This window comes from Candidatus Poriferisodalis sp. (genome assembly GCF_965203655.1).
Classification (GTDB): domain Bacteria; phylum Actinomycetota; class Acidimicrobiia; order Acidimicrobiales; family Poriferisodalaceae; genus Poriferisodalis.
In genome coordinates, this window is the sequence record NZ_CBDBDD010000009.1 from 113,829 (window position 1) to 229,171 (window position 115,343).

The window sequence follows — 115,343 nt, forward strand, 5'->3', positions numbered from 1 at the left end:
CGGCCACCACTGCATGACCGAGCGGCTGGCCGGCGGGAGAGTCGATCTCGCCGGCGTCGTCCATGGCAGCGAACATGTCGGTGACGGCGCGCAGCTCGCCGGGATCACGGTCCGACGCCATGGTGACGCAGCCGCGCCGGGCGCTCTCGAAGGCGTGACGGCCCGCGCCGCAGCCCAGGTCCAGTACCCGGTCGCCGCGAACGGCGCCGAGACGCTCGTAGTCGACGGTGAGCATCAGCGCCCGGCGCTCAGCCTCTGCATCGGCGACGAACGCGGCGGCCGCTTTGGCGTCTCGGCCAGCAGCGCACGGTATTGATCGACGGTCTTGCGGGCCGTGGCCGCCCACGAGTAGTTCGCCTTCACCCTCGCCCGTCCGGCAGCTCCCACGGTCGCCCGAAGATCGGGCTGAGCGAGCGCCCAGCCGATGCGTGCCGCCAGCGCCTCCGAATCGCCGGGCGGCACCTGCAGGCAGGTCTCGCCGTCGGCGCCGGTGACCTCGGGCAACGCGCCCCCGGTGGTCGCCACCAACGGCACCCCGCACGACATCGCCTCGACGGCTGGAAGTGAGAAGCCCTCGTACAGCGACGGCACCACGGCCAGCTGCGCCTCGTTGTAGAGCTCCACGATGCGCTCGTCGGGCACCCCGCTCACGAACTCGACGCTGCCGGCCAGGTCGAGCCGATCGATGAGCCGGCTCGCTGCCGAGTCGTCCTTGGGTCGCCCGATCACCACGAGGTGCAGCGAGGGATCCTCGGTGCGCAGCTTGGCCAGTGCCTCGAGCAGGTAGGCGAGGCCCTTCATGGCCACGTCGGCGCTGGCGGTGGTCATCAGCCGGCCCGGCACCGGCGTCACGTGCGGCAGGGGCCGGAACTGGGCCGGATCGACGCCGACCGTGACGATGTTCAGGCGGGCGGGGTCCACGCCGAGGTCGGTCACGATGTCGTCGAAGCTGTTGGTGGAAACGGTCACGATCCGATCGAGGCGCCGCGCCACCCGGTTCTGCATGCGGGTGAAGGCGTAGAAGCGCCGCATGGCGAGCCGCTTGCCACGGGTGGGCGCATGGGCGATCTCCAGCCGCCGGTCCACCGTGATCGGGTGATGGATCGTGCCCAGCGTGGGCACGCCGGCCCGCCGCAGCCAGTCGATGCCGTAGCCAAGGCACTGGTTGTCGTGCACCAAGTCGAAGTCGTCGAGCCGGCTGCGCAGCGCCCGGAATGCCCGCAGGCTGAACGTCAGCGGCTCGGCGAACGAGGCCGTGCAGGTGATGAGCCACTCCAGCACGTCGATCGGCGAGCGGAACTCGGACAGCTTGGGCACCCGGAACGGATCGGGCATGCGGTACAGGTCGAGGCTTTCCAACTCAGTGAGCTTGATGCCCGGGTCGAGGTGCGGGTAGGGCGGCCCGCTGAACACCTCGACGCTGTGGCCCAGCGACGACAGCTCACGTGCCAGGTGACGGACATAGATGCCCTGGCCGCCGACCCAGGGATGACCGCGGTAGGTCAGCAGTGCGACACGCAGCGGCCGATCGGCGTCGTGCTCGTCCCCGATGACCTGTGCGGTGTCGGGTCCCATCGCTGCCTCCGTGTGCGTGCGAGGCCCCGGCCCCAGGGGCCAGACGATCGCACAGGTCGCGTGAGGCTACCGGCGACCCGTCTCCGCCCCGGTACCGTTCGCAGCGCATGGCTGACACTCCTGAGGCTCCGGCGGCGCCGGCTCCAGCGCTGCCGGCGGATCATCCGATCCACCGGCTCGGCGACAGCCTGTACATGCGGGCGGCCCGCTGCCGGCGTACCGAGCAGGTGCCGGTGTGGTTCCAGCGGCAGGCCGGGCGCTCACTGCCCGAGTACCGGGCACTGCGAGGCCACGGCAGCATTCTCGACGCCATCGCCGATCCGGCCACCGCCGCTGAGATCACCTTGCAGCCGGTGCGCCGCTACGGGGTGGATGCGGCCGTGCTGTTCTCCGACATCGTGGTGCCGGCTGCCGCCGTCGGGTTCGGGATCGACGTGGTGCCCGGCGTGGGGCCGGTGGCCGGCCAGCCGCTGCGCAGCCGCACCGATCTGGATCGGCTGCCCGAGCTTGACGCCGAGGAGCACACCCCGTACGTGCTCGACACCGTGCGCCTGCTGGCCGCCGAGCTCGACGTGCCGCTCGTCGGCTTCGCCGGGGCGCCGTTCACGGTGGCGAGCTACCTAGTCGAAGGCGCACCTTCCCGCCAGCACCTGCGGACCAAGTCGCTCATGTACACCGACACTGCGTTGTGGCACGACCTCATGGAGCGGCTGGCGTCGATAGCTGTGGCCTCGATGCGATCGCAGGTGCTCGCGGGCGCCAGCGCCGTGCAGCTGTTCGACTCGTGGGCGGGCACGCTGTCGCCCGCCGACTACGCGGCGTTCGTGGCGCCGCACAGCAAGCGGGTCTTCGACGAACTGGCCGACCTCGGTGTGCCCCGGGCGCACTTCGGCGTGGGCACCGGGGAGCTGCTCGACCAGATGGCCGGAGTGGGCGCCGATGTGGTGGGCGTGGACTGGCGGGTGCCGCTCGAGGTGGCCCGCGAGCGGGTCGGGCCGGGCGTCGCGCTGCAGGGCAACCTCGACCCGGCCCTGTGCGTGGCAGGATGGGATGCCGTGCGCCCTGCCGCTGGCCGCATCCTGGCCGCGGGCACGCAGGAAAGCGGCTACATCTTCAATCTGGGCCACGGCGTGCTGCCCGAGACCGACCCCGCGGTGCTTGAGCGGCTGACCGACTATGTGCACGCGTACCGGCGGCCAGTGCCCAAACAGCCCGACTGAGTGGGGTCGATGACACCGCAGCGGGTTGTGGTGGTCGGCGGCGGCATCGCCGGGCTGACTGCCGCATACCGCCTGCTGCATCCCGCCGACGCGGGCACCGCAGTGCCGCGGGTGATGCTGATCGACAGCGCCGAGCGCCTCGGTGGAAAGATCCTCTCGACGCCATTCGACGGACGGCTCGTCGACGAAGGTGCCGATGCCTTCTTGCTGCGGGTGCCGTGGGCGACCGAGCTGTGCGACGAGCTGGGCATCTCGACCGAGCGCATCTCGCCGGCGGCCGGAGGTGCCTCTGTTGTTCGGGCTAGCTCGCGCGGCCAACAGCTGGCACCGCTGCCCGATGGCTTGATCGGCGGGGTACCCACACGTTTGGGTCCGCTTGTCCGCTCGCCGTTGCTCGGACCCATGGGCACGCTGCGGGCTGCAGCCGACTACGTGCTGCCGCGGCGGTTCACTGCACGCCGACCCGGCGCTGCCAGCGTGGGCGACATCGTGCGTGCCCGGCTGGGAGCGGCTGTGGCGTCGCAGGTGGTGGATCCGCTGCTCGGCAGTATCAGCGCGGGCGACATCAGCCGGCTGGACGCGGCAACGTCGGCGCCGATCCTCGGCCAAGCGCTGGAGCGCAGCCGCTCGCTCATGCGGGGACTGCGCCAAATGCAGCCGGCACCCGCTTCCGACGGGCCCGGCCCGGCACCGATCTTCGGCAGCTTCGATGGCGGGATGGGTCGGCTGGTCCAAGCACTGACGGAGCGCCTCGACGGATGCATCTTGCGGCTGGGCACCCCGGTGGAGGCAATCCGGCGCCCCGGCACGCGGTTCGCCGTGCACACCGGATCCGAGGTGCTCGACGCAGACGCCGTCATCGTCGCTGCGCCCGCCCACGCGGCAGCCCGAATGCTGCCCGGCGCGCCCTCTGCTGCGGCGCGGCTGGCACTCATCGAGTACGCGTCGGTCGCGGTGGTGACGCTCAGCGTGCGCGCCGACGCCATCGAGGTGCCGGCTGAGGCGGGATTCCTGGTCACCCGGGACACCGGCTGGCTCACGACGGCCTGCAGCTACGGGTCCGCGAAATGGCCCAACTGGGCAGCATCTGCCGGCGCGGGCGCCGATGATGTCAGCGACACCGGCGGAGCGGCAATCGGGGCTGCTCCCAACGTTGTCCTGCGGGTGTCGGTCGGGCGGGACGACGACGACCGCCACACGCGCCTCGACGATGCCGAGCTGCGCGACACCGTGCTCGCAGAGCTGTCGCAGCTCCCGCAGCTGCGCGGCTTGAGCGATTCCGGCGCCGTGACGGAGTGGCGGGTCTCGCGCTGGCCGCAGTCGCTGCCCCAGTACCGGCCCGGCCACGGTCATCTCGTCGACCGGGTCGAAGAGGCATTGGCTCGCGAGATGCCCGGCGTGTTCGTGACCGGCGCGGCCTACCGGGGTCTCGGCATCCCGGCATGCATCCGCCAGGGCAACGAAGCAGCGGCGGCGGTCGTGCAACGCCTCGGCTTGAACCAGGCCGCTGACTCGACGTGAACCGGTTGCTGCGCGACGGCGTCGCACTGGCGCTGGGCGCGCTCACGATGCTGTCGCTGCCGCCGTGGGGGCTGTGGCCGCTTGGCCCCATCGGCCTCGGCTTGTGGCTGCGCTTCTGCAACCGGGGAGCGCAGCGCTGGCGTGACCGGCTCGAGGCGGCCGCCGCCTTCTGGCTGGGCGCCTACCTGCTCGGGCTGTTCTGGATGACCGAGCTGACCGTGCCGGGATGGATCGCCGCAGTCCCGGTCGAGACGCTGATTATGGCGCTGCCGTTGTCGCTGATCCCCGCTGGCGGCCGATGGCGTGCTGTCGGCGTTCCCGCGGCACTGGTGCTGGGCGAGGCCGTGCGTTGGAGCGTGCCCTTCGGCGGCGTGCCCATGTCGAACCTGGCGCTCGGGCAGGTCGACGGGCCGTTCCTGGGCACCGCAGTGCTCGCGGGTCCGCTGGGGGTGATCGTGCTCGTCGGTGTGGGAGCCGTCATCGTCGAAAGCGTCTGCGCGCGCAAGTGGTGCGCCGTCTCCTGGCCCGCGGTGGCGGCCATCGGCATCCCCATCGCCGCGCTGGCCGTGCCGAACACGACCATCGACACCACCATCACCGCAGCCGTCGTGCAGGCCGGCGGCGAGCTCGGCACCAACGTCGACACACCGCAGCGCAGCGTCCGGCTGCGGCACCTCGACACCACCGCGGCGTGGCAGGGCAGGGCGGACCTCGTGATCTGGAGCGAGAGCAGCAACTCGGCCGACGAACCGCTGGAGGACTCGCCGCAGCTCGCCGAGCTGTCGGAACTGGCAGGAGCGCTCGATGCCGTTCTGGTCGCCAACTTCTACGAACGCGTCGAAGGCCAACGGTTCCGCAACGCCACGGTCGCTATCGACCCACGGACCGGGCTGGCAGATCGCTACGACAAGGCCCACCTGGTGCCCTTCGGCGAGTACGTGCCGCTGCGCAGCGTGGTGGAGCCCTTCGCCGACCTGTCGCTGATCTCCCGCGAGGCCATCGCGGGTGAAGGACCCGGCGTGCTCTCGAGTGCGCTCGGCGACATCGCCGTTGTCACGTCCTACGAGGTGTACTTCAGCAATCTCGTGCGCGACGGGGTGCGCGCGGGCGGCCGCATCGTCGCGAATCCCACGCTGGCGTCGTCCTACAGCACCTCTGTGGTGCCCGCCCAGTCGCTGGCCAGCGCCCGGCTGCGGGCAGTCGAGAGCGGGCGCTGGGTGCTGCAGTCCTCCACTACCGGCTACAGCGCGATCATCTCGCCCGATGGCGCCCTCACCCAGCGCAGCGAGCTGCGTGAGTCGGTGGTCCTGGCCGGCGACGTCGAACTGCGGTCGGGTTCGACCCCGGCATCCGTGCTGGGCTCGTGGCCGCTCGTCGTGGCGTCGGCCGTGGTGCTCGCATGGTGCCTCGCGCGCCTCCGCGTCCGAGAAAAGCTTGCGGAGCGGTGAGCCGTCGCGAGTAGCCTTGATCAGCCCGAAAAACGGTGACAGGCCAAGCGTGAGCCATCCGGAAATCCAGGCAGAACAAGCTCATATCGACCGTGCATATGCGCTGCTGGAGTCCTCCCGGCAGCGGGCCACGAGGCTGCGCGAGATGGTCGAAGTCGGCCGTGGCGGCACCCGCCAAGCGCGGTTCGAACGCGATGTGATCGAAGACACCGTGGCCGGCCGCTTGAGCCAGCTCGAGCTGGGCTCGTCGTCGCTGGTGTTCGGGCGCATCGACCGACCGGCACGGCCGAACGGCGATGTCGACAGGCCCGATGGCAGTCGTGATGGCAGCACTGATGGCAACGGCGCCAGCGAGACGTTCTACATCGGCAGGCTTGCGGTAGCTGACGAGCGCCAGGAACCCGTGGTGGTGGACTGGCGGGCGCCGATCGCGGAGCCGTTCTTCCGAGCGACCGGCGGCGACCCGCTCGGCCTGCTGCGGCGGCGACACTTCGTGTGCCGCGGCCGGGTGCTGGCCGATCTCGAAGACGAGGTCTTCGATCTCGATGCGCTCGACGGAGACTCAGACGGCAACGGCGACCGGCCACGGCTCAACGCTCACGGCGCCCTGTACGCGGCCCTCGAACAGCGCCGCGACGGCCAGCTCCGTCAAGTCGTGTCGACCATCCAGGCCGAGCAGGACGAGATCATCCGCAGCCCGCGCAAGGGCATCCTGGTCACCCAAGGCGGCCCGGGCACCGGCAAGACGATCGTGGCGCTGCACCGCGCTGCCTACCTGCTGTACACGTACCGCTTCCCGCTGGCTGGCCAGGGCGTGCTGGTCATCGGGCCGAACCGGCTGTTCCTGCGCTACGTCGAGCGTGTCCTGCCCAGCCTGGGCGAGGTCGGTGTGCATCTGTTCGTGCTGGCAGACCTGTTCAACGAGATCTTCCCCGACGTGCGGGTGCGGCTGGCCGATACAGCTGCGGTGGCTCGCACCAAGGGCGACATCGCGATGTCGCAGGTCATCGCCAACGCCGTGCGCGACCGTCAGCGGCCGCTGCGCAGCGATCTGCGCCTCGAGTTCGGTCTGGGCTACGTGACGCTGTCCGAGAGCCAGTCGCGGGCGATCGTGGCCGAGGCCCGCCGACGGTTCCGCCATCACAACGCAGGCCGGTCCTACGTCGAGCAGGCGGTCTACGCGGCCATGTCGGCGTCGCACCGGCGCCGCCCCGAGCCCGCCAAGCTGCGCGAGCGGTTCACTCGCCATCCCGAGGTGATGGCGGCGTTCGAGCGCATGTGGCCCCTGCTGACCCCCGCGCAGCTGCTGCGTGACCTGTACGGCTCGCATGCGCTGCTGCGCTCTGCCGCGGAGGGCGTGCTGCAGGACGACGAATGGGAATCGCTGTACCGCCCCCGCGGCGACAGCGAGGCCGACTACGAGTGGACCGACGCCGACGTGCCGCTGCTGGACGAGGCCTACTCGGTGCTCGGGCCCCGGTCGCGCTCACGCAAGCGCCGCAGCGACACCGAGATCCGCACCTACGGGCACATCGTGGTCGACGAATGCCAGGACCAGCCGCCGATGGCGTTGCGGATGATCGCCCGCCGCTCGCTCAACGGCTCGATGACGGTGGTGGGCGACATCGCCCAGGCCACCTCGGCGCATGCGCCGTCGAGCTGGCAGGAGATCCTCTGCCACCTGCCCTCGGGCCCGGTTGCGCCCCGTCTGTCCGAGCTCACGCTGAGCTACCGCATCCCCCAGCCCAGCCTCGAGCTGGCCAATCGGGTACTTGCTGCGGCTGCCCCCGGGCTGGCGCCGCCCGAGGCTGTGCGCATCGACGGCTCGCCGCCGCGATTCGTCCACGCAGAGAGCATCGCTCAGGCTGTATTGGAAACCGTCAACGACGAGGCCGCGGCGCTCGACGGCGGTTCGGTGCTGGTGGTGTCCCCCGCCCGGTTCATCGACGAGATCGCTTCGCTGCTGGAGGGCGCCGGGGTGGACTTCGGTCGTGCCACCGCCGCCAGCCGCAACGCCACCGGGGCGCTGCACCCCCGCGTCACCCTGGCGCCGGTGCGGCTGTGCAAGGGGCTCGAGACCGACGGTGTGGTGGTGGTGGAGCCTGCCGCGATGGCGGCCGAGGAGCCGCAGGGTTTGCGGGCGCTGTACGTGGCGCTGACCCGGGCCACCAAGCGGGTTGCGGTGGTCTGGAACAAGCCGCTGCCTGATCCGCTGAATGGTCAATCAAGCTCAGGGATCGCCGGAGACGCCGGGGCGTGCAACACTGGCCTCGCCGCTGCGCCGGACATGCCTGCCGTGGGCATGTCGGTTGCGAACCATGTCACCTCGGGAGAATCGAATGGCTGACGTCACCGTGACAGTGCTGGACAACGGACCGCTGCTGGTCCGCGGATCGTGCCAGGTATCGGACCACGAAGGGAACACGCTGTCCGACGGCGACGCCGTCGTAGCGCTGTGCCGGTGCGGGATGTCGGGCACGAAGCCGATGTGTGACGGCACCCACAACCAAGGATTCGACGGCAGTCTGAACCCGCCCAGCTGATCCGCGCGCCCGCTGCGAAGGCGGGTGTCACAGCCCCGCAGTAGTAATGGGCTCCGATGGCTGGCTCGTCTGCTGACGGCGGTGCTTCTGTCCGGATGCACCCGGCGCTCGGTGCTTTTTCCGCGCCGACGGCTGAATGGTTCGCGTCGACGTTTGAGGCGCCTACGCAATGCCAGGTCTCCGGGTGGGAGGCCATCTCGGAAGGGCGTCACTGCCTGATTGCTGCGCCGACCGGCTCGGGCAAGACGCTGGCGGCGTTCCTGTGGGCCATCGACCGGGTCATGGGCGAGCCCGAGCCCGCCCGGGCCGAACGCACGCGAGTGCTGTACCTGTCACCGCTGCGGGCGCTGGCCGTCGATGTCGACAAGAACCTGCGGGCGCCGCTGGCGGGCATCGCCCTGGCGGCCGAGCGGCTGGGCGCCGAAGTCCACGCGCCGACCGTCGGCGTGCGCACCGGCGACACCAGTGCCGCCGAGCGGCGGCGGCTGGTCACCCGGCCGCCCGACATTGCGATCACCACGCCCGAGTCGCTGTACCTGATGCTGACGTCGCAGGCGCGCGAGACGCTGCGGTGGGTGCGCTGGGTGATCGTCGACGAGATTCACTCGGTGGCAGCCACCAAGCGGGGCACGCACCTGGCGCTGTCGTTGGAGCGGCTGTGCGAGCTGACCGGCGAGCCGCCGCAGCGGATCGGGCTGTCTGCCACGCAGCGCCCGCTGTCGGAGGTGGCGCGGTTCCTCGGCGGCAGCGATCCCGACCGGCCGGCGGCACGTCATGTCGAGATCACCGACGCGGGCATGACCAAGCAGCTCGACGTGGAGGTGATCGTCGGCGTGTCCGACATGGGCGATCTGGCTGCCGCGAGTGCCGGAGCCGCGCCCAATGGCGCCGTGCGCGTCGATCATGACGATGACTTCGCGCCACCGCCTGCGGTGGCGCCATCGGACACCGCGCCACCGTCGGCGGTGGCGCCATCAGATGCAGCGCAGACGCACTCCAACAGCATCTGGCCGGCCATCCACCCGCGGCTTCTCGAGCTGGTCTACGCGCACCGTTCCACCATCATCTTCACCAATGCCCGCCGGCTGGCCGAGCGGCTGGCCACCCGGCTGAACGAGCTGCACCTCGACGGGCTCAACCGGGCCGCCGAAGCCGAGGGCACCTCGCCGCCCGAGGGGGCCGAGCTGGTGCGGGCGCATCACGGCTCGCTCAGCCGCGAGCAGCGGCTGGCGATCGAGGACGATCTGAAGGCGGGCCGGGTGCGTGCCATCGTGGCCACGTCGTCGCTGGAGCTGGGCATCGACATGGGCGCGGTCGACCTGGTGGTCCAGGTGGCCTCGCCGCCGTCGGTGGCGGCAGGCATGCAGCGCATCGGGCGGGCCGGGCACCAGGTGGGCGAGCCGAGCGTGGGCAAGATCTTCCCTCGCCACCGGGGCGACCTCGTCGAGGCGGCGGTGGTGGCCCAGCGCATGGGAACCGGCGAGATAGAGGCGATCCGCTACCCGCGCCAACCGCTCGACGTGCTGGCCCAGCAGGTGGTCGCCATGGTGGCGGTCGACGACTGGTCGGTCGACGACATCCTGCGCGTCGTGCGGCGGGCCGCGCCCTACGAGCAGCTCAGCGAGGAGGTGTTCAGCTCGGTGCTCGACCTGCTGGCGGGCCGCTACCCGTCCGAGGAGTTCCGAGAGCTGCGGCCGCGCATCGTGTGGGATCGCACCACCGGGATGCTGCGGGCTCGCCAGGGGGCGGGCCGCCTGGCGGTCACCAACGCCGGCACGATTCCCGACCGGGGCCTGTACGCGGTGTTCACCACCGACGGGTCGCGAGTGGGCGAGCTGGACGAGGAGATGGTGTACGAGGCCCGGGTGGGCGAGACGTTCCTGCTGGGAGCGTCGACGTGGCGGATCGCAGAGATCACCTTCGACCGGGTGGTGGTCACGCCGGCGCCGGGCGAGCCGGGCAAGATGCCGTTCTGGCACGGCGACGGGCCCGGCCGGCCGCTGGAGCTGGGCCGGGCGGTGGGGGCGTTCATCCGCACCATCGGCGACGCGCTTCCGACCGACCTTGAGGCGCACCTGATGCAGCTCGATGCCGAAGCGGAGCGCGCTGCTGTCGCTGCCCGGCGCGGCGACGTTGATCCCGCAGGCCAGCCGTCAACGGAGACAGGCGGCGGTGTGGCGCCTCCCCGTCGCGCTTCGAAAGCCGCGGAGCCGACCGCTCGGCTCGTCGAGCAGCTGCAGCGGGAGAACTGCCTCGATCGTTCGGCCGCGGTCAACGTGCTGCGCTACCTCGACGCGCAGCGGGCGGCGACCGGTGCGGTGCCCGACGATCGCACGATCGTGGTGGAGCGCTTCCGTGACGAGATCGGCGACTGGCGCATCTGCATCCTCACGCCGTTCGGTGCCCGGGTGCACGCGCCATGGGGCATCGCGCTGCAGGCCAAGCTCGCCGAGCAAGCAGGCGGCAGCGGGGATGTCAACGGCATGGGCGGCGTCGAGCTGCTGTGGAGCGACGACGGCATCGTGCTGCGGCTGCCCGATGTCTGGTCGCCCGACGACCAAGCCTCTGACGGGTCGGCGTGGGATTCGCCGGGCGCCGGCGGCGCACCGGTGCTGGATGCGACGGACCTGGCGCTCGATCCCGACGAGGTGCGCGACGCCATCGTGAGTCATCTGCCCTCGACGGCCCTGTTCGCGTCGCGCTTCCGGGAGGTTGCTGGCCGGGCGCTGCTGCTGCCGCGCCGCCGGCCCGGTGAGCGGGTGCCGCTGTGGCAGCAGCGCCAGCGTTCGGCGGGGCTGCTGGAGGTCGCGGCCAAGTACCCGAGCTTCCCGATGCTGCTCGAGACGTCGCGGAATGCCTGCAGGAGGTGTTCGACGTGCCGGCGCTGGCCGAGGTGCTGTCCGACATCCGGTCGCGCAAGATCCGCATGGTCACCGTGGACACCGACGGTGCCTCGCCGATGGCGCAGAGCATGCTGTTCGACTGGATCTCGGTGTTCATGTACGGCGGCGACACACCGCTGGCCGAACGCCGAGCCGCGGCGCTGGCGCTCGACCGAGACCTGCTGGCCGATCTGCTCGGCGCCGAGGAACTGAGGGAACTGCTCGACGCAGAGGTGCTCGCCACGCTGGAGCTGGAGCTGCAGCGCCTCGCCGACGGTCGCCGAGCCCGCAGCGCCGACGAGCTCGCGGACGTCCTCAGCCGGGTCGGCGACCTCACCGTCGCCGAGATCTCCTACCGCTGCGTGACCGAACAGCCGGTCTCGTCAACGGCGGAGCAAGCTGGAGACGAGACAGCCCAAGCCGGCGAGCCTGCAGCGTCAGACGCACCGTCCAGCGACGAGTCGGCGGCAGGCCATGGCTGGCTGGCTGAGCTAATGGCCGAGCGTCGTGCCGTCGAGCTTCGTGTCGCAAGCGAGACCCGTTACGTGGCAGTCGAGGATGCCGCGAGGTACCGGGACGCCTTGGGGTGCGCATTGCCCGTGGGTCTGCCCGCCGCGCTGACCGTCGACGTGCTGGCGTCGGGAACCGACCCGCTCGACGAACTGGTGGCCCGCTACGCATCCACGCATGTGCCGTTCGAGGCCGACGCCGTCGCTGAGCGGCTGGGCATCCCGGTTGTGCGTGTGACGGCAGCGCTCAACCGCTTGGAGACGGCCAAGCGGGTCACCCGGGGCGCCTTCCGGCCCGACGGCACCAGCACCGAATGGTGCGACACCTCGGTGCTGCGCACCGTGCGGCGGCGGTCGCTGGCACGGCTGCGGCGCGAGGTAGAGCCGGTGCCGCCCGAGGCCTATGCCCGCTTCCTGTCGGCGTGGCACAGCATCGACCGACCACGGCGGGGCGCCGATGCGCTCGCCGATGCCATCACGCAGCTCGCCGGTGCGCCCGTCGCTGCCTCGATCCTCGAGACCGATGTACTGCCCGCACGCGTCGCCCGCTACAGCAGTGCCGATTTGGACGCGCTGCTGGCCAGCGGCGAGCTGGTGTGGATCGGTGCGGGATCCCTCGGCCCCAACGACGGCCGCATCCGTCTCTACTGGCGCGACGAGATCGCCACCCTGGCGCCGCCAACCGATGCCGAGCCCGACAACCCTGTAGCCGCCGCAGTGCTCGCCCACCTGAGCGAACACGGCGCCGCCTTCTGGCCCGATCTGCTCAGCGCAGCCCACGCCGCCACAGCGGTTGGTGACGGCGAGGATGCCAGTTCGAAGCTGCCACCTGAGTCATCCGACCAGACATCTGATCGGCGGCGGGAGCCGCGAGCAACAGCCGGTTCGGCACGGCCTGCAGACCTGGCGAGTCTGTCCGAGCATGTGCTGGCGGCGTTGTGGGACTTGGTGTGGGCCGGGCTGGTCACCAACGACACGCTGGCACCGCTGCGGGCACTCGGCCCTCGCCGCAGCGGCCGAAGCAGATCTTCCGGCGCAGGTCGAGCCGCAGGCGCGCGACATAGTGCGCGCCGGGGCCGGTCAGGCGTGTTGACCCGTTCGGGCCCAGCCCGTCGACGGCCCGGCCGCCTGCGAGCGGGCGGTCCGCCGAGCGCGGCAGGCCGCTGGTCGCTGACCTCACTGCTGCGCGAGCCGGTGCCGTCACCTACCGAGCGTGCGCACGGCGGCGCGCAGGCGCTGCTGGAGCGGCATGGCATCGTCACCCGCCCGGGGGTGCTGGCCGAGGGCCATCAGGGAGGCTTCGCGGCGGCATACGGCATCCTGCGCGCGCTTGAGGAACGGGGCAGCGTGCGGCGCGGCCATTTCGTGGAGGGTCTCGGCGCGGCACAGTTCGCCACCGCCGCCGCAGTCGAGCGCCTGCGCGACTACCGCGAGAGCTCAAGCGAAGTCGTGGTGCTCGGCGCGGCCGACCCGGCCCAGCCCTACGGCGCCGCACTGAGCTGGCCGCCCAGCGATGGCCGACCCAGCCGCACGGCCGGCGCTCACGTGGTGCTGGCCGACGGCACGCCTCTCGTCGCACTGGACCGCGGCGGGCGCACCCTGCACACCTTCGAGCACGCAGCAGACGATCTGCGCTGGATCGGCGCCCTGCGCCAAGCACTCGCCGACGGCCGGCTCGTCAAGGTCGAGCTGGCCCGCATCGACGCCGGCCCCGCGGCCGAGCACCCGATCCACGACGCACTGATCGAGCAAGGCTTCACCGCCGGCTACCGAGGCCCCACCCTCCGCCCCTGAACAGAAAATCGCTGGCTGCGGGAAGTGCTCCGATGTGTACTCCCACCGTGTGGGAGATCGCGACGACAGCGGAGTACCGCGCCTGGGTCAGATCCCTGACCGATGAAGTCCGCGCCCGGCTGCACAGAGCTGAACATCGACTTATCGAGCAGGGGCCGCTCCTAGGCAGGCCGATCGCCGACACCGTGCGAGGCTCCCGCTACCGCAACATGAAAGAACTACGTCCCACCCGCACGGTTCGCGCGTTCTACGCGCTCGATCCTCAACAACGCATTGTGATGCTGTGTGGCGGCGACAAAGCGGCAAGCCAGCAGGGCGGGAAGTGGTACCGGAGAACGATCCGACGAGCAGACCGCATCTATCGCGCTCACCTGGCGGACCTTCAACGAAATGGATAACTGGCGTGTTTGGCGATGTTGCTAGCGTCAGCCGCATGGGCTGGTTCCGTCGGCGCCGCAATCTCCGCTTGCGACCGCTGTCCGAACTGCACGACGAGTTCGCGGCGCGGCCAGGCGCTCAATCGATGCTGGACGACGCGGAAGCGGAGCTGGCGGAACGCGAGCACACCCCGCACGCCCAACAGCGACTCTGAACTAGCCCGTATCGACGCCGGTCCCGCTGCCGAGCATCCGATCCACGACACCCTGATCGAGCACGGCTTCACCCCCGGCTACCGAGGCCCCACGCTGCGAACCTGAGAAAAACCTGAACGTGGGCGGGGGATTGGCGTGCATAGAGTTGCCCGTCGGCCGGCGACTTTCTGGAGGTCCAGTGTCCGTCTCAGCCCCGCCCACTCACGCAGCCGCGCAAGCCATAGCAGCCACCAAGATCTACGGCTCGGGCGACACTGCGGTGCGCGCACTCGACGCCATCGACGTGACGTTCGAACAAGGCCAGTTCACCGCCATCATGGGGCCGTCGGGCTCGGGCAAGTCCACCCTCATGCACTGCATGGCGGGACTCGACCGGGTGACCGAGGGGCAGGTGCTGATCGGCGAGGTCGACCTGTCCACCCTGTCCGAACGAGACCTCACGCTGCTGCGCCGCGACAACGTGGGGTTCGTGTTCCAGGCGTTCAACCTGGTCCCCACGCTGACCGCCATCGAGAACATCATGCTGCCGATGGATCTGGCCGGCAGCGCAGGCGATTCCGCCTGGGTCGACGAGGTGGTCAGCGCCACTGGCCTGGCTGACCGTCTCAAGCACCGGCCCAGCGAGCTGTCTGGCGGCCAGCAGCAGCGCGTGGCGGTGGCACGGGCACTGGCCGGACAGCCGCAGGTGATCTTCGCCGACGAGCCCACCGGCAACGTCGACCTCAACACGGGTGCCGAGATCCTGGGCTTCATGCGCAATGCCGTGGACGAGATGGGTCAGACCATCGTGATGGTGACCCACGACGCAGTCGCAGCGTCCTACGCCGACCGGGTCGTGTTCCTCGTGGACGGCAAGATCGTCGACGAGCTCGTCGACCCCACACCCGAGCGCATCCGCGCGCACATGAACCAACTCGGCGCCTGATACATGCTGCGACTCGGCATCAAATCGCTGCTCGCGCACAAGGTCCGCTTTGCGCTGACGGCGAGCACCATCGTCATCGGCGTGGCCTTCGTGGTGGCGTCGTTCGTGACGGCCGATTCGCTGCGCTCGGGCTTCGACCAGCTCGCTGAGGACATCAACACCGGCACCGACTACACGGTGCGCGGCGAGCTGCCGTTCGGGGATGTCTTCGATGCGGTGGCGCCGCCGGTGCCCGCCGAGCTAGTCGACGACATCGCTGCCATCGACGGCGTGGAAATCGCAGCAGGCGGGTTCTTCGTCGACGGCGTGATCCCGGTGGACGGCAGGGGCGAAGCCGTCACCACCTTCGGGCCGCCGGCCGCCGGGTCCAACTGGCTCGAGGACGAATCGCTGTCGCAGTTCTACCTGATCGACGGTCGCTGGCCCGTTGGCATCGAGGAGTTCGCGCTCGACGTCAACTCCTTCGCCGACTACGACTTCGAGCTGGGCGGCACGTACCAGATCGTCACGCCCACCGGCCCACGCGAGTTTGTCTTGACCGGCACGGCGCAGTTCGGCTTCCCCGAGGACGCCGGCGTCGGCGCCATCTTCTCGCTGTTCGACTCTGCGACCGCCCAAGAGGTGCTGGGCTACCCCGGCGAGTTCACCGCGATCAGCGTGCGGGCCGAGGCGGGAGCCGACATTGCCGAGGTGCAGGCTCGCATCGAGGCCGTGCTGCCCGACGGCGTCGAAGTGATCACCGCGGAAGAATCCGCCGACGAATTCAGCGAGGGCACCGAGACCATCATCGGGCCGTTCCAGACGATCCTGCTGGTCTTCGCGTTCATCGTGCTGTTCGTCAGCACGTTCATCATCTCCAACACGTTCAACATCGTGCTGGGCCAGCGGGTGCGGGAGCTCTCGCTGCTGCGAGCCGTGGGCGCCACGCCCCGGCAGGTGCGCACGTCGGTGCTGACCGAGTCGGCGATTATCGGCATCGTTGCCTCGCTGGCCGGGCTGGGCCTGGGCATGCTGGGCGCGCTTGGGATCAAGGCCCTGTTCAGCGCGTTCGGGGCGTCTCTGCCCGAGAGTTCACTGCCGCTGACGCCGCGCACCGTGGTGTGGGCGGTCGTGGTGGGTGTGGGCTTCACCGTGCTGGCGTCGCTGGTGCCGGCGATCAAGGCCTCGCGCATCTCGCCGGTGGCGGGCCTGGCGGAGGGCACCACCAGCGAAGAGCGTGCCAGCCTCGGCTGGAAGCGAAGCGCCGCCGGCGGCGTGCTGCTGGCCGTCGGTCTCGTTCTCACCGGTCTCGGCCTGTTCGGTGACTTCGACGGCGCGACGCCGCAGCTCAGCACGCTCGGCGCGGGCGCAGCGATCACCTTCGTGGCGGTGTCGGTGCTCAGCCCACTGGTGGCCAGATCGGTGGTGTCGCTGCTGGCGCGGCCGCTGGCGTGGATCATGCCGATTTCGGGTCGGCTCGCCCGTGCGAACGCTGCCCGCAACCCACGGCGCACGTCGGCCACTGCGGTGGCGCTCACGATCGGGCTGGCCCTGGTGACGATGGTGTCGATCGTGGGCCAGTCGCTCAAAGTGTCCTTCGGCGAGCGTTTGGCCAGCGCCTTCAATGCCGACTTCATCGTGACCGTCGATACGCAGGCCGGGTTGCCGCAGACGCTGAGCAGCGACATTCGCGCCGCCGACATCGGCACACCGGTGGGCTTCAGCTTCGATCTCGCGCAGATCGAAGCCGACGCCAGCGCGCTGCAGGCGGAGACTGGAGCGATCGGAACCAGGCTGATCGAGACCACGCTCACCATTGCCAGCATCCGCGACCTCGACGCGGTGATCAACATCGACGTCATCGAGGGCGGCATGGACGGCTTCGACCCCCAGACCGGGCTGCTGATACACAGCGATGTCGCCGGCGACGAGGGCCTCGCGATCGGCGACCAGGTCGACGTGACGTTCGTGAGCGGTGACCGTGTCACGGTCAGCGTCGCAGCCATCTTCGACGGCAGCGGCTTCTGGAGCAACTGGTTCATCGACAGCGCGCTGCACGACCGGGTGGCGACGACCACGTTCGACGACCTCGTGATGGTGCAATCGGCCATCGACGACCCCGAGGCGGCCCGAGCCGCCATCGACGACGTGCTGACCGGCTACCCGCAGGCAGTGCTCGAAGACCGCCAGGAGTTCCAGGACAGCATCGAGTCGGGCCTGAACACGGTGCTCATCCTGGTGAACGTGTTCCTGGGCTTCGCCCTGCTGATCGCGCTGATCGGCATTGTGAGCACGCTGACGCTGTCGGTGTTCGAGCGCATCCGCGAGATCGGGCTGCTGCGGGCAGTCGGCATGACCCGCCGCCAGATGCGGCGCATGATCCGCTGGGAGGCCGCCGCTGTCTCGCTGTACGGCGCCGTGGTGGGCGTGGTGCTGGGTGCAGCGTTCGGCGTGGCCACCTCGGCGGCGATCCCCGAGGACATCATCGACACCATCGCCGTGCCTTACCTGCAGCTGTTCGTCTTCCTGGTCATCTCTGTCGGATTCGGACTGATCGCTGCGCTGTTCCCGGCATTCCGGGCGAGCCGGATGAACGTGCTCGACGCCATCGCAGACGAGTAGCGCTGGTCGGACAGGTGCGGGGCGGGTGAAGCAGTGCTGAAGCTCGCCCTGCGGAACCTGCTCGACAAGAAGATCCGCTTCGCGCTCACGACGTTGTCGGTGGTGACCGGCGTGACGTTCGTGGTGGGGACGTTCGCGCTCACCGACAGCCTGCGCTCCACCTTCGGCGACCTGGCGCAGGACATCGCCGGCGAGACCGACCTGACCGTGCGGGCCGCGCAGGAGATCGGCAACGAGGCCGACCGCCCGACCATGCCGGATTCGCTGCTCGACGAAGTGGCGGCGATAGACGGCGTGGTCGAGGCCTCGGGCACCGTGCAGGCGCGCAACGTGGTCATCGTGGACGACGACGGCAATGCGATCAGGCCGCAGGGCCCGCCCGCGCTGGGGATGAACTTCTCGTCGCGGGTCTTCTTCGTCATCGAGGGCCGAGCGCCCCAGGGCCAGGAATTCGTCGTGGACGCGACGACCGCAACGAACAACAGCCTCGAGGTCGGCGAGACCTACGACATCAACGGGCCGGTTCGCTCGCAGCCCTTCGAGCTGGTCGGCATCTTCAACTTCGGGGCGCCCGACACCAACACCAGCCTCGGCCAGACGATGTCGGTGTTCGACACCGGCACGGCGCAGCAGTTCCTGGGCTTCGGCGACCGATTGGTCGAGATACGGGTGCGGGTCAACGCAGATGTGGCCGAGACCCGCGCGGCTATCGGCGCAGCAGTGGGTCAGGACTACGAGGTGATCACCCAGGAGATCGCCGCCGAGGAGCAAACCGAGCAGTTCCAGAGCGTCCTCAACATCTTCACCTCGATCCTGCTGGTGTTCGCCTTCATAGCGGTGTTCGTGTCGGCGTTCATCATCAACAACACGTTCCAGATTGTCGTCACTCAACGCGTGCGCGAGATCGGGCTGTGGCGAGCCATCGGCGTCACGCCCAAGCAGGTGTCGCGCTCGATCGTGGTCGAGTCGGCCATCGTGGGATTGCTCAGCACGGCGATCGGCATCGCCGTCGGCATGGCGGTCAGTCTCATCATGCGGGCGGCCATCCGTGCGAGCGGCTTCGGCCTGCCGTCGGGGCCGCTGGTGCTGCGGCCGCGCACGGTCGTGCTGGCCGTGGTGATCGGGCTCGGCGTGACGATGACCGCCTCGATCGTGCCCGCCCTGCGGGCGCGCCGCATCACGCCGATTGCCGCCTTGTCTCAGGACCACCGCATCGAACGCAGCGGGTGGCGCCGACGGGTTGCCGTGGGCGGAGCTGTCACCGCCGCGGGCGTGGTGTGTCTGGCGCTGGGCATGGCCGGCGTCGGCAGCACCGCCGCGGTGCTCGCGCTGACGGGCATCGGTGCGCTGGTCACCTTCGTGGGCCTCAACGTTGCCAGTCCGGCAATCGCGCGGCCGGTTGTGCGCGTGCTGGGACGGCCCATCGAGGCTGTGTTCGGGATGCCGGGCAAGCTCGCCCGCGAGAACGCGGCCCGCAACCCTCGGCGCACGGCGTCCACCGCAGGGGCGCTGATGATCGGCGTGACGCTGATGGCAACGACGTCGGTCGTCGGCGCCTCGGTGAGCAGCACGATCGCCGATGTGCTCAGCGACGCCGTGCGGGCCGATTACTTCGTGCGCAGCGAAGCTTCGCCGTTCGATCCTTCGACGGGCTTCCCGGCGCAGTTGCTCGGCGATCTGGAAGATCGCGACGAGATCGAGAGCGTCGTCGGCTACCGGGTGGCGTTCGGCGGGATGGTCGTGGGCGGTGACAGCCGTGATGTCGTCACAGCCGACTTCGACACGGTGGAGCGCCACATGGACGGCGACGTGATCTCGGGGTCGATCGCCGGCGGTGATCCGCTCACCGGCATCGCGCTGCACGTCGACCCCGCCGGAGACCTCGGCGTCGCCGTCGGGGACACATTGGAGGCGACGTTCCCCGACAACCAGACCGTCACGTTGACCGTGTCAGCGATCTTCGCCGACGCGGCCATCTACGGCAACTGGCTCATCGACAACGCCTTGTGGGAGCAGCACTTCGGCCGCCGCGACTATCGCTTCGGCACAGCAGTAGCTCAGGCTGGCCTCGCTGAAGGCAGCCAGATCGCTCTCGCCGAGGTGACCGGCCGCTACCCCGGAGTCATCGGCGAGAACCGGGCCGAGTTCCGCGAGGCCAACCAGAGCCTGGTCGACTCGATCTTTGCCGTGATCACGGTGCTGCTGGGCCTGTCGTTCGTGATCGCGCTGATCGGCATCGCCAACACGCTGGCGCTGTCGGTGTTCGAGCGCACCCGTGAGATCGGCTTGCTGCGAGCCGTGGGCATGACCCGGCGCCAGCTGCGTCGGGCCGTGCGGTGGGAGGCAGCGATCGTCGCCACGTTCGGCGGGGTGATGGGCGTGGTGGTCGGCACGGTGCTGGGCGTGGCCGGTTCGCTGGCCACGCCCGACTCGTTCATCACGACCGTCGACGTGCCCTATGCAACGCTAGTCATCTACATCGCCGTTGCGGGCCTGGCAGGTCTGCTGGCTGCGCTGCTGCCGGCCCGTCGCGCCGGGCGCATGAACATCCTGGACGCGATCGCCCACGAATAGCCGATTTCAGCCTCATTGAGGCACCGTTTCTAGAATGCCGCGATGAAGTGTCCTGCGTGCGCCACTGAGGTCCCGCAGGGCGCACGCTTCTGTCCGACCTGCGGCAACCTGCTCGTCTCCACCGAGGAACGGCGCGTCGTCACGGTGCTGTTCGCCGATCTCGTCGGGTTCACCTCGATGAGCGAGGCCGCTGACCCCGAAGAGATCAAGCATCTCATCGACCAGTGCTTCCAGCGGCTCGTGGCCGACGTGACCGCTTTCGGGGGCACGGTCGACAAGATCATCGGCGACGCGATCCTGGCGCTGTTCGGCGCGCCCACGGCGCATGAAGACGATCCTGAGCGGGCGCTGCGGGCCGCGTTCCGCATGCAGCGCTCGCTGGAGGCCTTCAACGCCGAGCGTGGCCTCGACTTGCAGATCCGCGTGGGCATCAACACCGGCGAGGTGCTGGTGGGGGCGCTGCGGGCCGGCGGCGACTACACGGCCATGGGCGACACCGTGAACATCGCGAGCCGCCTCGAGACGCTGGCCGAAGCGGGCGAGGTGCTGGTGGGCCCGACAACCCAGACGGCAACGTCCGGCATTGTGAATTACACCCCCCGGGGCGAGATCGGCCTGCGAGGACGGGACGAGCCGGTGCCCGTGTATCAGGCCAGCGGCGAACTGGCGCCGCCGGGTCGGCATCGCAGCGCGTCGATGTCGCAGATGGTGGGTCGAGGTCTGGAGAGCGCGCTGCTGGACTCTGCGATCGACACTGCCGTCGCCCGCCGGCGTGCCCAACTGTGCCAGATCGTGGGCGAGGCCGGCATGGGCAAGACACGTCTGGCTCGCGAGGCCGCAGCCGGCGCGGTCGAACGCCATGACGCGGTGGTGCTCGAGAGCATGGCGCTGCCCTATGACGAGACCAATCCGCTGCGCTGTCTGGGCGATGCCATCGCATCGACTGCAGAGGTGAGCGCCGGCGACTCGACTGTGGTGGCTACCCGGCGCATCTCGTCGCTGGTCGCCGAGGTGCTGCAGTCCGCCAACGGGAACAACTCGGCGAGCGCGATCACCTACGAGGAGATCGACGAGATCACCGATGTCGTGCTCGCCGTGCTCGGGCGCGTCGGCAGCGGCGATCCTGCAGAGGTCGAGTGGCGTGCCGAGGCCACCTTCCGTTCCCTGCGCCGATTCCTGGGCGCGCTGACGCGCCGCCAGCCTGTCGTGCTGCTGCTCAGCGACGTGCATTGGGCCGAAGAACGGCTGCTCAGCGTGCTCGAGCAGCTGCTGGCGTCGCTCGCCAACCAGCCCTTCGTCGTCATCACGACGGCTCGGTGGAACATGGACGAGCAGCGCTGGACGGTGCCGCCGGGCCGCCACAGCACCGTGGTGCTCAACCTCGACCCGCTGAGCCGCGAGGCCACTGCGGAGCTGGCCACCGAGCTGCTCGGCGGCAACGTGCCTTCCTACCTGGCCGATCAGCTCTACGAGCGCAGCGGCGGCAACCCGTTCTTCCTGGAGGAGATGTGCGTGCTGCTGCGCGAGTCGGGCGTGGTGGGGCCCGGAGCTCGGCCCGATCATGAGGAACGATCGCTGGCGGAGCTGCCCGACACGCTGCGTGGGCTGGTGGCCGCCCGTCTCGACACCTTGAGCACGCCCGAACGCCGGCTGGTGGACGCAGCGTCGGTGCTCGGGGGCGGCGGCTCGATCAGCGAGCTGCTCGAGCTGGTGTCGGCGACGAATCCGGTCGACGGCAGCGAAGGGGATCTTGCGGTGTTCCAGCGGCTGGTCGACAAGGACATCTTCACCAGCGAGGCCGACGGATGGACGTTCCGCAGCGACGTCGTGCGCGATGTGGCCTACAGCATGCTGACCAAGGCCGATCGGGCCGAACGGCATCTCGACGTCGCGTTGTGGCTGTCGCAGCACCGGGATGATCCCGCCAGCGACTCGGTCGGCGTCATTGCAGATCACTTCGCCTCGGCGGTGGAGCTGGGCGCCGATGCCGGACCGGCCGCAGCCGGCAAGCCCGGTACGGCTGATGGCGACGTCTTCGAGGGCGGCATGACCGAGGTGGCGATCGAATGGCTGGGCCGGGCCGGCCAGTGGGCAGCCGCCCGCGACAGCCACTACGCCGCGGCGCAGTTCTACCGTCGCGCCATCGAGATGCTCGGCGACGCCGACCCGCGGCTCATCGACATGTCGCTGGGCCGCGCATCAGCCCGCCTGCGGCTGGGCGAGCTGCACGGCGCCCACGCCGACGCCGAGCTGGCCCGGGCGCTCGCGACGCTCAACGGCAACCGGCTGGCGTCAGCGCACGGCTTGCGGGTGCTGGGCGAGGTTGCGCTGGCCGATGACGAGCACGCCGCTGCCGACAAGCTGCTCGCCGACGCGCTCGACCAGTTCCGCACCCAGGGCGAGGTGCGCGAGGCGGCCGAGTCGCTGCGGCTGCGGGGCCTCGCCGCGCTGCGAGCCGGCGAGTACGCCCGCGCAGACCGGTACATCAACGAGGCCAACGGCACGTTCGCGCATCTCGGCGACGAGAGCGGGGTGGCGTGGTGCTTGCAGAATCTCGCCTGGCTGTCCTTCGAGCAGGGCCTGATCGCCGAGTCCGGCGAGCGCCTCACCACCGCCATCGAGCGTTTCAGCGACCTCGGCGACATGGTCGGGCTGGCGACCGCGGAAGGTCTTCTCGCCTTCCTGCGCTTCCACTCGGGCGATCGGGACGAAGCCGAGGAGCTGGCCCGCTCGGTGCACGGCATCGCTCACGAGCGCGGCGAGCGGTTCACCGAGGCGATGATGGATCTGCTGCTCGGGTCGCTCAGCCTGTGGGCGGGCCGTGCCGCGGAAGCCGTCGAGCGGGCGAGAGCCTCAGAGCAGGTCTTCCGGGACGTGCACAGCGACTTCGGCGAGGTGCAGGCGCTGGGTCTGCTCGGGCGGGCGTACGCAGCGGTCGGCGAGCTGCAGCGCAGCCGGGCGATGCTGGCCGAATGCCTGCAGCGGGCCAGCGACATGCCGGGCCGCCCGCTGGAAGGATTCGCCCGGGCGGTGCGCGCCGGCGCTGCGGTGCAGATGGGGCATCCCGAGATGGTGAAAGAGGATCTCGCACGGGCCGGCTGGGAGCAGTCCGAGGGTCACCGGCAGCACGAGTCCGGATTCAGCCCCGGCGAGACCGCGGTGATCGGCCAACGTGATCTTGACGTCTCGCTGGGGCTCGCATTGGCACAGCTCGGCCACGCGCACGACGCGATCGACGCGCTCGAGGCCGTGCCCACCGCAGACCTGCCTTCCACCTATCTGCACTCATGTCTCGCCATTGCCTATGTCACCGCCGGGCGCACAGTGGACGCGCTCGAGCAGTCCCGCTTCGCGATGGCGAGCGGCACCGGCACCTACGTGGACGTGCGCAACGCGCTGGTGGCACGGGCGCTCGCACACGCCCGCGACGCGGACCTGCCTGCGATGGAAGCGGCGTTCGAGCAGGTGATGGTGCTCAACGACGCCACCGACAGCCGGCTCAGCCAGACCGTCGTGCGTCTCGCCCGCGCCATCGGCCATGAGGCCTTCGAGACGCCCGACGCCGGCGCACTGCGGTCGGAGGCGGAGGTGGCGATCGCTCAGCTCGGCGCACGCCCGAGCGGCTGGGAGACGGCATTCCGGCTTGCCGCCGGCTTGGAGGCCGTCGCCCCCGTCATCAGCGGTCCGCTGCCTGAGGCCATTCCCTTCCCGGGACTCGCCGATCAGTAGATATTCTCCCGGGGTGCCTCGTGTACTGATTGCCAAGCTGGGCCTCGACGGGCATGACCGCGGGGTCAAGGTCGTGGCTCGCATGCTGCGTGATGCCGGCTTCGAGGTCATCTACACGGGTCTGTTCCAGACACCCGAGAGCGTGGTGGCGGCCGCCGTCGACGAGGACGTCGACGCCATCGGCATCTCGATGCTGTCGGGGGCCCATGAGGCGCTGATGCCGCTGGTGACCCAGCGCCTGCGCGAGGCCGGCGCCGAAACCATCCCGGTCATCCTGGGCGGCATCGTGCCCGACGGCGATCTCGAGGCGATGCGCGAAGCGGGCGTGGCGGCAGTGCTGACACCGGGCGCCACAGCGGACGAGGTGGTGGCAGCGGTGAGCGGCGCCATCGAACGATCCGGCCTCGACGGGTAGATTGCCCCCCGTGACTCAGGGCTCAATAGAACGGGTAGGGGTGGTCGGCTGCGGCCTGATGGGGTCCGGCATCGCCGAAGTGGCTGCCCGCAGCGGATGCGACGTCAAGATCGTCGAGGTCGACGAGGACGCCCTCGCCGCAGGCATGGCCCGCATCGAGAAGAGCCTCAACCGCGCCGTCAATGCCGGCAAGCTCGACGACGCCGGGCGGGAGGCCGCCCTGGGCTCGATGTCGTTCGGGGTGGATCTGGACGAGCTGGCCGATCGTGACTTCGTGATCGAGGCGGTCGTCGAGTCCGAGCCGGCCAAGCTGGACGTGTTCGCACGGCTGTCCAAGGTGCTCGACGATCCTGACGCAGTGATGGCCTCCAACACGTCGGCCATCCCCATCATGAAGCTGGCGATGGCCACCGACAGACCGGCTCAAGTCATCGGCATGCACTTCTTCAATCCTGTGCCGGTCATGGGCCTTGTCGAGGTCATCTCGTCGCTGCTGACCGCGGAGGCGACCGCCGAGAAGTGCCGGACCTTCGCGGGCGAGCGGCTCGGCAAGCGGGTCGTGGACAGCCAGGACCGGGCCGGTTTCGTGGTCAACGCCCTGCTGATCCCCTACATCCTGTCCGCCGTGCGGATGCTCGAGTCGGGCTTCGCATCGACCGAGGACATCGACGCCGGCATGGTGCTGGGCTGCAACCACCCGATGGGTCCGCTGGCGCTGTGCGACCTGATCGGGCTTGACACCACGATGGCGGTGGCGGAATCGCTCTACGAAGAGTTCCGAGAGCAGCTCTACGCGCCGCCGCCGATGCTCAGCCGCATGTGCGACGCAGGCCTGCTGGGTCGCAAGACCGGTCGGGGCTTCTACACCTACGGATGACTCCGGCGGGCATCGATGCCCCTGCGGTCAGCGCGTGGTTCGCCGCCCATGTGCCGCAGGCCGCGCAGCCGCTGCGCTTTGAGCTGATCGCGGGCGGGCACTCGAATCTGACCTACCGGGTGCACTGCGCTGACGGTTCCTCGGTGGTGCTGCGGCGGCCGCCGTTGAGTCATGTGCTGGCGACCGCGCACGACATGGGCCGTGAGCACAAGATCATCTCGGGCGTCGGCCAGACGGGCGTGCCGGTGCCGCGGGCGATCGCGCTGTGCGCGGACGAGACCGTGAACGAGGCGCCGTTCTATGTCATGAGCTATGAGGAGGGCGCGGTGCTGCACTCGGCGGACGAGTCGGCGCTGGTGCCCGATGCCGAGCGGGTGCCGCTGAGCCGGCGGGTGGCCGAAGTGCTGGCCGAGCTGCATGGGATCGAGCCCGACGATGTGGGGCTGGGCGATCTGGGGCGGCGCGAGGACTACCTGGGGCGGCAGCTGCGCCGCTGGAAGCGCCAGTGGGAGCAGTCGAAGACTCGTGAGCTGCCGATCATGGATGAGATCGCCGCCGAGCTGGAGGCCCGCAAGCCCGCCCAGGTCGGCGCGGCCATCGTCCATGGGGATTACCGGCTGGGGAACATGTTGTCCCGCAGTGGGAACATCGTCGCGGTGCTCGACTGGGAGCTGTGCACGTTGGGCGACCCGATGGCCGACGTGGGCTATCTGATGAACAATTGGGTGTCGCCCGATGAGCTGTCGGCGGGATCGTCGGCGCCGACGCAGGCGGGCGGGTACGCGTCGCGCAGCCAGATGCTGGATTGGTACGCCGATGCGTCGGGACGCGACCTGTCGCAGGTCGACTACTACCGCGCGTTCTCGTACTGGCGTCTGGCTGCTATATCGGAGGGCGTGCTCAACCGGTACCTGCGCGGGGCGATGGCGGACTCCGAGGAAGCCGACACCGATCTGTTCCGTGAGAACGTGGACTTCCTGTCGGCGAGTGCTGCCGAACGGCTCGCCGTTCGCTGATGTCCGAGACGGATCTTCCCTTCGACCCTCCGCCAGAGCCTGCAGCGGCGTCGCCTGAGTCGGATGATCCCCCCGCCGAGTCAGCAGCGCCGGCCAGAACTGGGCCCGGGTGCCTGCTGGTTGGGATAGCGGGAGCGGCGGGAGCGCTCATCGGCGCGCTGACGGCTGGGTTGATCCTGGCCATCGTGCTCAGCGGTGGCGACGGCAATACCCAGACGCAGGTGGCAACGACATCTGCGCCGGCATCACAGGATGCTGAGGAGTTGGTTGGACAGGACGCGGCTGTGACGGCAACCGAGGACAGCGCTGCGCCTGTTGTTCGCGAGGCGCTGAGCGTCGAGGTCGGTGATTCCTACTTCGAGCAGCTGCTGGAGGGTGCGTCCCCTGGCGTGGGCGAGCCGTTGGGCGACCGTCTCGCGCACATCAACGTGAAGGCCGTGCTCGAAGCCGTGCAGGAAGCGGTAGTGATCGTCGAGGTCATCACGCCCGACGGCGATGACTCGGGAGGATCAGGCTTCATCGTCACCTCCGACGGCCTGATCGTCACCAATGCCCATGTCGTCGAGAACGCCGACAGCATCGAGGTGCGGTTCTTCGGCGGCGAGCGCACACGGGCCGAGGCCATCGGGGTCGACTCGACGCGCGATCTGGCTGTGCTGCAAGTAGAGGTGGTCAATCTTCCGACGGTTCGGCTGGGCTCGAGTGCCGGTGTCGAAGTCGGCGACGAGGTGATTGCCATCGGCAACGCCATCGGCATCGTCGGCGAGCCGACGGTCACAGCGGGGATCGTGTCGGGTCTCAACCGCTTCATCGAGCTCGACGACGGCAAGCGCCTGGTGCGGCTGATCCAGACCGACGCGGCCATCAACCCAGGCAACTCGGGAGGGCCGCTGGTGAATGCGGCCGGCGAGGTCATCGGCATCAACACCGCCATTGCGGGCGGATTCGTCGAGGGCATCGGCTATGCCGTCTCGATCGACCATGTCCGTCCTGTGATCGATCAGCTGCTCGAGGGCATCGTGCAGGCGCGGGCGTTCTTCGGCGTGAGCCTCGTGTCGGTGGACACGCTGATCGAGTGGCAGGCGTCTCAAGGTCCTCCTGGCCTTGAGGATCTGGGCGATGCGGGACCCGAGACGGTCGAGCCCGGCCAGGACACCGCAGATGTGCCGGAGATTCAGTTGCCGCCGGGTGTGACCTCGGGCGCAGTCGTTGTGGTGGTCGTCGAGGGCGAGGCGGCGGACAAGGCCGGCATCGTGGTGGGCGATGTGATCGTTGCCTTCAACGGCGCGCGCATAGAAACGAGTCTTGACCTGGTGACCGAGGTGTTGGCGCTCGTGCCCGGCGACCCGGCCGAAGTGACGCTGATCGGACCTGATGGGTCTCAGCGAGTCATCGAGGTGACGCTCGGTTCGTTTCCGACCGGCGACGAGTAGTCGGGCGCGTGTCACAGCGGTTCGCGATACTGCGGGGGCTGAACGCAAGGAGAGCACGATGAGCCGAATCTTCGATACCGGGACCGACGACATCGCTGTCGAGATCACAGACGGCGTGATGACGATCACGCTGAACCGTCCTGATCGGCGCAATGCCATGTCCGGGCCGATGCTGGACGGCTTGGTCGCGGCGCTCGCCGACGCCGAGACGGCCTCCGATGTGGGGGCGCTGGTGCTGACCGGCGCCGGCGGTGCGTTCTGTGCCGGCGGCGACGTGAAGGGCATGGCGGCCGCTGGCGGCGAGGGCGGCGGCAGCCCGCTGCAGTACGACGCCCGGGTGCACAACCAGCGCCGCAACCAGCGCGATACCTCGGGGAAGCTGTACGAGATACCCAAGCCCACCATTGCGGCGCTGCCGGGTGCGGCTGCGGGGGCGGGCCTGTCGCTGGCGCTGGCGTGCGACCTGCGGTATGCGGCGCCCAACGCGATCATGACCACGGCGTTTGCCCGGGTGGGGTTCAGCGGCGACTACGGCGGCACGTGGTTCATGTCGCGGCTGATCGGCTCGGCCAAGGCGCGTGAGCTGTACTTCCTGTCCGACCGGGTCGACATGGATCAGGCGGTGTCGCTGGGTCTGGTGAACGGGGTGTTCCCCGCGGAGCGCCTGATGGACGAGGTGGGTGCCATCGCCCGGCGGCTGGCTAGCGGCCCGACCGTGGCGTACCGGTACATGAAGGAGAACCTGAACCGGGCGGTGCATGGCGACATGGGCGAGTGCCTCGACATGGAGGCGGCGCACCACATCCACACCGGCCAGACCGACGACCACAAGGAAGCGGCCCAAGCGTTCGTGGAGAAGCGCGAGCCGGTGTTCCACGGTCGTTGATCCTCTAACAGCCATTCGATTTCTGTGATTGGCGGCGCTAGCTGAGCCGTACGCTGGTCCGGATGCGGAACGAGGTCGAACCAGGTCAGGTTGATCTGGCGCGCGTGCCGCAGGTCGCACGGGTTGGGTCAGGCACCCCGGTCATCGAGCGTCGCGATGTCACGGTCGGTCAGCAAAACGGCCTGGGCGCGGCACCCCGTCCGGCCGCTGCAGTTCGGTCGGCCACGGCGGCTCGTCCCGTCCCCGCTGCAGAGCGGCAGGTTCCTCCGGCGCCTCCGCAAGCACGCGAAGCGGTGTCGGGGCGAGCTTGGCGGGCGCTGACGGTCGCTTCGCTGGGCACGGTGCTGGTCGGCTTCAACAGCACTGCCTCCAACTTGGCGCTGGACTCGATCCGCGACAGCTTCGCCGGCGCAACGGCCTCCGACGTGGGCTGGGGCATCGCCGGATTCATGATCGGCACGGCTGCGTTCCTGCCGCTGGCCGGACGCCTCGCCGACAGGATCGGTCGCAAGCGCATCTTCCAGATCGGGCTGGCGCTGTTTGCGCTGTCTGCGGTGTTCTCCGCCATAGCGCCCACGGTGTGGACGTTGAACATGGCCCGAGTGCTGCAGGCAATCAGCGGTGCAGCGATCCTTCCGGCGTCGCTGAGTCTGGTACTGCCGTTGTTCCCCGAGTCGAGACGAACAACCGCGGTGGGACTCTGGTCGGCATCAGGGCCGCTGGCCGCAGCTATTGCGCCGCAGGTGTCCACGCTGATGCTGGCCGCAGCAGGTTGGCGCGTGCTGTATTTCGTGAGCGCCCCGATTGCTGCGCTGCTCTTCGTCGTGGGCTGGCGCGTACTGCGAGAACAGCCGACACCGCCGAGACACCAGCGGCTCGACATCGTGGGAGCGACCGCCGGCACGGTGGCACTGCTGGCCATCGTGACGCCGCTCATGCAGGGCAAAGACTGGGGATTGCTCTCACCTGTCGCACTGGCACTCGGGGGCGTCGGTGTGGTGGCGCTCGCGGTTTTCGTCTTCAATTCATTACGCCATCCTGAACCGTTGCTGAACCTGCACCTGTTCCGTCGGCGCAACGTGTGGGTGACGCAGCTGGCCAACTTCCTCGTCGGCCTGTCGTCGCAGTCGCTGTGGCTGCTGTGGCCGTTGTTCCTGCTCAATGTATGGGGCTACGGGGTGGCAAAGGTCGGGTTGGCGCTGACACTCGGGCCGATCGCTGCGGGCTTCTCCACCATCACGTTCAGCCGCTTGGGCGAACGCTGGAATGCGGTCGGCTTCTGCCGGACCGGCTCGGCAATGCAGATCGCCTCCGTCGGTTGGATGGTGATGACGCTGGGGACATCGCCGAATTACTGGTTCGTCATGGCGCCCAGCATCGCCCTGTTCGGCTTGGGCTGGGGCATGTGCGTGCCGCTGCTCAACAGCGTGGCGCTCAAGGCGGTGCCCGAGAAGTACTTCGGGGAAGTCAGCGGGCTGTTCAACACCTTGCGCTACGCATCCGCAGCGATCGGCATAGCGGCGCTTTTTGCGGTGCTCACTGAAGACTCCGGTGCGGCTTCGCTGATCTACTACCAGCGGGCGCTCGTGTTCTTCTTGATTGCCGCCTGCGTGGGGTTCATGTCGCTGTGGATTCCGATGCGTCGGGCGGGCCGCTCCGCTAGCCGCTGAGCACTCGGCGTTGATGGCGGGCGAGTTTGTCTGGCACGCTGAGCGACGGTGTCGTTGGATCAAATGCTTCGGCTGTTCGCGGTGGCTGCGCTGGCGTGCAATGTCGCGACGTTGAGTCTGGCGGCCGTGCGTCGCCGCGGCCGTGATTCAGCTGGGCGTGGCACGGTCGGCGCCCGGACGCTGGTGGGAGTTGCCGCACTGCTGGCCGTGGCCGCCACGCTGGGCTCGCTGTACCTGTCCGAGATTGCGCATCTGGAGCCCTGCCGCTGGTGCTGGTTCCAGCGCATCGCCATGTACCCGCTGGCGGCGGTGCTGCTGATCGGGCTGATCTTCCGTGACCGAGCCGTCTACCGCTACGGGCTGCCGATGTGCCTGGCCGGCGCCGCGATGTCGACGTGGCACTACCTGCTGCAGCACTTTCCGGATCTCGAGGGCGCCACGACGTGCAGCATCACGAGCCCGTGCGCGGTGCGGTACGCGTGGGAGTTCGGGTTCGTGTCGATCCCCTACATGGCAGGCAGCGTGTTCGTGCTGGTCGGTGTGCTGCTGAACATGTCGCGTCGGCGCGCCTGACGTTCAAGGCGCCTGACCACGAGCCGGTCCGCGGTGCTCCTACGGTGTGCACCATGAACACGAATGCGACAGAGCGATGAGAAGGCTGCTCGGCAAGCTGATTCCACGGTCCGCCGGCGGGCGCTGGGCGGCAGGCCTCGGCGTTGCCGCGGTGATCGGGGTCGGCATCTACCTGGTGTTCTTCGTCTTTGCGTTCCACCTGATCTTCGTGGACGAGGTGGTCGACGAGGAGGCCCCTGAGTTCGCCGTCGAAGTTGACATCGACGAGCTGATCAGCGACGCGCTCGAGACCGGACCCGTCGCGACGACGGCTGCCGCCGCGACCGGCGCGCCGGACGATGCTGAGGTCACCGACCAGTCGATGTCGGTGGGCGAGCATGATGCGTCGGACGGGTCCACGAGTTCGGCGGCGACCGACGGTTCAGCAGGGTCTGCTGGGACCAGCGAGTCCGCCGAGTCTGACGCGTCCAGTGAGTCAAGCGAGTCCGCCGAGTCCACCGAGACTGCCGGATCTGGTGACACCGAGACGGCTGCCGAGCCCGAAGCATCTGGCGGGGACGAAACGGCTGACGAAGCCACCGCCGAGACGGAAGATCAAGGCGTGCGGGTGGCCTACGTAGGGAGCTTCGGGCCCCGGTCGCACCCTGCCGAGGGCACGGCGGTGGTGCTCACCGATGGCACGCAGACATTCCTGCGGTTCGACGACGACTTCGCTACCGACAACGGACCGGACCTCAACGTGTATCTGCACACGGCGGGCCCCGACGCATCGGTCGATGATCTTGTGGGCGACTTCATCGACCTGGGCGACCTGAAGGGCAACATCGGGGCGCAGAACTTCGTGATTCCCGACGACATCGATCTCGAGCGCTACAACACCGTGTCGGTCTGGTGCGTCCGCTTCCGCGTGGTCTTCGGCACCGCCGAGCTGGCGCGGATGAACTAGCCAGCCGCGGCAGCTTGGGCCGCTTGGGCCACGGTTATGCCATTCGGCCGAGCCTCTAAGGTCCGGGCATGGCGGCGGGGGCGGTCAAGGACGGGCGGGCCCATCTGGCTGCGCTCGATGTCGACCGGTCGGTGTTTCTCGACGGCGAGCTGATCACCCGGGTCGCGAAGCATCCGGCATTCGCTGAGAGCTGCCGGGCGATCGCGGGCTTGTACGACTTCCAGGCCGCGAATCATGAACTGATGACGTTCGACATCGGGGACGGCCGGCGGGTCAACCGCGCGTGGCAGATGCCTCGCTCGTATGACGATCTTGTGGCCAAGCGCAAGGCCATGACGGCGTGGGCTGAGCTGCATGCGGGCTTCATGGGCCGCTCGCCGGATCATCTGGCGTGCGCCGTGTCGGGACAGCTCATGGCACTGGAACTGTTCGAAGAGCACAACCCCCGTTGCGCGAAGGCCTACTGGGACTACTACGAGTGGGCCCGGGCCAACGACATCTTCCTCACCTACGTGATCATCAACCCCCAGGGCGACCGGTCCCGGGCGTGGGGCGATCAGCCGAAGCAGATCACCACCCACATCGTCGACGAGGGGCCGGACGGTCCGGTGGTGCGGGGGGCGAAGATGCTGGGGACCAGCTCGATCATGGCCGAGGAAGTGCTGGTCGCGAACATCCAGCCGCTGCAGGAGCGCGAGGAGGATCTCGCCATCTCGTTCGCCCTGCCGCTGGACACGCCGGGCCTGAAGATCGTGTCACGCAAGAGCTTCGAGCAGCATGCGGTGAGCCCGTTCGACAACCCGCTCTCGCACCGGTTCGACGAGAACGACGCCATCATCTATTTCGACGACGTGACGGTGCCGTGGGAGCGGGTCTTCGTGTACCGGGACGTCGACATGTGCCGGCGGCAGTTCCATGAGACGCCGGGGCACGTGTACCAGAACTATCAAGCGCAGGTGCGGCTGGTGGTGAAGCTGCGGTTCCTGCTGGCGGTGGCCCGACGACTCACCGAGACGATCGGCACCGTGAACATCGTGCAGGCGAAGCTGGGCGAGCTCGCCGCCCGGGTAGCCGCAGTCGAGGGCCTGATGTTCGGCATGGAGGCCGCCGGGCAGCAGTTCGGCGAGTACTTCATGCCCAACCGGCACCTGCTGTATTCGGCGCAGGTCACCACGCAGGCGCTGTACCCGCAGTTGATCACCGAGATCCGGGAGCTGGCCGGCGGCGGGCTGATCATGCTGCCGTCGTCGGCGGAGGACCTGTCCAGCGACCAGGTGGCGCCCGTGCTCGACAGCACGCTGGTGTCGGCTCGCGAGGGCGAGGGTGCCTATGAGCGGATGAAGTTCCTGAAGCTGGCCTGGGACGCCGTCGGCTCGGAGTTCGCCAGCCGTCACACCCAGTACGAGATGTTCTACGCCGGCGCCCAGTTCGTGACCCAGGGCCACAGCTTCCGCACCTACGACTGGGAGGGCGCCGATCGGCTGCTCGAGGCGATGCTCGAGGGCAACGACGCCGATTGGAAGGGACGCTGATGGAGATCCGCAAGATGCTGACGTTTGTGGAGGACACCCGCCTCGAAGCCGGCGTCGAGGTCGATCCGGTGCTGCGCAAGGTGGCCGTGGTGGCGGTGGTCCGCAACGAGTACGCCGGGCGACATGTGCATGACCTGTCGCCGTACTACGAGGCCAGCGTCGAGCTCGGCAACGAGATCGCCGGGCTGGCGGTGGAGCAGATGAAGCCGTGCTCGATCGAGAGCTACGGCAAGGCGGCAATCGTGGGCCTCGACGGCGAGCAGGAGCACGGCGTGGCGCTGCTGACTACGCCCTACGGCAACGTGCTGCGAGAGGCAGCCGGCGGCGGCGCGGCCTGGATCTCGTCGGCGACCAAGCGTGCGCAGCCCGGGGCGTCCATCGACATCCCGCTCGCGTACAAGGATGCGTTGTATGTGCGCTCGCACTACGACGCCATGAGCATCACCCTGCACGACGCCCCGCTGCCCGACGAGATCGCCGTGATCTGCTGCTTCGCCAACCGCGGCAGGCCCCACCACCGAGTCGGCGGCCTCAGCATCGAAGACGCCATCGGCGAGGACGGCCTGACCTGATGCGGACGGCGATCACCAACATCGGGGCGGTGCTGTCGGGGGACTGGCGCGACCCATTCCTCGATGCCGACACGGTTGTCACCGCGGATGGACTGATTGAGTCCCTCGGCGCTGACAATCTCGACTCATGCGATGTGGTGATCGATGCTGGCGGCGCGACGGTGGCGCCGGGCTTGATCGACTCGCATGTGCATGTGGCGTTCGGCGACTTCACGCCTCGCCAGAACACCATCGGCTACCTCGAGAGCTACCTCCATGGCGGCACCACCACCGTGCTGTCAGCCGGCGAGGTCCACATCCCCGGCCGCCCGCAGGACGTCGCGGGCGTCAAGGCGCTCGCCGTCGCGGCGCACAAGTGCTTCGAGAACTTCCGCCCAGGCGGCATGCGCGTCCACGCCGGTTCGCTGCTGCTTGAGCCAGGGCTCGAGCCCGACGACTTCGCAGCCGTGCGAGCCGACGGCGTGTGGCTCACCAAGGCCGGCTTCGGCGCCGTCGACAGCGCCAAGGACTACGTCGAGCTCGTGGCCATGGCCAAAGAGGCCGGACTTGTCACGACATTGCACACCGGCGGCTGCTCGATCCCCGGCACGTTCCCAGTCACCGGCGAGGACGTGCTCGACATCAATCCCGACATCTCGTTCCACATCAACGGCGGCCCGGTCGCCATCGAAGACCGCTACTACGACATGATTGCCCAGACGCAGATGGGCATGCAGGTCTGCGCTGCGGGCAATCTGCGCACCGGCATCCTCGCCGCCGAAGCAGCCCATCGCCACGACGCCTTCGACCGTCTGCTCATCGGCACCGACACCCCCACCGGCAGCGGGATCATGCCGCTCGGGATGCTCTACACGATCATCCACATGGCGGCCGTCAGCGACCTGGACGTGACCGACCTGATCGGCGCCGCCACCGGCAACGTGGCTCAGCTGTTCGGGCTGAACAACGGCTTGATCGCCCCGGGCCGCGACGCCGACCTGATCGTGATCGACGCCCCGCTGGGCGGCACCAAGCACACCGCGCTCGACGCCATGAAGAACGGCGACATGGTCGCCGTCGGCGCCGTGATCACCGACGGCGTGCCCCGCTTCGTCGGCCGCAGCCGCAACACGCCGCCCACCACCCGCCAGGTGCAGGTGGCCCGCTCGTCGGTCCTTCGCGAATTCTGACCTCGTCCAGCTCTCAAGCCGCCGTCACCCGACGAGCCGCACCCTGCTGCTGGCATCGATCAGCCGGCCTGCCGCCGCCTAGCGCGCTCGCGCTCCGCTCACTTGGCGCACACCACTCGCCGTCGTCTCGCCGCTCGCCTGGCGCAGACCGCTCGCCTAGTGCTCACTGCCTACCTGGCGCGCACCACTCGCTTGGCGCGTGCTGCTCGCTGTCGTGGCACCGTTCGGTCCGACCGCCAGTCATGCCGCCCGCCTGACGCGTGCCGCGCTGTCCTCGTGTTGCACCGCAGTGCCACAAGTCAGGCGGCGGTCATGAAGCGCACGTTGAGGTGGAGGTAGGCGTTCGGGTTGGGGTGCTTCGCCCAGACGTCCTGCCACTCCTGGCTGCCGAGCGTCGACCTGAACCCCTCCTCGCGGGCTGCGCGGCTGTCCCACCGGATGATCCAGCACACGTTCGGTTGGCCGTGCGGCGACACCTGCGGATCCGACCCGGCGACCTCGGGCTCATGACCGTCGTCGACCCAGAAGTCGATGACGTCGAGGTTCTCCCGCAGCCACGGCGCTGCGTGCTCGGCGGCCCACTGCTTGTACGCCTCGAACCACTCGGGATCGATGGTGTAGTCGCGGACTTCGACGATTGCTTCTGACATGGCATTTCCTTTCGTTGCCTGCGAGACGCAGTCTTGCAGCACCCTGTGACACGAATCCGAGGTTCGTGCGGCATCGACGGAGCTGGATGAACCAGACTCATCCAAGTGCAGAACAAGCGACCCAACTGGCGCATCCCGGTGTACATGCTGATCGCCTCGACGCTGTTCTGGGCGATCGTGATTCTGGCTTACATGTAGCTCACGGGTTGCCGTCGGTGGGGATGGCCTGGATGTCTTGGATCACGTCGGGCGGCAGGTCGGCGCCGATGTCCATCGACACCGAGGCATTGATCTCGTCGACCAGCCCGTCGAAATGCTCCGCAATGGCGCCGGCGATCTGGTCATGACGCCCCACGGCGGCGAACAGCCGCACCACGTCGTCGTCGACGCAGCCGGCCATCTCGCCCCAGCCGTCGTTGCGGGACAGGTGGTTCAGCTTCTCTCCAAGATCGCCGAGGTCGTGCTGCTCGAGCACCGGCCAGTACGCCCGGGTGCTGCCGTAGAAGCCGATCCGGTAGCGCACCCACTCGACCATGCGGTCCACCGTCTCGTCGTCGGGGCCGGTGCAGATGAACCCGCCGCCGGTGATCCAGAAATCGCTGCGGCTGCGCCCGGCCCGGTCGAAGCCGGTCTGCAGCTCGGGCATGACATGTTGGCGCAGGTAATCGGGCGTGCAGAAGCCGTGCAGGCGCACGCCGTCGCAGTGCTGGCCAGCCACCCGCAGCATGGCGGGCCCAACCGCGGCGATCATGATCGGTGGCGTTGCGTCAATGGGCTCGGGCGTGAAGTTCGGCGTCATCAGCGAGAACTGGTAGTGCTCGCCTTCGTAGCTCAGCTTCTCGCCGGTGGACCATGTGTGCCAGATGGCCCGGATCGCCTGCACGTACTCGGCCATGCGGGGCGCCGGCGCCGACCACGGCACGCTGAACCGCCGCTCGTTGTGCCCCTTGACCTGGCTGCCGATGCCCAGCACGAACCGCCCGTCCGACGCCCCCTGCAGGTCCCACGCCGTTGACGCCGTCACCATGGGGCTGCGGGGGAAGCTGATGGCCACGCTGGTCGCCAGCCGCACCCGCTCACTGTGCACGGCGGCGATGCCCAGCGGGATGAACGGTTCGTGGCGGTTCTCCATGGTGACGACGCAGTCGTACCCGTCGGCCTCGATCCGCCGCACCTCGTCGGGTACGGCTCGCAGGTTGTGCTGGGGCAGGGTGGCGCTGACGTGCATGCGGGCTCCTCTTCGCCGGGGCCCAATGTTGCCGCGGACGTCGGCCGGCTGCTGTTCTCGCTGGCGCCGCGATAAACGCTGCTACCTGTGCCTCGTACCCGCAGCGAACCTGCCCCGAGCTATGTGTCAGCATCGTGCGAGACGAAACAAGTGCCAGTCTGTAGGACAATTGATGGCGCCGGGGCTAGGGTGGCCGGCGTGAGCGAGACCTCGGCCACGCTGGCCATACCGGCGCCTTCGGCAGAGGTGTGGGCGGTGCTGGCGGACTTCGGCGAGAACGTTCGCTGGGCTCCCATCGTGGATCACTCGTGCCTGCTCAGCACCCAGCGGGAAGGCGTGGGCATGGTGCGGCGCATCCAGTCCGGCCGCAGGACCCTGGTCGAACGGGTAGTCGAGTGGGTTGACGGCGAACGGCTCAGCTACGTCGTGGAAGGACTGCCGTCGGCGATCCGGTCGCTGCGCAACACCTGGCAGCTCGACGATGGCGGCGGCTCGACTGAGGTCACGCTGACCAGTTCCGTGGATGTCGGGCCGCGCCCGCCGCAGCAGTTGGCAGCAAAGGTGCTGAGCCGCCAACTCTCGAAGGTGTCGAACCAGATGCTGCACGGCCTCGACGATCACCTGCGAAAGGCCGCTCGATGATGCTGCGTTCTTGGTCGTCTTGCCCATGCGCAGACGCGACGCCGCACAGCGAGGTGCTTTGGATGTCGCTTGGGGACGACATCGAACCCGACCCGAACATGACGAGATGTCACCGTGTCTGGATGGCCCGATGAGCGCTCGGCCCGACGTCGTGATCTTGATGACCGACCAGGAGCGGGCCGCGCCTCCCTACGAGCCGGCCGAGGTCAGTGCTTGGCGCCAGAGTCTGGGCGCTGCCTGGTTTACCGATCATGGCGTGTCGTTCGGCCGCCACTACACCGGTTCGCTGGCCTGCGTGCCGAGCCGGCCCACGCTGTTCACCGGCCAGTTCCCCGACGTGCACGGCGTGACGCAGACGAACGGCCTGGGCAAGATGGCCGACGACAGCCGGATGCGTTGGCTGCGGCCCGGCGAGGTGCCCACGCTGGGCCACTGGTTCCGCGCCGGCGGCTACGACACGCACTACCAGGGCAAGTGGCATATGAGCCACGCCGACCTGGTCGGCGCTGCGGGCGTCCCGCTGGCAACCAACGATGCCGAGGGTCAGATCGACGGCGACTCCGTGCAGGCGTACCTCGACGCCGACCCGCTCGACGAGTTCGGCTTCTCCGGCTGGATCGGGCCTGAACCTCATGGCGCCGCGCTGGCCAACAGCGGCCTCGTGCGCGACCCCCTGTTCGCTGACCGGGTGGTGGCGTGGCTGGAAGACCGGTACGCACGCCGGCGGGCGGGCGAGGCGGCGGCACTGCGGCCGTTCCTGCTGGTGGCCAGCTTCGTCAACCCCCATGACATCGTGTTCGCCCCGGTGTGGCTCGGCCCGGCGTGGTTGCGCCGCGGCAGGGGCGAGATCTCGTTGACTGCTGCCGATCCGCCGCCGATACCGCCGTCGCCGACCGACGACGAGGATCTGTCGACCAAGCCCGCAGCGCAGATCGCATACCGGGCGTCGTACCCGACCACCTACGGGCTGGCGCCGGCGATCGAGCGGGTGTATCGCAACCACGCGGCCGAATACCGCAGCCTGTACTACCGGCTCCACGCCGAGGTCGACGGCCCGCTCGACCGGGTGCGCCGTGCGGTGACCGAGGGCGGCTCATCGGACGCCGTGCTGGTGCGCACGTCGGATCATGGCGAGCTGCTGGGCGCCCACGGCGGGCTGCACCAGAAGTGGTTCAACCTGTACGACGAGGCGACGCGGGTGCCGTTCGTGATCGCCCGGGTGGGCTCGGGGGCGACCGTTGGACGGGCTGTCGATGCGCCGACATCGCATGTCGATCTGGTGCCCACGCTGCTGTCGGCAGCGGGGATCGATGCGACGTCGACGGCCGATGAGCTGCGCGCCAGCCACACCGAGGTGCATCCGCTGCCCGGGCGCGACCTGATGGGTGTGGTCGATGGCGATGCCGAGCCCGACCGCGACCGCTCGATCTATCTGATGACACGCGACAACATGCCCGAGGGCGACTCGGGGGCCAGCGGGATGGCCCGCCGGATGGGCAGGACGCCGCCGCCGCTGCGCATCCAGGTGCCGGCGCATGTGGGTGCCAACTTCGAGAGCCTGGTCGGCCGCGTTGACGGCGATCATCTGTGGAAGATCGTGCGCACGTTCGACGATCCGGCCACGTGGACCGAGCCGGGCGTGCGGCATCTCGCGGCCGACGGCCCTGCGGGAGAGGTGTACCGCACCGAGCCGCTGCCCGACCAGTGGGAGCTGTACGACCTCGACGCCGACCCCATCGAGGCGCACAACCGCTGGGCAGACCCCAGCGCGCAGGAGGTGTTCGCCGAGCTGGAGCAGCGCTTGGCTGTCGAACGAGCCCAGGCTGTGCCCGAGCGCAACCAGCCATGGCCCTACGCCACCCGAACGCCCGGCTCCATCCCGGCCACGACGGGTTCTGCGACGAGGCGGAATCGCCTTGCGCCGGATAGCCGGACTGCGTCGTCCTCGTCGACAGACGCCACAGATTCGGCTTCGACGCAGGGCCGCACGGGGTCGAGCAACCAGGCGGGGCTCGCGTCATCGGCTGTCGCCACGAAGTCTGCCTCGAAGAGAGTGCCGCCGCCTGCCCGCGCGCTGCGCAAGGTGCTGCAGCGGCTCGGCATGCATCCTGACGACACCGAGACGACTGACGCCGACGGCGCCGGACGGCGGGCGCTGGTCGTGGCGACGAACCATGGCGTGCTCGACATCGGCAAGCCGACCGGGGTGTTCGCCAGCGAGATGACCGTGCCGTACTACGCCTTCGCCGATGCGGGCATGGCGGTCGACGTTGCCAGCCCTGCAGGGGGAGTCATCCCGGTGGATCCCCAGTCGGTGCGTGCCCCGGTGCGCACCGAGGCCTGCGACCGATTCCTGGCCGACGACGAGCTCAAGGCCAAGGTGAACGACTCGCTCGCCATCGGCGAGGTCGACATCGCCGCCTACTCGATCGTCTTCCTGGCAGGCGGCTGGGGTGCAGCGTTCGACTTCGGGTTCTCTGAGGAGCTCGGCCGCAAACTCACCGAGGCCAACCAGCACGGCAGCGTGATCGGTGGCGTGTGCCACGGACCGCTCGGACTGCTCCAGGCGAAGGCCGCCGACGGCAGCTTGCTGGTGGCGGGCCGCAGGGTGACAGGGGTGACCGACAAGCAAGTCCGGGAGCTGGGCATCACCGCCACGCCCCAGCATCCCGAGACCGAGCTGCGCAAGGCCGGCGCCCAGTTCGAGAGCGTGACCCGGTTCCGCGATGCTTTGGCCAACCACTGGGTGGTCGACGGCAATCTCGTGACCGGCCAGAACCAGAACGCCGCCCCCATGGTGGCCCGCGAGATGCTGAGACTCATGTCATGACTGACCGGCAGGCGGCCGGCGCCCGAGGAGGCGCGTCATCCGATACGCCCGACGCCAAGGCGATTGCAGATGGCGGGGTGTCAGAAGCGGGTGCGTGCATCAGTGACTGATCGGGTGCCACCGGGTGTGGAGGCTGGCCTTCCGCCTGATGATGCGACGCCGGCGGACGGCCGGGTTGCTCGGCGGGAGCGCAACATCAACGCGGTGCTCGACGTGGTGCTCGAGATGTTCGCCGAGGAGTCGCTGTTCCCAACCATGGAACAGGCGGCGGCCCGATCAGGACTGTCGTTGCGCTCGCTGTACCGGTACTTCGCCGATCCAGGCGAGCTGCTCGAAGCCACGATCAGGCGCAACCGTGAGCGCACCGTTCCCCTCACACGCCTGCACGCCATCGGCAAGGGCCCGCTGGATGCCCGCATCGACGATTTCGTGGCGATGCGCCTGCGGTTGTACGACTCTGTCGGTCCGGAGTACCGGGCGACCCTGGCGCATGCCCACCGGCTGCCCCGCATCAGCGAGCAGCTCGCCACGGCCCGCCACGAGATGCGTCAGCAGTTCAAGCTCCAGTTCGCCCCCGAACTCGAAGCCCGCACGCCTGACTCGGGGACCGACGCCCCCGAGTCGGCGTCGCGCTCGCCTCGGCCTGAGACCGATACGCCGACGTCAGGCACGGCTGCAGACGGCGACGCAGTGCTCGCGGCAGGCGACCTGCTGACCCAGCTCGACTCGATCGACTACCTCCGCCGCCACCGCGGCCTGTCTGCCGCCGAGACCAAGACCATTCTCACCTCGACCCTGAACACGCTCTTGAACTAGCGCCCTCGGCAGGATTCGAACCTGCGACGCACGGTTTAGGAAACCGACGCTCTATCCCCTGAGCTACGAGGGCGGGGACTCCCTCGAAATGTACTGCTGGCCCTGAGCTGCCGGACTCGCGGCGTCACTGCGCTGAGGCGCGGGGCTGGGCGGCCCCGTCGGATTCACGGGACCCGAGGTCCCGTCGGTTTCAGGGGGCTCTGGCTTGCCGCTTGCCCCGCCGTGGAGTGGGCGTCGACCTGGGTTCTGATTCTTGGACGGTGGTCCAGGTGCCGTCGGGCTGGGGGACCATCCGGTAGCCGTGCTAGTGAAGAAAGTGGTGGTGCCGGTGGCACAGCAGCACCAGGTTGTCGAGATCGGTGGGCCCTCCGTCGATCCAGTGCCAGACGTGGTGCGCATCGCAGCGTGACGGCGGTTCCCCGCAGCCGGGCCAGCGGCAGTGGCGGTCGCGTGCGACCAGCAATCGCCGCAATCGCAGCGGAACGGTGCGGCGGGAGCAGCCTGCGTCGGCTGACCCGCCTGGGCCGTCGAGGACCATGGGGATGATCTCCGCATCACAGGCCATGCGTCGCACGACCTCGGGCGGCAGTTCGACCCCGGCATCGGTCAGGCCCATCTCATCGGTTTGCCCTCGAAGCGCATTGAGACCGATCAGCACGCTGATCTGCGCTGGCGGCAGCTGTCGCCCAAACGTCAGGCCCTCGTCGTCGACCGCATTGGCCTCGGGAGCGTCGTTGTCAGGCTGCTCGCATTCGGCCGTGGTTCGCTCGGCCGAGCCATTGCGGGGCGTGGTGCGCCGGGAAGGGGGAGGATCGTCCCGCAGGTTGCTTCGGCTGCGGCGCCGGGATGGTGGCGGGTCGCCTGGCAGGTTGTCGCTGCGGGCACTGGCGCGGGCGTGCAGCCGGCGGACGGCCGCTGCATCGGCGTCGGTGTGGGTGAGGCCTGCCAGCGCATACGCGAGCACGTCGGCGTCTCGCTGGGCCGGGCTGCGCCGCCCGTTGCGTACTTGCTTATCGTCGATCCAGTACTCGCGGCACAGCGCCTCGAGCGCGGCCTCGACGTGAGCGCCGGTGTCGGGGTCGAACTTGGCCCACAGCCGCAGCATCCCCTCGTGATCTCGCCGCCACCCCGCGCCACGGGCCGCCCGCTGACGCTCGAATCGCTCTATCGGCGTCTCGACCGAATGCTCGGTCTCGGCGCGCTGCACCCGGCGGCGGGTGGCGTCGGTGTCTTCGCCGGCGGCGGCCGCGACCAGTTTGGCCCGCACCGGTTCGGGCACACGTGCGTCGCACAGCGTCTCGGCCTGTGCGGCGTTGATGTCGCCGTCTGACAGTGCCTCCAGCACGGTTTCGTGCTCGCGAGTCTTCTCCGCTGCACGAAGCATCCGGCGGGCGTCACGCTCGGACACCCCCGCCGCGTCGCGCAGCGACAGATGCGGGCTCGCATCGGGCGCCACACCCGACTCGTTCAGCACCTCGAGCGCGCTCAGCACCTCGGCCCGGTACCCAGCCAACCGATTCGTCAGCCGCTCGATGTCGCTCAGCACGCTCAACAGCTCATCCCGCTTGAGCCCCGCCAGCGCCGCAGCGCTCAACCGGATCAGTGACAGCGGACCGGACGGGTGAGGGGTGGCCAGGCCACCGCTGGCTCGTTGGACGCCGGTGGGACTGGCGTGGGTGACCGCAGCGCTGCGTTCGGTGTTGGGGTGGCTGGCATCAGCGCCGAGAGCGCTGGCGTCGTCGCTGCGCCTCGTCCCCGCAGAACCATCCCTCAACATGGGAACAACCGTACGAACGGGGTGTTACACGTATCGGGAAGCGTGCAGCCGCAGCGGAGTCGGAATGAGCCGCTGGCCGGTTCGACGCCTCCCGCTCGCCGCCGCCAGCATCGTGTCGTGAACGCCAGCTATCCCTGCGAGCAGGCCAATCCCGCCGGAGGCGTCGCTCCCTCCGCCTCCAACGGCGCCGAGGCGGCACCGCAGACGATCTCCGCCGGCCGTTCGCCGACGGACATCCGCCACAGCTCACCCAAGCCCGCCTCCGCCGCTGGGCACCAGGTCGATGATCCCGATCGACGGCCGCACACCCAATCGCAGCTGCGGGGCGTTGCCTCGCTCACGCCCCACGCCGGTCGACACATAGATCGGCGTGCCGTGCAGCTCATGCAGCCCGCCGGCCGCCACGTGCCGAGGCACGTTCGTCAGCGTCAGCGGCGGCCCCAGCAACGGCAAGGACACCTGCCCGCCGTGGGTGTGGCCCGCAATCACGAGATCGACGGGCGTCGCTCGCACCAACTCCACAGCATCCGGCTTGTGCCCGATCAGGATCCGCACCCTGCCCCGATCATCCCCGTCCGGCCCCACCAGCCGCGCCGCCATCCGCCGAGCCGCCGCATCGTCGCCGAACAGCGTCGTGCCGCCCACCCTCACCGGCACGCCCCGCACCTCGAACGTGTCGATCTCGTTGTCGAGCACCCGTGCGCCCGACCCCCCGACGATCCGCCGCAGCCCCGCCACGGTGTCGGTGTTGCCGCTCACCAGGTACACGTGCGGCACCTCCCCGACGATCCGCTCGATCAGCCGAGCAAACCCCGGCGCCCGCTCGGCGAACACAGCAGCGTCGAACTGGTACAGATCGCCGGGCAGCACCACCACATCAGGCCCGAACCCCAGCAGACGCTCCACCGCATCCCGCTCGTAGTCGCCGACGCCCGTGGTCTGCAGGTCGGCCAGCACGCCGATCCGGATCCGCTGATCGCCGCCGTCCACCCCGTCCACACCGCCGACCCCATCGACGCCGTCCAACGCCCCCACCGCCAGCATCGCCGGCACCGCCAGCTCCACCCGGTCCACCTTCAACCAGAACGGCTCCACATAGGTCGCATAGACGCCGACCGGCACGGCAGCCAGCGCCAGCACGCACACCACAGTGACCACCCAAGGCCGAGCCTGACCCCGGGTCCCCACCAGCACGATCCCGCCGGCCAGCGGCACCCCCACGGTCCCCACCACATAGGCCACATGGATCAGCGTGAACCCGTCCACCCCGGTGATGAGCAGCCCCCGGCAGCCAGCACCACCGTGCCCACGAATCCCACGCCCGCAGCACGTCCCACCACCCGCCAGCCGCCCACGCCGCCGCCCGCACGCAGCCACCGCACCGCCAAGCCGCCCGCAACAGCCCCCACCAGCACAGCCGCCGCAACGCAGTAGTAGTTCAGAAGCACCGGCCGCACCACCCCGCCTCAGCAGGGTGTCACAGTCGCGCCCGCGGGGCAGCTCGCGAGGCGGCTGCTTGACGCGACGTAAGGGCAGCGAGACCACGGCAACGGGCCGATTCTCCAAGTGATGCTTGTCGCGGCTTATGGGGCTTTTGTTCTGAAACCAAAAGCCCCATAAACCTTGCAAAGTCGCGAACTCGACTCCTCGAGCGACGCCGGCTGTGATCCTGATCGACGAATGGTTCAAGATGAGACGGTTTCCCGGCATCGTGTCTCGAGACGGGCCCACCGGGCGCCGTGCCGGGCTGGCCAGAGGACCCGACGTGTGGGAGATCGTGCGCGACCTCAAGCGGCACAGCGCCGAAGATGATCCGGTCAGTCTTGTCGCCGAGGAAACGGGCCTGGCATCCGAACTGATCGATCTGGCGGCCGACTACTACGCCACGTTCCCCGGTGAGATCGACGATCGCATCGCTGCCGACGCCCGGGCTGCCGAAGAATTACGGGCGCTCGCTGAACGCCGTGAACGTCGGCTCTCCCCGTGAAGGCGCTGATTGACGAGATGTACCCGCCGTCGACCATTGCCAATCCATCGCCACCCCCAGGCGTGCACTGGCCGTGAACCGATCAGCAGTCCGCAAATGACAGAGGCCCCTCACAAGGAGGGACCTCGGGTCCTGGACGACGAAGCGCGCAGGGTGTTATGCCTTGAGAGTACCGCCGAGCAAGATTCCGATTACACAGCGGGGCAAGCTGGCCACGGTTGGCAGGATGGTTGAACCATGACTCCTGACGTAAGCACTTTGGGACATCGCGTCGAAGTCGTGCGGTCTGACGAGTGGTGGGCGATAACGGTTCCGTCGCATCGGGGCGTCTTCTCCCAAGCGAGACACCTCGACGAGGTGCCGACAGCCGCTCGTGAGGCCATCGCCCTGATGCTCGACGTCGATCCCGCCGACGTGGGCCCGATCGACGTGCATGTGCAGCAACCTGGTGGGGCTGCGCCCGTGACCTAGACGGCGGGGTGGGTCATATCCGGGTCGCTATGGTGGCGGTCGACGGGAGGCGCGGAGCTCACCGCCTGCGCAGGGGAACCTGACCACTCGGCCCTGACTGACGCCTAGCGGTCGTTGCAGCTCCACGTGTTGCCGTAGATGTCATACGCCTCACAACTTGAGCGTCTCGCATCGGGTTCGCGATAGCGACACTCATGTACGAAGACGCCGCCCAGCCCCGGCCTGTAGCTGACGTTGCCGTCTCGTGTTGCGCACACGAGATCTCCAAGTTCGAGCTCCGCCTGAGGGTCGTGTGTCGGAAGATCCTTGACGGCTTCTTGAACTTCCTCGACTGCAGCGCGGGTGTCTTCGGTCACAGCAACGATTCGGTCCGTCTGCGACGTTGACACCACGAACAACGCCGCCCCTAGTCCAACGATGGCTGCCGCCTGCAAGGCGAGCAATGCGACAACCCAGCGAATCAGCTTCGGCGTCCAGTTCCCGTAGCCCGCTGTGCTCAAGGACGGAGCGTCATTGTCTTCTGGCGTTTCCATGTTCGAATTCATGCGCGCAGTATTGCCTGCACCGGCTCGCGGCTCCCAGATTGGGCTCGGTGTCGACGCGGGCTCTCGCGTAGCTGACGAACGCTGACGTGCGGGGGTCCCCGCCGCTTGTTTCGCCCCGAGCCTCATGCAGGCTGCGAGGGTCCCTGTCACCAGTGAAGGACGCGGGATTGCGCGCAGCGTGCGTCGGGGTCGCGCGGATCTCGTAGAGTCACCCGCCATCAGGCTCCTCGCACCGGCTCTCGCTTGCGCACACGACTCCAAAGCGCCTCTTCGCCTGCATCGCTGCGGCACGTCTCGACGTGCGCCGGCACCCCTCGTGTGCGCGCTGGCGCTTGCAGGGCAGGCCCAAGCATCCGATACTTGAGAGTGATGGGGGAAACGGCCGACATCGGCCGTCGGGTGCAGCAGCTGCGGATTGAAGCCGGAGCGCCGCTCGACGATGTGGCTAGCGCGCTCGGCTTGACAGCCGAGGAGTTGACTGCCATCGAGCGCGGCGCTCTCGACATCGGTGACGCCGAGCTCACGACCTTCGCCGATCTTGTCGGCGTCTCAGAGCTGGCGGTTCTGGAGCCGGACTCGTTGCTCGGCCGACTCGCTGTTGCCCCTCGCGTTGGGGACGCGACCGTGTCTGCACGAGAGGCGCACCGAAGGCTGATCGCGCTCGCGGAGATTCATCACGTGCTTCGCGACGGCGGCCACGAGGCTCAGCCGGCAGTTGCGAGCGTCCCGGAGGGCGACGACGGGCGGTGGTTGGATCGAGCGAATCAGTTGGCCGAATGGGCCGGCCAGCGCCTCGGTGATCTGACAAGCGGTCCGTCAGAAGCGGACCGATTTGCATCCCTCGCAACGGCAATTGAGTACCAGTTCGGCGTAGACGTCATGGTTGAGTCGTTGGGCGAAGACGGGCCGTTGGGAATGTCGCTGACAGACCCCGAGTTTCCCTTCATCCTCATCAACGCAGACGTGATTCGACCTCGAGCGATGTTCACGTTGGCCCACGAACTCGGCCATGTGCTCGCAGTGGATGGCTCTGAGATCAAGATCGACGAGGATCTGAGAGGCAACAACGACGAAGAACGGCTGGCAAATGCCTTCGCCGCAGCGTTGCTGATGCCTGAGCGGGGCATCAACTCGTTGATCGAGGAACACGGGCGCGACGCCAAGTGCTTGGCGATGATGATCCTGTCCTTCGGGGTGAGCTTCGAGTCGCTGATCTACAGGCTGCACAACTTGCAGGTCATCAACGCCGACGGGCGTGATGCGCTCAAGAACGCCGGACTTCACAGTCTGCTCCGAGCGCTCGGTGACACCGAGGAATCGGCAATGCTGCTGGCGGCCCGCGAGCGGCCGCCTCGAAAGCCGCCGCATCACCTCACCACCCGCTGCATCAGCGGAATCTGGGACGGCACCATCAGCGCAGCGCCGCTGGCAGGACTGCTCGATGTGGAGACCGACGAGCTCGTCGAGAAACTGAGCAAGGCGTGGGAGACGGCCGACGCCATCACCGAGGACTACTCGACGCCCAAGGACTCGCCCGACGTCGTGAGGCAGGCCTACGACGCCGACCCCGTAGCCGTATAGCGGTGACACAACCGAGGCGGCGTGGTGGACGACAGACCGGTACTGCACGACGCCGTCACGTTGCGTCATTTCTCGGCAGCGAACTGTCTCGACGTTCTCGAGGGCGTCCATGGGTCGCTGCCCGAGCCCAGAGTGGCGCCGGCAGTGCTTGATGAGATCAGTGCCGCGGCTGATGAGGGCGAGGCGCATTGCACGCAGATCCTGGCTGAATCGTGGCTCGGCGATCCTCCGGAACTCACACGTGACGAGCGAAAGCTCGTCAACAATCTGCGCATTGCCCTCTCCGACGGCCGACGACCGCCTCAGGGCCACCGAGGCGAAGCACAGAGCATCGTGCTCGCCGAGAAACACGACGGGATGCTCGCGACCGATGACAACGCGGCCTATCAGTTCGCGACCCGCCGTCCGGCACTCGGGCCCTCAAGGGTGATCGACACCGTCGAGATCCTCCGCAGCGCCGTCGAGCAGGACATCATCACGGCCCAGGATGCGGTCGACATCGCAGACGACATGGCAGCGGCGGATCGCTGGCTTCGGCCTGTGCACGCCGACAAGATTCGTGCCGACTACTTCGAGCCGGACTTCTGAGCAGCACCGAGAGGCCATGCATGACGTCGAACCGTGCCGACCGCCCTGCTTCTGCGGACTCCGCCGAGCTGTCGTGCCCGAAGTGCGGTGCGGCGATGGTGCGCCGGGTCGCCAAGCGGGGCGAGAACGCGGGGAGCCAGTTCTGGGGCTGTTCGACGTTCCCGAAGTGCAGGTCGATCGTGCCGATCGATGTACCAGCGCCCAAGGACCCTCCGACTGCTGACCGAAGCGATCAAGCGTGTCCATTCAGCAGCCCGCCTCCCGAACCGCAGAAGGGGCTGCTGCGCAAAGCCGTCGCAGCGATGGACGGCATCTGGCGCTGGAGTCTCGAAGCAGACGAGCCCGATGCGACGGACCGCTGGAATCCCAAGCATCGCCGCAAGGTGCTCGAGTACCTGCACATTCGTGACGGGGAGCGCTGCGGGCTGTGCGGCGGCACCATGAAGCTGAAAGGGGCCCAAGTCGAGCACGTGGTCCCAAAACGGTTCGCGGTGTTCGAGCTCACCGCCGAAGGGGAGGCACAGCAGGGCACGTACTACACGAGCGTGCTGCACGGCATGGAGAACCTCCAAGCAGCCCACCCGCGGTGCAACAAGTACAAGGGCAACACGCCCGATATCCGCAGATGGAGACACCCGAGCATGCCCCGGCTCGTCGTCGCCAAGGCCAATGACGGCCGGGTGCTGATGCTGCCGCCAATGGACGACGTATAGGAAGCCGGCCTCTGCGGTTCCGTTCGTCAGATGCCTTTCTGCCTGGCTTGTGGCATCCCGTGTCGAGCCTGCGGAAGGCGACCGGTCAGGTTGCTTGCATCACCTCGGCGCCATGTTCGCTGGAAGCGCTGTCTCGGGGATGCCGGGTATCTGGTCAGCGCCTACGCTTCGGCCTGCGTCCATGAGCCAGTGTCATTCGAAAGGGGATCGCTTGACATGGAATCCCGTGCTGCCGGACTGTTCGACACCTCGTTCTCGGACCCTGAGCTCAGCGGCCGAGCGTTGTGCGAGGCGCTGATTCGAGCGGACAGCGAGGCTGAGGTCGAGGCGGTTCTCAAGGAAGCTGGCTACTGGGATGACATCGAGGCCTGGGATGTGTTCGGCGGCAATCCGGCGAACGCTTCGGTTATCGGCGGCCAGCAGGAAGCCCCAGAGGCCGCTCTTGTCGAGAAGATCGTCAACTCCATCGATGCTCGACTGCTGGATGCGTGTCAACAGCGAGATCTCGATCCCCGGTCGATTGACGGCATGCCGTCGAGCGGGCTGGAGGCTGTGTCGTCATGGTTCGACCACGGCATGAACACCAGCCAGGTGTCCCGGGCAGGGAATGTCGTGGCGTGGGCCCCGGGCAAGCGCGAAGAGCAAGCTGACCGGATCACTGTCGCCGCAACCGGTCCCACTGACGGCTACGCCAGTATTTCGATCGCCGACGACGGAGAGGGCCAGGAGCCCGGCGACTTCGCCGCGACGTTCTGCTCGCTGAACACTGGCAACAAGCGCTCCATCCCGTTCGTCCAGGGCAAGCACACCATGGGCGGGACCGGAGCACTGCGATTCTGCGGCGCCGGGCGAGTGCATGCCCACAATCTGCAGCTCGTCGTCTCACGGCGTAATCCGGCATACGCGTCGACAGGCGATCGAACCCCGTGGGGATTTACGGTGGTCCGGCGGTTCCCGGAACAGGACAACGAAAAGACCCCGACGTTCCGATTCTTGGCGCCCAACGGGTCCGTGCTTCGCTTTGAGGCTGACGAGCTGGCGATCTTCCCTCAGGTGCCTGCCGAGCGTCGCCGAGCGGAGCCGTATGCGCGGGCGGCCCGCTGGGGCACCCTCACGAAGCTGTACGAGTACATCAGGGCCACCTATATCACTCGGTCAGCGACGGACACGAAGGGAAGGAATCGTCTGTCACTCTTGAGACAGCTTGAGCTGCGCATGCCCAACGCGATGCTGCCGGTGAAGCTCTACGAATGCCGACCGTTCCGACGGGTAGCAGATCAGCACCCGACGATGGTGCTCACCGGCATCATGGGACGCCTCCACAATCTCCGCAATCCGTCGGAGTCGCTGGAATGGGACGGAACACCGAAGTCGCTTGAGTTCCGAGTCGACGGGCAGCTGATCAAGGTCGCCGTGTGGGCATTCAAGAAGCCGGCAGGTTCATGGCGAGGGTCGCATGGCGTGCTGTTCACGCTCAACGGACAGACGCATGCCACCCTCCCCGACTCGTTCTTCGACCGGGCCGACGTCGAGATGAACCCGCTGCGCAAGTCGCTGCTGGTCGTGGTCGACTGCTCTGCGATCAGCAGCACCCACGAGAGCGCCCTGATGATGACGAGCAGGGATCGACTCGCGGATTCCCTGTTCGCAAGGCAGATCAAGGACAGGCTCGCCAAGGACCTGAACGAGCATCCGGCATTGAGAACGCTGCGCAACCAGCGCTCCCGCTACCCGGGCGCAACAGACGAGCAGGCGCGCCGCACCGTTCAGGAGCTGCTGGACACGCTGATACGGGAGAACCCTGACCTGGGCAGGCTGCTGATCGATGGCACCGAGATCTCGAATCCACACAGGCCGTTCGCACACGCAGAAGACAGACCCGAACTCCGCCAGTTCCCGACGTTCTTCCGTCTGAGGGGTGCCAGAGACGGCCACCGTCGGCGAGACGCGCACCTCGGGCTCGACTATCTCCGGTTCGTGTTCGAGACGGACGCCAAGGACGACTACTTCGATCGAGTCGACGCGCCGGGCGTGAGATGCCTCGACATGGAGATCGACGATGGCTCGTGGCAGAACGCCGATCATCTCGTGGATGGCTGGCATCTCAGCGGGGGCGTGGCCGAGATGAGACTCCGGCTACCGGATACCGCGGCAGCCGGAGACGTGCTCAACTTCAAGTTCACCGTCGTCGACGACAACCACGAGACCCCCGATTTCGTCAGCACGATCGAACTCGTCATCCAACCTCCCAGAGAATCCAGCGAGCCTCCCGAGACGCCTCGCCAACCGCGGCAGCGACCGCCGAAGGGCGACGCGCCGGAAATCAGGGAGGTCCGCGAAGAAGACTGGGACCGGCAGGTGCCCGAACCCTTCGACGGCGACACGGCTCTGCGCAGAATCGACAGCGGAAACGGCGTCTACGAGCTCAGGTACAACGCCGACAACAAGTGGCTCCGCAAAGAGATCTCGCGTTCGAAAGCGAGCGAGGACCAGGCTGCCGACCTCCGTCACCAGTTCGGCGTGGTCATGGCGGCTCTCGGGCTCGCCGTTATGGGAGCACATCAACGAACGGCCAACGGCCAGTCCGAACACGAAGATCCCGCCGAGAACGGCAAGCCCGAGATGAGCATCAACGAGCTCATCGAGTGGTGCACATCAGCGGCAGCCCCAGTCGTCGCGTCGATCCACAGCCTCACAACCGCATCGCTGAGCGCCGACGACAGCGAGTAGCAGCCTGAGCAGATGGGTTGCCGCCGGAACAAGCGGCAAGGGTCCGCCTGACCGCGCATGTCGAAACTGGCCGAATCGGTCAGCCCCGTCGAACGGCACGACACGGTTATTCCGTCGTCACGAAGATCGAGGGCGGTGCATACTGGGGGCATGTCGCGACGGGCCCGCCGCATCAGACACGCAGCTCCCAGTGTCGGCGAGTTGATGGCCGACATCTGGGACGAGCATCGCAGCTTCTTCGCCGTGTACCGAACGGCGCCGGACTCGTGGAGGCAGGCCGGGCGGGACGTTCGGGCTGTGGCTGAGGAAGTCGAGGCCCACTTGGGTTCGGCTGTTGAACGCTACGCCGCAGATCACTCGATCCCTGCCAGGTGAGCGAAGAACTCGAGCCTGACGAGGCACAGGAGCCTGATCAGGTAATCGACCCCCAATCGAAGCCTGATCACGTCCACAGTTCGCGCCGTCTCGAACTGAGTTTCCACGAAGGCCCGCTGCCGACCCCGGAGGCGTACGCGGCCTACATCGAAGCCAACCCCGATGCTGGCCACGAGATCATCGAAATGGCCAAGGCGGCACAGACGCATCAGCACCGCATGGGCGAACGCCGCCTCGATGCCGTCATCCTCGTCATCAAGGGCGGCCTCGCCGCCCTGAACATCGCCGTGGCTGGCGTGCTCGTCTTGGCGGTTGTGCTAGCAGTCAACGGAGAACCAGTCTGGGGTGTGACCATTGGTCTGGGCGATGTGCTTATCGCGGCTCTACTGAACGCTCGCGCGCTATGGGAACGAAAGAGGGGATCGGAGGACCCGCCCGAGTGAGTTCTTGGAGTTCATCTCGGTTTGTTCGATTCGAACGGAAAGGCTCGGTTCGCTGTGAGTGACAGCGCGGCCCGGGCACCGATTCAACCCGTCGAGCGCGTTGCGCTGCCGACGTTCTGGGACGGCGTGGCGCAGGCGTTCGACATTCAGGGTCAGCACCCGCCCTCGTGGCTATGGTGACGGTCGACGGGAGGCGCGGAGCCCACCGCCTGCGCAGGGGAACCTGAGCACTCGGCCCTGAGCCGACTTCAGGCGGACCGGCCTCCCGTTCAGCGCGCCAAGTGCGTTGCCGTCTGGCCGGCGGTGCGCCTATCGTGGTATCCGACAACCCCGAGGGGTCGCTCTTGAGCGGCTTCCGGGGTTCAGTCGTTCTTGGACGGTCCGGCTGCTGGTGAACGTTGTGCCAGCCTCAGCCGGGGAGGTTGGGTATCGACGCCGCCGCTGGGATCGCCCACGAGGCGTAGTACCAGACCAGTGCTGGCGTTGAGGCCAATGCGATCACCACGACGGACCGTCGTCGAGTCAGGAAGGCCAGCCCGAGAATTGCGGCGATCGTCAGTGCGATCACACCCCATCCCGCCACGTACCGCTTCTCGCATGGAGCGTCCCAGTCGAAGCCGCAGAACGCACTCACGAAGATCCAGCCGCCAAGAAATCACATCAAGGCCAGCGATCCGAACATCCAGGCCAGCAGGTCCATGACGGCCCGAGTGCGTTTGCCGATCTGCGCAGCGGGCTGTCGAGGCGCCGGAACCGGAATCGACCGAGTCTCACGGCGTCTGGTGCCGGCGGCGCGCGGTCGCTTCTTCGCCGCTGTGCCCGTCGGAGCGACAGGCGCCTCGTCAGTTCTTGCGGCCATGGCTTCCATGATGGCGAGGAGGCGTGACATTGCGGGCGCAATCTCCGACAGCGGCTCCGAGACTCGGCAGCTTTGGGCGATGGGAAATGTCAAGAACTTCGGCCGAATGCGGGCCGAATCATCGAGAAAAACGCCTAATCAGACCTTGTTTCGGCACGCCCACACGGACAAGCTCGCAGCATTGACAAGTGCCGTTATCGCTCATTGAGCCCGCAGAGTAGCAACGCTGCCGAGGGCCATCCGAAGCCAAGCCGCCTCGTGTGAATCAGGCCGTCTGAGGCGACTCGCGGGAGTTCCGCAGGTGGTTGTAGAACTGCGCCACTGCACCCCGGTCGGCGGTCTCGTTGCGGGTGTAGCGGGCAGGCATCATCGGGGAACGCCACCGTCCCGCGGTCATCAGGCTGGGCAGCTCGACGCCGACACGCGCAAGGTCCTGGGCCATGCCGACACGCGGCGAGTGGCCGCTGAAGCCGTCGCCCAGCCCGGCGGCGAGGGCCGCCTGCTTGATCCGCAGCGAAATCTGATTGGGGCTGAGCTCGAACACCCGGAGCTCCGCCGGGGCGCCATTGCGGATCGACGCCAGGGCCGCCATGGTCTGCGGCGACACGAACTGCACCGAGCCTTCGCCGTCGAGGTCGGTCTTCGAGCGCCTGATCAGCAGCCGCCCGCTGCCGTCGGGCACCGTCTCGATGTCGCTCCAGACCAGCGCCGCGCATTCGGAGACTCGGAGCATCGCGTCGCGCATCAGACTCACGAGAGCGATGTCGACGCTGCCTCGCCTCGCCGCGGTGCGTGCGCTCTCTTGCCTGCCGCTCTTTCCGACACGCCGCTGGCGGGCGGTGGCTGCGATGGCGTCGAGCCGCTCCGCAGTGAGGCCGTTCGCCTGCTTCTGAGCCTTGCCGGCCACCCGGGTCGCCCCCCTGAGGGTGCGCTTGACGTCGCGATGGCTGCACGGGCTGGGGAGGTCGCACCTGCTGTGCACGTAGGCGATTGCAGCGGCGGCGACGCGCAGCGTGGCCGGCTTGTGCCCGTGCTGCTCGAAGCGCTCGGCCAGGTAGGCGGCGACATGCTCGGGCGTGGCGGGGAGTGCCGGGATTCTCCGCTCGTCGGCCCAGGCCACGAAGCTGCGCCATTGGCTTCGGTAGCTGCGGATCGTGTTGTGAGTGACCTCGTGGCGCTGCAGCCCGTTCAGGTTCTGCGCATCGGGCTCGGTGAGCAGGACGGCTTCGACCGACGACTCCGGCGCGCCCGCGGCCACGACTTCCGAGCCGGAGGCCCGCTGACGGGGCTTTGTCACAGCCCTATAGCGCAAGCGCACTCTCGTCGTCGGCACCGCCCGCGGCACACGGGATTCGCACGGTCATTCATGGCCATATGAAGGGCAGAAGTTAGGGGATAACGGCACTTACCCACGACATACGCCGCACGGGGCGCCCAGCTCTGGTTGACCGGGATGTCCGACGCCCCGGAAGTCGAAGCCACCGACGCCGAGTTCGACCCATCCGTCGACCCGGTGCTGTGTTCGCCGTTCGAGGAACCCCGGCAGCACTGGTCGCTTGACCGCACCGGCCGAGCCCGAACGGGCTTCGCCCCGGACGACGGGCGGCGGCCGTCGATGCTCATCAACCCGGTACCGGCCGACGAGAAGTCAGGTGCGCTGCAGCTCGCGCTCAACGACGTGCAGCTCAATGATCTGATCAACGACATCCGCGGCAAGGTCTCGACGTGGCGAGCCGGCGGTTACCAAGGCGCAACATCGGTGACCGTGCGGCTGCTGGAGCACTGGGCCGACGAGCGGGGCTGCAAGTTGCGGCCGTTCTTCGCCCAGCGCGAAGCCATCGAGACCCTCGTGTGGCTGCGCGAGGTCGCTACACGCCAGACACCCGAACGCCGGGAACTGGAGACCCTGTCGCGTCAGCACAACGACGAGATCGTCCGCCACGCGGTGAAGATGGCAACCGGCACCGGCAAGACGGTCGTGATGGGAATGCTGATCGCCTGGCAAACCCTCAATGCCGCACGCACCACCCGCCGGCGCAATCTCATGCACGGCGAACGATTCCTCGTGCTCACCCCCGGCCTCACAGTGCGCAACCGTCTCGCCGAACTCAAGCCGTCCAGCCGACCCAACGTCTACGACGACATGGGAATGGTGCCTCGCGACCTGCGCCCGGTGCTCAACCGTGCCCGGGTCGAAATCATGAACTTCCAGGCGTTCAACCGCCAGAACCTCAACACGTTGGGCTTCCCCCGCAGCGGGTCGAAAGGCGGCCGCGCGCATCGCGACCTGATCGGGAAGCCAGAGGGAGACGATCACCTCGAGAGCTACGAACAGTCCGCCCAGCGGGTGCTCAAATCGCTGCTGACAGCCAACGCATACGGCAATCTCGTCGTGCTCAACGACGAGGCGCACCACTGCTACCTGCCCAAGTCGAAGGCCAAGCGCAACGCCGAGGACAAGAAGGAAGACAAGCGCGCTGCGGTGTGGTTCAACGTGCTGCGCAGCCTGCGAGACATGGGCCAGCTCGGCCAAGCGAACCAGTACGGGCAGGCCTCGGTCGTCTACGACTTCTCGGCCACGCCCATGTGGATCGACACCTCGGGACGGGCCACGCCCGAACCGTTCCAATGGGTCGCATCCGACTTCGGCCTCATGGATGCGATCGAGTCCGGGCTGACCAAGGTGCCACGAGTGCCCGTCGACGACGACTCGATCCAGGAGCGGACCGTCTGGCGCAACCTCTACGAGGCGACCGACAAGAAGAAGATTCCGAGGCCTAGCGAGGACGGCCCGGCCGCAGTCATCCCCGCGCCGCTGAGCAACGCGCTCAACGCCCAGTACGACGACTACAAGGATCACTTGGCGCTGTGGTCTCGGGTGCGGCCCGAGACAGCGCCGGTGATCATCGTGGTGGCGAACACCATCGACAACGCCAACGCCCTGTACGAGCACATCGCCGGCTGGGAGGACAGCGACGGCATCCTGCACGAGGGCACCTACCCGGAACTCTCCAATGTCGTGCAGGGACAGTGGACGGACGATCTGCGCACCATCGTCGTGCACTCCAATCTCGACGACAGCAGCGATCTGCCGGCCAAGGCGGCGAAGCTGATCAAGGCTCAGGGGCAGCGTCTCAACGAGCGGCGCGGACGCTCCAAGGACGCGCTCGAGACAGTGCGAGAGGTCCTGAACACGGTCGGCAAGGAGGGATGGCCAGGCGCCCGGGTGCGATGTGTGATCTCGGTGGGGATGCTCACCGAAGGCTGGGATGCCCGCAACGTGTCGCACATCGTCGGCTACCGGGCCTTCTCGACGCAGTTGCTGTGCGAGCAGGTCACGGGCCGTGCGCTGCGCCGCACGTCCTACGAGGACTTCCGACACGACAGCAAGGGAAGGCTGCGCCCCGAGTACGCCGAAGTGGTCGGTATCCCGTTCGAGTTCATGCCTTCGCGCGGCGGCAACACCGTCAACCCTCCGCCGCGCCCGGTCACCCGTGTGCACACAGTGTCGGGGCGCGAGAAGTACCGGATCGTGTGGCCGCAAGTGCGTGAGTACCGGCGGGTCACGCCGAGCCTCAAGCTTGAATTCGACGAGTCCAAGTCCCGGGCGTGGAAGATGAAGCCGCAGACGGGCGCATCGGAGACCATTCTCAAGCCCCATGTCGGCGAGGAGAAGATCCTGCATGCCAGCGGGCGGCGCGGCGAGGCCGAATTCAGGATCGCTCAGGACATCGTGGCGGAGTTCCGCAGCAGCTCCGACGACGACACCGACGGCACGAGCCTGTCGCTGTTCAGATCGGCCAGACGAATCGTCGGCGAGTGGCTCACGCTCGACTACGTCGATTGCGACGATCCCGCCGTGCTGCTCGTGGAAGAGGATCAGCGGCGCGACGCGGTGCTCACGATCCTTCATGCATGCACCAGCGAACGAGGCCACGAGCATCAGCGAGTAGCAGTGCTCGACAGCCCGCCGCGTCTCGACACCAGCGATATCGACTTCGACACGACGCTGCATCACATTCACGAGACGCAGCTCAGCGAGCTTTCGCACGCCGCATGCCACTCGAATCTTGAGAAGCGGGTCGCAGAGGTCCTCGACACGCACAAGCAGGTCGAGGCGTGGGCACGCAACTTCCAGACGGGCTGGTCGGTGCCGTACTTCTTCAACGGTTCATGGCGACGCTACGAACCTGACTTCATTGCCCGTCTCGCCGACGGCACCAACCTGATCGTCGAATGCAAGGGCGTCCGCGACGACAAGGCGATCACCGCGGAGAAGTACGTGCTGGAGCACTGGATCCCCTGCGTCGCTGGCACCGTGGCGCTGCCCGATGCGCTGCGCCGCTGGGCCTTCATCGAGATTCAGGACGCCAACTTCGCCCGGCATCAGATCGAGCGAGCCGTCGGCGCCGTAACCGGTGACGGGCTCGCTCTGGCGGCTACCGGCTGAGAATCCGAGGAGCACCAAGTGGCGACCGACTCCTACCGGCACAAGACAGCGACTCGGCGCAACAACCCCACGCCAGAAACCGAGTCGATGATGACCGACGAGGACCGCAAGCCCGAGCCGTTCACCATCAACCGGCACGAGATCGCTACGCCGGTGCTCGCCTGGGATCGGCAAGGCGAGACCTCAGCACTTGGCGGCGAGGACGCCGAGGATGCGCTGCTGCGCATGGAAGCCCTGCCGCTGTATGTGCGCGAGAAGGTCTCCCCGGTCGATTTCGTCAATCAGCTCCGCAAGCCCGACAGTGGTGTCCAGGTCAGCATGGACGACTTCAACGGGTTGCCCAAAGGAGCCGACCCGCTCAACTTCTACGAGCATTCCGGAAACTGGCAGAACCGCCTGGTCCACGGCGATTCGGCCGATGTGATGAAGAGCCTCATCGCCAAGGACGGGCTCGCCGGACAGGTGCAGATGATCTACTACGACCCGCCCTACGGCATGTCGTACCAGTCCAACTTCCAGCCCACCACCGACAATCTAAACGTCAAGGACAACGGCACGGCAGTGCCAGCAGGTGATGCCTTGCCGATCCGTGCCTTCCGCGACACGTACCGAAACGGCGTCCACTCATACCTCGACGGCATCCACAAACAGTGCGTTCTGGCCCGCGAGCTGCTCGCCGACAGTGGATCGCTGTTCGTGCAGATCGGCGACGAGAACATCCACCGGCTCGGGGTGCTCTTAGACGAGGTGTTCGGCGGTGACAACCGCGTCGCCACCATCACCTGGCGTCCGACGGGCATGCCCTCCAGCAAGCTGCTCGGCGAGAGCGCCAGCTACCTGCTCTGGTACGCCAAGGACAAGGATCAGATCAAGTTCAACGCCCTGTACCTCCCGCGCTCCATGCAGGAGTTCATGGACGACTTCACGTATGCAGCGGCCATAGAAACTCCAGGCCAAGATGACCGCTCGCCCACGAAGTCGGAGCGCAGGAACGTGGACGAGATGCCGTCTGTCGCACGTCTTTATCACCGTATGCCGCTTACATCTCAGGGACGTTCGACTACGGGGCGCTCCGAACGGTACTGGTTCAATGGCAAGTGGCATCACCCCGAAGCTCAGCGGCAATGGAGCGTCTCGGTCCATTCGCCGGCTGCTGAGGACGACGGCCCGTGCCCTGGCGATCCCGACGAACGTCAAGTTGAGTGCGGTATGTGTTCCCTGAGGTCACAAGGGCGCCTGTCTGATCTGGGAAACACGCTTCGTTGGAAGTGGTACACGGACGAAATGCCTGGCCGCAAGCTGGACAACGTGTGGCACAGCGTCATGTCTCCGTCATCCAAGCGCTACGTCGTGCAGACATCGGATCGCATCATCGAGCGCTGCCTGCTCATGACCACAGACCCCGGCGATCTCGTTGTCGACCCCACATGTGGCAGTGGCGCGACGGCCGATGTCGCCGAGACTTGGGGCCGCCGATGGATTACGTGCGATGCACAACGAGTCTCCGTCGCTGTTGCACGATCACATCTGCTCACTCGCATCTATCCGTGGCACAAGACAGCAGACGCTGGGTTGGATCCCGCTGTCGGCTTTGTAGAAGACACCATCCCGAGCGTGACCGCGGCGACGCTCGCGTATCGGACGGTCGATGACCCTGACAAACAGATACGTCTCGTTGACCGGACAGAGGTTGAACCTCGCAAGCCCCGCATCTGCTCGGCATTCACCGTCGAATCGATCTCGCCGTACACCTACCTGCCGCTCGACGACGGCGAAGCTGACGACCTGCCTGCAGCCGATCCAACAAACGCAGAGACGTTGCTGCAGCTCCTCCGCAACACACCGGTGTGCGATGCCAACGGACGACCGGTGTTCGATGTTGTCGAAACGGTTCCATGGCCCGACACGAAACTCGTCGGCTACGGGGCGCGCTGCGCATCCGAGAGCAGGGATGCCGAGTTCACGGCCGGTGTAATGATTGCCGCGGCCGATGCCACAGTGACGACCGAGGTCGCCCGCCGAGCAGCAGTCGAGGCCCGTGAGAACGACCCGGGCTGCGAGAACCTCGTCATCATCGGCTACGACTTCGAAGCCGGCATCCCGCCGGCCGTCGGGCCGGTCCACGTCCACCGAGTCATCGCTTCCCGCGACCTGCGCCTGCCCGAGACCGTCAAGCGCTCGGCCGATGGCGGTTCATTCGTGCTGCTCGCCGAACCCGACGTGATCCTCGGTACGAGCGACGAAGGCGTCACCGTCGAGTTGCTGGGCTGCGACACATACGACCCCGCAGCGAACCGAGCGCGCGGCTACGGCACCGACGAGGTCGAGTGCTGGATGCTCGACACCAATCACGACGGGTTCTCGTTCCGAGTGCGCCGCGCCTACTTCCCGAACGGATTCCGCAAAGGCAGCGACATCAAGAAGCTCATCGCCAAGATCCCCAAGCGCGAACGAGACGAACACGCCCTCGACAACATCCAGTCCGCGGTGTCCCAGCCCTTCGCGCCGCCCGACCCCGGACGCAACATCGCCATCAAGGTCATCACCACCACCGGCGCCGAAATGACCACGACCATCGACGACGGCTGGTAACGGGCCGTCCTGGGATTGATTGCGCTTCGGTTGTGTCGGCAATCACCCGAATTCCGTTTGGAGGGAACCGCCATGCGCCAAACCACAAAACGTCGAGCTCGCAGACTGCGTCGCCGCCTGCGACGCAAGGGAACAGCCGAAGAGCAGCGCGCACGCGTCCAGGCGCACCTGCGACTCGGAAGCAGCTACGTATCGATCAACGACGCGCTGGATGCGCTGAACCGAGAGGACTACGCCGCGGCACGTACTGCGACTGAGCAGGTCATGCACCACTGCGCCGATGCGCTCGAGACACTCAGCGTGCTCGACAGCGGGACATCCGCATGAGTCCGCCGATGCAACAGCCCCAGCACCTGATGATTGCGGCCCGCGAGGACGACGGCAAGTACTGGGCATCCGCTTGCCGAGACTGTGACAGAGCCACGCCCGGCAACATCCGGGTGGGTCCGTTCGACACTCGCAAAGAGGCGAAAGCCGCTGCGGCGGAGCATCGTCGTGTCTGGCGGACCGCGACCGGCGAAGAGCGCGAGCGACTGGAGAGCGAGTTGCAGATCGCGCAAATGCAGAACCGCGCGGAGGAAGTTGAGCGCGGCAATATCCCAGTGCACGACATGGAGGCGCCAACGCCGTGTCCGCGGTGCGGCTCCATCTACATCCGGTTCAAGCGCAACACCGCAGCGAAGGTCACGGTCGGAGCGCTCGCGTTGATGTCGTCGAAGAAGGCGCACTGCGCGAGGTGTAAGCACCCCCGCTATCAAGACCGCTAGCTAACCGCCGTATCAAACCTTCGGCCGACCAGCGGACGACACATCGCTCTTCTCGACGCCCGAGACGCGACATCCGCACGGCGGGCCAGGTACTCGCGGGGAATCTGCACTCGCTCAGGAGCTGTCGTCATGTTGTTGGCGGTGTGACTAGTTCGCGGCCGTTGGCGACGGTGCGGTCGATGGGCCATCGGTCTCATGCAGATCGTTGACGCGCATGACATCGGCCGCGGTGAGCTGATGCGTCGATCAGCGATTACTCATCGTCGGCGGGTGCGAACTCGTAGACGAGACTTGGCGCTTCGCTAAGTCCCGCGAGAGTGGTCGTCCCGCGCTTGACTTCGCGGAGGTGATCTAGGGGGTCGACGATGACGCGGACAGTAGGCCGCGCATCATTGCCTTCGAGGTTCGACACGACGACGAGGAAAAAGTCTGGCGTAGTCGACGCTCGCTCATACTCGGCGGCAGTAAGAGTCACCTCGTTGGGTTCCGAGCCGGCGCTGACCTTGAGTTCGTAGTAGTTCTGCCACTCATCCATTGCGTCGGCACCGACACCGCGCTGGCCGCGAAGGTCGGCGATCTGGTCCTCATCGCTGTCGAGCAGCATTCTCAAGAGCTCAAGCCCGACGCTCTCCTTCTCCAATTCGGAATAGCCCCGCAGGGGGGTGCGGTCGCGCGGCCCAGGAACGCCAACTGACGGTTCCCTGAGGCTCGCTCCGGTGCTAGCCCTGTCACCTGAACCGGTTGCGGTATTGGGGCTCCCGCTGTCGGTGCGGCCTCTTCGGTCAACGATCGTGAGCGACTGCGGTTCTACGAGCGTCCTCAGAACGGCTTCAGGCGACGACTGGTCTTGATGGTCACCGCCCTCTGCGACGCCCGCGACTGGCTGATGGTCACCTGCCCGTCTACCGGAGGCGCTGCGCGACGAATCTTGCTGTCGAGCGGTTCTGTTCCGGAGCTGTACTAGCCGGGGGTCGGAGTCGAGTGTTGCCTCCGCCTGTTCGGCCCGTTCACTTGCGAGTTCGAGTTCCCTTGCCCGGGTGCCTTCTTCTGCCAGGTCGCACGCGGCTCTCCATGACAGGGATATGAGTCGTTCGTGGCCCTCAAACAGTGCTGCTAGCGCTCTGCCTCCGCCATGGACCCGGGCGAGCACCTCGGGATCCGACACGAACATGGCCAAGTGGCCATTGTCGACCTTCGCGTCGACTTCGCACTCGTAAGTGCGGTTCGGAGCGACGGGAATTGAGAGCGCAAGGCGTGGGTGCACCTTGACTCTGCAGGCGACCAGGTCACCCCACAGCGCAGCGAGGCTCTTCGCCAAACGTGGGTCGTTGCGCTGTAGGTCTTCGCGCATGAGAGCGAGAGCCCGTTGATATAGGTCCGTAGCTGAGGCGTCGTACCACGCATCTCCGGGATCGATCACTGTGGCGTTGCTGACCTGGATTTCGGTGACGCCCAAGTGCCCGAGCAGGCTTCGAAACTGTTTGAGTTCCCCGCCTGGCCGCCAGATCGGCAGTTGATCGCCGAGCCCAGTTGCAATAGCCGGGTCATCCGTTGCATAGACGGGGCGATCCCGCGCCCAGTCCTTGCTCGTCCACAGAGCCAGCTTCTTCAGCTTCTTGCGGAGTGCATTGTCTACCTTCGCATGAGTGCCTGCGAGGTAGCGCAGCGCTTCAAGCATGATGGCTTCCTCGATGGCGTCGGGAGGGTTCTCGCGTCTAGACGCGATCTGCCTCAGGACCTCCAGGCAATCGGCCGGTGACGGCGCTCTGATGCGCAAGGCCTTCCACAGCGATGCACAACCTTCGGGCTCGGGTGCGAACGCTCGATGGTCCTTGAAAATGTCTGCGCCGGACAGCACGTTGCGAGGCGACTGCCACCCATGATTTGTCAGCACGAGACCGTGGCGCGCGAAACTGTTCCGCAGCTGATCGTCAGTCAAGTCGGGCTCTTCAGGCTCACTGTCGATGTCTCGTGCCAGAGCCCTGTAGACAAGAACCGCGCCATGTCGTAAGTGATCGCTCGGGATTGCGTCTTGCGCGTCGGCACGTCGGATATCCCGAAGCCGATCCACGAGTTTGGATCGGCTCGGATCACCTGGCACACCTAGTGCTTCCAATACTGCGTGACGAATCCGCTGATCAAGCTTGGGGTGCAGAAAATCGGTCGATTCCGCTCCGTAGATCGCTTCGGTGCCCGGCGTTCGGATACACAAGTCGATTGGCCTGCGTGCATGGCCGTCTTCGTCGTCGAGCCAAGCGACATCTCCGGCTTGCGCAAGCCAAAACGCGCTAGTCCTGCCTTCGTGCCACCAACGGCGGTTGTCGTGCACCGCGTCGACCTCCGCATATTGCTGCAGCCGGCGGTCCCACGCCCGACCGAGTGCCGCTAGCAGAGCGCTGGCCCGCGTACGGCGTTCTTCGCCCTGCTGCTCAAGGGCGATGCTTGTCACGGCGGCGAGGAGATCTGGGCTGCCGCGATCTTCGAGTGTGTATGTGGCACCCAGTTTTCTCATCGCTGAAATGCGCGCTTCCGGCCCGCCGCTGACGTGGAGGGGCAGGCCACGCTGACGTTCGTACGCGTAGCGGTCGACCAGACGTGGGTGCGGTAGGAGCCGTGGTGCCGTCTCGGCTCCCAACAGCCGAAGGAACGCTTGTGGGCCAGCTACTGATTGTCCTTCTGGGGGGCGGAGGACCCGTGCGTAATGACTGCTGAGCCACACGATTCCGGGAGATTCGCCGGCGGCTACGGCAAAGCTGTCACCCGCTCGATCAATTGCCCGCGGAAGATAGGCGTCGACAGGTCGGGAGACGCTTGGGACCCTCTGGCCCTCGGCGTCATGTGCAAACGACGTCAACAGAATTGCCCGGCCGACCTGGGGTCCGAGTTCTTCCTGTTCGTTCGCATCGAGGTGTTCAAACGCATCTCGGAGTGAGCGGACTTGGTCATCTGTCAGTGACGGCTCGACGATCCACCCGGACTGTCCAGCGCGAGCGAGACGACGCAGCATTTCCGTGTTGTCGGAACCGTCGAGCAACGCCCCGCACTTCTGCAGCCAAGCAAGAACCTCTGTGGCATCGGTCGTGGGCGCCACGTGGGCCTGGTGAAGCTGCGCTACGAGTCCGAGTTGTTCCGCGAGCGGCGCGGCTCCTGCGACCAGAACCAACGCGGAATCATGGCCCGGGGGTACTCGTCGCTGACCATCCTGAGTGATCACGCACGGGACTTCGAGCAGCTTCTCGTCGAGACCCTCTCGGATCGCAACTGCTGTGAGGGCGATGTCGGGATCAGGAGGTCGTTTGTCGTCGCCGAGCAGCTCCAGCGCTTGCTCGACGCTGACGGGATCCGGCAGGTCATCTCGGTGAGTTCGCCAGTCCGCAAGAACCGAGCGCCATCTTCCGGCTGGATCCCGCACGTTATTCGGCAGCGCAGCACGAAGCTGAGCCAATCGGGCGATTTCGGTCGCTTGCAGAACGCCCTCGAGCGGCTCCGACTCCACCGCAAGATCAGATACGTGAAGGCGGCCTCGCCCCGGAATCGCTAACGACAAGCGAGCAGCCACTTGGCCCCTCGCCTGGTCAAGGACGGCGGCTTCAAGTGCGTTGACCATCTTCGACGACGTGCCGTCGACATCGGCATGTGGAAGCGGTATCGCCCGCCATGCGCTCGTGGGTTGGCGTTCGAATAGGTCGAGCACCGCCTCCGTCCACAATTCCGCGACGAGCTTCACAAGCGCTGCGTTCCACGGGTTGTCGTCGAAATCAGTCCGACTCGTAAGCGGATCGAACTGTGCATTTGCAAACAGTGGCGACTTCGTCCCTACTACGGGCAGCCCTGCGTAGATCTGACCCGTGTCTGAGCCTCTGAGCGGGAGTGCGATAGCGGCGGGTGTTGAGTCTCCCGTTTCCTTCTGTGCGCGTGATAGTCCTGCAGGGGCCGGGTATTCGGTGCTGTAGACCAGCCATGAACGCCCGTCAGCAGCGTCGACAAGGTCGCGCGAGAGCGATGCGAGCGCCGCGTCCGAATTCGAGACTTCGTCCTTGCGTCGCGAGAGACTGAGTTCCCTGATTGAGTCGCCGCTCGACTCCAGCAGTCTCACGCGAGCCACATTGCGAAGGAACAGCAGGGCTGAGGCGTCCCAGGCCTCAAACCAATCTTCGAGCTCCCGTGGCTGTAGCGTTTCGAGCCGAAGAGGAACTCGCAATGTCGTCCACCCTGGTCCCCGGAACAGGGGAGGCAGGCCCGGCAACTCACATGGCTCAATCGTCGGGTCGCCGATGCGGAAGCGGTAGTGGCCGCAATGCACCTCAAGCGTTGGGGATAACGACTGAAGAGTTGAGAGCCCAACACCGAATCGGCCGGTAGCGCTGACGTTGTCTGTCTTGGTGCTCAGCCAGGGAGTTGCGAAGCCGACCACGTCTTCGAGGCAAATTGGAGCACCGTTGTGGCTCGCCAACAGATCACCCGGCCTCAGCTGGAAGCGCACCTCCGCGGCCCCCGCGTCGTCAGCGTTCTGGATGATCTCGGCAAGGCCTTGGAGCTTCTCGCTCGACAGCTGGGCACCGCTTGCCCGCGCCGCGTCGAGCGCGGTCGATATCAGACCAGGCAGATCGCGATAGAGCTGTCTCAGCCGCTCGACCGCAGCCCGAGCCTCCGGTACGTCAGCCGGCTCGTAGAAGCGACCGCGGTCGCCTGGAAGCGAGTGGAACACCTGCTCGGCCGCCTCGATGGCTCGCGCAATGCCGTCGGTGTTTGCCGTCGAGTGATGTTGCACCGCCAACGACCAGACCCATCGCTAGTAGGCCCGCGCCTTCGTCGGGCCGGCCGGAAGAAGCTAGCAAGGCCCCGCAACTCCAGGAGCCCCAGAGTCCCTGCCAAAGTCCGGGACTCCCACAGCCTGCGCAAGTCCCAGGGTGAATAAGGATGCATCAACGGCCTCTAGCTGGACCACCACCTGAGCCGCATCCACCGCCGCACAAGACCCCACGCCCGCTGAACCCAGCAACCCCACGAGCCGCGCCCGCACCCACCGGACAACCCCCACCCCGCCGATTTGCTAAGCAGTCCCTTAGGTACCCTTGGTTCCTGCCAGGTCCCCCCCTCGGGGGGCCCGGCCTGTCAGGATGCAACTGCCGCGCGTTCACCGCGCGGCATGAAGGAGGACCCTTGCGTTGTCGGTCTGAGCGTCCCGTCGCATGAGCGACACTGAACTGCCGGAGTACGATTCGCCGCCTGTCGTTGAGGTCGCACTGACTGTTCAGTTCGAGGACTCGTTCGACATGGGCGAGGCAACAATAGACGCACTCGCAGGGGCATGGCCCGAGTACGCGCTGGAACGACGAGCTGTCCTACGCACGATTGGATTGGAGCCGTCGCACATTGACCGCCCCGAAGCCGGGGCCGAACTGGAACGTCTGTGGATGTCAGCCAAGGGCGGCCAACAAGTCGTCCAAGTCCAGCACGACCGCCTGACGGTCAATTGGAAACGTGACTCGTTGGACGAGACATACCCGCGATTCACTTGGCTTCGTAAGTTTTTCTTGGACGCATGGCATCGACTCAGCAAGATCACAGCGATCGATCTGTGCCCCGACATCTGCCAAGTGCTGTACGTGAACCACATCGGGGCCGAAAGCGGCTGGCATGGGATCAGCGATACGTCCGAGATTCTGGCTTCTTGGCGTGGTCACACAAGCGACGAGTTCTTGCCTGAGCCTGAGATCGCAGCCGCGTACCTCCACTACCACATCCCCGACCCAGGACAATGGCTGGACATCGACGTTGGCCCTATACGTCCCGATGAAAATGCGGACCGCGTGCTCGCCATGTACGTCTCATCCCGCGGCTGGGCAGCCACAGCGGACCTCGACGGCGCTCTAGCGGTCTTGGACGTCGCTCACGAGTGGATCGTCCGCGGGTTCACATCTGCCACGACAGCCAAGGCACATCAGAAATGGGGGAGAACTCGATGACCGGCAACATGGCAGGAACGCTGATAGGACCGCCCCGCAGCGCTGACGAATGCGCCGTGTTTGGCCCCTCTGTGCCGCCCTTGAACGGGCGCGGCATCGAGACCATTCACAACCAATCTCCATGGGCTAGTAGCCAGTCCGCAGATGCCCACTGGCGCGAAGCGCGCCTAGAAGCGAGAAGGCAGCGAGGACGAGAGTTCGTCGCCCAGTTGATAGAAGACGGTCCTCCCTACCGTGTCGCGACAGACGACGATCTAGAGCGGCTATTCGGTGGATCGACCCACTAGCCGTGAACGGCTGCTGGGACTGGAATCTTGACGCGCTCGAACGCGCTCTAGAGGAATGGCGAGCGGCCGATGAAGACTCACATCTTCACGAACGAGCAATGTCGGCGGCACTCAGGAAAGCCACCGAACTGCTGAAACGGGTCCCTTGCCACCAGTTCCCTGGCCAACCGGGCCCAACCGGGAACCCGCTCGATCGGTGCATTGATACCTACAGCCCAGCAATCATCGAGTTCTGGCTGGACGACGACCGATGCTTGGCGTTCACGACACTGATCTACCGAGAAACGGGCTCCTGACCTGCGGTTTCATCTGTGTGCTCTTGGTTGCTCATTTGCAGGATTCCCATCATTAGCGTGCCAGCCCAGTGCAGGACAGCCCAACGCGCGCCACCACGCCGGAGGCGCTGGCCGGTCGCGTCACTGAGTTCATCAGGTTCGGTAACACGGTCCGGCGTCCTGCGACCGCTTCCTCAGCGTCGGTGCGGCAGCTGCTCGTCGATCTCGAGGAGGCTGGCTTCGGCGGTGCTCCCCGGTATCTCGGTACCGAGCCTGACGGGTGGATGGTGCTCAGCTGGGTCAAGGGGTGGGTGCTGGCGGCTGGGCGCAGGCGAGCTCCCCTCGGTGGAGAAGCTGCTGGGGTCCTGTCACGACTGCGTCGCGGGGTTCGCTGCGGGCTCGGGCTTCGCCGGGGGCCTCAGGCGGTGGGGCCCGGGCAGGTGGTGTGCCACGGCGACATCGCTGCGCGCAACACGGTGTTCGCCGGCGGGCGGGCGGCGGCGTTCATCGATTGGGACCCGATCTTCGTGGCGTCGCCGATGTGGGACCTCGCGCACGCCGTGTGGCAGTTCGCGCCGGTGTGCGGCGAGCTATTGGTTGGCGGGGATGATGCGCAGTTCCACGCCTTCTGTGTCGCAGAGTGCCTGCCAGTTCCTGCCGACGTTGCCTTCGATGACATGCAGCGGCGTCCGGTGGTGGATTGCGGCGCCGAGGAAGTCGGCGGCGAGTCTGTTGATGCCGGGGCCGTGGCGACGCAACAAGTCCACCGCCAGCGATGCGTACGGCCGTGGGTCGACTATCTGGAGAACGTCCGGCGGCGGCGCAGACGCGTGCTGGATGACCTCGTCAGTGACCAGTCGGGTGATCTTGCCTGGCCGCGTGATCTCGCTGCGCCGCCGGTTGTTCCTGCGCAGCACAGTCAGCAATCTCACATAGAAGCCCCATGCCACCGACGGGACCTCGTCCTGCCCATAGGCACTTTCCTCGCCCGCCAAGGCTCTCACCGCGAGCCCGTCGTCGACGAGGATCACTGATCAGTGGCAGCGGACAGTCGTGAGCGCACGGGGTCCGGTTCCACAACAAGGAGGGTCGGCCCGTCGATCCGCTCGCCCATGGGAAGCCACATATGCATGGTGGGCTGGCTCGTCTCAGCAAGACGCTTCTTCGGTCGCCGAGCGAGGATGCGCTCAATACGCTCCATCAGCGTTGATGTCCAGTTCTCACTCTGAGGCTTCTCGGGAATCGAGAATCGGTAGGCAATGAACAGGTGCCCAGGGAAGAGATCCGCCGAGAGAGGAGGATCGTCGCCGAGGACTTCACGGCTGATCTCCTCGTAGTTCTCAGCGATCTCGGCGAATGCCTGCCTCATCGCCGCCTCGCTCATCCGATCAGGGGTTCCTTCTTCGCTCGAGTCGCGTGGCGGGGCTTGCTCTTGGAGCGTGGCATCGATGGCGCTTGACGGCGGGTCGGCTACGTCTAGGCCGAGATCAGGGTCATCTTCGAGAATCTTGCGGCTTTCGTCCACGTAGTGCTCGGCGATCCTGGAGATGCGATCTTGGACGGTTTCGTCCGAGCCGAGGGTCTCTTCCTCGTGAGCGATCCGGAGCCAATGAGTGAGCAGGGACGAGACCAGGACATCGGGCGTGCTGTGAAGTTCGTGGGCGCGCTGGTTGAGGACTCGAGCCAGTTCAGCGTCAAGTTCCAACTTGAACTGCTCCATGTTCGAAGCGTAACGAGAGCCCGCTCCGAGCGTTGACCGCATCACTGAGTCTGTCGAGATCGGCGACATCGCTGCGCGCAACACGGTGTTCGCCGGCGGGCGGGCGGTGGCGTTCATCGATTGGGACCCGATCTTCGTGGCGTCGCCGATGTGGGACCTCGCGCACGCCGTGTGGCAGTTCGCGCCGGTGTGCGGCGATGCGGACCGTTGGTGGGAGGGCTGGTCCAGCGCGCCTGACCGGTCGGCGCGCATAGCGGCGTTGGTAGGCAGCTACGGGCTCGGCGCCGGCAGGGCCTCGTTCACTGCGCGTCGAACCCAGGATGACACTGAGCGATCCTCGGCTGCGGCGACTGCTCTGATCTGCTCGAGCACACTCGGCGGGAAGCGCACGGCGATCGGATCGGACAGCCTCGGTGTGCGTCGTTGCGCTGGTCCTTGGGGACCCAGGTTTTCTGGTCGGCGGTAGAACTCGAATTCCTCGGCGGGGGTCATGCGTTCAGCGTTCATCGGTCCTCCATGTATTGGGAGACGAGGTGCGAAGGTGCCTCGTAACAGCCGATCGGTCGGCACCGCGTCGGGTCGCCCGAGTCCGATGGTGCGAGGGGGACCACGAGCACGACTCCGCTGACTTCGGCGACCATGAGCCAGTGTGCCGGCGGGGTTGGGGGGTAGAAGAGCGGGTCGCTTTGCCAGACGTCGACGATGTCGGGTACGCCGAGCGCGCTGTGCTTGAACAGGTGCGGCAGCTGGTCGGTGATTTCGAATGGGTCATCGTCGTCGAGGAGATCCAGGTCGAACGGGCTCTCCACAGCGGCAATTGTATTACAACCGAATACAGAGCGGGCACAAATGAAGGATCGGTCAGCCAAGTAGGCCGACGCCTCGGTCCAGCGTCGCGGGGTTCGCTTCGGGCTCGGGCTTCGCCGAGGACCCCCAGGCGGTGGGGCCCGGGCAGGTGGAGTGCCGCGGCAACAACGCGCCGCGCAGCAGCGTGTCCGGTTGTCATACGCTGGGCCGCATGGCTCCGAGGGTGGTCATCGGCGGCTCGGCGGCTCGACGCCGACGGATCGAACGCCGCGCGGGACTTGTCGACGCCCAAGAAGGTGTCGTTAGCCCCGCGAGCGATGCCGAGACTGCGAGGGTCGACTTAGAGCGCGAGAAGGACACGTTCCTTCGGGCTGGCTGCATACAAGCGGGCTTCTGAGCGCAGCGGCGCCGGCTTCTTTGGCGTGAGCTCGCTCGTTAGCGTCCTCACCGATGCAGGACAGTCCCGGCACTAGCCCAGACGCTCCGCCCGAGCCGGAGGCGCTGGCCGGTCGTGTCACTGAGTTCGTCAGGGTCGGTGACACGGTCCGGCGTCCGGCTAGCGAGTCGTCGGCGTCGGTGCAGCAGCTGCTCGTCCATCTCGAGGAGGCCGGTTTCGGCGGCGCTCCCCGGTATCTCGGTACCGAGTCTGACGGGTCGATGGTGCTCAGCTGGGTCGAGGGGTGGGTGCCGGCCGATGCCGAGTGCTGGCGGCTGGGCACAGGCGAGCTCGCCTCGGTGGGGGAACTGCTGGGGTCCTGTCACGACTGCGTGGCGGGGTTCGCTGCGGGCTCGGGCTTCGCTGAGGGTCCCCAGGCGGTGGGGTCGGGACAGGTGGTGTGCCACGGCGACATTGCTGCGCGCAACACGGTGTTCGTCGGCGGGCGGGCGGTGGCGTTCATCGATTGGGACGGGATCTTCGTGGCGTCGCCGATGTGGGACCTCGCGCACGCCGTGTGGCAGTTCGCGCCGGTGTGCGGCGATGCGGGTCGGTGGTTGGAGGGCTGGCCCGGCGCGCTTGATCGGTCGGCGCGCATAGCGGCGTTGGTGGGCGGCTACGGGCTGGGCGCCGGCAGGGCCGATGAGCTCGCCGACATGGTGGCCGAGGTGATCGCCGGCTGCAGGCGGGCGGTGGTGCGCAAGATCGCTGCGGGGGTTCCGGCGTTCGTCCAGATGGAGCGCGAGGGGATCCTGACCACGCTCGACAGCCAGCACCGCGCCGCCGAACAGCTCCGCCCGCTCATCGCGCACGCCGCCGCTGCTGGCAGTTCTGAAAGGCACGGCTGAGTCTCGTCGACCAGATCGACTGCTGTGCCGTCACCGGGCTGGCGTCACACCGAAATCAGTTGGATCGGAGCGCAGGGCTACCGTTAGGTTCGTGGCGGTGAAGAAGCTGTCGATCTCTTTGGACGAGTCGGTTGCCGAACGTGCAGCCAGCGCCGCTGCGTCGCACGGGGTCAGCCTGTCTGCATGGCTCAATGCGGCCGCAGAACGGGCGATCCGTATTGAGGACGGGCTCGCCGCGGTGCGCGAGTGGGAGCAGGAGCACGGCGAGCTCAGCGCCGAGGAACGGGCCTGGGCTGACAAGGCAATCGCTTCGGACCTGAGGGCATGAGTCAGCAGCGTGCCCGGCTATACGTACGACACCGGCGCGCTGATTGCGGCTGAACGCAATGACCGACGGGTGTGGGCTCTGCATCAGGGGGTACTCGCCGCGGGACTGACGCCGACGGTTCCCGCTGTCGTGCTAGCTCAGGGTTGGCGAGGTGGACCGCAGGCGCAGATGTCGAGATTGCTGTCGGGATGCCGGATCGAGACCCTCTCTGAGGCGGTTGCTCGCTCTGCGGGTAGCGCATGTGCTCTCGCTGGCACCAGTGACGTCGTCGATGCCGCCGTGGTGGTTGGGGCATGCGCTCGGGGGGACATCGTCGTCACGAGCGATGAGCGAGATCTGCTGCATATCGCAACCGCCCTCGGAGCCCCTCTGCGCACCCGGCGGGCCTGACCGACGCCGACCCCGCGTCTACGAACAAAAATGGGACCCCCAGCGGGGGTCCCAGCTGAACCTCGACAGAGATCCCTAGCAAAGCGGGTTCCACCGGAACCCGGACCAAAATGGTGGCCAACGGCCAAGACTGACTCTAGCGCTGCGACGGCGCCCTAAACCTTGTCGGCTGACGCGACAAAACAATTTTGCGTGTCATGAGGTTTCATCTATTTTCGACTCATTATGTGACGCGGCGAGAGCGGGAGCGACCATGGCGAGTACCGTTGAGCAAATGGAGTCCGACGCTGATGCCGGGGCGACTGCTGAGACGGCCACGGTGCGTCTCGATGACGAGGACCGTGCGCTGCTCGACGAGATCGCGTCCGAATTCGGCGGGCGCTCAGCAGCGATCAAGCAAGGACTGGTGATGCTCGCCGAAGAGCATCGCCGTCGACGTGCCCTGGCGGACTTCATGGCCGAGTGGGTAGCCGAGTCGGGGCCGCCAGACCCCGACGGGGTGGCTGCGATGCGCGAGCGCCATTTCAGCCAACGGTGATCCTCGACGCCGGCGTGCTCGTCGCCTGAGAGCTGCACTGCTGTACCGAGGCCGAGATGCGACTGAGGTTCACGCTCCACGCACGACAGCAGATGGAACGGCGAGCGATTCCTTGGTCATGGGTAGAGCGAATCGTGGCGTCGCCGTCTCATCGCATGCGGGACCCGGATGACAGCACAGTGGAGCGCTTCTATGGGCCAATACACGAGCGTGACGGCCGAGTGCTGCGTGCGGCGGTGAACACGTCGTCAGATCCGTGGCGAGTGGTTACCGTGTTCTTTGACCGCGGAATGCGAGGTGAGGCATGAAGCTGCGAATCGACAAGGAGGACGACGCGCTGTATTTCCATCTCGATGATTCTGCGATCGTCGACTCGCTCGAGGTCGCGCCCGGGGTGGTGTTGGATTTCAACGCAGCCGAACAGGTGGTCGGCATTGAAATGCTGAGTGTGTCGGCCCGATCGCCTGATCTCAACCTCAACTCGCTCCAGTTCGAGACCGCGTAGCGGCAAGCTACGTCCACGCTGAGTCCACTTCGGATTCGGGCTGATGGCGCCCGGCGAGGGCCTCAGAATCCACAGTCCGGCAGGTCGAAGACCGTGGAATCTGGGACGTGCACAGGCGCATGCCGTCCGCAGTCGGCATCGGGGTAGCGCGTGTACTTGCGGCATCGCTCGCCGTCGCGTCGCAGCCTGCGGCACCGCACCTTCTCGCGTCTGCGCACGCGGTCAGCTTAAGGACGGCCGGATGGTCGGGGCAGACTGGGCTGCCGAGGGGGCGCGTCATGTCGCAGGCTTTCGCTGTTGAGGAGATCATTGGTCACCCGGCTCCGCGGGTGTGGGCCGCCCTCACCGACTGGCCGAACGCTCACCGGTGGATGCCCGGGATCGACACGATCACCGCCGATGGGGAGACCGCCGAGGGCACCCGGCTGACGTTCCGGGCTCGGGGCAAGGACCGCTCGAGCACCATCATGCGATGCGTCGACGGTCAGTCGCTCCTGCTGCGCTCGGTTCAGGGCGGCGTGACTGCCGACTACACCTACGAGGTCCGCGGCAACGACGACGGCGCCTCGCGAGTCACGCTGACCGCCGACTGTCAGAGCACGGGCGTGCTGTGGCGGCTGATGTGGCCCCTGCTGCGCATCGCTATCCGAGCATCCGACGCCAAGCAGCTCAAACTCCTCAAAGCCATGATCGAAGACGCCTAACCGCTGCGCCCGGCCGCTCAGGGTGGGGTGGTGATTCGGCTGCCGCGGCTGGTGTTCAGCCAGTTCATGTCGTCGCGGACGTACTCGCCGGCGGCGTTTCGCTGCGGGCTGTAGTCCCACCAGTCGATGCCGGCGGCGTGTGCCGCGGCGCTCACGACCCGGCGGGAGCGTTGCGACGCCAGGACTTGGTCGCGCAGCGCGGTGCTGTCCCAGCGCTCGGCGGTCTCTGCGGCGAACGCTGCAACCAGATCGGCGTGGGCAGGGTCAGCCGCCAGGTTGTTGCGCTCGAGCGGATCGTCGACCAGGTCGTACAGCAGGGCCGGGTCGCCCTCGCAGTGGATCCACTTGTGGCGCCCCCGGCGGATCATGAACATCGGCTGGGTGGTCAGCACCGCCGTGTACTCGCCGATCGCCTCGCCGTCGCCCTCGCCACCGGCGCCGCTGCCACCACCGCCCGACGCCAGCTCCCACAGGCTGCGCCCCGCCGGCGGTCTGCTCATCTCGGGCCAGCCGTCACTGCCCCCGTCGGTCGCAATATCCAGCAGCGTCGGCAGCAGGTCAACCAGCGAGCACACATCGGGCACGGCACGGTTGGCCACGCCCGGTCCGGCCATCACGAACGGCACCCGCGCCGCCCGCTCGAAGAAGCACATCTTGAAGAACGTGCCACGGTCGCCCAGCATGTCGCCGTGGTCGCTGATGGCGATCACGACGGTGTCGTCGGTGCGGCCCGTCTCGTCCAGCACCTCCACCAGGCGCCCCATCCACGAGTCGAAATAGCTGGTGTTGGCGTAGTAACCGCGGCGGGCGTTGCGGCACTGCTCCTCGGTGAAGCCGACGCCGTCGGCCCCGATGCCCCGGCGCAGCCGCCGGGTGTGCGCATCGACGGCGTCGGGGGCGATCGGGTCGGGCAGGTCGATGCTGTCGTGGTCGTACAGGTCCCACCACTGCGGCCGAGCCTCGTAGGGATCGTGGGGATGGGTGAACGAGGCCACCACGAAGAACGGCCGCTCATCCGGGGCACGGGCCAGGTCATACAGGTGCCGCACCGCAGCGAACCCGACTTCCTCGTCGAAGTCGTGCTGGTAGTTGGTGACCACCGGGCCCGCTTCGGACAGGCTGGCCATGGTGTACCAGTCGCTCGGCGGCCCCGACGCCGCATCCCAGTCGGGCGTGAGCGCAAAGCCCGAGGGGTAGATGTCGGTGGTGAGGTGCTGCTCGAAGCCATGGAGCTGGTCGGGACCGATGAAGTGCATCTTTCCCGACAGCGTCGTGCGGTAGCCCAGCAGTCGCAGGTAGTGCGTCAGCGTGGGCACCGATGCCGCGAACTCGGCGCCGTTGTCCCACGCCCCGATCGACGCCGGCAGCTGGCCCGACAGCATCGAGAACCGTGACGGCGCGCACAGCGGGAAGTTGCAGTACGCCGCATCGAAGCGCACGTCGCGCTCGACGAGCGCATCCAGCGCCGGGGTCTGCACCACCGGATGGCCGTACGCACCGGTGAAGTGGGGCGCCAGCTGATCCGCCATCACGACGAGGATGTTCGGGCGTCGTCCCGAGCGGGTCACCGAGCGGAACCTACACCCAGCCTCGGCACCGGTTGGATCAGTCGAAGTCGGCGGGGGTCGGGGGCCTGACGAGGGCGTCGATGGCCGTCCACAGCGTGCGCGACACCGGGTCGAACAGCACTGGCACCGCCACGCCGACGGGTGCCGCGAGGGCCAGCAGCAGGCCGCGGCTGACGTCTGTGCCCCAGACGAGCATGGCCACCACGACGGTCAGGATCACCGCCGCTGCTGACACGACGGTGTTCACGGCCACAGCGCCCAGCCAGTGACCTTCCATGCGTTCGAACTTGAGGCCGCAGTGGGGGCACCGCTCGCGTATGGCAAACAGCCCCCAGCGCCGAAACAGGCCGCGACCGCCGCACGACGGGCAAGCCAGCGTCAATCCGCGCAACAAAACGCGCACCCCCGCAGTCTGCCTGTCCCACATCGCGCCGACGAAGCAGGCGCTGGCCTACCGCAATCAGCGGCAGTTGTCAGCTCGCCGGAAATTCACTTCTTGGCGGGCGACCTCACCGGCTAGTCAAACGCCATGAAGGAATTCGACACGACCGAACCATCACGAGATATGGGCTCGACCCACCGCGTCGCCGGCATCGGCGGTCGTCCGGGCACGAGGCGGTGTGGCTACGCTTGTGGTCACAAATCGATCCACCGGCGCGGGAGGCGGCTCAGATGAGGTCAGTCGGGGTGCGGGAGTTCCGTGACCATGCGACGAAGCTGATCGGCTCCGGCGAGACGCTCGTCATCGAGAAGCACGGCGAGCCGGTCGGCTTCTTCGTGCCGATCGTCGCCAAGGACCGGCGCGCAGGGGCGCAAGCACTCGAGCGGTTGGACATTCTGGTTACTGACGTGCTCGAAGAGCGGGGTCTGAGCGAGGACGAACTGGTCTCCGAGATCGTCGGTGCCGGCGACGGCCGCGACTGGAGTATCCAGCTGCACTCGGCTCGAGTGAGCAATGACCCGTCAGAGGGGGTCGTCTATTCGACCGCGCGCTGGGTACCCCAACCCGATGAGGCTCGTCGTTGACACCAGCGTTCTCGTCGGCGAACTGCTGCGAGCGGCCGGACGGGAACGCCTGCGTGACAACCGACTCGACCTGTTTCTCCCCGAACGCATGTGGCAGGAGACGCAGTGGATGCTCCCTTCCCGAATTGAGCGATTCGGCGAGCAGCACGGGCTCGCGCCGACGACCCAGCGTGACCTGGTGACGGCGTGCCTGGAGGCGGTCATGGGAAACGTCGACATTGTCGCCGAGCCGATCTACCTGGCGAGGGAAGACGAGGCGCGGGCTCGTTCGCAGCGCGACCCCGACGATTGGCCTGTCGTGGCGTGCGCGTTGTCGCTCGGCGCCGGGGTGTGGACCAACGACAACGACTTTCTGGGCACCGGTGTGCCGACGTGGACGACCGCAACACTCGACCTCTGGCTGCAACGAGTAGATCCAGCCGACGAGACCTAGCGTCCCGCTCAGCGGGCGGCGCGCAGACGCAGGCGTGATGCGGCGGCGTAGAGCAGCCAGCCGAGGCACCAGGCCGTCACTGCGACCAGCAGAACCGTCTCGCCACGAGCGTCCAATCCGGGGGCGTAGAACGGCTCGACGAAGTACTGGGAGATGAAACCGCCCCTATACGGCGTCTGACCGGCGAGACGCCAGAGATCTTTCTCCCAGACCGTCAGCGGGCACGGCAACCCGGGCAGGTTCACCGCCGCGATCGGCGCCAGCGCAGCCAGGTACCAGCGCATCAACCGGGGGCTGCGCGCAGCCAGCGGTGCGCCCACCACGATGAAGACGGCCAGCAGCCCGTGGGCAAGCGCCACAGCGGCCGCCAGCAACCATGCGACCACACCGCCACGCTACGCCCGCCATCCTCGGCCGGGGCGTGTCAGGTTGGCGGCAACTCGGTGTCAATCTGGCCGCGTGCCTAGCTGCCATACCTAGGGCGTAGTAAGCCGGACTGCATGGCCGCACGATTGTGGCTGCGGGTCTGCACGCGGGTGTTGGGGGTTGTTGCGATCCTTGCCGCCGCGGCGTGCGGCTCGGTCGACCGAACGGATCAGATCTCGACTGCCGGGCCGGAAACGGCGACCACGGAAGCGGGCACCCCGGCTGTCCCGACTGAAACCGCGGCGGCCGGATCAGACACCGATGCACCTGCGCTGATCGGCGGGTTCGCGGCGTGCGACGACATTGCCGATGTGCTGAGCGTCTTCGGCCCGGGGCCTGCGTACGACAGTCTCCCGTCATCGGTGTTCAGCGCTGTCAGGGAATACGGCGAGCAGCACAGCGACCAGTTCGGCTCCGTGTGGAATGGCGCACTGCCCGGCGGCGCCATCGTCGCGGCGTTCACCGACGATCTCGACGTTCACCGTGACGCACTGGAAGCGCTGCTGCCCGAGGGCACGCCGTTCGATGTGGTCAAGGTTGACCATCCCCATGCGGCGCTCATGGCCGTCCAGAGCTCCATCGGGCGCCTCCAAGGCATGCAGGGCGTCGGCATCTGGACCGTGCGGAACCGGGTGGCGCTCGACTTCGTGGACCCGACCGACGCCACGCTTGAGCAGCTCGCCGACACCGTGCCCGCTGACATGCTCTGCCTCAACGTCATCTACACCGTCGAGCCGCCCAGCGGACCGCTCGACATCATTCCCCTCGACAGCGCCGACGACCCGCCGACGGACTGTTGGTGGGGCGGCTACGACCTCAGCAGCACTAGGTGTGAGAATCGTGTCGTCCTGCCACCGGGGCTCGGCCATGTCGCCGTGCATCTCAATCCCGCTGCGCTGCCCGAGGCTGCGGATACCAGCGTCCGACTGCTCGTGACCGAGGTCGGCTGCACCAGCGGCCGCGAGATGGGCGACGCCCTGCGAGGACCCCAAGTCATCGAGACCGACGAAGCGGTGCTGGTGGCTTTCGCCGTAGTGCCGTACGTCGGAGCGGCCAACTGCCCCGACAACCCGGACGTGCACGCAACCGTCGAGCTCTCCCGACCCTTGGGCGACCGTGCCCTGCTCCACGGAGTCCTCGTGCCGCCCGAACCGATCCAACTCCGCCCCGACCCTGACTGGTAGCTGACGTCCTTCGCGCACTGGGCGTGGTGAACCGAGCGTTGACGGGTGGATCACCGAGTCGCGATGCCGGGGTGCGTATGGCTCGGGTCGACGAAGCAGCCGCTCATGCTCTCCACGACCCATGTGTCATCTGTCCAGATGGTGGCGGTCACGATGCCGAGCGGCGTGCCGACGTCGTCTTGAATCTCCCACAGCACCTCGGTGTCGCTGCGCTCCAGCTCCACGAACACGTCGCCCGCCCATATGAGGTGCACACGTGCGTGGCGGAGTGCTAGTTCCGGAGTCGCGTGAGCGGGTTCCTCACTAGGTGTGTAGCTGTCCGCCACTTGGCGTTCGCAGTCGGGGAACGGGACGCTGTCGGCCACCAAAGGTGCTACCGACTCTGCTTCGGGCCGGGGCTGGGCTGATTGCGGCGCGCCGAACACGTAGTGCACGGCTCCGGGAAGCATGTCGAATTCGCCGTGGTATGGGTCGTCGTGAACCACCACGAGCCCGTCGAGCGAACACGATGGGTTCGGCAGCGTCGTCCATTCGGCGATGTCCTCAGCGTGGAACTGTCGGTCGACCAGCAGAAGATCGCCCGCATGGGCGGGACCCACCTCGGCCCGACCGAAACCGTCGACGTCGCGTGGCCAGTGCAGCACATCGGCAATGGCCGGCAGCTCGGCGGTGAGGTCGAGCTGTTCGCCATGGGCGAATGCCAGCGGCAGGTCGCGGCCGAACCGGTCGATCCCCACGACGCATTCGGAGCCGAAGTAGAGCTCGACGAACACCGGGTCGAAGTCGTCGTCGCTGCCGGCCCGACCCAGCGTGACCGCAGCGATGCTGGCGACCGAGACCTCGACGACTTCATCGGGCACGGCAGTCGTTGTCGTCGAGGCGACTGGGGTCGTGGACACCGAAGTGGACCGTGCCTCGACTTCGTACGTCTCAGGATCGCGCTGGCAGCCGAAGATCACCACCGCGACCAGCACGCACGGAATCCAGCGGACGACCCTGCGTAGGCATTGGCGGTGCTGACAGATCACTGTCTCAGCCTCGCGCTGCATCGGTGTCAGATCGACGACAAGCCTGCGTCGGTTCAGCCCCCCTTGAGGTCGCCGCTGGGGGGCGGGGGTCAGGTGGGGTTGCCGGTGTGGCGGTGGGCGTTGAGGTCGCTCAGGCTCGCCCACTCCAGGGTGCGGGCGTGGGTCGACTCCAGCACTACGGGGGGAGCGACGCCCGCTTCGAGCGCTTCGGTCCAGCGTGAGGCGCACAGGCACCACTGGTCGCCCGGTCGCAGCCCGTCGAAGCCGGTGGCCGGCTGCGGTGTGGACAGGTCGTTGCCGGCGGACTTGGAGAACTCCAGGAACTCTGCGGTCATCACGGCGCACACCGTGTGGACGCCGAAGTCGCCCGAGTCGGTGTTGCAGCAGCCGTCGCGGAACCAGCCGGTGAGCGGGTTATAGGAGCACGGCTGCAGTTCGTCTCCGAGAACGTTCTGGGCCACGCATCCCAGTCTCTCAGGTCGCCGCCACCGCCGAACGAGCAGCGGATCAGCGGGCGCCGTCCAGCCGTCGACCCTCACCGGCAGCCCCGACGAGTACACCGAGCTGGCGCCCGAATTCGCCCCAGAGTTCCTGCAGCTCCTCACCGACTGGCTCACCGAGCAGACCAAGGCCTGATTCGCTAATGGATCGGCTTCAAGCCATCGCGTCGGGTTAAGGACCAGAGTGAAGGACCTCTCTGGGTTCCGACCTCGCCAACAATGTCATCCCAGTGACGCTCGACGAGCGCAGCCATCTGGGATTTGTCCATGTTCTTGGTGCTGGTGAGAAACACTGCCCTGACAGCCGACCGCATCAAGTGATCGCGCTCGTTCTTGTCGCGGCGAATCCTCTTGTCTCGCGTGATGAAGATCAGGTCTCGGCCACCCGCGCCGAGCGCGTCGTGCACATCCGGGTCCTTCGCGGACACTGGGATTTCCGGAATCGCAGGGTGTCCGACCCAATACACGAGTCCAGGGTGCAGAGCGTCGAGTTCGTATGCGACACCCAGAATGTTCTCGTCAATGAAGACTCCGCTGAACGTGCCGCCTCGCGCCATGGTGGTGCCAGTTCATGCGACCCGTGAGCATCTCAGGGCGTCGTCGACAACGTCGTCGCTGATGTCCCACGTCGCCTTGATGTCGTCACGTGCTTCGCCAGCGGCGATCGCCTCGGCAATCGCGGAGACCCGCAGTCGCCGGCCTCGGACTGTGGGCTCGCCGAAGCCGTATTCGGGGTCCAGCACCACGTTCGGCGTGCCGAACAGGCGGAAGCGGCGCACCTCATCTGTTTCCTCGTACTCGGCGTCCTGCTGAAAGCGCTGAACTTCCATCGAGAGCATGACGTTCTGGTTGGTGCGCACTACGAACCGCAGCGACGGGCTCAGCACCGTCTCGTCTTGAACGCGCAGGACGAGATCCCGGCCGTCTTCGCTGAGAAAAGGGCGAGAGGTTGCCAGCGGATAGTCGGTCTCGAATTCTCTGCGCAACGCCATGATCGCCGGCCGCATTCGCACGACCGCGACGCCGCGGCTTCGGTACTCGGCGATCAGCCGAGTCTCGACGAACTCGCCCCACGTGACCGCATCGGAACCCGTGGTTTCTGCACGCGCCAGCGGCTCGTACTGGCGACCGCGACGCTCGTAGCCGTCGATCCAACGCCGCGCTGTGCCGATGCCCAAGTCGAGCAAGCGGTCCACCTGGCTCATCACGTACACCTCGCGGTGAAGCAGCGACGTGACCTGACCCATGAGAACCTCCCGGGACGCGTCCTCATCCTCACAATGCCACGAACTCTGCGTCCGAGCCGAGTCAATTGCGCTGTCAGGCCTCCCCGTCGAGGGTGCCCGGTGGCGTTGCTGCCAGTGACCTGGTCCAGGCTTGGACCTCACGCCGAGAGGACAGCCAGATGATCGGGAGATCAGGGCGCTGCTCGGCCAATGCTTGGACGCGTGGCGCGTGCTCGTGGTGGGTTCGTATCGCCCAGCGGATGATGTGGTCGGGATCGCTCAGGATCGTCCGAAGGGGCGGTTCGCGAAGCCCATTCCACAGCTCGGTTCGACGAACGACCCGACGCAGCGTCCGTCTCACTACACGGGCGGTCGCCAGCCATTTCGGCAGGTCCAGGAACACCAGCAGATCGGCACGCACGGCTAGCAGCGGGCGAGCGATCGTGTACTGCCATCCGGTGACCCACTCATCTTGAGCGGCCAGCGCAACGATGTCGTCGCGGAACGTCGGTCTTGGCTGCCATTGCGGGCCGTGATACAGAGCGTCTAGCTCGGCGTACGGCAGTTCCCAATGGGCAGCGAGCAGTCGGGCAAGCGTCGACTTGCCAGAAGCAACCGCACCTGCCACCAAGACCCGTTTCGGCCTCAGCGGCAGCCCATCGGACCACCTCAGAACTGACACTCCGGCAAGCGTATGAGCCAAGTTTGCGAGCCCTCAGGTGCGCCCAGCCGACTCGCCGATTGTCGATCGGTCTTTCGGTCAGTTGCAGGAAGTGCCGACTGCGAGCTGTACGGGGATCTCTTCGTCGTCGGCAGAGGCCAGCAGCTTGACGCAGCCGGGCTTGTCCACCCAGATGCCGCCTGCCCAGACGATCCACTCGCCGCGATCGGCCCCGCACGGCCAGCCGCCTACGTATTCGGCTGAGTCGACGTCGCATGCCGGACCGTGCGAGTCGCAGGGGCCGGCTGTCAGCGCATCGGCAGTCCCGAACTCACCCTGCCCGTGTTCGAGGAAGGCATAACCCGGGGCTTTCACGATCTCGAGCGATGCCTGCTGGGAGCGGCGCACGAGCAGCCCGAACTTCGCGAACCGGTAGTCCTCGAAGCCGGAGCCCTCCGGGCCGAATCGGCCGAGCTGCAGCGGTCCCGAAGGCAGCGCGATGAACCCGCCGTTAGCGCCGTATGCCGTGTAGCCACGACCGGGATCGGGGACCACGTCGATGACGTCAATGCACTCGACCACTCGATGCCCCGGTCGATCTTCGGCCGTCTGGTTGTCTGCAGTGCTCCCAGTGCAAGCGAAGGCGACCCCGACAATCACCGCAACACCTACGATCCGCACCAACCTCAGCGGCAGTGCATCGGACCATCTGAGCACTGTCACCTCGGCAAGCGTAGGAGCGAGGTCGCCAGCCCTCAGGTGCTCCTCGTCGATGCGGCCAGTGATATCAGATAATCTGATTTTGTGGCAGAGATCAGCGCTACTGAGGCTGCACGGGAGTTTGCAGATGTGCTCGACGCCGTGGAGCACCGTGGGGAGCGGTTCACGGTCGTGCGGCGCGGCAAGGCGATCGCTCGCATCGAGCCCTTGGCCGGCGGCGAAGGCCGCAGGACAAAACAACTTCTTGCCGAGACGAGCCCCGATACAGAATGGGCCGGCCAGCTCGCCGAGACTCGCCGACTGCTTGAACTCGACACTCGAACATGACAGCGCTACTGCTCGACACGACCGTCCTCATCGACGCCGAACGCGACCAAAAACAGCTTGACCGGCTCATCGGGGACGACGACTCGGTCGCCATCGCTGCGATCACCGTTGCCGAACTTCTCGTCGGCGTCCATCTGGCCACGCAGCGACATCGCGCCCGCCGCCAGGCATTCGCCGACGCAGTGGTCGACGCCATCCCGGTCCTGCCTTACGGCACCGAGGTGGCTGCGGCGCATGCCGAGCTGCTGGCCGAGACCCATCGAGCGGGCCGGCCGCGCGGCGCTCACGACCTCATCATTGCGGCCACGGCACGAGCCACGAACCGCACGGTCATTACCGCCGATCCGTCAGGTTTCGACGGCCTCCCCGGCGTCTCTATCGCCACCTACCGCTGAGCGGCGGGTTCAGATTCTGGCGGAGCCGTGCCCCGCTCAGCGGGCGGCGCGCAGGCGCAGGCGTGATGCGGCGGCGTAGAGCAGCCAGCCGAGGCACCACGCCGTCACTGCCACCAGCAGAACCGTCTCGCCACGAGCGTCCAAGCCGGGGGCGTAGAACGGCTCGACGAAGTACTGGGAGATGAATCCGCCCCGGTACGGCGTGTTGCCCGCGAGACGCCAGAGACCTTTCTCCCAGACCGTCAGCGGGCACGGCAGCCCGGGCAGGTTCACCGCCGCGATCGGCACCAGCGCCACGAGGTACCAGCGCATCAATCGAGGGCTGCGTGCAGCCAGCGGTGCGCCGACCACGATGAAGACGGCCAGCAGCCCGTGGACAAGCGCCACAGCGGCCGCCAGCAACCATGCGACCACACCGCCACGCTACGCCTGCCGAAGGGCCGAGGGCGCGAGCAGCCGGCGCGTCGATGTGACGCTGCCCCGGTGGGGGCTAGGTGGCGTTGCCGGTGTGGCGGTGGGCGTTGAGGTCGCTCAGGCTCGCCCACTCCAGGGTGCGGGCGTGAGTCGACTCCAGCACTACGGGGGGAGCGACGCCTGCCTCGAGCGCTTCGGTCCAGCGTGAGGCGCACAGGCACCACTGGTCGCCCGGCCGCAGCCCATCGAATCCCGTGGCCGGCTGCGGTGTCGACAGGTCGTTGCCGGCCGACTTGGAGAACTCCAGGAACTCTGCGGTCATCACGGCGCACACCGTGTGCACGCCGAAGTCGCCCGAGTCGGTGTTGCAGCAGCCGTCGCGGAACCAGCCGGTGAGCGGGTCATACGAGCACGGCTGCAGTTCGTCTCCGAGAACGTTCTGGGCCACGCATCCCAGTCTCTCAGGTCGCCGCCACCACCGAACGAGCAGCCGACCAACGTGCGTAGTCCAGCCGCAGACCGTGCCACGCACTTCGGAGATGGCGTATTACGAAACGTGATACACTGCCGGAGTGGCACACGCGATATCTGTTCGGCTCGACAACGAGGCGCTCCGGGCTCTTCGCAGAGTCGAAGCGCAGGGTCTGACGCAATCCGAAGCGGTACGCAGGTCCATTGTGAATGAGGCCGAGCGTCTTCGTGGCCGCCGTGCTCTCGCCGCCGAGGCTGCTGCATTGGAGGCTGACGAAGCCGATCGGGCCGAGATGGCCGCCGTTGCCGGCTTGATGGAAGAACTCCGTGCGCCGGGGTGATGTCCACGAGCTGCGCCTTCCGAAGGGTGTCGGACACGAGCAACAGGGGCGCCGGTACGGCATTGTGGTGCAGTCCGACGCACTGCTGCCTCGATCGGTAGTCCTGATTGCGCCGACGTCCACGAGTGCACGATCAGCTTCATTTCGCCCCACCGTCGACGTTGCCGGGCGCAGCACACGGGTGCTGGCGGAGCACGTCGGGGCCGTTGATGTCAGCCGCCTCGGTGACGTCGTCGGACACCTCACGCAAGAGGAGCAGTGGGGAGTCGATACAGCCCTGGCGACCGTGCTCGATCTCTGACCAACCGCATCTCCGCTGCACCCGACCGCCCGGTGTGCACAGAGTCAGGCGGAGCGACCTCCGCATCGAGCGCCGCGGGTGCGGTGCTGGGTCAGTCGGTCGCCTGGGGTCGCAGGGAGTCGATGAGGCGGGCCATCAGGGGGTTCCAATCGTCATCGTCGGGCCTCGGACGCTCGGGGACCTGTGAGCGCATGGCCAGGTAGGTCCCGAGACCGAGCGATTGGCACAGGAACACGACAGCTTCGGTGCTCAGCGACGGATCGATGGCGCCCTCGGCTTTGCCCGCCTCCACGATCTCGGTCAGCTCGACGGCTTCGGTCTCTTGGGCCTGGGAGATCGAGCCGTGCAGCATGCCGTCGCGGCTGCCGCTGACGCACGCCTCGATCCACAGGTTGCGGGTCTGATCGCGAGCATCGGTGAGCAGATTGGAACCGAGCATCGCGAGCTTCTCGGCCGTGGTCGCCTCAAGGTCCTTGATCAGCAGCAGCATCCGCTGCGCGGATGCGTGCTCGACGGTGGCCACGAACATCTCGCGCTTGCTGGTCCAGCGTGCGTAGATCGCGCCGGTAGTCAAGCCGCAGTTGCGTGCGATCTCCGAGACTGTGGCCGCCTCGAAACCGCGCTCGCCGAACACGATGATCGCCGAGTCCAGCAGGCGTTGTGTGACCTCCGCGGGTCCACGCCCGCTCTGGCGGGGGAGTCTCGAAGCAAGCTGTTCGGGCAGTGGAACCGACGGCACTGGCCGCTGAGCGTAGTTCTGCCGGCCGGTCTCCTCCGCCAGCCCGCCGACATGTGAGCATTTCTACACAGCGATCTCGTGCCGCACGCTGCGCACGTCCATCTCGTAGTCGAGATCGATGACCGGCGGACGCGACCGGTACCAGCGCAGGCCATGGCGGGTCGCCGCGCCCATCGCCCCGATCACGGCGTCCTCCAGCAGCCCCTCATGCATGAACACCGTGTACACGTCGGTTGTGGTGACGAGATCCCAGCCAGCGCCCATGGCCGCCAGACGTGAACTCATGGTGGCGGTCACGAAGGCCGCCTTCTCGCGCATGGCCTCGGGATCGGTCTCGCCCTTGCGGATGATCTCGTTGTCGTCGAGCGTCGCTTCTGGGATCTCCCCCGCGCCCGAAACGACGAACGTCGTCGGTGCGTCGGCCGCTTCGACTGTGTAGGAAAACGCATGCAGCACCGGCTCGGCGGGCGGATGGTGCTCAGGAGCCACATTGGTGCGGGCCATCGGGTTGTGATCGCCGACGTAGAGATCCCATGACCGGACGAGCTCGATGTAGCCGGCGTTGAACTCGATGAAGTCGGGCATCGAATACGGCGCAGGGCAGCGCAGCTCGATGGCGCACAGTGCCTGGCGTTCGCGGCCGATCCCGCCGAGGTGGGCATCGATCAGCTCGAAGCCCTCGCGCCACGGCAGGTACGCGTCCAGCGTGGCGTGAATGATCTCGTGCCCTGCTGCGGCGATCACTCCGCTGGAGAAGGGCGAGATGCCGGTGAGGAAGCGGTACCCGCCCCGGGGATTGTCGATCAGCATGTTGGCCTCCTTGAGCGCCGCCATGTGGCTGCCCGGACAGTAGTGATTCTCTGCGGGGCAGAGCGTGCCGGTGTCCTGAAGGTCTCGGCTCAGCCGCTGGGCATGCTCCAGCTCAAGACCAGCAGGCAGCCGGCGAGCGCTACGGCGATGGCGAGCAGCCAGTCGCCCGTGCGGGATCGGGTCTCGGTTGAGGTGTTCATTCTGATTTCTCTGTCTCTGTCCACCATGCTCTTCGCATGTGTGCTGTCTCGGGTTCAGTGCACCAGGGGGGTGTGACATCGAGGAATCCGGGACTAGACCTAAGGTCATGCGCATGAGGTTGAAGGAACTCGGTATGAGCGCCGCTCATCGCGGGCGGATCTGCGTCCTCGGTGTTGCCGCCGGCGTGCTCGTAGCTGCATGCGCCGCCGGCGACACCAGCAACGAAGCGCGCGCACCCGCGGCAGCAGAACCGGTCCCTGTCGTCCAGTCACAAGACAACGACCTGCTGCAGACGGTGAGGACTCGGGGCATCCTCAACTGCGGCGTTTACGGCGCCGCGGTGGCCTTCTCCGAGACGCAACCCGACGGCAGCACCACCGGCTTCGACGCTGACTACTGCCGGGCCCTCGCGATCACGATCCTTGGCGACGCCGGAGCCGTCAACTTCGTGCCCCTCACCTCTGCCGAGCGGTTCCTCGCATTGCAGACCGGCATCATCGATGTGCTGGTGCGAAACACGACCTATACCCAAAGCCGCGACACAGAGCTAGCGCTCGACTTCGCGCCGGTCACGTACTACGACGGCCAGCAGCTGATGGGCCGTGCCAGCGACGGGTTCACGGCGGAGTCAACCGTGGCGGATGTCGCGGGCGCCATCGTCTGCGCGACTGCGGGCACCACGACCGAGCAGAACATGGCCGACGCGGCCGACGCTGCGGGCATCGAGATCTCGCTGCAGACCTTCGAAGACATCGACATCATCACGCAGAACTTCACCGCCGGCGCCTGCGATGTGATGACCACCGACGGATCGGCGCTCGTCGGCCGCCGGGCCCGCCAGCAGGGCGACCAGCAGTGGGTGATCTTCCCGGCGCAGCCGTTCTCGAAGGAACCGCTCGCCCCGGTGTACCCGCCCAACCAGTCCGCCTTCGGCGACATCGTCAACTGGACGGTCTACGCCACGATCATCTTCGATGAGAAGGGCATCACCTCGGCCAACGTCGACGACCTGATGGCCAGCGGGCAGCTCGATGCTGAGGCCATCCGGCTGCTCGGGGGCGAGGGCGAGCTGCAGACCGCCATGGGCTTGGCGCCCGACGCCTTCTACCAAGTCGTCAAGCAGATCGGGAACTACGACGAGATCTACACCCGTCACCTCGTGCCTGTCGGGCTGCAGCGGGCCGGCGGCCCCAACGCACGCTGGAGCGAGGGTGGGCTGATCTACGCACCCCCGGCACGCTGATCGAGAGGGGCCGACTTACCAGGTCGGCCGAGTCAGCACGCCGCCGTCGACCACGAGGTCCACGCCGGTGATCCATCTGGCGAGGTCCGAGCACAGGAAGACGCACGCATCGCCGACATCTGCAGCGGTGCCGAGCCGACCTAGCGGTGCCGCCGCATGCCAGCGGGCGACGCCCTCGGGCCAGTCATCGGCCAGGCCAGCACGGTCGATCAGGCCCGGCGAGATGCTGTTGATGCGGATGCCGTCGGGGCCGTACGCGCCCGCAGCGGCCCGGGCATGCATCAGCAGGCCGGCCTTGGCCGTTGCGTAATGGCCGTGCAGGTCGGTGGGATGGTGCGCCTCGATCGAGGCGATGTGGACGATCGACCCGCCGGTGCCCTGTGCTCGCATCACGCTCGCTGCGGCGTGGGTCAACCTGTGCACCGCGGTCAGGTTGACGTCGATCATCTCGGCCCACTCGGCATCGCTCAGGTCCGCGAAGTGCACCAGCGGTTGGATGGCGGCGTTGTTGACCAACCCGTCCAGGCGGCCGTGATGCCCCCGCGCTGCATCGACGACACGCTGCGGCCCGTCCGGTTCGGCCAGGTCGGCCCGCACCGAGACCACGGGGGCTCCTTCGAGATCTACCAGGTGGTCGACTGGCGACGAGCGGGTGTGCGCCACCACGTCGGCACCCGCAGCGAGGAGCCGGCGGGCGATGCCGGTGCCGATGCCGCCGCCTGCACCCGTGACCACGATGACCCGGCCGTCCAACCGGATCATTTCGTCCGGCGGCGGCAGTTCGTCTTCCGCCGACAACTCGGCCTGCGGCGGCATCTGATCCCGAAGGGGCGACTCGTCCTGCTCAGCCATCGGCTGCATCCTCCCGCGTGAAGCGGGCGATGTCTTCTGCGGCCTCGGGGTACGCGGCCGACAGCGCTGCCCGGTCGCCGAGCTCGAAGCTCGCATCGTCAAACGGGGGCGCCATGGTCGTGCCCGCCAGCGACCACGCGCCGCGGGTTCCCGCAGCCATCCACGTGCCCGCCTCGACGACCACCACCGGCCGCTCGCCAGCCGCCAAGTCGGCCCCGAGCCGCGGTCGCAGCACCCTGCCGTCCGGTTCGAGCAGGAGCATCTCGACTGCAGCACCGGCGTAGTGGTGCCACAGCTCGACGCCGCCCAACCGATGCAGCGCCGAGAAGTCGTCGGGCCGCAGCAGGAAGTAGATCGCGGAGGAGTGCTCGTCTCGCCAGGTCTGCGCCCATTGGCCGCCCTCGCCCGCCAGCGGCTCGAGCCCCAGCAGCGCGATCACCTCGTCGGCATCCACCGGTCCAACGTAACCCTCTGGCCGGATCAGAGATGCGCCGGAACCAGCGTCAGCCGGCGTCGATGTCGGGCGCGATCGGGTCCAGCCCGAGCAGGTCTTCCAGCACGGCCACGGTCTGCAGCACGCCCACATCATCGGTCTGGTGGCCGAGCACGCCGAGGCCAATCGGCATCCCATCGTCGGTGAAGCCGCTGCACACCGTGCCCGCAGGCCGCCGGGTCAGATTGGCCAGCGGCGTGAAACGCACCCAGTTCTCGGTCTCGACGCCGTCGATGAGACCGTCCCCGCCCACGACGGGGGTCTGCGATGCCATGGTCGGCAGCAGCATCGCGTCGAAGCCCGACATGACCTCGCCGAGCTGCATGGACAGCTCGGTGGCCTGCTGGCGTGCCGACGAGATCGCTTCGACGGTCACGTTCGCCAAGGCTTCCTCAAGAGCCACGGCGAGCAAGTCGGTGACGTCGTTCCATGCGGGCGTGCCCAGCAAGGACCGGTATGCGGGGGCGATCAACCCACCGAGGAACAGTGGCAGGAACGCAGCCGACACGGTGTCGAACAGCGTTCCCGACTCGACCACTTCGACACCTTCGGCCGCCAGCATCTCGACTGCAGCGGCGCAGCTCGCCAGGATCTCCGAGTCCACCGCGTCACCGTCGAACGACGGCACCCACAGCACCCGTGTCGGCAGCGGAGGATCGTCCAGCGCAGCGCGCCACGATTCAGTCGGCGCCGGCAGGCTGCGCAGGTCGGACGGGTGGGGCCCCACGAGTGCGTCCAGGCAGTACGCCACGTCTCGAATGCGGCGGGCCATCGGCCCGACGCATGACAGGTCCAGCAGCCCCGGTGGCGGTGGCCCGCTGGGCACACGTCCGTGGCTGGGCTTGAGGCCCGACATGCCGCAGATCGACGATGGGATGCGAATGGAGCCGCCGCCGTCGGAGCCTGTGCCCACCGGCACCATGCCCGACGCCACCGCTGAGGAGGTGCCGCCCGACGAGCCGCCAGCGGAGCGGGACAGGTTCCACGGGTTCCAGGTGGCACCGAACAGCGGGTTGTAGGTGTCGCCCATGCAGCCGAACTCGGGCGTGTTGGTCTTGCCCAAGATCACGGCGCCGGCGGCTCGCATGCGGGCGACCTCGGTGGAATCCGCATCCACCGGAGGCGTGTCACGCAGGTGCATCGCGCCCCGGGTGGTGACGAACCCCGCAGCGTCCGCAAGGTCCTTGACCCCGATCGGGATGCCCGCCAGCGGCCCCACGTCGTCGCTGGCATCGAGCCGCTCGTCGATGGCAGCGGCCTGCGAGCGAGCGCCCTCGGCATCGAGCGCCACAAACGCATTGAGCTGCGGATTCAGCACCTCGATGCGCTCCAGCGCGTGCTCGGTGACGGCTGCAGCGCTCAGCGTGCGCTCGCGCACTTGCGCCGCCAACGCCTCCACCGTCACCGTCCGAAAGTCGGGCACGTCCATAGCTGCCTCCCGCTGCGCTGCTCAGTTCCCTCGCCGCGGGACACTAGCGACCACCCCGAACCCACCCCGCACAGCGGCTGTCTCAGCGGGACGATGCGCCGCCGTCGATGGTGATTGAGGTTCCGCTGACGTGGCTCGCCCGGTCTGATGCGAGGAAGGCCACGACGTCGGCTACCTGCTCCACCGTGCCCGGCGCCGGGTCGGCGGGGATCACCTCCTCCCAGCGCGACTCGTCGCCGAGCTCGTCGATCGCTTGGCGGCGGAGCATGTCGCTCATCCGGTCGGTGATGATCAGGCCGGGGTTGACGGCAACCACGCGCACGCCGTCACGCAGGCTGCGGCTGCCGAGCGCAGCGGTCATGGCGACCAGGCCGCTGTTGCCCACCCCGCCAGCGATGTAGGACGGCTGCGGTCGCAGCGACGCCACCCCGATCACGTTGACGATGACCCCGCTTCCCCGGGCCGTCATCAGCGGCAGCACGGCCCGGCACAGGTCGATGTAGCCGAAGACCTTCAGGTCCCAGGCATCGCGCCACGTCGCGTCGTCGACCGTCACGATGTCGCCGGCAGGTATCGCCCCGGCGTTGTTCACCCAGATGTCCGCCAGGCCGGCCCCGCTGCCGTCGCAGCCGGTCTCGGCAAGCAGCGTCTGGCGGCCGTCGGCCGCCGACAGGTCGACGGCATGCGTCGTGACGGTCGCTTCGGGTGCCGCGTCCCGCACTGCTTCGGCAGCCTGTGCCAGCACGTCCGCCGACCGGGCCGCCAATGCCACATCGCAGCCTTCGCTGGCCAGCGCGAGTGCGCACCCCAGCCCGATGCCCTTTGATGCGCCGGTTATCACGGCACGCCTGCCCGTCAGCCCCAAATCCATCGGCTCAACGTAACCCCATACTCCCCGGCCGGATCGAAGCGCGGCCGGTCAGCCGGGCGTCCGCCTAGAACAGTGGTGGCTGTGCGGCTTGGTACGGGTCGGTGTCATCGCGTGCAAGCCGCATGCTGCGGATCTGTTCCCAGATGTCGGCGAGTTCGGCTGAGGGGCGGTACCGCCTCCCGCGTTTGTCGCCGAGCGCAGCGAGCAACCCTGCCCTCACCATCAGCTGCAGGTCTCGTGAGGCCATGCCGTCGCTGATCGGCTCTCCGCTGTTCGTCTCGGTACGGGTGCGGTACAGGGATCGCCGCACGGTCCACCCGCGGGCGGCGTCGCAGAGCGTGCCCACTGCGCGTTCGGGCAGGCCGCGCTGTTGAGCTAGCTGGCTGCACGCATCCCACAGCGTCTCGAACTCGAGCACTCGGCGGAGCACGGTGTGCGCTTGGCGAAGGTGCGCTGTCAAGCAGAACTCGATCCAGGGGCGAGCGCTGCGCTCCGGCGACCAGCGACCATCGGCGACCGCGTTGAGTGCCGCGTAATAGTCCAACGTGTTGCGTCCGAGGTACTCCTCGATGCTGAGAAACTCCGACGCGAGCGGATCGTCGTCCCGCACGGCTGCAGCGGCGAGCAACAGCGTCTGCACACAGCGCGCCATCCGGCCGTTGCCGTCGCTGAATGGATGAATCAGCACCAAGTTGAGGTGCGCCATGGCCGCAGCGACCATCGTCGGCACGGTGTCATCGGCGAAGAGATCGGCGCACTGCTCGAAGTACTCGCCGAGCAAGGCTTCGATGACATGGCGCTCTGGGGCGTCATACACCGACTCGCCGTCGGCGTCGGCAACCCAGATCGCACCTGGACGCAGTTGACCCGGGTTGTGGGCGAGGTCATGCCTGATCATCATGAAGTGCAGCGACCGGAGAGTCGACAGGTCGACCGGCAGCGGCGGGGCCGACGAGGTCGACGATTCGGGGCCTGCCGCGCTTCGTGCCGACGGATCGCGAAGCCGGTTTCGCGGCGACACGCCGGCAGCGAGCTGAAGTGCGTACGTCATTGCGTCGCGATAGCCGGCTACAGCACTGACGGTGTCCTCGGACACCTCGGCGATCGGCTCATCGTCATCGATGACCGCCGCCGCATCCTCGACGCTGGCGTGATACCCCTCGATCGAGTTCGAGCCCTGGACAGCGCGCGCGAATTGGGCCCGACGAAGGGTGCCGTACCAACGTCGTCGCATGCGGAGATAGGGCCTGAGCTGTTCGCGCAGTTGCTCGATTTCGTCCGCGACAGCTGCGTCGGTGGCTGTCATACCGGGGACTTCGTAGATCACGCGCGTGATTCTACCTATTTATTCGTCACTTGACGATGAATATTAATTGTCAATTGCTAATGAAATGATAATATGAAACAAGCACCGGGGGAGACTCGGCACTGGGCAGTACCGGGTCGGGCGGTGGTGGCGTTCGGGCGGGGTTGGCGCGGTGGTTCTACGCTGCGCGCATGGCGAGCGCCGACGAGGTCTGCGACGAAGCCCGGACGTGGCTGGAAGAGCACTGGCACCGCGAACGGCCGCTCATCGAGTGGCGCAACCTGCTGGCCGACACCGGCTGGGGCACGCCGTCGTGGCCGACCGAATGGCACGGGCGGGGTCTGCCGCCCTCGATGGACGCCGTGGTGGCCCGCGAGTTCGATGCCGTCGGAGCGGTGGGCGTCGCGGCCGGCGTCAGCATGTATCTCGTGGCGCCGACACTGCTGGCACACGCCGATGACGACCAGAAGCGGCGCCACCTGCGCCCGATCCTGACCGGCGAGCACAAGTGGTGCCAACTGTTCTCCGAGCCCACCAACGGCTCGGACCTGGCGGGGCTGGTGACCCGGGCCGACCGCGACGGCGACGAGTGGATCGTCAACGGCCAGAAAGTCTGGAACTCGGGCGCCCACAAGGCCCGGTTCGGCATCCTGATGGCGCGCACCAACTGGGACGTGCCCAAGCACCAGGGCATCTCGTACTTCCTCATCCCGATGGACCAGCCCGGCGTGGAAGTGCGCCCGCTGCGCCAGATGAACGGCCACGCCACCTTCAACGAGGTGTTCTTCGAAGACGCCCGGGTGCCCGGCAACGAGCTGGTCGGCAATCCCGGCGACGGCTGGCGCATCGGCCTCACCACGCTCACCCACGAACGGGCGGCAGTGGCCACACGCCGTCCCCGCTACCCCGCCGACGGCGGCCCGACGGTCGAGCGGGCCCGCCAGGAGAGCGACGAGTACTTCGCTACCTACAAGTGGTACCCGCAGCGCGCCGGACGGGCCAACCTCGTCGTGCCCGAAGCGCAGCGCACCGGCCGGGTCAGCGACCCGGTGATCCGTCAGCAGATCGCCCGGGTCGAGACGCTGCGACGCATCTCGTCGTGGACCACCCAGCGCGCCCGCGCCGCACGCGCCGCCGGCAAGCCGCCCGGCCCCGAAGGCTCGCTCACCAAGCTGAACATGTCGGTGACTGCCCGGGCGTGCCACACCGCCCACACGATGATCGCCGGCTCCATGGGAATGCTCGTCGGCCCCGACTCCAACGCCGACGGCATCGTGTCGGAGATCCTGATGTCCACCCCGGCCATGTCGATCGCCGGCGGCACCGACGAGATCCAGCGCAACATCATCGGCGAGCGAGTCCTGGGCCTGCCCAAAGAACCCGACGACGCCAAGGACATCCCCTACAAGGACGCCCGCCGCAACTGAGGCCCCTCGATACGATCGGTCGCATGGCCACGCTCGGCATACGGCATGCGGTGCTGTGGGTGAAAGACCCCGAGGCATCTGCCCGCTTCTACAACGAGGCGCTGGGGCTCGAGGTGGTGAACCGCTACGGCACTGCGGTGTTCATGGCATCGCCCGACTCCAACACCGACCACGACCTCGGGCTGTTCGACGCTGCCGGCGAGGGCGCCCCGCCGCGTCACGTGGGCCTGTACCACGTGGCTTGGGAGGTCGCCACGCTCGCCGAGCTGGCCGAGGCCAAGATCCGGCTGGCCGAGATGGACGCGCTCGTCGGCGAGAACAATCACGGCGTCAGCCGCAGCCTGTACTGCCACGATCCCGACGGCATCGAGTTCGAGGTGATGTGGGAAGTGCCGGTCGACCTCTATGAAGACGGTGCCCCGAGCAACATCCCGCTCGACCTCGACGCCGACATCGCCCGCTGGGGCGCCGACTGCCTCAGCCGCGGCGCCCGCCCCGCCGCCTGACACCGCCGGTCGACCGCGGCTCGGGTGAGCGCGGAACGGCCCACAGCTAATGTCGCCACCAAGCTTGATCGCTCGACGGCGGAGGAGGCGGACGATGCTGCGACTCACGTTCCTGCTGCGGCGCAAGAAGGGCATGACCCGGGCCGAGATGCAGGACTACTGGCTGAACGTGCACGGCCCGCTGGTGGTATCGCACTCGGCCACGGCCAAGTTCCTGCGCTACGTGCAGGTGCACACCACCAGCGACGATCACAGCCGCCTGCCGGGCCGGCGCGGCGAGATGGAAGAGCCCTACGACGGCGTTGCCGAGGTGTGGTGGGAATCGAAGGAATCGATGCTCGCCGCGATGCGCACCGACGAAGGGCGCGAGTTCGACCGGGTGCTGGTGGAGGACGAGCTCAACTTCGCCGACATCGAGAACTCCTCCGCGTACTACTGCTACGAGTACCCGCAGGTGAACCCGACGCCCGAGAACATCGTGGCCACCGAGCGGTCCAGCCTGGTCAAGCTGTACTTCCCGCTGCGCCACCTGCCGTCGCTGAGCATCGACGAAGCGCAGCGGTACTGGCGCACTCACCACGGGCCGATCATCCGGCGGCAGGCCCAGTCGTCGGGCATCCTGCGCTACCAGCAGGTGCACGCCGACGAGCACTCCTTCACCGCGGCCGTCAACCGCTCACGAGGATCGCAGGTGGAGCCCTATACGGGTCATGCTGAGGTCTGGATGGACCGCAGCGCCATGGGCAACGCGATCCCCGAGAACCGGGCGGCATCGCGCCGGGCCTACGAGGACGAGTCCAACTTCATCGACTTCGGACGCTCAGTGATGTTCCTCGCCAAAGAACACGTGATGGTCGACCGCCGCTGAGCGGATCAGTCTTCGACGACGTGGCTAGCGAAGCGGCCGAGCGAGGCCAGCCAGGCGTCTGACGAGATCTCACCCTCGGGCGTGAGCGCCGACGCTGCGTCGGCACCCATGTCGGTGACGTGGTGGAGATTGTCGATGACTGCGAGACCCTGGCGGCCGAACGAGATCAGGCCGGAGGGTGCCAGCGAGGCGAGCCACTCGGCCACGGCAGCGCGATCGGTCATCGTGGCTCGCTCGAAGACTGGGTACACCGACGGCAAGCGCCGCACGGTTGTCTCCGCGGAGGAAGGCGCCGGCAGCCCGCTGGCTTCGAGGTCCGCGGTGACCTGCTCGGCGATCTCCACGTCATCGGCATGCCAGATCTCGTCGTGGGACCAGCAGGGAATCTCGGCACACAGCACTGACTGTCCTGCCGGGTCGTCTCCGTCGCGGTAGTTCTTCGGCTCCGACAGCCTCGCGACGACGGTGTCGGGTCCCGGGAAGTAGTGGGCGTCGTACGGCGTGTACTGATCTCGATCGACAACGAGGTATGCCAGCACCATGGACCGGGTGCGGCATCGCTCCAGCGCATCGGCGATCTCCGGAGGCGGTGCGGGTGTCAGGATCGACGCGAGCGTCGGGATTGGCACGGTCGACAGCACCGCATCTACGTGCAGTGCATCGCCGGTCTGCTGACCCTGTGGTTGCAGGTGCACGGCGACGCCCTTCGCATCCAACTCGATACCGGCGGCAGCCGTGCTGAGACGCATGTTGACGCCGGCATCGACGGCAGCGTCGGCCATGGCCTCGCTGAGCTGGCCGTAGCCGTGGCGGGGGTACAGGAACTGGCGACCTTTGGGCCGGGCGGCGCGCACCACCCGCCGCAGCACGTCGACGCCGCTGGTCGCTGAGACCCGTCGGCGGGCCAATTCGGCATCCAGCTCGGCGGGCTCGACGCCGTACAGCTTGCGCGCGTAGGGGCCGTAGAACTCGTCGGCCACGGTGGGGCCTAGGCGCGCCCGGACCTCGGCATCGAACGACGGGCCCGGCGTGCGCCGCAGCGGGCCCGTCACCATGTCTGCGGCCACCCGCAGCCCGAACGACGGCGGCACGTGCGTGAGGAGATCCCAGGTGCGCAGCGGGAAACCGATCCAGCGATCGCGCAGGCGGATGCGCCCGTTACGGGGCCGTACCTGCAGGTCGTCGCCCAGCAGCCGCTCGAAGCGGGCACGCTGGCGCTCAGAGATCGCGTCATGCAGGCGATGGGAGCCGTAGTCGACCCGTTGGCCGGCGAACTCGAAGCTCCCGGCCATGCCGCCGACTGCGGCGCCTGCCTCCACCAGCGTGCAGCTATGGCCGGACTCGACCAGGTCGAGCGCCGCAGACAGGCCTGCCGGCCCCGCGCCGATCACGACGACGTCAGCCATGGCGCCGTCCCGAAGCACACGTGCCGACCGCCGGCACGGGCTGCGGCCGGCAACGCAAGCAGCCTCGAATCGCTTTGTGTAAGGTAACCCTAATGTCAGGCATTGAGCACGCTGAATGCAAGGTCGTGGTCACTGGGGCTGCAGGCTTCATCGGCTCACACCTTGTCGACGCATTGCTCGGGGCCGGCCGTCGTGTCGTCGGTATCGACTCGTTCGATCCGTGGTACAGCCCCTCCCACAGGGCACGCAATATCGAGACCGCCTGCGCCGACCCGGGGTTCCGGCTCGAAGTCAAGGATCTTCGCACGGCAGACCTGCGAGAGCTGTTCGATGGGGCGAGCACCGTGTACCACCTGGCAGCCCGGCCAGGAGTGCAGCACTCGTGGGGTGCCGGGCTGACCCGCACCATCGAGATGAACGTCATGGTGACCGGCGAGGTGCTCGAGGCCGCCGTCACCGCAGGTGTCGGCCGTGTCGTGCTGGCGTCGAGCTCGTCGATCTACGGCAACACCGCTGCCGCGGGCGGCTCGCGCAGCAAGGCGCCGCTCAGCCCCTATGGCGTGTCCAAGGCTGCCTGCGAAGACCTGGCCGACGTGTACCGCCATCGCGGGCTCGATGTCGTGACGCTGCGCTACTTCACCGTGTTCGGCCCGCGGCAGCGGCCCGACATGGCGATGCACCGGCTGTTCGAGGCCACGCGCCGGTGCGGCCCGTCGTTCGGGCGGCGCGGCAGCGGCCAGCAGTCGCGGGAATTCACCTTTGTCGGCGACGCGGTGGATGCCACCGTGCTGGCCGGCGCTGTCTCCGAGGCCCGCAACCGCACGTTCGACATCGGCGGCGGCTGTGTCGTGTCGCTCAACGAGGTCATCGAGGTGGTGGGACGGATCGCCGGGGCTTCCGTGCGGGTGCGACCGGAGCCCACACCCGCCGGCGAGCCCTGGACCACCATGGCCGCGAACGACGAGGCCCGGACGATCCTGGGCTGGCAGCCCCGCACGAGCCTGCGGCACGCGCTGTGCGCGCAGTGGGCGTGGCATCAGGGGATCCGGCTCGCATCGATGCCGTCGGCGCCGCGCCCAGCAGAGCTCGTGCCCGCCGGGGTGTGAGGAGTCGGACCCGGACGGCTGCAGCCGCGCCACGCCGTTGCCGCGCTGGCGATCAGCGCGACGGCCCACAGCCAGTGAAGCGCCACTGACCCTGCCCCGCCGAAGGACTGGTAGTCGGGCAGCAGCGCCGACCACGCCTGGTACCAAGGGTTCGACGTCTCGGCAAAGTCGACGATGAGCGTGCGACGATCGGTTGACGTCTCGATCGCCAGCCACACCCAGCCGAGCGCTCCGACGATCCAGCTCCCGAGCACCACCCAGCGCAATGCAGCGATGCGCTCGGCGGCCAGCGCGATGACGGCGACCGCGGCGGGCAGGATCACCACGAGCTGGCGGCCGGGCCACCACCACCCGTGCATGGTGAACGCAACCCAGGTGGCCACGCCGTAGCCAACCGCAACCGTTGCGCCGATCGCCCACCATCTCGGCGGCCGCACACGGGCCAGCACCGCCATCGCACCGGGCAGGGCGAGGTACGCGGGCATCCACGCGGCCAACCCGAACTCGCGGTCCACTAGCAAGCCCACCAGCCGCCGGGTGCGGCCCAGGTAGTCGGGACGGCGGCCGACCACGGAGAATTCGCTGCTGACGAAATGGTCGCCGGCCGCGTACACGGTCCATCCGCCGTAGATCGCCTGGTGCAGCCAGAGGTACACGGCACCGGCGATGACGTAGAACACCGCCTCGGCCAGCAGCGCTCGCCGCCGGTGCGGCCACATCCGCACCACCACCACCAGCGCGAGCACCGCCGCGAGCGGCACGTACTTCACCGACAGCCACGGCAACGCAACGACGGAGACGGCCGCCACCACCCGAGCAGGGCGCCCGAGCGGACCGCACACCGCGGCCAAGCCCACGGTGACGCACAGCGCCGCCGGCATCTCGGGATACACCTGCGAGCCGTAGGCCACCAGCGGCGGCGTCGCGAAGAACGCCGCCACGATGCCGGCGGCGATGCCGAGCCTCACTCCCAGCCGACGCACTGCCAGCCACAGCGCGGCAGCGGCCGTGAACGCAGCGAACGCTGCCAGCGTCGCCTTGGCCGCGACCCAGCCACCGGCGCGCATGGGTCCAGCCAGCAGCAGCGGCAGCAGCGGATCGTGCGGGCTGAGCCGCTGCCCGTCCTCGTTGAGCGGCCTGGTCTGGGGATCGAGATCGATCTCGTGATACGGCAGGAAGCTCCGCTCGCGCAGCTCGTCGGAGATGTCGAGGTCGAAGTCGGTGCCGAGGCTCAGCGCCGTGGTGAGGTACTGGGGCTCGTCCGCGCTGACCCGGGCGCCGTAGGTGGCGCGGGCGTCGATGGCGATGAGCGCCCATGCCAGCGACCACAGCGCCACACCGGCCATGGCCAGCGCGAGCCCTCGTCTCGCCACGCCCTCATCACACGAAACGGCAGGCTCGACGCTCGCTGCCGACCCCGTCACGCTGTCACCTGCGTTCTGGACCCGAGGCCTGCTCCTGGCGGCGAACGACGAGGAACCAGGTCAGCAGGAACGACATCGCCACCAGGGTCACGCCCATCAGGCCCGCCTCGGCCACGAAGGCATCCTCGAAGGAACCGAAGATCTGGGTGGCGAGCGTCGAGAAGCCCAGCGGCGAGATCAGCAGGCTGATCGGCAGTTCCTTCATGACCGACAGCAGCACCAGGCCGGCGCCGGCGAGCAGGGCCGGACCCATGAGCGGCATGTCGATCGTGAAGAAGCGGCGCAGGGGGCCGGCACCCAGGAGGCGCGCCGAGTCGTGCAGGCGGTCGGGCACGCTGCGCACCGCCACGACGCTGACGCCCATCGCCAGCGAGCCGAACCGCACGATGTAGGCGAAGATCAGCAAGGCGAAGGTGTCGCCGAACAGCGTGAACGCGATGTCGGAGCGCAGCGTCCAGAAGCGCATCGACAGGGCGATCAGCAGCCCGGGCACCGCGAAGGTGCTGATGACCACGGCGTGGGCAATCCAGCCCGCCCGCGAACGGTAACGGCCGACGAGAAACGCAATCGGCAGCACGGCGGCCACCGCCACGATCGCAGCCACCACGCTCACCCACAGCGTGTTGAGGGTGGCATCGGCGACCCGGGAGTAGTCCACGGTGAGCGGCCGGCCGTCACCGAACGTGCGTGCGACGCCGCCGGCGGCCCAGTCCACCAGGGCGACGAGGGGCGCGCCCACGCCGGCGAATGCGGCCACGGCCACAGCGGCGGTTGCCAGCGGTCGCCAACGGCCCAGCCGCAGGGTCGTCGGTTGGCCGCCGCTGGCTCGCGAACCGTCGGGCAGCCGTCGTGAGAACCATCGCTCCGCCAGCACCACCACGGCCGCGAGCACCAGCAGCATCAAGCTGAGTGCCAGCGCGGCGGGCGGGTCGGCCAGGTGATTGGTGGCGATGGCGCGTGTCAGCGTGTCGTAGCGCATGAGCTGCACCGCACCGAAATCGCTCAGCGTGTAGAGGAACACCAGCAGCGTGCCCGCCCCGATCGCGGTGGCGGCATAGGGCAGCGAGATGCGCCAGAACGCCGCGAGCGCGCTGTCGCCCAGCAGGCGCGCACTCTCCTCCAGCGAGGACGGGAGCTGGCGCAGGCGCGCCGCCACCGGGATGTATACGTACGGGTAGCACATCAGCAGCAGCACGAGCCAGGCGCCGAAAAAGCCCCGCAGCTCGGGCGTGGTGCCCACGCCGAGCCCGCTGAGCATGTCGTTGGCCAGCCCGCCCGGGTTCAGCGTTCTGATGAACGCCGCAGCGCCCAGGAACGTGGGATACACCAGCGGCAGCGGCAGCACCACTCGCCAGAAGCGCCGGCCCGGCAGGTCGGTGCGGTGGGTCAGCCACGCCAGGCCGGTGCCCATCACCAGCGAGCCTGCCGACACCGCTGCTGCGAGCTTCAGCGTGCGCCACAGCGGGGCGAGCGTGCGCTGGCTGAACAGCAGGTTACCCGGATCGGAGCCCTCGCCGAATGCCCGGTAGGTCAGGTAGATGCCGGGGAATGCAAACGCGAACGCCAGCACGAGCCCGCCGGCGCGCAGCAGCGCCGGCGTCTTGCGGCTTGGCCGGCCTGCCTGGGTCTGCCTGGGCATCGTCGTGGCCCGGCTAGCAGGCAGGGCCCGGGGCCGTGGAGGCGCTCACTGGTTGAGGATGCCACTCGCTTCGATGATTGCGGTCGTCTCGGCGAATCCGCCGCCCAGCGCGTCGAAGTCCACGCTGCCGATCTCGAGTGCCTGCAGCGGCGGCAGGATGTCCACCGGCTGGACGCCTGCAGCCAGCGGGTACTCGAAGGTCTCCTCGCTGAAGTAGCGCTGGACGGGCTCGCTGAGCAGGTACGACAGCAGCTCGTTGGCCTCGGCGGTCCGCTCGCTGGAGGCCGTCACCGTGGCTGCGGTGATGATGAGGAGCGAGCCGATGTCGTCGTCGGCCAGATCCCAGTTGGACGCCCGGTGGCTGTCGCCTTCCGCCGCGGCTTCTTGGTACTGGTAGTAGTGGTTCACGAGGCCCATCTCGATCTCGCCCCGCCCGGCCGCTTCCACGATGGACCGGTTGTTGGGGTAGTAGCGGGCGTCGTTGTCGACCATGTCCGACAGCCATCCGGCTGCCACGTCGGATCCGTACTGATCCCGGAACACGGTGAACCAGTCGATGAACGAGCCGTTTGTGGCAGGGATCGCCACCTGGCCGCGGAATCGCTCGTCGGTGAGGTCGAACACTGACTGGGGCAGCTCGTCGGGCGAGTAGCTGTCGATGTTGTACACCAGCACCCGCTTGCGCCCCGAGAAGCCGACCCAGGTGCCTGATGCAGAGTGGTTCTGGGGCTCGACCAGCGCCAGCACGTCGGGGTCGATCGTGCCGAGCAGATCCTGGCTCTCCAGGAAGCCCACCGGTCCGGGCGATCGTGACAGGAAGACGTCGGCCGCTGTGCGGTCGCCTTCCTCGGCCAGCAGCAGCGCCAGGTCGGTCGAGCCTCCCCAGCGCACTGCCACGTCGATGCCCTTCTCACAGGCGAACGCATCGAGGACAGGCCGGATGAGGTTCTCGGTGCGGCCCGAGTAGATGGCGATTTCGTTCCCCGTGCTCGACGCGCACTCGCCGCCGTAGATCCCCGCTGCGGGGCCGTCAACGAAGCGGGGGGTGCTGTCGCCGCCGCATGCCGATACGGCCAGCGCGGAGGCGATGACGACTGCGGCCGCCAGACGTGCTGGCCGTCGGCGGCGCAAGATGCCGCGCAGGGAAGGGAGCCGGTCGAGATGCGGGATGGGCATGGGGCGCGAATATAGCGGCGGTTTCTTCTTGATGTAAAGTAAACCTAACTTGCTATGGTTCGCATTCTGAACCCAATGGCGAACCCAGTGTCATATCTCCGGGCGACGCTGTCGCGTCGAGCGGGCGCAACGGTTGTCCTTGCCGTCACTGCCGTCGCGGTCGTCTTGGTGGTGCGGGCGACCGATGGCGCGGCGCTCGCTGCTGCCTGGCGGCGGGCAGCGTCCGAGCCGATCAGCGTGGCAGTCGCGCTCAGTGCCTTCGCTGCGGCGTTCACGATGCGCGCCGTGGCCTGGCGGCGAGTGCTGCCCTCGCTGAGCTTCGGTCACTCGCTCGCCGGCATCCACCTGGCGCTCGGCGGCAACCACGTGCTGCCGCTGCGCCTCGGCGAGGCCCTGCGCGTGGTGAGCGTGGTGAGGCGCACCCCGATCAGCACCGATGCTGCTGTCGCCTCATCGCTCACGCTGCGCACAGCCGACACGCTGGCGCTGCTGGGATGGGCGCTCGCCGCCAGCCCGGTGGTGCTCTTCGCGATCATGGGAACCGCCGGATGGCTGCTGATCGGCGCGGGCATGGCGGTGATCGCTGCTGGTCTCGCGTGGTGGTGGCTGCGGGCTTCGGTCGGCGGACGAAGCGACGTGCGCCCACCCGGTCTTGCTGCCCTCGGGCTTTCGGCGCTGGCGTGGCCCGCAGAGGCGGTGCTGGTTCACGAGGCAGCTCACTGGGCCGGCCTCGAGATCAGCGCAGCTGAGGCGGTCGGTGTCACCGCGCTGTCGGTCATCGCGCAGATTGTCGCGATCGCACCGGGCGGATTCGGCACCTATGAGGCGGCTGCCGTGGCTGCCTATGCGGCCTTCGGCTACGACCCCGCTGCTGCGCTGGTCGCGGCGCTGACAGCCCATGCGCTGAAGACCGCGTACTCGGTCGTCGCCGGCGGGGTGGCCGCGGCCATTCCGGCCCCGGGTGTGATGGCGACCCGCGCGCGCACCAGCCACGCGGAGGCCGAGCGTTGGTCCGGGGTGGACGGCAGACCCGTCCCTGATCAAATCCCGACGCTTGAGCTGTACGTCCGGGGAGACGCCGCGAGCCGGCCGCCGGCCGTCCCGTTGCCGCCCGGTGGAGACCGGCCGCTGGTGGTGCTGTTCATGCCCGCCTTCAATGAGGAGGCATCGGTCGGCAATTGCGTCCGCCGCGCCCCAGCGTCGGTGCTCGGTTGCGATGTCGAGGTGCTGGTGGTGGATGACGGCTCAGCCGATGCGACCGCCGAGCGCGCCCGCGCCGCGGGTGCGACGGTCATCTCGCTGGCTGCCAACCATGGTCTGGGCAACGCAGTGCGCGTCGGCCTGGCTGCGGGTGTCGAGCGCGGTGCGGCAGCCGTCGTCTTCTGCGATGCCGATGGGGAGTACGCGCCGGAGGAATTGCCGGCGCTGGTCGGGCCGATCCTCGCCGGCACCGCCGACTACGTGGTGGGCAGCAGGTTCGGGGGCCAGATCGAGGTCATGAAGCCGCACCGGCGTTTCGGCAACGTCGTGTTGACGCTCGCACTGTCGGCGGTGGCGCGCCGACGCATCAGCGACGGGCAGAGCGGCTACCGGGCCCTCTCGCTGGACGCAGCGAGGCATGCGGAGATCCTCCACGACTTCAACTACGCGCAAGTGCTGACGCTGGACTTGCTCGACAAGGGCTACCGCTATGCCGAGGTGCCCATCAGCTACCGCTTCCGCACGACCGGCGACAGCTTCATCAAGCTCGGCCGTTACCTGCGCCACGTCGTTCCCGCTGTGGCCCGCGAGCTGACAGCCGGCCGCTCAACCGCCGTTTCCGAGTCTGCATTAGACAAAGCTACTATTAGTCGATAGGTTTACTTATCAATCAGTAGTTGGCAGTGCTGACATAAAGATTCTGAGGAACCACCCACCGAACCGCGGCCGAGCGATGTGATGCCTGCGCCGCCATGACGAAAGAGACAGCAATGCTTCATTCCCGACGCACTTGGGGAGTTCTGATCGCCGTGTTCGCGGCGTTCGCGCTGCTTGCAGCCTCGTGCACCGGCAGCGACGACGGATCGGAGGTACGCGAGATCGGCGAATCCTCTGGATCGGTCAGCGGCAGCGCCTCAGGCTCTGGCAGCGCCAGCGGTTCGGCCTCGGCATCAGGCACGCACACAGGATCTGCCAGCGGCTCCGCATCCGCGTCGGGAACGCACACTGGTTCGGCCAGCGGTTCTGCGTCGGCAACGGGCATGTCCTCGGAGATGACGCCCGGCGACGGCGGCTACGAGTACGCCTCCAATGTCGATTCCCACCGGCTGGTGGTAGCTGACATCTGCGGCATCGGCGACCTGCTCGATGCCGGCGACTTCGCCGCCGTGGAGGACATCTATCGCAACGGCAAGAACTCGGTGAAGAGCGACGGCTCCATCCGCACCATCGGCGGGTTCGCGTCCCGCGACGATCGCAGCCACGGGCACGACGTCTACTACGGAACGCCGACGCCTCTCGATGACTTCGTGAGCGCTGCGCTCGACGGCACTGGCATGTTCGCCGGCACCAGCGATGCCGTGCGCGGCCAGGGTGTCGAGAAGGGCATCCAGAACCAGGTGATGGTGGCCTGGGTGGTGCACGAGCTCGACGCTGCGCTGGCCAAGGCAGCCGACGGCAACTTCGATGCTGCCAGCGGCGCGCCGCACAACTGGGATGAGGCATGGGCCTTCTACCACGGCGCCGAGCCGGGCTGCGCGCCCTACGCCACGGCCAACATGCGCGCCGGCAACTTCGCCACGATGGGTGCCGACGGCGAGACCGCCCAGGCGAACGAAGCGATCCTCGCTGCGATGATCGAGGGCCGCGACGCACTGCTCGACGGCGACACGGACGGTACCGAGGCAGCGGCCCTCGAGATCGTGCGCAACCTGGTCATCACCTACTCGCAGGCGGCGATCCGCTATGCGTCGCTCATCGAAGGTGACCTGGCGGACGGCAACGACGCCAAGGCCGCCGAGCATCAGGCCGAGGGACTGGCGTTCTGGCGGGTCATCGAGCCCTACGCCGTGCCCGCGGGCGCCGACGCAGCGGCGATGTCGGCCATCTTCGATCTCGACAACCCGCCCGGCGCGAACGGCTACGGCGATGCCGTGCGCGCCGCACTGCAGCCGGCGTGGTCATCCCTCGGCATCAGCGCCGACGACATCGGAACGCTCCAGTAGCCCCTCCGCTCCTCCCAGATGCGGCGGAAGCGGGCAGGCCCCAATTCGGACACAGGGGCCTGCCCGCTCTCCGCATCTGGAACCGGGACTCGAGTTCAGGTGAAGCGCAGCGGCTCGGCGGCGCTCCAGTCGACGGGCTGCTCGTCGAGGTTCAGCGCCAGCCGGTGCCACACCAGCTCCACCGGTGGCGGACCCACCGGGTCCGTCTCGGCGGCGGCGTTCACCATCAGCTCGTACATGGCGCCGTCGGTCTCGTCGGTAGGCCGGGCCAGCAGCGCCATGAACGCCTCGGCCATCTCGCAGGGCTCGAGCATCCGCGGCTGCCAGCGCCCGAACACACGCTCGTTGCCGGCGTACTCATTGGTCATGCCCGTGCGCACGAACGGCAGCAGCAGCGTGAAGCACGTGACCAGGTCGGCACTGCGGCCCAGGTTCACCTTGAGCACACTGGGAAGCTGCAGCACCGCCCAGTTGCTGAGCGCGTAGCCGGGCACTGCCGGTCCAGGGTCGACGGCCTGCCGGGACGACACGTACACAAACTGCGCCTGCTCGCCGGCGTACACCGCCTCGCCTGCCCACAGGTGGGTCGATGCCAGGAAGCCGTCGACTTTGGTGTCGAGCACCAAACGTGACTGCTCCAGGTTCTCGATGAACGCCTGGCGCACCCGGGCTCGCCTGAGCGAAGAAGACTCGCCCTCGACCGGGCGCAGCGTGCGGCCCAGGCTGTAGCCCGATTCGGTGAGCCCCGAGTTGCAGATCACGAGGTTCGGCGGCAGGCCGCCCATCTGGTCGATGACGTAGCTGCGGATGGCCCACAGGTCCCGCAGGTTGGTGACGTCGGCCTGCACCGGAAAGGCATGCACGCCCTCGTCGCGCAGGCGGTCCACCAGGTCGAACCCGTCCTCGTAGCTGCGATGGAAGTGGATGCCGACCGAGTCGGCGCCGTTGAGCCCGGCGCTGAGCGCCATCGCCTGGCCGATGCCGCCGTCCTTGCCGGCACCGGTGATGAGCACCCGCTTGCCTTCTACCCCGCCGCGCAGCGCATCGAAGCGGAACCTGTCGGTAGGCGCGGTGTAAGTCATGGCGTTGCTCCTCGTCGAGCTACGGGCTGGGCTGTTGTTGTCTGCTGGAAGCTGCCGGTCGGGTGACCGTGCGGGCAACCGGAGCAGACCGCGAGTCTGCCCTACCTGAACAGGGGCGAAGTACGCACCCCGACGGCCGAAGGCATGCCGGGGCGGGCACGAGGCCAACGAAGCGGTCTGTTGCTCAGCGGCGGATGTCGGGTGCGCCGAGGCGGGCAGCGTCGGCGGTCTGATCGTCGGGCCTCGTCTGGCTCTCGCGCTCGGCCTCGACCCGGGCGTGGTAGTGCCACACCTCGCGCTCGATGGTGTCGGGCGACCAGCCCAGCTCGGCACCCATCAGCTCCGCGGTGTCCTGCGCCACCTCGACGCCCCGATCCCACGCCTCCACCGAGAGCCGCGTGCGCCGTGTCAGCACGTCGTCGAGATGCAGCGCAGCCTCGCTGCGCACGGCGTGAGTGACCTCGGCGCGCAGATACGGATGGCCCTCGGCCAACGGCGCAGCCAGGTCGGGCTGCTCGGCGATCAGCTCGACCACTTCGTCGATGCGGTCGCCGTGGCGCTCGAGCAGGTGCACCGCGGCGGCCCGGCTGATGCCGGCGCCCGCTGCGATCTCGTCCTGGCGGCGGCGCCGCTCCTCGTAGCCCGCGGCGCCCACCAGCGGCGTCACGCCGGTGGCGGATCGGCGGGCTGCGGCATTCCGTCGACGGCGGGAGAGCTTGGGCGGCGTGCGGCCGTGAGCAGACGCGACTTCGGCGAGCGCCATCTCGACCGTGTCGGCCGCCATGACGCGATAGGTCGTGTACTTGCCGCCGGCCACCGAGACCAGCCCTCGCGCCGCCCGGGTGACGGTGTGCTCACGGCTCAATTTGGCGGACTGCTCGGCATCTGACGGACTGTCGCCGGCCACCAGCGGGCGCAGGCCCGCGTAGACGCCGCAGATGTCGTCGCGGCTGATGGGGTCGGCGAGCACGCCGTTGAGCCGCTGCAGCAGCAGATCGATGTCGGCGCTGCTCGCAGCAGGGTGGGCGTAGTCGAGATCCCAGTCGCTGTCGGTGGTGCCGATGATCCACCGGTCGCCCCACGGAACCACGAACAGGACGCTGGGCGGAGTCGGCACGATGAGCCCGCAGCCGAGGTCGATCCGGTCCCGGGGGACCAGCAGGTGGATTCCCTTGGAGGCACGAATGCGGGTCCGCAACCCGTCGGCGTCGGGCGAATCGCGCTCAGCAAGCTGCTCGATCTGGCTCGTCCACACACCGGTGGCGTTGATCACCGCATCGGCATCCAGCCTGAACGTGCGCCCGGTCTCGCCGCAGTGCGCGATGACGCCCCGCACCGCTCCGCCGGTGACGATCAACTCCTGGACGCGGGTGGAGCTGAGGATGCGCGCCCCATGGGCAGCGGCCGTGCGGGCGATCGCGACCACAAGGCGAGCGTCGTCGGTCTGGCCGTCCCAGTAGGCGATGCCGCCACGCACCACGCCTGGATCGAGGCCCGGTGCCAAGTTCTGCGTGCCGGCGGCGCCGAGGTGCCGGTGCGAGCCGATGCTATGGGGGCCCATCCCGGCCATCAGGCTGTACAGCAGGATGCCGGCGCCGGTGCGCAGCCGTTCTCGCCAGCCCCGCCGGATGGGGTAGAGGAACTGCACCGGTCGCACCAGGTGAGGGGCCAGCCGGCCCAGCAGCAGCCGACGCTCGTTGAGCGACTCGGACACCAGGCCGAACTCGAGGCGCTGCAGGTAGCGCAGCCCGCCATGGATCAGCTTGGACGAGCGGCTCGATGTGCCCGACGCCAGGTCACGCTGTTCGAGCAGGGCCACGCTGCGGCCCCGCAGCGCCAGGTCCAGCGCGCAGCCCGCGCCGGTGACGCCGCCGCCGATGACGACGACGTCAACATGGCCGCCGCTGATCTCGTCGAGCCAGGCGGCGCGCTGGGACGGCCCGAGCCGGCCGTCACCGGCAGTGTCGTTCACTGCTCAGGTGAACTCGTGCGGCAGGTGGCGGCGGGCTGCCCAGCCGAACAGGATCCAGCCGAAGTCGCCCTCAGTGAGATTGCGCTGCGCTCTGCGCGCGTCCTCGGCGGAGATCGGGATGCCGCGGGTGGCCTTCATCTGCACCTCAGCCACGCGTTCGGCAAGCACGAACCAGCCCACCGCGTCGGCCGGGCTCGTCCCCACCGTGAGCAGCCCGTGGTTGGCCAGGATGACCGCGCGGCAGTCGCCGAGGGCAGCGGCGATGCGCTTGCCGCCATCCGTGGAAAGGACCTGCACTTCCCCGTCGTCGAAGAGTGCATGGTCTTCGAAGAAGCAGGTCGCCTCCTGGTTGATCGGTTCGATCATCCGCCGTTCAGCCGAGAACGGCGTGCCCCACTGGGTGTGTGTATGCGCGGCGGCGCCGATGTTTGGCCGGGCCTCGTGGATGGGGTGATGTATGTGGTAGGCGGCGTTGTTGATGGTGGCCGGCCTGCCGTGCTGGTCGGCGGCGGTGCCGTCGGGCGCCACGAGCACGAGGTCGTCGACCGTTGCTCGTTCGAACGGCACGCCGTACGGCAGCAGCCACATGTGGTCCGGCTGCAGCGGGTCGCGGCAGGTGATGTGGCCGTCGCCCAGCTCGCCCCAGCGGAGCGCTCCGAACAGGCGGTACGCCTGTGCCAGGTCGGCGAGCAGTCGGGAGCGCTCGGCGTGCGGGTCGGCCTCGAACGGTTCGGCGGTCTCCGTGGCAGGGTCGCAAGCACTCACTGCGCGAAGTCTGCCACGCCCTCTGTCGAGTTATGTCCGTAACCGCTTGCGGACTAGTCTCGGCCAAGCACGCATGTGCGCCTGAGATGGGGGTCACATGGCGACGGTCACTCTTGATCGGCTGACGAAGAAATACCCGAACGGCTTCGTCGCCGTCACCGAGCTGAACATCGACATCGCCGACGGCGAATTCCTGGTGCTGGTAGGGCCGTCGGGCTGCGGCAAGTCGACGGCGCTGCGGATGGTGGCGGGGCTTGAGGAGATCAGCGACGGGGAGCTGCTGATCGGCAGCGAGCGCATGAACGACGTGGAGCCCAAGGACCGCAACATCGCCATGGTGTTCCAGAGCTATGCGCTGTATCCCCACCTCGACGTGGCCCGCAATATCGGCTTCCCCCTGAAGCTGGCGGGCGTCCCCAAGGCGGAGATAGAGGAGCGGGTGCGCACCGCTGCACGCCTGCTGGAGCTGGAGCCCCTGCTCGGCAACAAACCGGCACAGCTCTCGGGCGGCCAGCGCCAGCGCGTAGCGATGGGCCGGGCCATCGTGCGCGACCCGGCGGTGTTCCTCATGGACGAACCCCTGTCCAACCTCGACGCCAAGCTGCGGGTGCAGATGCGGGCCGAGATCACCGCCCTGCAGCACCGGCTGGGTGCCACCACCATCTACGTCACCCACGACCAGGTCGAGGCCATGACGATGGGCGACCGGGTCGCCGTGCTCAAGGACGGTCTGCTGCAGCAGGTAGACCGCCCGACCGACCTCTACGAGCGTCCCGACAATCTCTTCGTGGCCGGCTTCATCGGCGCGCCGTCGATGAATCTGCGCATGGCCCGACTCAGCTCAGGCGCCGGCCCTGATGGCGCCTGGCAGTTGCAGATGGGCTCCCAAGTGCTGGATCTGCCAGGGCGAGTGCTCGATGCGAAGCCGGCACTGCGTGCCTACGACGGCGCCGACGTTGTGGTGGGCATCCGGCCCGAAGCATTCGAGGACGCCTCTGTTGCAGGCGACGACGTGCGGCCGAGCCTGTCAGCGGAGGTGTCGCTGTCAGAAGCCTTGGGCTCAGACCTGCTGCTGCACTTCCCGCTGGACGCGCCGTCGGTGGAAGCTGGCGACCCCGATGCGCTCGAGGGCATCGAGGACCGCATGGTCATCGCCCGCGTTCATCCGCGCAGCACCGCCCGCCCAGGCTCGGCCATCGAGCTCAGCGTGGACGTCGACGAGCTGCACTTCTTCGATCCCCAGACCGAGGCCGCCATCCGCTCCTGAGTCGCTCGTGTGCTGCGGGCTCAGGGGTTCCAGAGCTTGCGGTGCGGCATGGTCTGCAGCACCAGCCGGCCGAACAGGTCGCACTCGGCAAGGTGCGGGTAACCGGAGAGGATGAAGGCGTCTATGCCTGCTTCTTGGTAGGCGCCGAGCTTGGAGGAGACCTCTTCGGGGCTGCCGACTATTGCTGCGCCGGCTCCGCTTCTGGCTCTGCCGATGCCGGTCCAGAGGCCTTCTTCGGCGAAGCCGTCGTCGTCGGCGCTGTCGCGTAGCTGGGCTTGGCGTTGTACGCCTACTGAGGCCGAGTCGAGTGCTCGGGCCCGGATTGTGGCCCCGGTGTCGTCGTCGAGCTGGCTGACCAGCCGGCGGGTGGCGTCCATGGCTTCTGCGGTTGTGGGGCGCACGATCATGTGCGCTCGCAGGCCGAACTTGAGTTCGCGACCTGCTGCTGTGGCCCGGTCTCGCATTTCGGTGACGGTTTCGGCGACGCCTGCGATCGTGTCAGGCCAAGTGAGGAACACGTCGGCTGCGAGGGCGGCGGTGTGCTTGGCGTCGTCGGAGAAGCCGCCGAAGTAGAAGGGCGGGCATCGGCCGCTGACGGTGCCGACGCGGGGCGGATCGAGCTGCACCGAGACGAACTCGCCGTCGAAGTCGACCGGTTGGCCGTTGAGCAGGGTGCGCAGCACCTCCATGTGCTCGCGGGTGCGCTGGTAGCGGGGGGCCGACGGCAGCGGTGCGCCGGGCAGGTCGCTGGAGATGATGTTGATGGTGAGCCGCCCGCCCGCCATCTGGTCGACCGTGGCGAGCTGGCGTGCTAACTGCGGCGGCCAGAGCTCGCCCATGCGCACCGCCAGCAGCAGGTTGATGCGACTGGTGCGCGTGGCGATGCCGGCGGCGAACGCCGTGGCGTCGATGCCCAGCGAGTAGCCCGAGGGCAGCAGCACGTTGTCGAAGCCGTTTCGCTCTGCTGTGGTGACGATGTCGGCGCAGTGCTCCCAGGTGCTGGCCAGTGTCGGGTCTGGCACGCCCAGGAACTCGTAGTCGTCGTCGCACAGCGCCGAGAACCACGCAATCTCCGGCGGGGCTGTGTTCATTGGCCGCGGCTCCGCAAGCTGCGCCGCGGTGTTCATTGGCCCAGCCCGGCGAGTTCGGCAGGGGTGAGCAGCTCGCTCATCTGCACTGGTCGGCCCTCGTCTATCGAGAAATGCGCGGCCCGGCCGATGGCCACCGACCACAGCCCATCGGCCAGCGTGCACTCCGCCGGGCTCGACGTGAGCACGGCGTCGCGAAAGCGCTCCAGCTCGATGTACGACGAGCCATGGTGATGGCCGACGACCGGTGCGGTGCTGGCGATCTGCCGCTCGGTGACGTTGCCGATCCAGTCACGCCCACGCACTCCCACCCGCAGCACATCGTCGGGGATCAGCGCTTCGAGCTTGCCGTCGTCGCCCACCACCGACAGCTCCTCCTGGTTGCGGGTCGCGTCAGCGAACATGCACAGATCCAGCAGCGCCCGAGCGCCCGAGGCGAAATCCACAAGCACGAAGGCGTTGTCCAAGATGTCGGGCGTCTCGCCGCAGTAGGTCTCGTCGAGATGATTCAGATCCTGCGCCCCCGAGGCCATGACACGCACGGGCTCGCTTCGGGCGATGAGGCGCATGAGGTCGAAGAAGTGGCAGCACTTCTCGACCATGGTCCCGCCCGTGTTGCAGTTGAACCGGTTCCAGTCGCGCACCTTCGGCTGGAAGGGGAAGCGGTGCTCGCGCATGGCGATCATCCGGACAGCGCCGATCGTCCCGGCGTGAGCCTGTTCGATCAGCGCAGCCACCGGCGCCATGTAGCGGTACTCGAGGCCAACCCACACCAGCGGCGCATCGCGGCCGAGCGCCTCGACGCCACTGATGATGCGGCGGCAGTCGTCCAGCGTCGTGGCCAGCGGCTTCTCGACGAGCTGCGGCAGCCCGGCAGATGCCACGTCCAAGACGATGTCGGTATGGAGATGGTTGGGCGTCGCGACGACGACCGCATCGCACAGCCCCGCGTCGAGCAGCTCGTGGTGGCTGCCGAACTCCGGCACCGGGTCGAGCCCGCTGGAGGCCAGCTCGTGCTGGGCCGTCTTCAGCGATGGCTCCCAGTTGTCGCAGACGGCGGTCAGCTCGGCGCCGTCGAGCGCAATCACATTAGCGATGTGCTCGATGCCCATCATCCCGGTGCCGATGACGCCGACGCGCATCGGCCGGTCACCGGGGGAGATGCTCCCGCTGCTCACGGCAGGGGTTGCCCTTCGGAAGCCTCGATGATGTCGTACACGTCGTTGCGGTCGAGGTGCACGCCGAGAGCCGCTTGGAGCGATTCGAGGCGCTCAGGTTGCTGCGTGCCGACGATGGCCACTGGCGCGGTCGGGTGGGCCAGCACGAACGCCACGCACACCGCTGCCCGGCCGACGCCCTCCCGATCGGCCAAGCGGTTCAGCGTGGCCAGCAGCCCCGGCCGAACGCCGCTGTCATCGTCTGCCTGTGCCATGAGTCTGCCTGTGCCATGAGTCGCCCGCCTGCCAGCGGGCCCTGTGCCATGAGTCGCCCGCCTGCCAGCGGGCCCTGTGCCATGAGTCGCCCGCCTGCCAGCGGGCTCCATGCCAGCGGCACCATGCCGATCTCGGCGCACAGGTCGAGGGTGCCGTCGCGCAGCGGGTCCAGGCACGCGGCCGAGTACTCGGGCTGGGTGCTGACCAGCGGTGCGTCGAGATGGGCGGCCAGTGCCCGGGTCTGGGACGGCGTGTAGTTGGACACGCCGACGGCAACCACCAGGTCGTCGGCCACCAGCGTGTCGAGGGTGTCGGCCAGCTCGGCCGGATGGGTGAGCATGTCGGGCCGGTGCACCTGGTACAGATCGATGTGATCGGTGCCCAGCCGGCGCAGGGAGGCCTCGCACGCCGAGCGCAGTGCCGCAGCACTCGAGTCGTACGGCACCGGCGGCACGATGCCCCCCTTGGTGGCCAGCACCATGCGCTCGCGCAAATCGGGACGAGCCTCCAGCACCGCGCCCAAGTTCTCCTCGCAGGCCCCGAAGCCGGTTCCGCCCCAGTCGAGCCCGTATACGTCGGCGATGTCGACCAGGTTCATGCCCAGATCCAGGCCGGCCTCGACCAGCGCTGCATTGGCCCCCGCGTCCGTGCCGGTGAAGCGCCACAGGCCCAGCGCCAGCGGTCCCACCTGGGCCTCGCGGCCCAGTGGCCGCGGCTCGCTCCGCACCAGATTCGATGTTGTTACCACGGCGACTCAGGATTTCACAGAACCCGCCAGCAGGCCGCGCACGAAGAACCGCTGCAAGAAGAAGAACACCAGCATCGGCACGCCTGCCTGCACGAACGCTCCCGCCGACAGCAGGTGCTCTCGCAGGCCGAACTCGCCGGCCATCGAGGCGATCTTGATGGTGGCGGGGTAGTTCTCGCCCGCAGCGCCGAGCATGGTCAGAGCGATCAGGTAGTCGTTCCACGTCCACAGGAACTGGAAGATCGCAAAGGCTGCCAGCGCGGGCACCGACAGCGGCACCACGATGCGCCAGAAGATGGTGAAGTGGTCGGCACCGTCGATGCGGGCCGCCTCGAACAGCTCACCCGGCAGTGTCGAGATGTAGTTGTGCAGCAGGAAGATGGCGAACGGCAGAGCAAACGCCGTGTGGGTCAGCCAGACGGCCGTCGCAGTACCGGCCAGGCTGAAGTCGGGGAACAGCGTGATCACGATCTCGGTTCCGGGCAGTGTCCAGTGGGCACCGCCGGAGAACATCTGCAGCAGCGGCAGCAACGCCACCTGGTTGGGCAGGGCCAGCAGCGAGACGGTGCCGATGAACAGCCACTCGCGACCCCGGAAGGGGATCCACGCGAACGCGTAGGCCGCCAGGGCGGCGATGGCGATCGGGATGACGGTGGCCGGGATGGCGATGGCGAATGAGTTGAGCAGCGCCTGCCACAGCCCGCCTGTCTGCTGGCCCGACGACAGCACGTCGCTGTAGTTCTCGAGCGTCCAGTTGCCTTCGGTGAACGAAGTCCACCAGCCCGAAGCTCTCTGGTCGTCACGGTGGCGGAACGAGTTGAGGAACAGACTGCCAGTAGGCACGCTCCACACGATCACCATCAGCCACAGCACCCAGGTGGGTATCGAGCGCAAGAAGCGGTACACCGCCCGCCCGACGCGGTCGGGGCCCCGGCGTCCGCGCTGCGCCGAGCCGCCAGCCGGCGGCCCAGCGGCCTCGGCCCGGTCGGCCACGCTTCCCGCCGCTGCGCTACTCACCGCGCTGCATCTGCCTGATGTTGAGGCCCATCACCGGTACCACGCCCAGGAACAGCACCACCGCCAAGGCCGATCCCAGCCCCAGGTTGAACTCGGTGAAGCTGCGCTGCCACATCTCGTTGGCGATGACCTGGGTGCCGAAGTTCCCGTTGGTCATCACCCGCACGATGTCGAACACCTTCATCACCAGTACGATCATGGCGGTCATGACGACGGTGATCGTGGGGACGATCGTGGGCAGCGTCACTTGGAAGAAGACCTGTCGCTCGTCGGCGCCGTCCACCCGGGCGGCTTCGATCAGGTCGGCGGGCACTGCTTTGATGGCGGCCGACAGGATGACCATGGCAAAGCCGGTCTGGATCCAGATCAGCACCACCATCAGCCACACGTTGTTGAA

Annotated in this window: 108 protein-coding genes, 1 tRNA gene and 3 pseudogenes (2 of these 112 cut by a window edge); 65 read left to right on the forward strand and 47 right to left on the reverse strand. The window is 67.7% G+C overall.

From position 1 onward, the window contains the following. On the reverse strand, positions 1–235 hold the 5' end (the start) of the coding sequence (locus tag ACOGW9_RS11880) for a class I SAM-dependent methyltransferase (protein ID WP_419911483.1). It extends 548 nt beyond the left edge of the window; the window shows 235 of its 783 coding nt (coding positions 1–235); the start codon lies at positions 233–235; its stop codon lies off the left edge, out of view. Then, entirely contained in the window at positions 235–1,575 is a 1,341-nt protein-coding gene (locus ACOGW9_RS11885; RefSeq protein WP_419911485.1) for a glycosyltransferase family 4 protein, read from the reverse strand. Before ACOGW9_RS11885 ends, ACOGW9_RS11880 begins: the two co-directional genes overlap by 1 nt. A 107-nt stretch (positions 1,576–1,682) precedes the next feature. Here ACOGW9_RS11885 and hemE point away from each other — a divergent pair, with 107 nt between their 5' ends. From hemE to ACOGW9_RS12005, 24 genes and pseudogenes are all read left to right on the forward strand, one after another. Continuing rightward, on the forward strand, positions 1,683–2,795 hold the full coding sequence (gene hemE, locus ACOGW9_RS11890; protein ID WP_419911487.1) for a uroporphyrinogen decarboxylase: 1,113 nt from the start codon (positions 1,683–1,685) through the stop codon (positions 2,793–2,795). A gap of 9 nt (positions 2,796–2,804) precedes the next feature. Further along, positions 2,805–4,316, forward strand: a complete 1,512-nt coding sequence (gene hemG, locus ACOGW9_RS11895) for a protoporphyrinogen oxidase (protein WP_419911489.1) — start codon at positions 2,805–2,807, stop codon at positions 4,314–4,316. Continuing rightward, on the forward strand, positions 4,313–5,764 hold the full coding sequence (lnt, locus tag ACOGW9_RS11900) for an apolipoprotein N-acyltransferase (RefSeq protein WP_419911491.1): 1,452 nt from the start codon (positions 4,313–4,315) through the stop codon (positions 5,762–5,764). The genes hemG and lnt overlap by 4 nt, the downstream gene beginning before the upstream one ends. Before the next feature lie 49 nt (positions 5,765–5,813). After that, positions 5,814–8,111: a HelD family protein gene (locus ACOGW9_RS11905; RefSeq protein WP_419911493.1), complete on the forward strand. Its 2,298-nt coding sequence runs from the start codon at positions 5,814–5,816 to the stop codon at positions 8,109–8,111. Then, positions 8,104–8,307 (forward strand): CDGSH iron-sulfur domain-containing protein, encoded by a 204-nt coding sequence (locus ACOGW9_RS11910; protein WP_419911495.1) that lies wholly within the window; start codon positions 8,104–8,106, stop codon positions 8,305–8,307. The genes ACOGW9_RS11905 and ACOGW9_RS11910 overlap by 8 nt, the downstream gene beginning before the upstream one ends. 95 nt (positions 8,308–8,402) lie before the next feature. Next, a pseudogene (locus ACOGW9_RS11915) lies at positions 8,403–10,436 on the forward strand (DEAD/DEAH box helicase); the annotation flags it as partial. Positions 10,437–10,559: 123 nt separating this feature from the next. Then, a pseudogene (locus ACOGW9_RS11920) lies at positions 10,560–13,489 on the forward strand (hypothetical protein); the annotation flags it as partial. A gap of 50 nt (positions 13,490–13,539) precedes the next feature. Next, the gene (locus ACOGW9_RS11925; protein WP_419911497.1) at positions 13,540–13,890 is read left to right on the forward strand and encodes a type II toxin-antitoxin system RelE/ParE family toxin; all 351 of its coding nucleotides are present in this window, start codon (positions 13,540–13,542) and stop codon (positions 13,888–13,890) included. Positions 13,891–13,925: 35 nt separating this feature from the next. Then, positions 13,926–14,084, forward strand: coding sequence for a hypothetical protein (locus tag ACOGW9_RS11930; protein WP_419911499.1), 159 nt, complete (start codon positions 13,926–13,928; stop codon positions 14,082–14,084). 179 nt (positions 14,085–14,263) lie between these two features. After that, on the forward strand, positions 14,264–15,010 hold the full coding sequence (locus ACOGW9_RS11935; RefSeq protein ID WP_419911501.1) for an ABC transporter ATP-binding protein: 747 nt from the start codon (positions 14,264–14,266) through the stop codon (positions 15,008–15,010). A gap of 3 nt (positions 15,011–15,013) precedes the next feature. Then, positions 15,014–17,611: an ABC transporter permease gene (locus tag ACOGW9_RS11940; RefSeq protein WP_419911503.1), complete on the forward strand. Its 2,598-nt coding sequence runs from the start codon at positions 15,014–15,016 to the stop codon at positions 17,609–17,611. A 33-nt stretch (positions 17,612–17,644) separates the two neighbouring features. Next, complete coding sequence (locus tag ACOGW9_RS11945; protein ID WP_419911505.1) at positions 17,645–20,185, forward strand: ABC transporter permease; 2,541 nt, start codon at positions 17,645–17,647, stop codon at positions 20,183–20,185. 42 nt (positions 20,186–20,227) lie between these two features. Continuing rightward, on the forward strand, positions 20,228–23,914 hold the full coding sequence (locus tag ACOGW9_RS11950) for an adenylate/guanylate cyclase domain-containing protein (protein WP_419911507.1): 3,687 nt from the start codon (positions 20,228–20,230) through the stop codon (positions 23,912–23,914). Positions 23,915–23,927: 13 nt separating this feature from the next. Continuing rightward, positions 23,928–24,329 carry a cobalamin B12-binding domain-containing protein gene (locus ACOGW9_RS11955; RefSeq protein WP_419911509.1) on the forward strand — a complete coding sequence of 134 codons (402 nt, stop codon included), beginning with the start codon at positions 23,928–23,930 and terminating at the stop codon, positions 24,327–24,329. 58 nt (positions 24,330–24,387) lie between these two features. Beyond that, positions 24,388–25,206, forward strand: a complete 819-nt coding sequence (locus tag ACOGW9_RS11960; protein WP_419913069.1) for a 3-hydroxybutyryl-CoA dehydrogenase — start codon at positions 24,388–24,390, stop codon at positions 25,204–25,206. Further along, a complete protein-coding gene (locus ACOGW9_RS11965) occupies positions 25,203–26,222 on the forward strand; it encodes a phosphotransferase family protein (RefSeq protein ID WP_419911511.1) in 1,020 nt (339 codons plus the stop codon). The genes ACOGW9_RS11960 and ACOGW9_RS11965 overlap by 4 nt, the downstream gene beginning before the upstream one ends. Then, positions 26,222–27,655 (forward strand): S1C family serine protease, encoded by a 1,434-nt coding sequence (locus tag ACOGW9_RS11970; RefSeq protein WP_419911513.1) that lies wholly within the window; start codon positions 26,222–26,224, stop codon positions 27,653–27,655. Before ACOGW9_RS11965 ends, ACOGW9_RS11970 begins: the two co-directional genes overlap by 1 nt. 58 nt (positions 27,656–27,713) lie before the next feature. Continuing rightward, entirely contained in the window at positions 27,714–28,541 is an 828-nt protein-coding gene (locus tag ACOGW9_RS11975; RefSeq protein WP_419911515.1) for an enoyl-CoA hydratase-related protein, read from the forward strand. 62 nt (positions 28,542–28,603) lie between these two features. After that, a complete protein-coding gene (locus tag ACOGW9_RS11980) occupies positions 28,604–30,211 on the forward strand; it encodes an MFS transporter (RefSeq protein ID WP_419911517.1) in 1,608 nt (535 codons plus the stop codon). 48 nt (positions 30,212–30,259) lie between these two features. Then, positions 30,260–30,784: a disulfide bond formation protein B gene (locus ACOGW9_RS11985; protein WP_419911519.1), complete on the forward strand. Its 525-nt coding sequence runs from the start codon at positions 30,260–30,262 to the stop codon at positions 30,782–30,784. A 76-nt stretch (positions 30,785–30,860) separates the two neighbouring features. Continuing rightward, positions 30,861–31,730, forward strand: a complete 870-nt coding sequence (locus ACOGW9_RS11990) for a DM13 domain-containing protein (protein ID WP_419911521.1) — start codon at positions 30,861–30,863, stop codon at positions 31,728–31,730. A 68-nt stretch (positions 31,731–31,798) separates the two neighbouring features. Beyond that, complete coding sequence (locus ACOGW9_RS11995; RefSeq protein WP_419911523.1) at positions 31,799–33,262, forward strand: 4-hydroxyphenylacetate 3-hydroxylase family protein; 1,464 nt, start codon at positions 31,799–31,801, stop codon at positions 33,260–33,262. Continuing rightward, entirely contained in the window at positions 33,262–33,834 is a 573-nt protein-coding gene (locus ACOGW9_RS12000; RefSeq protein ID WP_419911525.1) for an amino acid synthesis family protein, read from the forward strand. Before ACOGW9_RS11995 ends, ACOGW9_RS12000 begins: the two co-directional genes overlap by 1 nt. Continuing rightward, a complete protein-coding gene (locus ACOGW9_RS12005; protein WP_419911527.1) occupies positions 33,834–35,003 on the forward strand; it encodes an amidohydrolase family protein in 1,170 nt (389 codons plus the stop codon). The genes ACOGW9_RS12000 and ACOGW9_RS12005 overlap by 1 nt, the downstream gene beginning before the upstream one ends. Positions 35,004–35,302: 299 nt before the next feature. On the opposite strand, the gene ACOGW9_RS12010 is transcribed toward ACOGW9_RS12005, so the two are convergent. Together ACOGW9_RS12010 and ACOGW9_RS12015 are read right to left on the reverse strand one after the other, a co-directional pair. Beyond that, positions 35,303–35,653: a hypothetical protein gene (locus ACOGW9_RS12010; RefSeq protein WP_419911529.1), complete on the reverse strand. Its 351-nt coding sequence runs from the start codon at positions 35,651–35,653 to the stop codon at positions 35,303–35,305. A 199-nt stretch (positions 35,654–35,852) separates the two neighbouring features. After that, positions 35,853–36,881, reverse strand: coding sequence for a TIGR03617 family F420-dependent LLM class oxidoreductase (locus tag ACOGW9_RS12015; RefSeq protein ID WP_419911531.1), 1,029 nt, complete (start codon positions 36,879–36,881; stop codon positions 35,853–35,855). Positions 36,882–37,079: 198 nt separating this feature from the next. Between ACOGW9_RS12015 and ACOGW9_RS12020 the strand changes: the two genes are divergently transcribed. The 3 genes from ACOGW9_RS12020 (at position 37,080) to ACOGW9_RS12030 (ending at position 41,169) form a co-directional block, all read left to right on the forward strand. Next, positions 37,080–37,523, forward strand: a complete 444-nt coding sequence (locus ACOGW9_RS12020; protein ID WP_419911533.1) for an SRPBCC family protein — start codon at positions 37,080–37,082, stop codon at positions 37,521–37,523. Between the two features lie 130 nt (positions 37,524–37,653). Next, positions 37,654–40,353 (forward strand): sulfatase-like hydrolase/transferase, encoded by a 2,700-nt coding sequence (locus tag ACOGW9_RS12025; protein WP_419911535.1) that lies wholly within the window; start codon positions 37,654–37,656, stop codon positions 40,351–40,353. 102 nt (positions 40,354–40,455) lie between these two features. Further along, complete coding sequence (locus tag ACOGW9_RS12030; RefSeq protein ID WP_419911537.1) at positions 40,456–41,169, forward strand: TetR/AcrR family transcriptional regulator; 714 nt, start codon at positions 40,456–40,458, stop codon at positions 41,167–41,169. On the opposite strand, the gene ACOGW9_RS12035 is transcribed toward ACOGW9_RS12030, so the two are convergent. The 4 genes from ACOGW9_RS12035 to ACOGW9_RS12050 form a co-directional block, all read right to left on the reverse strand. Continuing rightward, positions 41,170–41,242, reverse strand: a tRNA-Arg gene (locus ACOGW9_RS12035). A gap of 231 nt (positions 41,243–41,473) precedes the next feature. Beyond that, a complete protein-coding gene (locus ACOGW9_RS12040; RefSeq protein ID WP_419911539.1) occupies positions 41,474–42,946 on the reverse strand; it encodes an HNH endonuclease signature motif containing protein in 1,473 nt (490 codons plus the stop codon). Between the two features lie 246 nt (positions 42,947–43,192). After that, positions 43,193–44,212, reverse strand: coding sequence for a metallophosphoesterase (locus tag ACOGW9_RS12045; protein ID WP_419911541.1), 1,020 nt, complete (start codon positions 44,210–44,212; stop codon positions 43,193–43,195). After that, positions 44,194–44,403, reverse strand: a complete 210-nt coding sequence (locus ACOGW9_RS12050) for a hypothetical protein (protein ID WP_419911543.1) — start codon at positions 44,401–44,403, stop codon at positions 44,194–44,196. The genes ACOGW9_RS12045 and ACOGW9_RS12050 overlap by 19 nt, the downstream gene beginning before the upstream one ends. A gap of 206 nt (positions 44,404–44,609) precedes the next feature. Here ACOGW9_RS12050 and ACOGW9_RS12055 point away from each other — a divergent pair, with 206 nt between their 5' ends. Both ACOGW9_RS12055 and ACOGW9_RS12060 read left to right on the forward strand, forming a co-directional pair. Further along, on the forward strand, positions 44,610–44,933 hold the full coding sequence (locus ACOGW9_RS12055) for a CopG family transcriptional regulator (RefSeq protein ID WP_419911545.1): 324 nt from the start codon (positions 44,610–44,612) through the stop codon (positions 44,931–44,933). Between the two features lie 237 nt (positions 44,934–45,170). Beyond that, positions 45,171–45,404, forward strand: coding sequence for a type II toxin-antitoxin system HicB family antitoxin (locus ACOGW9_RS12060; RefSeq protein WP_419911548.1), 234 nt, complete (start codon positions 45,171–45,173; stop codon positions 45,402–45,404). A gap of 104 nt (positions 45,405–45,508) precedes the next feature. On the opposite strand, the gene ACOGW9_RS12065 is transcribed toward ACOGW9_RS12060, so the two are convergent. Then, positions 45,509–45,949, reverse strand: a complete 441-nt coding sequence (locus ACOGW9_RS12065; protein ID WP_419911550.1) for a hypothetical protein — start codon at positions 45,947–45,949, stop codon at positions 45,509–45,511. A 369-nt stretch (positions 45,950–46,318) separates the two neighbouring features. On the opposite strand from ACOGW9_RS12065, the gene ACOGW9_RS12070 reads away from it, so the two are divergent. The 7 genes from ACOGW9_RS12070 (at position 46,319) to ACOGW9_RS12100 (ending at position 52,559) form a co-directional block, all read left to right on the forward strand. Next, positions 46,319–47,530 (forward strand): XRE family transcriptional regulator, encoded by a 1,212-nt coding sequence (locus tag ACOGW9_RS12070; RefSeq protein ID WP_419911552.1) that lies wholly within the window; start codon positions 46,319–46,321, stop codon positions 47,528–47,530. A 24-nt stretch (positions 47,531–47,554) separates the two neighbouring features. Continuing rightward, on the forward strand, positions 47,555–48,118 hold the full coding sequence (locus tag ACOGW9_RS12075) for a hypothetical protein (protein WP_419911554.1): 564 nt from the start codon (positions 47,555–47,557) through the stop codon (positions 48,116–48,118). A 20-nt stretch (positions 48,119–48,138) separates the two neighbouring features. Continuing rightward, on the forward strand, positions 48,139–48,831 hold the full coding sequence (locus ACOGW9_RS12080) for a topoisomerase DNA-binding C4 zinc finger domain-containing protein (protein ID WP_419911556.1): 693 nt from the start codon (positions 48,139–48,141) through the stop codon (positions 48,829–48,831). 216 nt (positions 48,832–49,047) lie between these two features. Beyond that, a complete protein-coding gene (locus ACOGW9_RS12085) occupies positions 49,048–51,561 on the forward strand; it encodes a hypothetical protein (protein WP_419911558.1) in 2,514 nt (837 codons plus the stop codon). A 150-nt stretch (positions 51,562–51,711) separates the two neighbouring features. Next, positions 51,712–51,936, forward strand: coding sequence for a hypothetical protein (locus ACOGW9_RS12090; protein WP_419911560.1), 225 nt, complete (start codon positions 51,712–51,714; stop codon positions 51,934–51,936). Beyond that, positions 51,933–52,379: a DUF2335 domain-containing protein gene (locus tag ACOGW9_RS12095; RefSeq protein WP_419911562.1), complete on the forward strand. Its 447-nt coding sequence runs from the start codon at positions 51,933–51,935 to the stop codon at positions 52,377–52,379. The genes ACOGW9_RS12090 and ACOGW9_RS12095 overlap by 4 nt, the downstream gene beginning before the upstream one ends. Positions 52,380–52,433: 54 nt before the next feature. Continuing rightward, entirely contained in the window at positions 52,434–52,559 is a 126-nt protein-coding gene (locus ACOGW9_RS12100) for a hypothetical protein (protein ID WP_419911564.1), read from the forward strand. Between the two features lie 229 nt (positions 52,560–52,788). Here ACOGW9_RS12100 and ACOGW9_RS12105 read toward each other — a convergent pair whose 3' ends face one another. From ACOGW9_RS12105 to ACOGW9_RS12115, 3 genes are all read right to left on the reverse strand, one after another. Further along, positions 52,789–53,013 carry a hypothetical protein gene (locus tag ACOGW9_RS12105; protein WP_419911565.1) on the reverse strand — a complete coding sequence of 75 codons (225 nt, stop codon included), beginning with the start codon at positions 53,011–53,013 and terminating at the stop codon, positions 52,789–52,791. Positions 53,014–53,034: 21 nt separating this feature from the next. Further along, positions 53,035–53,238, reverse strand: a complete 204-nt coding sequence (locus tag ACOGW9_RS12110; protein WP_419911567.1) for a hypothetical protein — start codon at positions 53,236–53,238, stop codon at positions 53,035–53,037. A gap of 265 nt (positions 53,239–53,503) precedes the next feature. Further along, positions 53,504–54,535 (reverse strand): tyrosine-type recombinase/integrase, encoded by a 1,032-nt coding sequence (locus ACOGW9_RS12115; protein WP_419911569.1) that lies wholly within the window; start codon positions 54,533–54,535, stop codon positions 53,504–53,506. A 156-nt stretch (positions 54,536–54,691) separates the two neighbouring features. On the opposite strand from ACOGW9_RS12115, the gene ACOGW9_RS12120 reads away from it, so the two are divergent. From ACOGW9_RS12120 to ACOGW9_RS12135, 4 genes are all read left to right on the forward strand, one after another. After that, the gene (locus ACOGW9_RS12120; RefSeq protein WP_419911571.1) at positions 54,692–57,688 is read left to right on the forward strand and encodes a DEAD/DEAH box helicase family protein; all 2,997 of its coding nucleotides are present in this window, start codon (positions 54,692–54,694) and stop codon (positions 57,686–57,688) included. Between the two features lie 18 nt (positions 57,689–57,706). Further along, entirely contained in the window at positions 57,707–60,280 is a 2,574-nt protein-coding gene (locus ACOGW9_RS12125) for a DNA methyltransferase (protein WP_419911573.1), read from the forward strand. 72 nt (positions 60,281–60,352) lie between these two features. Beyond that, positions 60,353–60,607 carry a hypothetical protein gene (locus ACOGW9_RS12130; RefSeq protein WP_419911575.1) on the forward strand — a complete coding sequence of 85 codons (255 nt, stop codon included), beginning with the start codon at positions 60,353–60,355 and terminating at the stop codon, positions 60,605–60,607. Then, positions 60,604–61,047, forward strand: coding sequence for a hypothetical protein (locus tag ACOGW9_RS12135; protein WP_419911577.1), 444 nt, complete (start codon positions 60,604–60,606; stop codon positions 61,045–61,047). Before ACOGW9_RS12130 ends, ACOGW9_RS12135 begins: the two co-directional genes overlap by 4 nt. A gap of 253 nt (positions 61,048–61,300) precedes the next feature. Here ACOGW9_RS12135 and ACOGW9_RS12140 read toward each other — a convergent pair whose 3' ends face one another. Further along, complete coding sequence (locus ACOGW9_RS12140) at positions 61,301–65,818, reverse strand: sacsin N-terminal ATP-binding-like domain-containing protein (RefSeq protein WP_419913071.1); 4,518 nt, start codon at positions 65,816–65,818, stop codon at positions 61,301–61,303. Positions 65,819–66,239: 421 nt separating this feature from the next. Between ACOGW9_RS12140 and ACOGW9_RS12145 the strand changes: the two genes are divergently transcribed. Further along, positions 66,240–67,016, forward strand: a complete 777-nt coding sequence (locus ACOGW9_RS12145; protein WP_419911579.1) for a TIGR04255 family protein — start codon at positions 66,240–66,242, stop codon at positions 67,014–67,016. Positions 67,017–67,667: 651 nt separating this feature from the next. Further along, a complete protein-coding gene (locus ACOGW9_RS12150; protein ID WP_419911581.1) occupies positions 67,668–68,612 on the forward strand; it encodes a phosphotransferase family protein in 945 nt (314 codons plus the stop codon). On the opposite strand, the gene ACOGW9_RS12155 is transcribed toward ACOGW9_RS12150, so the two are convergent. Then, positions 68,606–69,298, reverse strand: coding sequence for a hypothetical protein (locus ACOGW9_RS12155; protein ID WP_419911583.1), 693 nt, complete (start codon positions 69,296–69,298; stop codon positions 68,606–68,608). The two genes, ACOGW9_RS12150 and ACOGW9_RS12155, sit on opposite strands and share 7 nt — an antisense overlap. 67 nt (positions 69,299–69,365) lie before the next feature. Here ACOGW9_RS12155 and ACOGW9_RS12160 point away from each other — a divergent pair. Next, positions 69,366–69,527 (forward strand): annotated as a pseudogene (locus ACOGW9_RS12160) (hypothetical protein); the annotation flags it as partial. Positions 69,528–69,568: 41 nt separating this feature from the next. Here ACOGW9_RS12160 and ACOGW9_RS12165 read toward each other — a convergent pair. Together ACOGW9_RS12165 and ACOGW9_RS12170 are read right to left on the reverse strand one after the other, a co-directional pair. Beyond that, the gene (locus ACOGW9_RS12165) at positions 69,569–69,805 is read right to left on the reverse strand and encodes an Arc family DNA-binding protein (protein WP_419911585.1); all 237 of its coding nucleotides are present in this window, start codon (positions 69,803–69,805) and stop codon (positions 69,569–69,571) included. After that, complete coding sequence (locus tag ACOGW9_RS12170; RefSeq protein WP_419911587.1) at positions 69,802–70,107, reverse strand: hypothetical protein; 306 nt, start codon at positions 70,105–70,107, stop codon at positions 69,802–69,804. The genes ACOGW9_RS12165 and ACOGW9_RS12170 overlap by 4 nt, the downstream gene beginning before the upstream one ends. 209 nt (positions 70,108–70,316) lie before the next feature. Here ACOGW9_RS12170 and ACOGW9_RS12175 point away from each other — a divergent pair, with 209 nt between their 5' ends. From ACOGW9_RS12175 to ACOGW9_RS12205, 7 genes are all read left to right on the forward strand, one after another. Further along, entirely contained in the window at positions 70,317–70,502 is a 186-nt protein-coding gene (locus ACOGW9_RS12175; RefSeq protein WP_419911589.1) for a hypothetical protein, read from the forward strand. A 53-nt stretch (positions 70,503–70,555) separates the two neighbouring features. Beyond that, positions 70,556–71,389, forward strand: coding sequence for a phosphotransferase (locus ACOGW9_RS12180; protein ID WP_419911591.1), 834 nt, complete (start codon positions 70,556–70,558; stop codon positions 71,387–71,389). A gap of 91 nt (positions 71,390–71,480) precedes the next feature. Beyond that, entirely contained in the window at positions 71,481–71,717 is a 237-nt protein-coding gene (locus ACOGW9_RS12185) for a hypothetical protein (protein ID WP_419911593.1), read from the forward strand. 664 nt (positions 71,718–72,381) lie between these two features. Continuing rightward, positions 72,382–72,645: a hypothetical protein gene (locus ACOGW9_RS12190; RefSeq protein ID WP_419911595.1), complete on the forward strand. Its 264-nt coding sequence runs from the start codon at positions 72,382–72,384 to the stop codon at positions 72,643–72,645. Between the two features lie 56 nt (positions 72,646–72,701). Beyond that, a complete protein-coding gene (locus ACOGW9_RS12195) occupies positions 72,702–72,953 on the forward strand; it encodes a DUF4258 domain-containing protein (protein ID WP_419911597.1) in 252 nt (83 codons plus the stop codon). Then, positions 72,950–73,150, forward strand: a complete 201-nt coding sequence (locus ACOGW9_RS12200; protein ID WP_419911599.1) for a DUF2283 domain-containing protein — start codon at positions 72,950–72,952, stop codon at positions 73,148–73,150. Before ACOGW9_RS12195 ends, ACOGW9_RS12200 begins: the two co-directional genes overlap by 4 nt. A 278-nt stretch (positions 73,151–73,428) precedes the next feature. After that, entirely contained in the window at positions 73,429–73,854 is a 426-nt protein-coding gene (locus ACOGW9_RS12205) for an SRPBCC family protein (RefSeq protein WP_419911601.1), read from the forward strand. 17 nt (positions 73,855–73,871) lie between these two features. Here the strand turns inward: ACOGW9_RS12205 and betC are convergent, their stop codons facing one another. Both betC and ACOGW9_RS12215 read right to left on the reverse strand, forming a co-directional pair. Next, positions 73,872–75,422, reverse strand: a complete 1,551-nt coding sequence (gene betC, locus ACOGW9_RS12210; protein ID WP_419911603.1) for a choline-sulfatase — start codon at positions 75,420–75,422, stop codon at positions 73,872–73,874. A gap of 37 nt (positions 75,423–75,459) precedes the next feature. Beyond that, positions 75,460–75,825, reverse strand: a complete 366-nt coding sequence (locus ACOGW9_RS12215; RefSeq protein ID WP_419911605.1) for a DUF983 domain-containing protein — start codon at positions 75,823–75,825, stop codon at positions 75,460–75,462. A gap of 269 nt (positions 75,826–76,094) precedes the next feature. On the opposite strand from ACOGW9_RS12215, the gene ACOGW9_RS12220 reads away from it, so the two are divergent. Beyond that, positions 76,095–76,448 carry a type II toxin-antitoxin system Phd/YefM family antitoxin gene (locus ACOGW9_RS12220; protein ID WP_419911607.1) on the forward strand — a complete coding sequence of 118 codons (354 nt, stop codon included), beginning with the start codon at positions 76,095–76,097 and terminating at the stop codon, positions 76,446–76,448. Next, complete coding sequence (locus ACOGW9_RS12225) at positions 76,432–76,881, forward strand: PIN domain-containing protein (protein ID WP_419911609.1); 450 nt, start codon at positions 76,432–76,434, stop codon at positions 76,879–76,881. The genes ACOGW9_RS12220 and ACOGW9_RS12225 overlap by 17 nt, the downstream gene beginning before the upstream one ends. 8 nt (positions 76,882–76,889) lie before the next feature. Here the strand turns inward: ACOGW9_RS12225 and ACOGW9_RS12230 are convergent, their stop codons facing one another. Then, the gene (locus ACOGW9_RS12230; RefSeq protein WP_419911611.1) at positions 76,890–77,267 is read right to left on the reverse strand and encodes a DUF2784 domain-containing protein; all 378 of its coding nucleotides are present in this window, start codon (positions 77,265–77,267) and stop codon (positions 76,890–76,892) included. 114 nt (positions 77,268–77,381) lie between these two features. Between ACOGW9_RS12230 and ACOGW9_RS12235 the strand changes: the two genes are divergently transcribed. Beyond that, positions 77,382–78,491: a hypothetical protein gene (locus ACOGW9_RS12235; protein ID WP_419911613.1), complete on the forward strand. Its 1,110-nt coding sequence runs from the start codon at positions 77,382–77,384 to the stop codon at positions 78,489–78,491. Positions 78,492–78,541: 50 nt separating this feature from the next. On the opposite strand, the gene ACOGW9_RS12240 is transcribed toward ACOGW9_RS12235, so the two are convergent. The 6 genes from ACOGW9_RS12240 to ACOGW9_RS12265 form a co-directional block, all read right to left on the reverse strand. After that, positions 78,542–79,465, reverse strand: a complete 924-nt coding sequence (locus ACOGW9_RS12240; protein ID WP_419911615.1) for a hypothetical protein — start codon at positions 79,463–79,465, stop codon at positions 78,542–78,544. A 143-nt stretch (positions 79,466–79,608) separates the two neighbouring features. Further along, entirely contained in the window at positions 79,609–79,980 is a 372-nt protein-coding gene (locus ACOGW9_RS12245; RefSeq protein ID WP_419911617.1) for a DUF2237 family protein, read from the reverse strand. Between the two features lie 179 nt (positions 79,981–80,159). Then, positions 80,160–80,576, reverse strand: coding sequence for a hypothetical protein (locus ACOGW9_RS12250; RefSeq protein WP_419911619.1), 417 nt, complete (start codon positions 80,574–80,576; stop codon positions 80,160–80,162). Positions 80,577–80,588: 12 nt separating this feature from the next. Continuing rightward, positions 80,589–81,266, reverse strand: coding sequence for a DUF433 domain-containing protein (locus ACOGW9_RS12255; protein ID WP_419911621.1), 678 nt, complete (start codon positions 81,264–81,266; stop codon positions 80,589–80,591). Between the two features lie 73 nt (positions 81,267–81,339). Beyond that, positions 81,340–81,927 (reverse strand): AAA family ATPase, encoded by a 588-nt coding sequence (locus ACOGW9_RS12260; RefSeq protein WP_419911623.1) that lies wholly within the window; start codon positions 81,925–81,927, stop codon positions 81,340–81,342. A gap of 78 nt (positions 81,928–82,005) precedes the next feature. Continuing rightward, positions 82,006–82,629, reverse strand: coding sequence for a hypothetical protein (locus ACOGW9_RS12265; protein ID WP_419911625.1), 624 nt, complete (start codon positions 82,627–82,629; stop codon positions 82,006–82,008). 81 nt (positions 82,630–82,710) lie between these two features. Between ACOGW9_RS12265 and ACOGW9_RS12270 the strand changes: the two genes are divergently transcribed. Both ACOGW9_RS12270 and ACOGW9_RS12275 read left to right on the forward strand, forming a co-directional pair. Beyond that, the gene (locus ACOGW9_RS12270; RefSeq protein WP_419911627.1) at positions 82,711–82,953 is read left to right on the forward strand and encodes a type II toxin-antitoxin system Phd/YefM family antitoxin; all 243 of its coding nucleotides are present in this window, start codon (positions 82,711–82,713) and stop codon (positions 82,951–82,953) included. After that, on the forward strand, positions 82,950–83,348 hold the full coding sequence (locus tag ACOGW9_RS12275) for a PIN domain-containing protein (protein WP_419911629.1): 399 nt from the start codon (positions 82,950–82,952) through the stop codon (positions 83,346–83,348). Before ACOGW9_RS12270 ends, ACOGW9_RS12275 begins: the two co-directional genes overlap by 4 nt. A 36-nt stretch (positions 83,349–83,384) precedes the next feature. On the opposite strand, the gene ACOGW9_RS12280 is transcribed toward ACOGW9_RS12275, so the two are convergent. Together ACOGW9_RS12280 and ACOGW9_RS12285 are read right to left on the reverse strand one after the other, a co-directional pair. Then, a complete protein-coding gene (locus ACOGW9_RS12280; protein WP_419911631.1) occupies positions 83,385–83,762 on the reverse strand; it encodes a DUF2784 domain-containing protein in 378 nt (125 codons plus the stop codon). Positions 83,763–83,838: 76 nt separating this feature from the next. After that, complete coding sequence (locus ACOGW9_RS12285) at positions 83,839–84,210, reverse strand: DUF2237 family protein (protein ID WP_419911633.1); 372 nt, start codon at positions 84,208–84,210, stop codon at positions 83,839–83,841. 124 nt (positions 84,211–84,334) lie between these two features. Here ACOGW9_RS12285 and ACOGW9_RS12290 point away from each other — a divergent pair, with 124 nt between their 5' ends. Further along, positions 84,335–84,574, forward strand: a complete 240-nt coding sequence (locus tag ACOGW9_RS12290; RefSeq protein ID WP_419911635.1) for a hypothetical protein — start codon at positions 84,335–84,337, stop codon at positions 84,572–84,574. Next, the gene (locus ACOGW9_RS12295; protein WP_419911637.1) at positions 84,561–84,875 is read left to right on the forward strand and encodes a type II toxin-antitoxin system PemK/MazF family toxin; all 315 of its coding nucleotides are present in this window, start codon (positions 84,561–84,563) and stop codon (positions 84,873–84,875) included. The genes ACOGW9_RS12290 and ACOGW9_RS12295 overlap by 14 nt, the downstream gene beginning before the upstream one ends. Before the next feature lie 91 nt (positions 84,876–84,966). Here ACOGW9_RS12295 and ACOGW9_RS12300 read toward each other — a convergent pair whose 3' ends face one another. Together ACOGW9_RS12300 and ACOGW9_RS12305 are read right to left on the reverse strand one after the other, a co-directional pair. Beyond that, entirely contained in the window at positions 84,967–85,614 is a 648-nt protein-coding gene (locus ACOGW9_RS12300) for a TetR/AcrR family transcriptional regulator (RefSeq protein WP_419911639.1), read from the reverse strand. Between the two features lie 63 nt (positions 85,615–85,677). Then, complete coding sequence (locus ACOGW9_RS12305) at positions 85,678–86,424, reverse strand: RidA family protein (protein ID WP_419911641.1); 747 nt, start codon at positions 86,422–86,424, stop codon at positions 85,678–85,680. A 313-nt stretch (positions 86,425–86,737) separates the two neighbouring features. On the opposite strand from ACOGW9_RS12305, the gene ACOGW9_RS12310 reads away from it, so the two are divergent. Then, on the forward strand, positions 86,738–87,868 hold the full coding sequence (locus tag ACOGW9_RS12310; RefSeq protein WP_419911643.1) for an amino acid ABC transporter substrate-binding protein: 1,131 nt from the start codon (positions 86,738–86,740) through the stop codon (positions 87,866–87,868). A gap of 15 nt (positions 87,869–87,883) precedes the next feature. Here the strand turns inward: ACOGW9_RS12310 and ACOGW9_RS12315 are convergent, their stop codons facing one another. The 5 genes from ACOGW9_RS12315 to ACOGW9_RS12335 form a co-directional block, all read right to left on the reverse strand. Then, positions 87,884–88,720 carry an SDR family NAD(P)-dependent oxidoreductase gene (locus ACOGW9_RS12315; RefSeq protein WP_419911645.1) on the reverse strand — a complete coding sequence of 279 codons (837 nt, stop codon included), beginning with the start codon at positions 88,718–88,720 and terminating at the stop codon, positions 87,884–87,886. Then, a complete protein-coding gene (locus tag ACOGW9_RS12320; RefSeq protein WP_419911647.1) occupies positions 88,713–89,174 on the reverse strand; it encodes a cupin domain-containing protein in 462 nt (153 codons plus the stop codon). Before ACOGW9_RS12320 ends, ACOGW9_RS12315 begins: the two co-directional genes overlap by 8 nt. 49 nt (positions 89,175–89,223) lie before the next feature. Then, entirely contained in the window at positions 89,224–90,642 is a 1,419-nt protein-coding gene (locus tag ACOGW9_RS12325; RefSeq protein ID WP_419911649.1) for an amidase, read from the reverse strand. Positions 90,643–90,724: 82 nt separating this feature from the next. Further along, entirely contained in the window at positions 90,725–91,513 is a 789-nt protein-coding gene (locus ACOGW9_RS12330) for a short-chain dehydrogenase/reductase (protein ID WP_419911651.1), read from the reverse strand. Between the two features lie 64 nt (positions 91,514–91,577). After that, positions 91,578–92,840 carry a Fic family protein gene (locus tag ACOGW9_RS12335; RefSeq protein WP_419911653.1) on the reverse strand — a complete coding sequence of 421 codons (1,263 nt, stop codon included), beginning with the start codon at positions 92,838–92,840 and terminating at the stop codon, positions 91,578–91,580. Between the two features lie 170 nt (positions 92,841–93,010). Between ACOGW9_RS12335 and ACOGW9_RS12340 the strand changes: the two genes are divergently transcribed. The 3 genes from ACOGW9_RS12340 (at position 93,011) to ACOGW9_RS12350 (ending at position 95,620) form a co-directional block, all read left to right on the forward strand. Next, positions 93,011–94,246, forward strand: coding sequence for an acyl-CoA dehydrogenase family protein (locus tag ACOGW9_RS12340; RefSeq protein WP_419911655.1), 1,236 nt, complete (start codon positions 93,011–93,013; stop codon positions 94,244–94,246). A gap of 23 nt (positions 94,247–94,269) precedes the next feature. Beyond that, entirely contained in the window at positions 94,270–94,752 is a 483-nt protein-coding gene (locus tag ACOGW9_RS12345; RefSeq protein WP_419911657.1) for a VOC family protein, read from the forward strand. 94 nt (positions 94,753–94,846) lie between these two features. After that, positions 94,847–95,620 carry an EthD domain-containing protein gene (locus ACOGW9_RS12350; RefSeq protein WP_419911659.1) on the forward strand — a complete coding sequence of 258 codons (774 nt, stop codon included), beginning with the start codon at positions 94,847–94,849 and terminating at the stop codon, positions 95,618–95,620. Positions 95,621–95,625: 5 nt separating this feature from the next. On the opposite strand, the gene ACOGW9_RS12355 is transcribed toward ACOGW9_RS12350, so the two are convergent. Next, positions 95,626–97,026: a protoporphyrinogen/coproporphyrinogen oxidase gene (locus ACOGW9_RS12355; RefSeq protein WP_419911661.1), complete on the reverse strand. Its 1,401-nt coding sequence runs from the start codon at positions 97,024–97,026 to the stop codon at positions 95,626–95,628. A gap of 92 nt (positions 97,027–97,118) precedes the next feature. Here ACOGW9_RS12355 and ACOGW9_RS12360 point away from each other — a divergent pair, with 92 nt between their 5' ends. Then, positions 97,119–98,132 carry an NAD-dependent epimerase/dehydratase family protein gene (locus ACOGW9_RS12360; RefSeq protein ID WP_419911663.1) on the forward strand — a complete coding sequence of 338 codons (1,014 nt, stop codon included), beginning with the start codon at positions 97,119–97,121 and terminating at the stop codon, positions 98,130–98,132. On the opposite strand, the gene ACOGW9_RS12365 is transcribed toward ACOGW9_RS12360, so the two are convergent. From ACOGW9_RS12365 to ACOGW9_RS12375, 3 genes are read right to left on the reverse strand one after another with little or no spacing between them, the layout of a single operon-like run. After that, entirely contained in the window at positions 98,063–99,505 is a 1,443-nt protein-coding gene (locus ACOGW9_RS12365; protein ID WP_419911665.1) for a hypothetical protein, read from the reverse strand. The two genes, ACOGW9_RS12360 and ACOGW9_RS12365, sit on opposite strands and share 70 nt — an antisense overlap. Before the next feature lie 55 nt (positions 99,506–99,560). Then, on the reverse strand, positions 99,561–101,195 hold the full coding sequence (locus ACOGW9_RS12370; RefSeq protein ID WP_419911668.1) for an ABC transporter permease: 1,635 nt from the start codon (positions 101,193–101,195) through the stop codon (positions 99,561–99,563). Positions 101,196–101,240: 45 nt separating this feature from the next. Continuing rightward, entirely contained in the window at positions 101,241–102,371 is a 1,131-nt protein-coding gene (locus tag ACOGW9_RS12375; protein ID WP_419911670.1) for an extracellular solute-binding protein, read from the reverse strand. Positions 102,372–102,446: 75 nt separating this feature from the next. Between ACOGW9_RS12375 and ACOGW9_RS12380 the strand changes: the two genes are divergently transcribed. Together ACOGW9_RS12380 and ACOGW9_RS12385 are read left to right on the forward strand one after the other, a co-directional pair. Next, on the forward strand, positions 102,447–104,228 hold the full coding sequence (locus ACOGW9_RS12380; RefSeq protein ID WP_419911672.1) for a lysylphosphatidylglycerol synthase domain-containing protein: 1,782 nt from the start codon (positions 102,447–102,449) through the stop codon (positions 104,226–104,228). 113 nt (positions 104,229–104,341) lie between these two features. Further along, positions 104,342–105,574 carry an FEA1-related lipoprotein gene (locus ACOGW9_RS12385; protein ID WP_419911674.1) on the forward strand — a complete coding sequence of 411 codons (1,233 nt, stop codon included), beginning with the start codon at positions 104,342–104,344 and terminating at the stop codon, positions 105,572–105,574. Between the two features lie 95 nt (positions 105,575–105,669). Here ACOGW9_RS12385 and ACOGW9_RS12390 read toward each other — a convergent pair whose 3' ends face one another. The 3 genes from ACOGW9_RS12390 to ACOGW9_RS12400 all read right to left on the reverse strand — a co-directional run bounded on the left by ACOGW9_RS12390 (position 105,670) and on the right by ACOGW9_RS12400 (position 109,393). Then, entirely contained in the window at positions 105,670–106,656 is a 987-nt protein-coding gene (locus ACOGW9_RS12390; RefSeq protein WP_419911676.1) for an SDR family NAD(P)-dependent oxidoreductase, read from the reverse strand. A 184-nt stretch (positions 106,657–106,840) separates the two neighbouring features. Next, complete coding sequence (locus ACOGW9_RS12395; RefSeq protein WP_419913073.1) at positions 106,841–108,565, reverse strand: glycerol-3-phosphate dehydrogenase/oxidase; 1,725 nt, start codon at positions 108,563–108,565, stop codon at positions 106,841–106,843. A 66-nt stretch (positions 108,566–108,631) separates the two neighbouring features. Next, a complete protein-coding gene (locus ACOGW9_RS12400) occupies positions 108,632–109,393 on the reverse strand; it encodes a class II aldolase/adducin family protein (protein WP_419911678.1) in 762 nt (253 codons plus the stop codon). A 97-nt stretch (positions 109,394–109,490) separates the two neighbouring features. Here ACOGW9_RS12400 and ACOGW9_RS12405 point away from each other — a divergent pair, with 97 nt between their 5' ends. Beyond that, the gene (locus ACOGW9_RS12405) at positions 109,491–110,660 is read left to right on the forward strand and encodes an ABC transporter ATP-binding protein (RefSeq protein WP_419911680.1); all 1,170 of its coding nucleotides are present in this window, start codon (positions 109,491–109,493) and stop codon (positions 110,658–110,660) included. 20 nt (positions 110,661–110,680) lie between these two features. Here ACOGW9_RS12405 and ACOGW9_RS12410 read toward each other — a convergent pair whose 3' ends face one another. The 6 genes in view from ACOGW9_RS12410 to ACOGW9_RS12435 are tightly spaced (at most 32 nt apart) and all read right to left on the reverse strand, a layout consistent with a single transcriptional unit that may run on beyond the window. Further along, positions 110,681–111,751: an LLM class flavin-dependent oxidoreductase gene (locus tag ACOGW9_RS12410; protein ID WP_419911682.1), complete on the reverse strand. Its 1,071-nt coding sequence runs from the start codon at positions 111,749–111,751 to the stop codon at positions 110,681–110,683. 32 nt (positions 111,752–111,783) lie between these two features. Beyond that, positions 111,784–112,926: a Gfo/Idh/MocA family protein gene (locus ACOGW9_RS12415; protein ID WP_419911684.1), complete on the reverse strand. Its 1,143-nt coding sequence runs from the start codon at positions 112,924–112,926 to the stop codon at positions 111,784–111,786. Beyond that, positions 112,923–113,120, reverse strand: coding sequence for a hypothetical protein (locus tag ACOGW9_RS12420; protein WP_419911686.1), 198 nt, complete (start codon positions 113,118–113,120; stop codon positions 112,923–112,925). The genes ACOGW9_RS12415 and ACOGW9_RS12420 overlap by 4 nt, the downstream gene beginning before the upstream one ends. A 5-nt stretch (positions 113,121–113,125) precedes the next feature. Continuing rightward, complete coding sequence (locus tag ACOGW9_RS12425) at positions 113,126–113,929, reverse strand: aldo/keto reductase (RefSeq protein ID WP_419911688.1); 804 nt, start codon at positions 113,927–113,929, stop codon at positions 113,126–113,128. Between the two features lie 6 nt (positions 113,930–113,935). Beyond that, positions 113,936–114,946 (reverse strand): carbohydrate ABC transporter permease, encoded by a 1,011-nt coding sequence (locus ACOGW9_RS12430; protein WP_419911691.1) that lies wholly within the window; start codon positions 114,944–114,946, stop codon positions 113,936–113,938. Further along, a protein-coding gene (locus tag ACOGW9_RS12435; protein WP_419911692.1) for a carbohydrate ABC transporter permease crosses the window boundary here: on the reverse strand, positions 114,939–115,343 show its end. It continues 1,173 nt past the right edge of the window; only the last 405 of its 1,578 coding nucleotides appear in the window; its start codon lies beyond the right edge, outside the window — the gene reads right to left on this strand; it ends in the stop codon at positions 114,939–114,941. Before ACOGW9_RS12435 ends, ACOGW9_RS12430 begins: the two co-directional genes overlap by 8 nt.

Coding starts and splice junctions, on each gene's coding strand:
- ACOGW9_RS12225 (WP_419911609.1), top strand. CDS start 76,432: ATGAGGCTCGTCGTTGACACCAGCGTTCTCGTCGGCGAACTGCTGCGA.
- ACOGW9_RS12250 (WP_419911619.1), bottom strand. CDS start 80,576: ATGGCGCGAGGCGGCACGTTCAGCGGAGTCTTCATTGACGAGAACATT.
- ACOGW9_RS12180 (WP_419911591.1), top strand. CDS start 70,556: ATGCAGGACAGTCCCGGCACTAGCCCAGACGCTCCGCCCGAGCCGGAG.
- ACOGW9_RS11995 (WP_419911523.1), top strand. CDS start 31,799: ATGGCGGCGGGGGCGGTCAAGGACGGGCGGGCCCATCTGGCTGCGCTC.
- ACOGW9_RS12120 (WP_419911571.1), top strand. CDS start 54,692: ATGTCCGACGCCCCGGAAGTCGAAGCCACCGACGCCGAGTTCGACCCA.
- ACOGW9_RS11930 (WP_419911499.1), top strand. CDS start 13,926: ATGGGCTGGTTCCGTCGGCGCCGCAATCTCCGCTTGCGACCGCTGTCC.
- ACOGW9_RS12380 (WP_419911672.1), top strand. CDS start 102,447: ATGGCGAACCCAGTGTCATATCTCCGGGCGACGCTGTCGCGTCGAGCG.
- ACOGW9_RS12375 (WP_419911670.1), bottom strand. CDS start 102,371: ATGCCCATCCCGCATCTCGACCGGCTCCCTTCCCTGCGCGGCATCTTG.
- ACOGW9_RS12325 (WP_419911649.1), bottom strand. CDS start 90,642: ATGGACGTGCCCGACTTTCGGACGGTGACGGTGGAGGCGTTGGCGGCG.
- ACOGW9_RS12310 (WP_419911643.1), top strand. CDS start 86,738: ATGAGGTTGAAGGAACTCGGTATGAGCGCCGCTCATCGCGGGCGGATC.
- ACOGW9_RS12355 (WP_419911661.1), bottom strand. CDS start 97,026: ATGGCTGACGTCGTCGTGATCGGCGCGGGGCCGGCAGGCCTGTCTGCG.
- ACOGW9_RS12385 (WP_419911674.1), top strand. CDS start 104,342: ATGCTTCATTCCCGACGCACTTGGGGAGTTCTGATCGCCGTGTTCGCG.
- ACOGW9_RS12345 (WP_419911657.1), top strand. CDS start 94,270: ATGGCCACGCTCGGCATACGGCATGCGGTGCTGTGGGTGAAAGACCCC.
- ACOGW9_RS12165 (WP_419911585.1), bottom strand. CDS start 69,805: ATGAACGCTGAACGCATGACCCCCGCCGAGGAATTCGAGTTCTACCGC.
- ACOGW9_RS12275 (WP_419911629.1), top strand. CDS start 82,950: ATGACAGCGCTACTGCTCGACACGACCGTCCTCATCGACGCCGAACGC.
- ACOGW9_RS12085 (WP_419911558.1), top strand. CDS start 49,048: ATGGAATCCCGTGCTGCCGGACTGTTCGACACCTCGTTCTCGGACCCT.
- ACOGW9_RS11965 (WP_419911511.1), top strand. CDS start 25,203: ATGACTCCGGCGGGCATCGATGCCCCTGCGGTCAGCGCGTGGTTCGCC.
- ACOGW9_RS12235 (WP_419911613.1), top strand. CDS start 77,382: ATGGCCGCACGATTGTGGCTGCGGGTCTGCACGCGGGTGTTGGGGGTT.
- ACOGW9_RS12005 (WP_419911527.1), top strand. CDS start 33,834: ATGCGGACGGCGATCACCAACATCGGGGCGGTGCTGTCGGGGGACTGG.
- ACOGW9_RS12410 (WP_419911682.1), bottom strand. CDS start 111,751: ATGAACACAGCCCCGCCGGAGATTGCGTGGTTCTCGGCGCTGTGCGAC.
- ACOGW9_RS12255 (WP_419911621.1), bottom strand. CDS start 81,266: ATGGGTCAGGTCACGTCGCTGCTTCACCGCGAGGTGTACGTGATGAGC.
- ACOGW9_RS12205 (WP_419911601.1), top strand. CDS start 73,429: ATGTCGCAGGCTTTCGCTGTTGAGGAGATCATTGGTCACCCGGCTCCG.
- ACOGW9_RS12135 (WP_419911577.1), top strand. CDS start 60,604: ATGAGTCCGCCGATGCAACAGCCCCAGCACCTGATGATTGCGGCCCGC.
- hemE (WP_419911487.1), top strand. CDS start 1,683: ATGGCTGACACTCCTGAGGCTCCGGCGGCGCCGGCTCCAGCGCTGCCG.
- ACOGW9_RS11950 (WP_419911507.1), top strand. CDS start 20,228: ATGAAGTGTCCTGCGTGCGCCACTGAGGTCCCGCAGGGCGCACGCTTC.
- ACOGW9_RS12175 (WP_419911589.1), top strand. CDS start 70,317: ATGGCTCCGAGGGTGGTCATCGGCGGCTCGGCGGCTCGACGCCGACGG.
- ACOGW9_RS12330 (WP_419911651.1), bottom strand. CDS start 91,513: ATGGATTTGGGGCTGACGGGCAGGCGTGCCGTGATAACCGGCGCATCA.
- hemG (WP_419911489.1), top strand. CDS start 2,805: ATGACACCGCAGCGGGTTGTGGTGGTCGGCGGCGGCATCGCCGGGCTG.
- ACOGW9_RS12390 (WP_419911676.1), bottom strand. CDS start 106,656: ATGACTTACACCGCGCCTACCGACAGGTTCCGCTTCGATGCGCTGCGC.
- ACOGW9_RS12305 (WP_419911641.1), bottom strand. CDS start 86,424: ATGCTGATCGACAATCCCCGGGGCGGGTACCGCTTCCTCACCGGCATC.
- ACOGW9_RS12080 (WP_419911556.1), top strand. CDS start 48,139: ATGACGTCGAACCGTGCCGACCGCCCTGCTTCTGCGGACTCCGCCGAG.
- ACOGW9_RS12340 (WP_419911655.1), top strand. CDS start 93,011: ATGGCGAGCGCCGACGAGGTCTGCGACGAAGCCCGGACGTGGCTGGAA.
- ACOGW9_RS12405 (WP_419911680.1), top strand. CDS start 109,491: ATGGCGACGGTCACTCTTGATCGGCTGACGAAGAAATACCCGAACGGC.
- ACOGW9_RS11980 (WP_419911517.1), top strand. CDS start 28,604: ATGCGGAACGAGGTCGAACCAGGTCAGGTTGATCTGGCGCGCGTGCCG.
- ACOGW9_RS12040 (WP_419911539.1), bottom strand. CDS start 42,946: ATGTTGAGGGATGGTTCTGCGGGGACGAGGCGCAGCGACGACGCCAGC.
- ACOGW9_RS12070 (WP_419911552.1), top strand. CDS start 46,319: ATGGGGGAAACGGCCGACATCGGCCGTCGGGTGCAGCAGCTGCGGATT.
- ACOGW9_RS12200 (WP_419911599.1), top strand. CDS start 72,950: ATGAAGCTGCGAATCGACAAGGAGGACGACGCGCTGTATTTCCATCTC.
- ACOGW9_RS11970 (WP_419911513.1), top strand. CDS start 26,222: ATGTCCGAGACGGATCTTCCCTTCGACCCTCCGCCAGAGCCTGCAGCG.
- ACOGW9_RS12015 (WP_419911531.1), bottom strand. CDS start 36,881: ATGCACGTCAGCGCCACCCTGCCCCAGCACAACCTGCGAGCCGTACCC.
- ACOGW9_RS12315 (WP_419911645.1), bottom strand. CDS start 88,720: ATGGCTGAGCAGGACGAGTCGCCCCTTCGGGATCAGATGCCGCCGCAG.
- ACOGW9_RS12090 (WP_419911560.1), top strand. CDS start 51,712: ATGTCGCGACGGGCCCGCCGCATCAGACACGCAGCTCCCAGTGTCGGC.
- ACOGW9_RS11990 (WP_419911521.1), top strand. CDS start 30,861: ATGAGAAGGCTGCTCGGCAAGCTGATTCCACGGTCCGCCGGCGGGCGC.
- ACOGW9_RS12130 (WP_419911575.1), top strand. CDS start 60,353: ATGCGCCAAACCACAAAACGTCGAGCTCGCAGACTGCGTCGCCGCCTG.
- ACOGW9_RS12360 (WP_419911663.1), top strand. CDS start 97,119: ATGTCAGGCATTGAGCACGCTGAATGCAAGGTCGTGGTCACTGGGGCT.
- ACOGW9_RS12000 (WP_419911525.1), top strand. CDS start 33,262: ATGGAGATCCGCAAGATGCTGACGTTTGTGGAGGACACCCGCCTCGAA.
- ACOGW9_RS12350 (WP_419911659.1), top strand. CDS start 94,847: ATGCTGCGACTCACGTTCCTGCTGCGGCGCAAGAAGGGCATGACCCGG.
- ACOGW9_RS12110 (WP_419911567.1), bottom strand. CDS start 53,238: ATGGCCGCAAGAACTGACGAGGCGCCTGTCGCTCCGACGGGCACAGCG.
- ACOGW9_RS11940 (WP_419911503.1), top strand. CDS start 15,014: ATGCTGCGACTCGGCATCAAATCGCTGCTCGCGCACAAGGTCCGCTTT.
- ACOGW9_RS11975 (WP_419911515.1), top strand. CDS start 27,714: ATGAGCCGAATCTTCGATACCGGGACCGACGACATCGCTGTCGAGATC.
- ACOGW9_RS11885 (WP_419911485.1), bottom strand. CDS start 1,575: ATGGGACCCGACACCGCACAGGTCATCGGGGACGAGCACGACGCCGAT.
- ACOGW9_RS12370 (WP_419911668.1), bottom strand. CDS start 101,195: ATGCCCAGGCAGACCCAGGCAGGCCGGCCAAGCCGCAAGACGCCGGCG.
- ACOGW9_RS12220 (WP_419911607.1), top strand. CDS start 76,095: ATGAGGTCAGTCGGGGTGCGGGAGTTCCGTGACCATGCGACGAAGCTG.
- ACOGW9_RS11910 (WP_419911495.1), top strand. CDS start 8,104: ATGGCTGACGTCACCGTGACAGTGCTGGACAACGGACCGCTGCTGGTC.
- ACOGW9_RS12195 (WP_419911597.1), top strand. CDS start 72,702: ATGCGACTGAGGTTCACGCTCCACGCACGACAGCAGATGGAACGGCGA.
- ACOGW9_RS12060 (WP_419911548.1), top strand. CDS start 45,171: ATGACTCCTGACGTAAGCACTTTGGGACATCGCGTCGAAGTCGTGCGG.
- ACOGW9_RS12155 (WP_419911583.1), bottom strand. CDS start 69,298: ATGGAGCAGTTCAAGTTGGAACTTGACGCTGAACTGGCTCGAGTCCTC.
- ACOGW9_RS12190 (WP_419911595.1), top strand. CDS start 72,382: ATGGAGTCCGACGCTGATGCCGGGGCGACTGCTGAGACGGCCACGGTG.
- ACOGW9_RS12010 (WP_419911529.1), bottom strand. CDS start 35,653: ATGTCAGAAGCAATCGTCGAAGTCCGCGACTACACCATCGATCCCGAG.
- ACOGW9_RS12025 (WP_419911535.1), top strand. CDS start 37,654: ATGAGCGCTCGGCCCGACGTCGTGATCTTGATGACCGACCAGGAGCGG.
- ACOGW9_RS11960 (WP_419913069.1), top strand. CDS start 24,388: ATGGGGTCCGGCATCGCCGAAGTGGCTGCCCGCAGCGGATGCGACGTC.
- ACOGW9_RS12145 (WP_419911579.1), top strand. CDS start 66,240: ATGAGCGACACTGAACTGCCGGAGTACGATTCGCCGCCTGTCGTTGAG.
- ACOGW9_RS12065 (WP_419911550.1), bottom strand. CDS start 45,949: ATGAATTCGAACATGGAAACGCCAGAAGACAATGACGCTCCGTCCTTG.